This is a genomic window from Flavobacterium sp. RNTU_13 (assembly GCF_046614455.1).
Lineage (GTDB): Bacteria > Bacteroidota > Bacteroidia > Flavobacteriales > Flavobacteriaceae > Flavobacterium.
On the sequence record NZ_JBKJHB010000004.1, the window covers coordinates 287,527 to 381,840 of the forward strand.

The following is a 94,314-nucleotide window of genomic DNA, read 5'->3' on the forward strand; positions in this document are numbered from 1 at the left end:
ACAACTATAGGTTTGATGCACTGTTCCCATCGGTATTTACAAACAATTATGAACAGCCTCATACGGTAAACAACGGCATTACCTACGAATGGAAACGGGTTAAAATAGCACTCGGTTCTAAAATTATGAGTGGGCGCCCCTACACACGCCCATTAGTAAATGTGCCGGTACCGGCTACCACAAACAATCCCGCAAGCATAGAGTACAATTACCCAAACGGTGTACGTTTAGGCACCTATACGCAAATTAACTTCTCGGCAGGCTACACAACACCTATTTATAAAAAGGTATCGCTACACGCTGGTATATCTGTGTTGAATATCCTGAACTCTAAAGATATTATCAATCGCTATTACCGGCTTAATGCCTCGCAAGACGAAATACAAATGGTAGATACCTACTCCCTTAGCCGTACGCCAAATGCGGTGATACGGATAATGTTTTAAAAAAAACTGCCGGTAAATACCGGCAGCTTTTATGAACGAGAAAAACTTAAAACAAAACTATTTATTATTTCTTCACTACCTTAATTGTAGATGCAGTACCCGAAGCTACGGTAGCTTTAACTACATAAATACCACTTTGCAGGGCACTCATATCTAATGTATTACCCGCACCGCTAAGTACCTGCTGGCCTAATGCATTTACTACAGTAAACGCCGTTACAGCTTCGCCATTAGTATTAAGTGTAGCAATGTTATTTACTGGGTTTGGTGTAAGGGTAACAGCGGCTTTATTAAAGCTGTCGGTTCCTACTGTTGCATAGGTTCCCATTACGTAAACAGACATTGGGAAATACCCGTCGTTATTATAAAACACCGCTTGTGGTACAGTGATTTTATACGTATGGTCTCCGGCAGCTAAATCACCAAGATCTATAACGCGTGTAGGTATTGCACTACCTGGGCACCAGTTGTTCCAAGACCATGCCGAAGCAGTATCTGCCCTGTATGCACCTGTAGAACAGTTAGTATAAATACAGTTTGGCTGCGTATTATATTGCCTGTAAGGTACACAAGATACGCCTCCTGGTTTATAAGTAAGTTTTAATACATCATCTAAATAAATGTTATGCGTTCTCCTTACATACTCTTCGCCATTAGTACCGCTACCGTGGTTAGAGTTAATAAAGTAATATTTGGCACCAATAACATTACGGTCTGTGTTAAATCCTATTGATTTTATGGTTTGGCCCAGTACATCGGTTCCTGCAAGGGTATAATCTTTAAGTTCGTACTTATAAGAAAGTTTCCTGAAGTACAAGTCTTTTGGAGTATATGTGCCTTCTGAAACCAGCTCCAGCGAGCCACGGTACACATCATTACGAGTTGAACAAATACTAGGATAGTCATATGCAGCACCACCCTGTGTAGGCGAACCCTGGTAACCTGCAATTTCAAGCTCTACCCAAAAATCATAGGCAGAAGACAGCACAGGGTCGTGGAAAAGATCTACAAGATTAGAAACATCATACGTGTATGGTACTTCTACAGTACCGTCAGGTACCATAAACGGAGTAATAAAACGGCCTATTTCTATACGCTCCACATCGGCATATACATAAGACGTAGCACCTTTTGGCACAAAGGCAAGGTTAACATTACCTATCCTGTCGTAGTCATCACATAAAGATGCCGCACGCACATTCATGGTAAGGCTTCCGCCAAAAGACGCAATTTGCTCATCTGTAAGCTTTATACCGTAAGACGTATTATTATTACGCTGTGCTCCAGGAGGCAGCGGCTGGTTTACGGTACCCTCGTACATGCTGTAAAATACAGCGTCTTCGTATAGAGAAACCGTAGTTTGTGCAGCGGCATTAAAACCTATGAGCGTAAGGGCAAAAACAGATAATTTAAGTAGTGTTTTTTTCATAAAGGGTACATTTTGAGGCACCAAGGTACTACTAATTCGAATAAAAAAAAGAGAGCCCCTGAAGATTTCAGGGGCTTTTTCTTAAAAACAACGAATTTTATTCAGAATGTTATATTTAAAACTGAAAATATATGAATGGCTGTGGTCCGGCTGATGCCGCGGCATAAACCAGCCAAAAAACCAGCCCCAGTAAAATACCTTTGAGTGCAAATGGCATCTCGTAATACGTACGCCTAAGTGCATCTGAAACAGTATTTGGCATAAGGTGCCATATATAGCCGATAGCCATAAGTATAAATACATTTTTGTAGCCCAGGATAACTGCTTTCCAATGCTCTGGTTCAAAGGTAAGTTTACCTATATTATTAATAAGCCCGAGTGCTATAGAGAAATCTCGTGCGCGGAAGAAAATCCAGCAGAAAGCCACAAAGTGAAAGGTAAGCAGCACAGCTATAACTTTCCATACCATACCGGCGGCTGTTTTTTCGTTTTCTTTTTTAGGAGGGAAAAACTCTATCCATATTTTGTGTACCGCCAGTGCTATGCCATGCAGCGCGCCCCATACTATATAACGCAAACTGGCACCGTGCCATAAACCGCCCAGTAACATGGTGGTAAGCAGGTTTACATTAGTAACCATGGTTTTTTCTTTTTCCTTTGCTAACATAAAGCTAAGGGTAAACACTACAAGCGCACCCACGCTTACAATTAACGGAATATTACTAACACCGGCGTAATTTATACTCCACACTATAGTACCGAAGAAGAACAGCGCCGGGAATAAAAATCCGGCAAACGACCCGTGGCGGTTACCCCCTACAGATATATAAAGGAAATCTTTTAACCAGGTAGATAACGATATATGCCACCTGCGCCAAAACTCGGTAATACTGGCCGACTTGTATGGTGTGCGGAAGTTGGTAGGCAGTTTAAAGCCCAGCAACAGCGCTATACCTATTGCCATGTCGCTATAGCCCGAAAAGTCGCAATAAATTTGAATGGTATACCCGTAGGCCGCCATAAGGTTTTCAAACGGCGTATAGAGGTCCGGGGCATCAAAAATACGGTCTACAAAGTTTATGGAAATGTAATCAGAGATAACCGTCTTCTTTATAAGCCCGCCGATTATAAGGAACAACGCATTGTTTACATCGGCTTTGCTTAGCTCTAATTTAGAGTAAATTTGTGGCAAAAAGTCTTTTGCACGTACTATGGGTCCTGCTACCAGCTGCGGAAAAAACGACACAAAGAACAGGTAGTCCAAGTAGTTTTTTGCCGGCACTATTTCCTTACGGTACACCTCTATAATATAACTGATGGACTGAAATGTAAAGAATGAAATACCTACAGGCAGCAATACCTTATGCACGGTATACTGCCAGCCGAAAAGCTGGTTAGCACCCTCCATCATAAAAGTGGCGTATTTAAAGTACCCCAAAAACACCAAGTTAACGGCTACACTAAACCACAGGTATATTTTCCGTGGGATATCGCGCTGCTCCCGGTACAAAAAGTAGCTCAGGGTATAATCTACCACCGTGCTAAAAATGAGCAGTACAAAATAACGCTCGCTGCATAGGTAGTAAAAATATATGGAAAACGCTGCGGTAAAAGCAAGCCTTATCCTAAAGGTATTGCGCAGCAATCCGTATATAAAGTAAAATATAAGAAACAGCCTCAGGAATTTGGCCGTGCTAAACAGCATCGGTTCATCCTTATCGTACAAAAACCAATGTTGCAGGTCTTGTGCGGTAATGTGCGGCAAAAAATCGTTCAGCATCTAATCTGTCTGTTACTTGTCCCTGTTTGTTTTATATGCTTCGTACACCTTAATAAAGGCATCGCTAAATAAACGCCCCTGTTTTTCGTAGCCCGGCTTGGTATAGTGGACCCTATCGGTATTAATAAGGCCTTTCTTGGCGTTTTTCGGTACCCCAAACAAACCGCCGAACTCTGTAAATAAGTCCCATGAGGCGTAGTTTTTTTCGGCTTCCTGCTGTATGATGGCCTTGGCATAAGACGCTACAATGGTATTAGGGTAGCGGCGGCGGAACATACTGGGCGGCGGCGTTATAACAAGTACGCTTACACCCGGGCAGGATTTCCTGGCATTTTTTATAAACGTGGCCAACTGGGCCATGTAGTTATCGGCGTTCATTTTGTCAAACGACTCGTTAGTGCCTAACGATACCACAATAAGATCGGGCTGTAGTGCGGGTAGCTGCTTAAAAAACAGCGGATACTTGTTGTAGTCGCTAAACTTGGCACCGTTTACCCCTATGCTGTGGTACAGCACGCCCGGAGTATCATTCTCCAGCACCAACCCGCTTAAATTATATTCCGTTTGTTTGCCATGAGGCAAAAGGTATATTTTATCTAAAGCCTTATCAGAATGGTAATAATGCGTAAGCGAATCCGATTGTAATTGCAGTGGCGTAAACTCACTGCGCCTTACATCGCGCTTTACCTTTTCATCGGTAGGGATTTTTAGTTTTTTACCGGCACGTATACGGTCATTCTTCATGCCGTTTGCCCGCTTTATTTCGGTTATGCTAACGCCATATTTTTCGGCTATGCTACCCAGTACTTCCCCGTTTTTAATACGGTGTACTATTTTTTTCGGCACCGTGCTTTCCAGCACTACGGTATGGCTGCTGGTAGCCACGTCAAAATCATCCTCATTATTTGGGGTAATGATTTTTATGGTATTAAAATCGTATACCGAATCGCGTACGTTTAGCTCTACCACAAAACTCTCCCGGGTTTCCAGTGCTATGCCGCTAAGCCCCACCTCAAAACCTTCTTCTACAGGCGAAATGTTGCGCCAGCGTTTCCATGACGCATTACTCTTAAACCGGGTGTTGTAACTACCGTTAGTACGCGCCAGCTGATGCGGAAATGTAAACCCGCCGCCGCCGTTACCAAAACGCTTTTGCAAACGCTTGCGTATGTAATTGGTCATCAGGTCGGCCTGGATATGGCTGTCGCCAATGTGCACAATATTAAGCTTACCCGCATTTTGCATTTCTATGCGGTACAGTTTTTCCAAAACCGGGCGCAGCGCCTCGGCATTAGTAATCACATTAAGCCCGGGTATGTCTACCGTATCTATATCGGCAAGCGAATCCAGCGCTTCGGCAGCGATTTCCACTTTTGTAGAATCTGCCACCTGCGCCATTGCCCCGTTACAGGCAAGCAATAACAATAATAGGGTTACCAGCTTACTGTACATGCGTAGTATCTGCTTTAGGGGTTACAACAGGTTTTACTACCGGCTTATTAACCGGTGCGGCAGGCTGTACTGTAGGCTTAGTTGCCGGGGCAGCCGTTGCCGCAGGCTTACCCGCATTAGTGCCTGGCTTTACAGTAGTACCCGCAGCCGGTTTTACAACGCCCGGCACAGTAGCTTTAGGCGATGCCGCACCACCGGCAGGCAGCGGTGCCTTTTGGGGTGCCAACTTAAAGCTGTCGGGTTTGGCATTAGTATCCGGCTTTTGCGGTTTGGGTACCGAAAGGTCTATAACCGCATCCTTAGGCAGTGGCTTGCCACCGCGCAGTGCCTTGTATTTTTCGTAACCGTTATTTAGCTGATTGTAAATAAGGTCGCCTATTTGCTTGCTTCCGCGGAAGTTAAAGTGCGTATAATCTTTGTTGGCGCGGGCAGGTTCTTCCTCTACCCATTTTACCATACTGCCGTTTCCGCCCATAAGCGTGTACAAGTTTACGTAACCCGCACCTGATTTTTCGGCAAAGCGTTTCTGCGCCCTGGTAAGCGGTACAACAGCCGAATCGGTTTTCATTTCTGTACCGTATTTTGTAGACTTATCTGCGGTAGAAATAATAAGTATGGCCGTACCGGGGAAACATTCGCGCAGGTGCGCCACCACGCGCGCCATGCGTTTTTCGTACCAGGTATAATCACGGGTGCCGTAGTTTAGCACATTAGTACCGTAGTGCAGCACTATAAGGTCGTACCCCAGTTTTTCCTGGAATGCCTTCATAAGCGGGGTATTAAAGTTGCCTATGGCAAGCCCCGAGTTGCCGCGGTTGCTAAAGTTATCTACGTGTACGCCTTTTCCGTTATCAAAATTAAACCCGTAAAACGGTATGGTATCGGCCTTTATAAAGCTGGCCTTAAAGCCCCTGTAGGCATCGCCCAGTTTCACCGTATTTAAAAGCCCTGTGGCGGTAAGCTTTTTTACAATAGTGTCTTTACCCACTACCACACGTACCTGTGCATTGCCGTTACCACTGCGCCCGTAAAACAGCGTAGGGCTGTTTAGGGAAGTAAGGTGGCTTACGTTTTTAGCCGCATACTGCACCCATGCCGGGCTTACAGTATCGTGTTTTGCAAAGAAAACGTGACCGTTTACCCCAAACGGGCGGGCAGGATGCTTCACCTTAAGGTAGCTCTGGGTTTTCCAGTTGTCTGAAAACATATGGGTAAGCGTGCTGCGCGATGGCGCCGACTCTGAGGTGATGTTTACAAAACCTACACCCTCACCACCAAAACGCGCCTGTAGTTTGGCACGCAGGTCTTTCACAATCATGTCGCCATCGGTCATTGAATCACCAAAATAGGCAATACGCACGTTACCTTCACCTGTTTTTTCGAGCTGCATCAGCTTTTCATAAAACGGGATAAGGTACTGGTAGCCCTTATAATCCTCTGTAGTTTCGGCAGGAAACTTTACGCCATAGGTTTCCTCGTAAGAAAGCTGCGCCTTACCCAGTGTATCTTTACCCGAAGCTTTTTCCTTTTTGGCATCTTCCAGGGCTTCCAGCATAAGGCTGTCTACCACTACATTCTTGGTATTGCCGGGTGTTTCGGTAAAAATTTTAGAAGGTAAAAACTTTTTAAAGCCCAGCATACCCACAGCAGCAATAGCTACAATAAGATATGCCCTAAAAAAATAGGACTTATTACCGGTTTTTATGTTGTTGTTTTCTGTTGGCTCCACTATACGGTGCTTGTTTTAATATAAAAATGTAGTGGCTTACATACGCTCAGGCACATCTATGCCCAGCAAGCTGAATGCCGATTTTATGGTTTCGCCTACTTTTTTGCTCAGCTGCACACGGAATATCTTTTCGTTTTCCACCTCAGCACCCAGTACCGGTATGCTTTGGTAAAAAGAGTTATACTCCTTAACCAGGTCATACGTGTAGTTAGCCACTAATGCCGGGCTGTGCCCGTTTGCAGCACTCTGCACCACCTCAGGGAAATGCGCGATCTGCTTCAGCAACTCCTTTTCCTTTTCGTGCAGGTTTACCTGCTCAGGGGCAAGCGTAATGTTTACATCAAATTCGGCACGGCGTAACAGGCTTTGTATACGCGCGTACGTATATTGTATAAACGGCCCTGTGTTTCCGGCAAAGTCTACCGACTCTTTCGGATCGAACAATATGCGTTTTTTAGGGTCTACTTTTAGTATGTAATATTTAAGTGCACCAAGGCCAATGATTTTGTACAGGCGTGCCTTTTCCTCATCAGAATACCCATCGAGCTTACCCAGCTCCTCGGCTATTTTCTGCGCGGTTTCGGTCATTTCGCTAATCAGGTCGTCGGCATCTACCACGGTACCCTCACGGCTTTTCATTTTACCCGAAGGCAAATCAACCATGCCGTAAGACAGGTGGTACAGGTGCTCTGCCCAACTGTAACCCAGTTTTTTCAGGATAAGGAACAATACCTTAAAGTGATAATCCTGCTCGTTACCCACGGTGTACACCATACCGCCCACGTCAGGGAAGTCTTTAACACGCTGTACGGCAGTACCCAGGTCTTGCGTTATGTATACCGAAGTACCGTCTTTACGCAGTACCAGTTTTTCATCAAGCCCGTCCGGGGTAAGGTCTATCCATACCGAACCATCCTCTTTTTTGTAAAACACGCCTTTTTCAAGGCCGGCATCTACTATGTCTTTACCTAAAAGATAGGTGTTGCTTTCGTAATAGTTTTTATCGAAGTCTACGCCAATGGCTTCAAACGTAGCATCAAAACCGGTGTATACCCAGCCGTTCATTTTTTCCCAAAGGGCAATAACTTCCGGTTTACCTGCTTCCCAATCCAGAAGCATTTGTTGGGCTTCAAGGATTATAGGCGCATTCTTTTTGGCTTCATCCTCGGTAGCACCTTCGGCTACAAGGGCATTGATTTCGTTTTTGTAGGCTTTGTCAAACTCCACATAGTATTTACCTACCAGCTTATCGCCTTTAAGGCCGCTGGTTTCAGGAGTTTCGCCATTGCCAAACTTTTCCCACGCCAGCATACTCTTACAAATGTGTATACCGCGGTCGTTTACTACCTGTGTCTTATACACCTTAGTTCCCGATGCCTGTAGTATCTGCGCTACTGAGTACCCCAGCAACACGTTTCGCACGTGGCCCAGGTGCAGGGGCTTATTGGTATTTGGCGAAGCGTATTCTACCATTACCGCCTTGCCATCCTGGGCAGGGGTAACGTAGCCAAATTTTTCGTTGCCTTTAATGTCGTTAAAGAAGTTAATGTAGTAGCTGTCTGCTATTACAATATTAAGGAAACCCGCTACTACGTTGTACCTGGTTACAATACCGGCGTTATCTACCAGGTACTGCCCTATTTTATTGCCCAGCTCTACAGGATTGCCCTTTATAAGCTTAAGCAGCGGGAAGATAACCATGGTGATATCGCCTTCAAAATCTTTCCTGGTGGCCTGCAACTCTACTTTTTCGAGGTTGATGCCAAACAGTTCCTGTACCGCACTTTGTATGTGGCCGGTAATGATGTGAGATAATGCCATGGGTTATTATTTTTTTTAAGCGTGCAAAGATACGATTTTTCGTTTATAGTTCGTGGTTCATAGTTTATAGTTGCTCACTCAAATATTTGTTTCACAGAGATACACAGGAACGTCTATTCATTTAAGACAACCGAAGCCTTTAAAAGTAGAACATAACAGCATTGGGCGACCCCACATCCGAACAATCTGCAATTACTCGCATAAACATAATCACCAACCACCGAAACAAAAACGCCGCTCATCTAAAAAGCACATCAAACCCCATTTTACCGATGTACATTTGTATCAGAATCAGGAAACAATCCTGACACAGACAAGAAGTAAAGTTTTTTTTCATAATTGGTTTTGATTGGTTTTAAAAACGCTCTGCAAACTCAAACGCAGGGCGTTTTTTCGTTTTGTGCCACAACAGGCAGAAAATTATTACCTCCTTGCATTTTTCGCAAAAACATTACACATAAATAAATTTTGGGCAAAATATTTTGCTGAAACAAAAATAGCTTCGTATACTTGTGGTCATTTTAACCATTATATATAACGTTGTAGTAATTGCGGAAACATTAACCTCCTCCTGAAACTTAGTAACCAAACTCTAATTCGCATAAAAATGACAACAAAAAACTTTATTTCAGCGCTTGTGCTGTTGCTTACCCTTGGCGGATTGCTATCGTGCTCTAACGATGACAATACCGCTGCCGCAGCACCAAAGCCCTTTACCATTACCCCCACCGCCATGAGCTTTACTGCGGCAGGTGGAAACAACATTATTAATATTTCGCTGGACAGCAGCTGGAACTGGACAATAACCAATACCGCCAGCTGGCTTACCGTAGCACAAACTACAGGTACAGGCAATGCCCACATAGGGCTGGTTTGTGCCGCTAACACAGCTACAGAACCACGCAGCACCACCATTACCATAACGGCTAACGGCACCACCATACAGCTGCCGGTAGACCAGGCGGCATATACAGACCCTAATGCCATAACCTATGAAGTAGCACCGGACAACAGCTCCATGAGCAGCCTCACTGCCGTAGAACTGGCAGCACAAATGGGCACCGGATGGAACCTGGGCAACAGCCTGGAGGCCATAGGCGGAGAAACGGCCTGGGGCAACCCTGCTACCACACGGGCTTTTGTAGACAAGGTAAAGGCGGCAGGTTTTAACACCATACGCATACCGGTAGCATGGAGTGTGTTTAGCGATGCGGCTAACTTTACCATTACCGAAACCTGGATGAACCGCGTAGAAGAAGTGGTAAACTATGCCCTGGCAAATAACATGTACGTTATTATGAACGAACACTGGGACGGCGGATGGCTACAGCCTACAAATGCCCAGAAAGATTATGCTAACAACAGGCTGAAAGTAATGTGGACGCAAATTGCAAGGCGTTTCCGCAACTATGATTACCACCTTATTTTTGCGGGTACTAATGAGGTTATGGTTACAAACAACTACAATGCGCCTACAGCCGAATATTCGAGTGTGCAAAACGGTTTTAACCAGGTGTTTGTAAACGCTGTGCGCAGTACCGGTGGCCGTAATGCCTACCGCTACCTTGCCGTTCAATCGTTTAACACTAATATAGACCACGCGGCGAACTTCTTTACCCTGCCTACAGATGTTACCGAAAAACGCCTGCTGCTGGAGGTACACTACTACGACCCTTATAACTTTGCCCTGAACGAAAACAGCACCATTACACAGTGGGGCAGCATTGCTACAGACCCTGCCGCTACCGAAACCTGGGCAAATGAATCGTATGTAGATGCGCAGTTCCAAAAAATGAAAACCAAATTTATAGACCACGGCGTGGGTGTTATTTTGGGTGAATTTGGTGCCATACTGAGGTCTGATGTGGAAGGCAGCGAAAACTTCAGGAAATATTATATAGACTACGTAGCTAACTCTGCGCGTACACACGGCCTTGTACCGGTGTACTGGGACAACGGCGTAAACGGCAATCACGGTCTGGGCATATTTGACCGCACTACCGGTAATGTAACCTATCCGGATATCCTTACGGCAATACTTCCATAAACATCCTTACCATATTCTGTTTATAAACGCCATCCCATGAGGGGTGGCGTTTATTTTTTGGGTAAAAAACACCATACAAAACCCGCTGATTTTAAAGATTATACTAACAAACGTTACTTTTTCGGTAAAAAATTTTGTAACAAATCGGCAAAGGGTTAGTCTTATGGGCATCAATCATCATGTTGCGCTAACGGCGGGAGCCTGCGGCAAAAACGAATTAAAAAAACGGACAATGAAATTACATGTACTGTTGGTGCTGCTTTTTGGCAGCATCCTGAATCTTACTGCCCAAACCAAAGGAAGCATTTCGGGTAAAATTACCGATAAAACAACCGCACAGCCCCTACCCTACGTAAGCGTGGTGGTAAAAGATAACGGCACTACCGTAGCCAGCGATGTGGCTACCGAAGAAGGTACTTTTACCATAAAAAACCTCCCGGTTAAAACCTACACCCTGGAAATGGTATTTATGGGCTACAAAACCCAAACCATAAGCGCCCCTCTTACCGAAGATAAGCCCAGCCTAAACCTGGGTACAGTAGCACTTGCCGAAGAAGCTACCACTTTACAGGAAGTATCTGTAATAAAGGAAACCAGCACCATAGAGCAAAAAATAGACCGCAAGGTAATCACCGTAGGGCGAGACCTTACCACTGCAGGCCCTACTGCAAGCGATATTATGGGCAACATACCATCGGTTAACGTAGACCAGGACGGTAATATATCGCTCCGCGGAAATACTAATGTGCGCATACTGGTAGATGGCAGGCCTACTACGGTAGATGCGGCTACGCTGCTTAAGCAAATACCTTCTTCGTCTATTAAGAAAATTGAGCTTATTACCAACCCGAGTGCTAAGTACAACCCTGAGGGCATGAGTGGTATTATAAACATAGTGCTGCACAAAAACGCTAACGATGGGTTTAACGGAAGCGCTAACTCGGGCGTTACTTTTGGGCGTACGCCAAAGTACAACGGTTCTGTAGACATGAACTACCGCAAGGGCAAGCTGAACTTTTTTGGCAACATAGGCGGCAATGGCGGTAAGTATTTTAACGACGGGCAAATAGACCGTACCGACAACTACGCCAGCAACAATATTTTTAAAGTAATGAACAACAACAAAAGCGTACTGGGCAAAGTAGGCTTTGACTATTACATTAACGACTTTAATACGCTGTCTGTTTACACCAACCAAAACTACGGCAACGGCACGGCGCGTATAAACAATACGCTGTTGTACCCGGCTGCATCTGCCTCTAACGACATTAACCTGGTGAGTAACCTGGATGGCGATAATAAAAACAACGCCTACAATCTTGCTTTTAAGCACAAGTTTAAAAAAGAAGGCCACACGCTGGATTTTGAAGGTAACTTTAACGACGTTAAGGAAACCCAGTACGTAGACTATGTAAGTACCGTTACCGGTGCCAGCCCAGTTTATTACAACGATGCCGTTATAGACAACCGCAAAAACGTAACGGCTAACCTGGACTATGTAAATCCGCTAAACGACAAAACCACACTTGAGGCCGGTGCCGAAGCACGCGTAATACGTACCGATAACGACTACAACACATCGCGTACGCTGACAAACCCGGCGCTTAACAATTCGGTTTACGCCTACGATATGGATATATATTCGGCGTATGCCACCTTTGGTCAAAAGTTTAGCAAAATCAGCTACCAGCTGGGCTTAAGGGCTGAGAGCTATAACGTGGATGCTAACTTTAACCGTGGCGCAGATACCTTTAAAGACCGCTTGTTTAACCTATATCCATCGGCATTTATATCGTATGCTATAAATGAAAAAAACAGCCTGCAACTAAGCTACAGCCGCCGCGTAGACCGCCCGAGCCTGGAGCAGACAAAACCCATACGTGAGTTTAGCACCCCAAGGGTAACGTCACTGGGTAATATGACCCTGGAGCCACAGTTTACGAACTCTATTGAAGCAAACTACACTAAGATGTTCGGAAAAGGATCTAGCATTACGGCAGGGGTATTTTACCGTATGATAGACCACGAAATTAACCGCGTACTGTACCCGGACGAAAGCACACCAGACCCGCAGGACCAGATTATGAGCTTTGCCAACTTTAGCCACAACAATGCCTATGGTTTTGAACTTTCATCTAACTACAAAATAAACACCTGGTGGGATGTCCAACCTGCCATAGATTTTAGCAGCATAAGCCAGCAGGGGCTTGTAGCGGTACTACGCGACGGGTCTGACACGGAGTTTGACTACGTAAACCGCAAAATAACCGCTAACGCGTTTAACGCCCGTATAAACAGCAACTTTAAGGCTACTAAAAACCTTAGCTTCCTGCTGTTTGGTTTTTACCGTGGCGCGGTAAACGGCGTGCAAAACAACAGCCACGAAATGTATAAAATAGACAGTGGCGCACGCTACAGCATGCTAAACAACAGGCTTACAGCCAGTGTAAGGTTTAACGATATGTTTAAGACCATGCGCTATGCCTTTGATTCGCGTAACCCGTTCCCGCAATCGGGTAAGTTTACGTGGGAGAGCCGCACCGTGTACATAGGGCTTAACTATATGTTTGGCCAGGGCAAAAACAGGGCCATGCAGCGCAAACAGCGCGAAGACAACACCAAGCAGGGCGGCGGCGGATTGTTTTAACCTGCTACTCCCTGCCTTTCAATCAAGGCATTTCAAGAAATGCATATTCATATCAGATTTTAGGTTGGTACGGCCCCGTGGAAGCTTCAGTTTCCCGGGGCCTATCTTTTTTAGGGGTTTATGGTTGTTAGTTTATCGTTTGTGGTTGCTCACTCGCCCGAATGGCTTTGTGCACTTAGCCTATTCCGCAGGAATGCTTCGAGGTGTTACAAATCAATCTCCCCACATACTTTGTGTAAAACTTTGTGCCTTGGTGGTAAAAATAAAGATGGCCACGCTCCGTATCTCCGCTCGCCATGACGGGTGAGTATTAGCTTGATTGTTTTGGCAACAAAACTACGCTTTGATAAATCTAAAAACTATTCCGTTCAGCAAAGTCTATGAGCTTTAATGCCAGGTCGATTTCGTTTACAAAGTCGTCACCCTTATCGGCTTCCTTTACAGCATTCATAAAATAATTTACCCCAAACAAGTTGTAAAAGTCGGCACCGTTGTAATTATAGAGTGCCTTACCTGAGGTTTCCTCCATTTTAAAAAACTCTACCTTGCCGTTTATACCAAAAGGCTTTTGCATGTATATCTCAACTTCGGCAAAGCGGTTAATACCCTGTGCTCTGCAAAAATCTTCGTACGTATTGCCTTCGGTAAAGTAGTGTATTAGTTCGGGGAGGGTCATATTAAAGTTTGTGGTTTAGGAAGTCTGTAATAAAACAGCTACTTCAAAATTTCTATTTCGGCACCGTCTTTTACCGCTCCGTATAGTTCGTCTATCTCTGCGTTGGTTACCGCTATGCAGCCGTGCGTCCAGTCGTGCCAGCGTTGGAATTTACCTATATATCCCCTGCCGTTCTTTAATCCGTGGATTTTGATATCGCCACCCGGGCTCTTGCCGTTTTTGGCAGCATGGGTGCGGTCAGCTTCGTTAGGGTAGCTTACGCCAAGGTTTTTATGGTAGCCGCTTTTGGCATTGCGTGCATTAATGGTGTAGATGCCTTCGGGTGTGCAGCCATCGCCTTCAAACTGTTTGTGCCCGCCGGGGTTAAACCCCAACGATACGGTATAGGTTTTAACCAGCGCGCCGTTGCTGTAGGCCTCCATTTGGCGCTTGCTTTTGTGCACCACAAGGCGGTCTACAACCGTACCAGGCGGAAGCATTTTTTCGGGGTAGAAATAATACACCGCCAGCCCAATGATGGTAAGCAATAAAAATGGTAACATACGCTTGGCTTTCAATTTTTAATTCCGGTTTTAAAAACGGAAAGTACAAAATTAAAACATTCCGCAATGCATTGTACTGAAGGGAATCGTTCAGCAAACTGTAAACCGTATACATATCTAAAAAAGTACACGAATGCTGAAAATAAACCTGCAAACAGCTGATAATCATAAAATATTGTTTTTCAAACTGAAGCTAAAAACACCTAAAAAACGAAAAAAATGCGCATTTTTTAATCAGAATGCGGAAGAATAAACATGTGCAAAATAGCTATATAAGAAAAATCCTTCTTTAGTTTGAACCAAAGAAGGATGTTATTTTAGTCTGAAATCTGAAGTCAAAAATCTGAAATGGGATTTACCATTTCATAATAACACTGCCCCAGGTAAAGCCGCTACCAAATGCTGCGAGTACCACTGTATCGCCTTCCTTGATTTTGCCTTGTTCCCACGCTTCGGTAAGTGCAATAGGCACCGAAGCCGCAGTGGTATTACCGTATTTCATAATGTTATTAAACACCTGATCATCAGTCAGTTTAAACTTCTGCTGGATAAACTGGCTGATACGAAGGTTAGCCTGGTGAGGTATCAGCATATCAATGTCTGACACCTGTAAGTTATTGGCATTGAGGCCTTCCATGATTACTTCGGCAAAGCGCTGCACCGCATTTTTAAACACAAACTGCCCATTCATATACGGGAAGTACGATACATCTTCCGGATCGTTCTCTGCCAGGATGTCTGTAACCCAGCGTTTGCCCATACCCGGCGCTATAAGACTCAGTTCCTCAGCATATTGACCCTCACTGTGCAGGTGGGTAGACAGTATACCTTTAGTTAAATCTTCCTCACGTGTAAGCACCGCAGCACCTGCCCCATCACCAAAGATTACTGATACGTTCCTACCCCTTGTCGTCATGTCTAAACCTGTACTATGTAGCTCAGAGCCAATCACTAATATGTTTTTATACATACCGGTTTTAATAAACTGGTCGGCTACAGAAACGGCGTATACAAACCCGGAACACTGGTTACGTACATCCAGCGCGCCTACGGTTCGGCTAAGGCCTAAATCCCTCTGTACCAGAACACCCGGCCCAGGGAAATAGTAATCAGGGCTTAGCGTGGCGAAAATGATAAAATCAATATCATCTTTCTGTATACCAGCACGTTCTATGGCTACCTGCGCAGCTTTTACCCCCATTGTTGTGGTGGTATCGCCATCGCCTTTAACCACGTGGCGGCGTTCCTGTATACCGGTACGTTCCTGTATCCAGGCATCGTTGGTATCCATAAGTTGAGACAGGTCGTCATTTGTAACCACGTTTGAAGGCACGTAGTAACCAAGCCCGGATATTTTAGAATGGTACATATATAGTTACTTTCTTAAAAAACAGACTACAAAATTAAATAATCTTTAATTAACTCAACAAAATTTATCGTTTTTTTGATTGCCTGCTGTTAGAGCCCTTTACCAAGCCGTGGTTGGCCACGTTTTAAAATATTCTATAACAAAAAAAACCTGCAGCCATGGCCGCAGGTTCTTATGGTTTTATGTACGCTTTTGCGCTACAATATTACTTTATAAGCTCAAAGCTACGCTTTACAAACGCTGTAAGTTCTTCGCCTTTAAGCAGGTTTTGGCTTAACCTGGCAAGATCAAGCGCTTGTTTTACAAGGCTTTCGCGCTGTGCAGCATCTTCGGTAGCAAGGATGCTGCCGGCAAGGTTACTGTTAGTATTTACCACAAGGTTATACATATCAGGGAAGTTACCCATGCCAAACATACCTCCGCCGCCGGTTTTGCTCATATCTTTCATACGGCGCATAAACTCAGGCTGGGTAATAATAAACGGAGCCGCGCTGCTATCCATAGCCTCAAGCTGAACGGTATACGTAGCCTTAGGCACTACGGTTTCTACCGCTTCTTTCAGCTTGTCTTTTTCCTCGTCTGTAAGTTTAGAAATCTGTTCTTCATCCTTTTGAATCAACCTGTCTATATGGTCTGCATCTACCCGGGCAAAGCTTATCTTGTCGTTATCGGCTTCCAGTTTTTGTATCAGGTGGCTTACAATAGGGCTATCCAGTAACAGCACCTCATAACCTTTGTCTTTAGCAGCCGCTATATAGCTGTGCTGTGCATCTTTATCTGAAGCGTATAGCAATACCAGCTTGTCGTGCTTATCGGTTTGCGTAGCCGCCAGTTTTTCCTTCAGCTCGTCAAGGGTAAAGTATTTTTCGTCTACGGTAGGATACAGTACAAACGCGCCCGCCTTTTCGTAGAACTTAGGCTCGCTAAGCATACCGTACTCCAGTACAATTTTAATATCGTTCCACTTTTTCTCAAAGTCTTCACGGTTTTCGCTGAATAGTGATTTTAGCTTATCGGCTACCTTACGGGTAATGTAGTTGCTTATCTTCTTAACGTTACCATCGGCCTGAAGATAAGAACGCGATACGTTTAGCGGAATATCCGGGCTGTCTATAACACCACGCAGCATGGTAAGGAATTCAGGCACTATACCTTCTACGTTGTCTGTAACAAACACCTGGTTTTGGTACAGTTGTATTCTATCCTTCTGCACCTGCAGGTCGGCAGACAGCTTAGGGAAATACAATATACCGGTAAGGTTAAACGGATAGTCTACATTAAGGTGGATGTTAAACAACGGCTCGTCAAACTGCATAGGGTACAGCTCACGGTAGAAGTTTTTATAATCCTCATCAGTTAAATCAGTAGGCTGTTTTGTCCATGCCGGATTAGGGTTGTTTATAATATTGTCTACCTCAACGGTTTCGGCTACATAGTCGTCACCGGCATCTTCCGGCTTAGGAAGCGTTTCGGTTGTGGTGCCAAATTTAATAGGCACCGGCATAAACTTATTGTACTTGGTAAGCAGTTCGCGTATGCGGTACTCTTCAAGGAATTCTGTGCTGTCTTCGGCTACGTGAAGTATAATCTCTGTGCCGCGGTCTGTTTTTTCGGCAGGGCTCAGGGTAAACTCAGGGCTACCATCGCACACCCAGTGTACTGCCGGCTCGTCTTTATACGATTTGGTAATGATTTCCACTTTTTCGGCAACCATAAAAGCCGAGTAAAACCCAAGGCCGAAGTGCCCTATGATACCCGAATCTTTAGCAGAATCCTTATACTTTTCAAGGAATTCTTCAGCACCCGAAAATGCTACCTGGTTAATGTACTTTTCTACCTCATCGGCAGTCATACCTATACCCTGGTCTATAATGCGTATCTGCTTGTTTTCCTTATCTACCTGTACCTCAATTTTAGGGTTGCCGTACTCTACTTTGGCCTCGCCTATGCTGGTAAGGTGTTTTAGTTTCAGCGTAGCATCGGTAGCGTTACTTACCAGCTCGCGAAGGAAAATTTCGTGATCGCTATAAAGGAACTTTTTGATTAACGGGAAGATGTTTTCTACCGAAACATTAATTTTTCCTGTTGCCATAATCGTTTGTTGTTTTTATAATTTATAATTGAAATGTTTGCTTTTTGTGCTTCGTATTATTCAAATCCAATACCAAAACCCACAAAGTGACAAATTGACATTAGCCCAAATGTTAAAGCAAATCGGCTTTAAGAAAACTTTAATCGGCTGCCAAACATCTTCCATGACCATACGTCCGATTTATAAAATGGGCAGTTTTACAGGGACAATTGAATTTCGGACTACAATTAACCATCTCCTTTCTTGTTAAAATTACGGCACGATACTTGTATATTTTGCCGCATACCAAGTATCTTTGAGTAACCAAAACAAAAAGGACAACGTATAAAACCTAACGTATACATTATTATGAAAAAAGTAATTTCATTTTGTTTGCTGCTTGCTGTAATGGTATCATGCGGCTCGCTTAACCAAAAGGCTCAAACCGGACTAAAAGGCAACTGGACCATAGCCAGCGTTACCTATCCGGGCAGCGAATATATTAAAGTAACATCTTTTGATGTGGCCGATGCACAGTGCTTTGTGGGCAGTAGCTGGAACTTTGTGTCGAGCAGCAACAAAGGCACCATGTCTCTTGCCAAAGCAGGATGCCCGTCGTTCAGCAGCCCTATTGTATGGACTGTTACAAAAACAGGCGACTTTACCCTTAAAATTACCGAAGGCCAAAAAGCGAAACGCGTTACTGAGGGCTACTTCCTAAAAATGCAGGCCCAAACAGAAACCTCTTTCCAATTGATAGATAACGTTACAGTAGGCGGAAAATCAGTGCCGGTTACCTACACCTTTATGAAAAACTAATAATTACAAATACACATATATATGAAAACGAGTTTAAAAATATACGCACTAACTGCTGTAATGGCAGGCGGCATAGGATTTACCTCTTGCGAGGCTGTAAAAAACACGAACAATGCTCAGCGTGGCGTAGCCATAGGCGCTGCATCAGGAGCCGTTTTAGGCGGTGTGCTGGGTAACAACATAGGTAAAGGCGGAAACACGGCACTTGGCGCTATTATAGGCGGTGTAGTAGGTGGTGCTGCCGGTGGTATTATAGGTAACAGGATGGACAAGCAGGCGCAGAAAATAGAAACTGCCCTTCCTGGTGCCCAGGTAGAACGTGTGGGCGAAGGTATTAAACTTACACTTGGCGAAAACTCTGTAAACTTCGACTTTAATAAAAGTTCGCTTACGGCTACTGCCAAAAACAACCTGGACAAACTAATCCCTGTGTTTAACGAATATCCGGATACTAACATCCAGATCTTTGGCCACACAGACAGCGCAGGATCTGACGAATACAACCAAAAACTAAGCGAGCAGCGTGCTGCTGCCGTACAGGCGTACCTTTCTTCAAAAGGGCTTAAGAGCTCTCGTTTTACCGTGCTAGGTAAAGGTGAAAGCGAGCCGATTGAAACAAACGATACAGCTGCCGGACGCGCTAAAAACCGCAGGGTAGAATTTGCCATTACAGCTAACGAAAAAATGGTACAAGACGCACAGAAAGAAGCAAAACAATAATAGCTTACATACATCTTACTACAATAATGGCTGCCCGTATAAGGCAGCCATTATTTATTTAATGCCAGTCGGCCGTGGCGCCGTTTCGGCCAAAATAATACGTAATACCTACGCTAAGGGCAGCCGTAGTACCGGTAAAGTAACCGTAGCGCCCCGTGCTGTCGTACCTGTAGTTTTGCTTAAAGTTTAGCATGCCGGTTAAATCTCCCGTAAGGGCAAATTGTGGCGAAAGGTAAAACTGGGCTGTACCGCCTATCAGTACATTGGTACCCTTATCATAATTACCCTCATTGTTTCGCAGCAGTGTAAAACCTGCACCGCCATGCAGCAAAAAATTAAACACATTAGGTGCCACATCGCTTATACGGAGCTTCCTACCCAGGTTATAAACCGCCTGAGCCGAAATACGGTTTACCTGTGTAACTTTCCCTGCACCGTACGGGGTTTTATAGCCATCAAAACCGTAATCGGCCTTAATTCCCCAGTATTCGGTATGCATATACCTAAAACCTCCCTCAAAGTGCCGGAGGCCGGTAAGCTGCGGCTGTGCCGAATGGTTTAACCCAGCGGCTACTTCTATAGAATATTGGTTAAAGTGGTTTTGGTTTTGGGCACTGGCACATCCGGCAAGCATACCCAAAGATACTAACAGTATATTTTTCATACACAGGATTTATAAGGCATCCGTTACAAACGGATACTTTTTAATTAATACTAAACCTATGTAATGTTTCTCCCACTTTAACCAAATATAAACTTAAGTACTAAACGCAGATAATGTGTTAATAGCCTGTAAAGAGGTGTTAATTATTTCTTACAAAAAACATAAAAGCCACGCAATGCGTGGCTTTGTATATATAGTATATATAAATCTTATCTCCAGTCCCTGTCAGAACCATTACGTCCCAGATACACGGTAAGACCTACAGTAAAAGTAGACATACCACCTGTAAAACGCTTAAGCCTATCCTGGTAACGCACCTCTCCGTTATAATCTTTGTGCTGAGAAAGGTTCACTATGTAAGACCAGTCGGCATTTAATGATAAACGATCTGAGATGTATACCTGAGGAGTAAAACCAAATATTATGTTACCCATACTGTCTGTCATATCTGTAGCAGGCACATTAACGGGTTTCATCCAGGAGTAACCTGCACCGGCATGCGCAAGTACGTTAATATTATCTACGTAGCTGGCAAGATCCAGCGTGCGGCCCAGGTTATGTACAATTTGTAATGAAAGACGGTTATAATCAGTACCGGTTTCTTTAACAGGCGCCGGCGCGTTGTAACGAAACGTACTACGTGCAGCATCACCTTTTAAACCCCAGTCATCGTTCCACATCCACCTTAATCCTCCGCCAAAAGTTGTAAATTGGGTAGATATCGGTTTTCCCGAAATACCTAAGCCATAACTTGCCTCAAGGGAAAACTGGTCATCTCTGCGACCCTGACCTAAAGCTACGGCAGATAATAGTAAAGTGGTAACAAGTAGTGTAACTTTCTTCATGTTTTAATTTTTTAGGAACGCTGCAAAGATATTAACTTTTTCGGTAATATTTTGCATAATTTGCTATATCACAAAAATTTACAAAAAATTTAAGATTATTTACCGCAATTTTAAAAAATTTATTATTTAAAATATGACTTTCGTTACAATTGATAACATTTAAAAACTTATTTTGCGTAATTCTTTATTAAATACCATTAACCATTGCACCATATTCAATACTTTTGCATTGTAATTTTATTGTAAAGTTAATGCTCTCCGTAAATAATATTTCGTTCGGGTATACCGATAAAACCATTATACACAATATAAGCTTTAAGGCTAAAACCGCCCAAAATATTGCCGTTATTGGCGAAAGCGGCTGCGGAAAAAGCACGCTGTTAAAACTTATATACGGGCTGTATGACCTTAATAATGGCGACATACAGTATAAAGGAGAACCCGTTACCGGGCCAAAGCATAACCTTATACCCGGCATGCCATACATGAAATACCTGGCGCAGGATTTTGACCTGATGCCTTTTACCACGGCTGCCGAAAACGTGGGGAGTTTCCTGAGCAATGTATACAAAGATGAAAAAGACCGCCGTATACTGGAACTGCTGCAAATTGTAGAAATGGAAAACTTTGCAAATACTAAAGTGCAATACCTTAGCGGCGGGCAACAACAACGTGTGGCACTGGCAAAAGTGCTGGCCCTGGAACCTGAGATACTATTGCTGGATGAGCCTTTTAGCCATATAGACAACTTCCGGAAAAATGCGCTGAGGCGAAATCTTTTTGCTTACCTTAAAAACAAAGGGATTACCGTAATTGTAGCCACGCATGACAGCACCGATGCACTTTCGTTTGCCGATGAAACCATAGTACTTAAAGACGGTAAACTGCTGGACAAAGCCCCAAGTAAAGACATTTACTATAATCCGGGCAACAAGTATACCGCATCATTGTTTGGCGAGGTAAACGAAATAAAACTGGAACTGCTTACCCTTACACAAAACCCGGAGCAAACCGTACTTATTTATCCGCACCAGCTTATAGTAGCCGATAACGGCCCGCTAAAGGTAGTGGTTAAGCAATGTTACTTTAAAGGTACACGCTACCTGGTAAAAGCGGCGCTAAACAAGCAGGTTATATTTTTTGAACACTATAAAGAAATACCTAAAGAAACCGAAGTAACCCTGGCAGTAGACAGGAACGCTTTCGGGTAGGCATAAAAAAACGCAGTAATTACTGCGTTTTTTAATATTCGTTAATTACTTGTGGATCAGAAAAGCTAATTGTAAATGTATAAAACGTTGTTACCGGCCTTCCGTCTTTGTATCCGGGTATCCATTTCGGCGAATCTTTAACTACCCTGATTATAGATTCGTTTAGCACCTTCTCTATGCCTTGCTTTATTTTTACATCGGTTACTGTACCATCTCTATGCACTGTAAATGTAACTATTGCTACGCCATCATTGTTGTTAATGTAAGCTGCTGGGCCTAAAGCTTCTTTTATGTAATTTACAAATCCCTGCCTGCCACCTTTTTTAAACCTTGGCTCACGGTTAACCACACGCTGAACCCCTGCAGTAGTAACAACTTTGGTGCTGTCTTGTGCCATTGCAGCGACAGACATAAATGCCACCGCGGCAGCAAAAAGATATTTTTTCATATTGATTGGTTTTTAAAGCAGCAAAGATATTTGTTTGATAGCACCTGCCCAAAAAAATCCGGTAAAGCATATATTAATAAACCTGGGGTTTACTACAATTAAGTATCTTTACCCCACACACAAAAATTATGGAGCTAAGCATACAAACACCGGCATTACTGTTCTCGGCAACTTCGCTAATATTATTGGCGTATACTAACCGTTTCCTTACCATAGCGGGTATAGTACGCGGGCTGAAAATAAGCTACGAACAAAATCAAACCAAGAGCATACTACTGGAAATTAAAAACCTTAACCTGCGCCTTACTCTAATAAGACACATGCAGATGTATGGCGTATTAAGCCTGTTCTTTTCAGTATTTGCTATGATGCTGTTATTCTTCGGAATAGAAAGTTGGGGTGCGTATACGTTTGGGTTAAGCCTACTGTTGCTGCTTGCATCGCTTGGCGTATCGTTTTGGGAAATAAGCATATCGGTAAAGGCGCTGCGCATCCACCTGAGCGATTTAATAGAAGAAGCCGAAAACAATACCCGAAAATAAACACCTTACTTAATTTACTATCCACAGCAACACCGGCTTTTTAGTGGCCTGCAACCGCTCATCGAGCGCAATCATAAAGGCGTTGCTTACCGCAGGGCAGCCCCAGCTAAGGGGTGTATAGTCCGGGTAAATTTCTTTATCAGGCACGGCATCCCAGGAGTGTAATACAATTACACGTTCGCGGGCGTTGGCATTGCTTTCTTCCAGCCCTTCGAGCCAATATTTTACGTGTATGCCCCATGAACTGTAATCGCGCGGCCCTATTTTATATTTACCCAACTCACTACAGTGGCTGTCTACTCTATTGCCAAATTTTGCCTTTTCATAGCGGGTCTCATTGGGCTCAAAGCCCTCGCAGGCGCCGTGGGTTACCACGTTTTGCTTTACTACTTTCTGCTGCTTAAAGTCATACACAAAAAAACGATTGCGGCCCGAGTGAATACTTAGGTCTACCAGAAAATAATAATCGGTACAAAATCCCTGCTGTTTACAAAAAGACAATGCCTCACGGTGTTTGGCAGTATAATCTTTAGCAGGTTTTTCGGCAGGCTGCTCTTTAGCAACCTTGGCGCACGCCACTAAACTCAACATAAATAGTAAGGTTAAACGAAACATGGTGGTAGTTTTTTTTATTAACTACACCTATAGTTGTTTTATTGCGCTAATGCAAAACAAGCCTTCGGATTGTTGTATATATAACACTAAAAATAAAATTTACGCTTATTTTAAACAATTATTAAAGCCTAAGCCTTACCTTTGCCCGCTTTTTTAAATTTTTAGCAATATGCAAAACAACAACGATACTATAAAAGGCGTACTGCTGGTAGGCTTAGGCGCATCGAGCTACGGTATGCTGGCCACCTTTGTAAAACTGGCATACGGACAAGGATATACCACTGCCGAAGTTACCGGATCTCAAATGCTGCTGGGCATACTGGGCGTATGGTTGCTGCACACCTTTACAAAAAACAGAACCGCGCAAGCTGCGGTGGCTACTGCCGCAAACAAAAAACACCTTATACTATCGGGCACCTCTATGGGTTTTACCAGTGTGTTTTACTACTTGGCAGTAAAATATGTACCGGTATCTGTAGGTATAGTACTGCTTATGCAAAGCGTATGGATGGGCGCACTGGTAGAATGGGCTACATCTGGCAAACGCCCCGATGTTAAAAAGTTACTTGCTGTAGCCATAGTGCTTGGCGGTACATTACTGGCCACTAACCTTATAAAAAGCAGCGAATTCCCAGATTGGAGGGGCATAGCGTGGGGGCTACTTGCGGCAGCAAGCTACACCACCACCATGTATGCAGGTAACAAGGTGGCTACACACCTGCCCAGCGCACAGCGTAGCTTGTTTATGCTATTGGGCGGCGGACTTGTAGTGTTAACCTTTACAGCCATTACCTGGCCGGGCAGTTTTAATTTCACCATTATTTATACGTGGGGTATACCACTGGCTATATTTGGTACCCTGCTGCCGCCGCTGTTGCTAAATGCAGGTTTCCCAAAGGTGAGCATAGGATTAGGCAGTATTGTTTCGGCTATGGAGCTGCCGGTATCTGTAACAATGGCCTATATTTTCCTGCACGAAATTGTATCGCCTACACAGTGGGCCGGGATTGTACTTATACTTGCCGCTATTGTACTTATGAATGTTTCGTTTAAAAAACAGGGGTAACCCCAACGTTTACCCGAAAAAATATCCGAACTTTGGCTAATAGCCAAAGTTTTTTTTATGCAGTTACCCTGGCATTTATACGTTATGGCGGCAGTGTACGCCCTTGCAGGACTCAACCATTTCCGGGTACCCAAGCTGTACCTGCGCATAATGCCTCGCTACCTGCCTGCCCACAAAACCTTAAACTACTTAAGTGGCGCCGCCGAAGTATTGCTGGCTGTAGCACTATACATTCCGGCCATAAGCAAACTGGGCGCGTGGGGCATTATAGGGCTGTTAGTAGCTGTTTTTCCGGCTAATGTATATATGCTTACAGAGCCAAAAGCTGCTATGGGTTTGCCACGGTGGGCGCTGTGGCTCAGGCTGCCGCTGCAGGCGGTACTTATAGCATGGGCGTGGCTGTACACCTGATTTCTGACAAAAACTTCCTGCTAAAAAATATAATTGGCTAATACTGCAAATGCTAAAATCCTGTATGTTTTTTCAGCAGACAAAACATTTGCCAAAAAGAAATTAAAAAAACGCAGCCGTATGAAATGCGTTTTTAATAAATCCTGAAAAATGAAACCTCAATAGCAAACTATTTGTTTTTTTATTAATATTGAAATACACAATCTTTTAAAAAACATACCAATTTATTATTGATTATTAATTTTCAGGAGATGAAAAGGAGTAGCCTATCCGCCATGGAAAGGGAAGCCATACACAGAATAGTAACGCTTGCCCAGGAAGAAAGAAAACCTTTTGAAGAAATAAAATCCCAGTACGGGTTATCTGAAAAGGAAGTGACAGACCTTATGAAGAAGGAATTATCAGCAGATAATTTTGAGTTGTGGAAAAAGAAAACCGCAGCCAAAAAGCCAAGGCCAAAACCCATTAGCACACTGCACGACGACGAATTAGACACCAGGTATTATTTTAATAAACGATTTTAAAAGACAGGCCTCCCCTAAAAGGGAGGTTTTTTTTATGGTTTATACTTCTATAAAACATCGCTTAAAAATATTTTTATTCAATTTTGTAAAACATACTATTAATTTTATTTAACTTTGATTAAACAAAATTAAAAATGGTAACACCTAAACTACCCACGCATTGCCCAGGCTGTAGCGGTACACTACACGTATCTCAGCTCTCTTGCCCGGCATGCAGCACCCAGGTGTCCGGAACATTTAACCTGCCCTCTCTTACCCGCCTTACCGAAGACGAGCAGGAATTTATACTACAGTTTGTAATAAACGGCGGCAGCCTTAAAGAAATGGCCTCTATAACCGGGGTAAGCTACCCTACGGTGCGCAACCGGCTTGATGATCTTATCGAGAAAATAAAAGCCAACCGATAACCCTGCTTTACAATACCATGAAGAAGCTATTGTTTAATCCTTTCGCTACCCAACCCGATAAAAAACTGTTACTTGCCGGATTGTTCTCGGTAGTAACAGGCAGCCTTTTAGGCTGGCTGTTTAACGCCCGGTACGACGGCGTGCTGGACCTTCACTTTGTTCCTGAAACCCTATGGTGGCACCCCTTTGCAGATAATGCGGTTAACGTATTTAGCGTGGTAACGCTGCTTTTTATTGGCGGTAAAATTATAAACCGTAAAACGCGTATTACTGATGTCCTAAGCGTGGTGCTACTAGCCCGCACACCATTGTACCTGTACACGTTTGCCAATATAAACAGCTATACTTACAACGCTACCGAAGTTTTACTGCAGGCAAAAGACAACCTGTATACGCTGTCGCCTACGTTGCTGATTATTCAGCTTGTATCCGCACTTGTGGTACTGGCACTTGTATTTTGGTACATGGCACTGCTGTACAACGGGTTTAGGGTAGCCACCAACTTAAAAAAAGGGAGCCAAATTGCCGGATATATCGCCACAGTCCTTATTGCCGAAATCCTATCTAAAATTTTAATATCTGTATTACCGTACTAAAAAATAACCTCATGAAAAAACTACTGCTTACTGCATTGCTTTGCCTTACGGCTGCCGTTAACGCCCAGGATGCAACGGGCGACTGGTTCGGCCTACTGTCTATCCCCGGCACAAAGCTGCACATAAACCTGCACATAAAAAAAGCCGATAAAGGCTACACTGCCACCATGGACAGCCCGGATCAGGGCGCTAATGGACTGCCGGTAACCACCATTACCATTGAAAACAACACCCTTAATTTCAGTATCCCTTCAGGGGGCATTTCGTATAAGGGAACTGTAGAAGGCAAAAGCATAAAAGGTACCTTTACACAAAACGGTTATAACATTCCGCTTGATTTTGGCAGGGAAGCTCCAAAGGCCGAAGCAGTAAAGCGTCCGCAGGAACCCGTAAAGCCCTACCCGTATTATGAGGAGGAAGTAACTATAAAAAACGACAAGGCAGGCCTTACCCTTGCCGGCACACTTACGTTACCTAAACAGGGCGGAAGCAACTACCCGGCAGTAATTTTAATTACAGGAAGCGGCGCACAAAACCGCGACGAAGAACTACTGGACCACAAGCCTTTCCTTGTGCTGGCCGATTACCTTACCCGCCAGGGCATAGCCGTACTGCGCTATGACGACAGGGGCACCGGAAAAAGCACAGGTAAATTTGCCAATGCCACCACACAGGATTTTGCCACCGATGCCGAAGCAGCCTTTAAGTACCTGAAAACCCGAAAAGAAATCAACCCGAAAAAAATAGGGCTTGCCGGCCACAGTGAGGGCGGAATCGTAGCCCCTATAGTAGCGGTAAACAACCCCGATGTTGATTTTATAGTACTGCTTGCGGGTACAGCTATACCGGGCGATGAGCTTATGGTACTGCAAAATTATATGATAGGCAAAGCTAATGGCATGCCGGAAACGGAACTGACCAAGCTAAGTGCCATTAACCGCAACATATATAACCTGATTAAGGAAGAAGAAAACATAACGGTGCTAAAAACACGCCTTCAGGCGGCGTTTAACAAGGACCTTAAGCCTATACTTGTAGCTAACGGCATACCGGAGCATCAGGTAACCAGCTATATAGAAATGCAGGTGAGTGATATTACATCGCCTTGGTATGTAAATTTTATACGCTACAACCCGGCCCCTACTTTAGAAAAAGTAAAATGCCCCGTGCTGGCTATTAATGGCAGTAAAGATGTGCAGGTTTCGGCTAAAGCCAACCTTGATGCTATAAAGCGCATTGCAGAAAAAAGCGGCAATAAAAAAATTACAACGGTAGAGCTGGAAGGCCTTAACCACCTGTTCCAGACCAGCACTACAGGGGCACCTACCGAATATGGCGAAATTGAGGAAACCTTTGCCCCGGCAGCGCTTAAAACGGTAGGCGACTGGATACAGCAGCAGGTTAAATAAATCGCGTTATGGCAACCGTATATAAAACCGCATACAGCACAGTATTGATTATTCTTTTAGCCGTTGTAATTGCAGGCTCAATTGCTATGAGCATTATGAATAGTGCACTATTAGGCACAATCATTTTAGTGCTTTGCGGTATCTATGCCGGGTACGTTTATGCTAACTTCAGATACATTATAGACAACAATGTACTACAGATAAAATGTAGACCATTGTACGCTACAAAAATCAACATTGGCGAAATCCGTAAGGTAAACGAAACCTTTAGTATATTAAACCAGCCTGCCGGGTCGTTCCACCGACTGGAAATCATATACAAGAAGTTTGAAAGCATACAGATTTCACCAAAGGAGAAAGATAAATTTATGGCACAACTTAAAGCAATAAACCCCAGTATTGAATTTCATCTCAAAAAATAAGAAATGGCCACCGTATACCGTTCTAAAATAGGCATTGAACTTGTAGTACTACTGGCAGCAGGTATGACGCCGGGATTTATTACCGCACTTGCCGATGATAAAAACAACGATCCTGAACTTCCGTGGATACTGGGTGGCGTGTTTGTCTTAATCATTGCACTCATGACAAGCACCCGCTATAAAATAGACGGCAACCTGTTGCGCATTTATGTTTTAGTATTTCAGTACAGACCCATAGACATTAGCGCCATAACCCAGATAAAAGAAACCAATAACCCGCTGAGCGCACCCGCGGCATCGCTGGACAGGCTGGAGCTAAAACACGGCACTAAAAGTATTTTGGTTTCCCCAAAAGATAAGCAGGGTTTTATAGCGTCGCTGCAACGCATAAACCCGAACATAAACTATACGGGCTGAACAAAATTAAAAAATGCCGGCAGATTATATCTGTCGGCATTTTTTTGCGTTATTAGCAGTAACAAAAACACCAAACGTTCTACTTATAAGGAACTGAAAACATAATCTGATGAATAAATTAGTATGCACACTGGCCCTGGCACTTTCTTTAGGAAGCCTGGCACATGCACAGAAAAGCAAAGACATTAAGGTAAACATAGACCTTGAAAACATTAAGGACGACAAAGTTATGGTTACCGTAACCCCGGAAGCTATAAAGGGTAAAACCACTACTTATTTTATCCCTAAAACCGTTCCCGGCACCTACAGCACAGACAACTACGGCCAGTTTGTAGAAAACCTTAAAGCCTACGATAAAAAAGGCAAGGAACTACCCGTTACCAAAGGCGACGAAAACTCATGGAAAATAGATAACGCTGATAAACTGGTAAAAATAACCTACCTGGTAAACGACAGCTTTGATAACGAAAAAGAGAAAGAAGACCCTATTTTTTCGCCAAGCGGAACAAACATTCTTGCAGGTAAAAACATATTACTAAACACACACGGCTTTGTAGGGTATTTTGATGGCCTTACCGAAACCCCATATACGGTTACCGTAACGCACCCGGCAGAACTGTGGGGCGCTACCAGTATGACCGACCTTAACCAAAGTAACACGGTAGACGAGTTTAAGACATCGCGCTACCTGGAGCTTACTGAGCACCCGGTTATGTATGCCAAGCCTGATTACACTACGTTTACTGCCGAAGGCATGGATATTATCATAGCGGTATATTCGCCAAACGGTAAAGTTAAGGCGGCAGACGTAACCCCTATGCTGGAAAAAACAATGCGTGCGCAAAAGAAGTTTTTGGGCAACATAAACAACAATAAAAAATACGCCGTACTAATTTACCTGTCGGGTATGGATAAGGAGGACGCTACAGGATTCGGCGCGCTGGAACACCCTACGTGTACTACTGTGGTAATGCCGGAAGTAATGGAAAAAGATCAACTTGCAGAACAGCTGAAAGACATTGTTTCGCATGAGTTTTTCCATATTGTAACACCGCTTAGCGTACACAGCAAGGAAATTCAGTACTTTGATTTTAACAACCCTAAAATGAGTGAGCACCTTTGGATGTACGAAGGTATTACCGAATATTTTGCTAACCTGTTCCAGGTAAACCAGGGGCTTGTTACAGAGGAAGAATTTTATACCCGTATGGCAGAGAAAATAGAGCACGCCAAGGAGTTTGACGATACCATGCCATTTACCGTAATGAGTAAAAACGTGCTTGAAGCGCCTTACAAAGACCAGTACCGCAACGTATACGAAAAAGGTGCACTTATAGCCATGTGCCTTGATATTACGCTGCGCGAGCAAAGTAACGGCCAGCGCGGCATACTTAGCCTAATGGGCGAACTGAGCCGTACCTATGGTAACGATAAACCGTTTGACGATGCCGAGCTGTTTAACAAAATTACCTCTATTACCTACCCTGCAGTAGGTGAGTTCTTTAAAACCTACGTATCGGGTAATACGCCTATTAAATACCAGGATTTCTTTGCTAAAATGGGTGTAACCCCTGCCATGAGTACTAAAACGGGTAACCCGTTCCTTAAAAATATGCAGGAGCCACTTATTGGCGTAGACCAAACCAAAGTAATATTTGTAAGGCCAGACCTGGAGCCAAATGCATTCTTTACCACACTTGGCATTAAAAAAGGCGACAAACTACTGGCTATAAACGATAAGGCTTACAACCTGGACAACATTTACGACCTGATTACCGAAAGCCTTTCCTGGAAAGAAGGCGATGCTATTTCGGTTAAAATAAGCCGCGATGGCAAAGAGCAGGTGGTTAAAGGAAAAGTTAAACTACCTACCGAAGAAGTAAACGGATGGAAAGCTACCGATGCTTCTAAGGCTAATGTGCGTAATGCATGGCTTAAGGGGTAATCCAGGAATATAATAACACTATTAAAAACGCATCCCTCACGGGGTGCGTTTTTTTATTACTATTTTTCTTAAAAAAACCGATCTTTAAATATTTCAAATCACTAAATATATTATTTTCACAGCGTGTAATTCGCTTAAAATTCAACTTAAAGAGATTTATAAACTTCAACCAATACTTTATGAAAAAAATATTACTTCTTTTCTTTTTTTTGATGTGCATAAGTGCACAATCTCAGTCTACTAATACATGCCCGGAACCAAGTATGATTTTTGCAATAGAGCAAGGTCAAACCATGATTTTACCAAACACCGTAACCAACATTGACCAGGGACGTATGGGCTGTTTGTATGACACTTTTAACATTAGGTGGTTTAAATTTTTAATTGCTCAATCTGGTGATTTGAGACTGATAATTACACAAAAAAACTATCAGGGACAACTTATTGATGTTGATTTTGCTGTATGGAAAGATAACGGATCGGCTAATTATTGCCAAACCCTGGCCACTGTTGCACCTACAGATTGCAGTTACTCCGCCTCAGCAATAGAAAACCTAGATATAACTAACGCAGTTGCCGGAGAAGCTTACCTACTGGCGGTAACAAACTATAGCGCTCAGCCCGGGACTATAGAATTCGAGTATAATTCAGGAAACACAGCATATATAGGTAATCGCAACGCCTATGTTACAGCATTTTTAGACGGCAACCAAAATGGAATTCAAGAAACAAATGAGCCTATTGCGCCATACGGTCATTTTTTGGTGCAACAGGAGGGCAGCCAATCCGTTGAGGATTTATTTTACAGTAGCGGAAGAATACAGTTAAATACTGAAAACAGTAGCACTTCGTATAATGTTTCTTACGTTATACCAGAACCTTATGCGCCATATTTTCATGTAAATCCTTCCGGATCTCAAAATATTGTACCACAAGGCAGTCCGGATGCACAAAATTATTATTTTGCTGTAAGTAAAATTTCTGATTTTTCAGATTTGGGTGTAAAAATAGTGCCTTTAACCACACCCCGGCCAGGATTTACAAATAGACTGAGACTGGAATGTCAAAACCTGGGCACGATAACTTCTAATGGAACCGTTACTTTTACCATACCTGCAGGACAAACTTTTACGGTAGTTCCAGACCAGGCTATAAACGTATCACCTACAAGTTTTACCATTGCTTACACGGATTTGGCGGCTTTAAGTACTTTATCATTTGAAACAACTGTATACACACCACCTACAACTGCGCTCGGAACACTTTTTGCGTATTCAGCTGCCATAGTAAGTAACGTTGAAGAGATAGACAATACTAATAATGCGTATAGTTCTGCACTGAGGGTTATCGGCTCTTACGACCCTAATGATGTTACAGAGTCACGAGGAAAACTTGTACCTGTAAACACCTTTAATACAGATACAGACTACCTGTACTATACCATCCGTTTTCAAAATACAGGGACTGCAAATGCAAGTTTTATAAAAGTGGAGCAAACACTTAGCGATAATATAATCCCTGAAACTTTCGAAATGATAAGTAGTTCGCACAATTACGTGGTAAAAAGAAGCGGAACCAGTGCTATATGGAATTTCGATAACATAAACCTTCCTTACAGGTCAGCAAATGATTTAGGAAGCCAGGGATATATTTATTACAGAGTTAAAGCGCGCCCCGGTATTGTGGTAGGCAGTACTATTGATGCTAGTGCAGCTATATATTTTGACTACAATCCACCTGTAATCACACAAACTTACCAAACATTGTTTACCGAAGATACTTCAGGCACAACGGATGTAAAAACAAACCGTTTTGTACTATACCCTAATCCCACAAAAGATAGCGTAAACATACAGGCAACTGATAATATTACAGCAGTTACTGTATACGACATTAGCGGCAAAACGCTAATCAGCAAACCTGTAATCAACGGGCAAAATGTATCACTGTCGCTTGCAGGCTTACAATCAGGCACGTATTTTATTAAGGTAGCTACAGAAAAAGGCAGCAGCACTAAAACGCTTATAAAACATTAATAAATAACCAACATAAAAGAGGGGCTTACAGTTTACACACTGTAAGCCCCTTACTTTATATATCTGTACAAAAAAACGTTGTAGGCATAGTATGCTGCATATTTTTTATTACTTTGCGGTCACTTTTTTAACACACAAAATTCAGATGAAAAAAATACTTGTAGCGGTAGCCACGCTGGCTGTTTTGGTAGCTTGTAAAAATGAGGAGCATACCGATGCCAATGTACATATAACCGGCAACGTAAAAGGATTTAAAAAAGGGCGTATTTTTATAAAAGAGCTTAAAGATACCAGCCTTGTAAATATAGATACTATAGAGGTAGATGGTGACTCTAACTTTGCCAGCCATCTTAAAATGTCCGAACCGGATATGCTATACATGGTTATAGACCGCGGTACTACCGAAAGTATAGATGATAACCTTCGCTTTTTTGCCGACCCGGGCGACGTTACCATAGAAACTACACTAGATTACTTTTACTCAAGGGCTAAAATAAAAGCGGGCCGCAACCAGGAAAAGCTTACCGAGTACGAGAAATTAAAAAAACGCTTTACAGATACCCGCCTTGAGCTTATAGAGCGCAACATTATGGCGTCTAAATCAGGTAATAAAACAAGGCTGGACAGTATTGCTAAAGCAAGCGATGATAACACCAGGAGGAGCTACCTGTTTACGGCAAATTTTGCTCTTAATAACGGCGATTATGAGGTATCGCCATATATTGTACTAAGCGAAATCCCGGATATAAACTCAAAATATCTTGATACAATAGTAAAGAGAATGACACCAAGGGTGGCAAAATCAAAGTATGGAAAAATGCTTGTGCAGCACCTAAAAGAGAATAAACAAGCTGAAAACACAGCTAATATTCAGTAAATTAAGATTTTTATTGGGAGTATTGACTTGTGTAGGTAAAATACATTAATTTAGTACTCCCAACTAAAATCAATTGTTTTGAAACCAACAAACCTATTACGAATTGCCCTGTACTTTTTTTCGGCGTCATTCCTTACACTGATGTATGGCATATTTGCGGTGCTCCCATCCGCAGAAAAAAACGTCCATTTAAGTATTGCAGATACTGATATCCTGCTTGATAAATTTGAGCTTACCATTGTATTTAAAGTAGGTTTGCTGGTTATATCTATAGGATACCTCATAGCTGCAAAACTGCACCTACCACTGATTTCGGCTTTAACCATGCTGCATGCACTGCTTACCTTTGGCAGCATGATTTGCTGCGGTATATGTTCGCTGTTACTTTCCCGACCGGTAATGGAAAACGTGGCGTTTTGGCTCGTGGCTACATCTCTTGGCGCACAGCTGTTGTTTGTAATCAATATTGGCTACGGTATGTTAAACAGGAAGATTTGCCCTAAAAGGTTAAGCGAAATGGCGCGTTCTTAATAAGAAAATTCAATAGGCAGAAAACAGCGTTTTATTTTCCTTTTTCAGACACTTTTAATCACGCAACATACAAGCGAATTACCTAAGTGGTGTTTATTGATTTAAACACCAAGAAATACTTTGCGCACACTCAAAAGAAAAGCTAATAGTAGATTTTATTGCTAAACATTGGTTCTGTTTTTTTTTGCGTGAAAAAAAATAAGACTTAGCACAAACCATATAAAAACAAAAAAACCACCTCTAACGAGGTGGTTTTTAAATGGAGCCGATGGAGGGACTCGAACCCACGACCTGCTGATTACAAATCAGCTGCTCTAGCCAGCTGAGCTACACCGGCGCGACTCATTTACGAGTGCAAATATAAGAGCGTTTTTTAATTTTCCAAAACAAAATTTGCACTTTTTAATGATTTTTTTTGCTTACAGCGCATTTAATTTCTCAATAAGCTGAGTAGCAGTTTCTTCCAGTTTCTGGTTGATTTGCTTAAAATGAGCCTTCTTATTTTCTACATTTTTAGCGTTTACGTCTTTCATAAGATCATCAAAAGCTGCAATAGCTTCTGTTACAATAGCTTCACCCTGTTCTGTAGGTTTTCCGCCTGTTGCAAGCTCATTAATGTATACTGCTTCAATAATATCACCCAGTACAAAGTTGATGTCTTTTTTAAGGTTTCTTACGTTTGCCATTGTTCGTTTTGTTTAAAATTTATTAAGTGCAAAAGTACAACTTCCTCCCGATATACGGGTTAGGAAATGTATATTTCCAGCAAAGTAGCGTTACCGCTAAGCGTATAGCCCTTTAAAGCGGCAGGAACCAGTATGGTATCGCCCTTTTTAAAGCTGTGTGCTGCATTATCTGCCGTAAGAGTATACTCGCCCTCAGTGCATATATAAACCGTAAAGCTGTCGCCGGTTTTATTCACTTCTACAGTATCGGTTAGTGGCAGGTAGTTAGTAGTAAAGTAAGGGCAATCTACCATGGTGTTACTCTTGTTCTCTACCTTTTCATACTGCTTTTCGGTATCCGTAAGATCGTAGTTCATAGCATCAAGAGCGAGTTCTACGTGCAGTTCACGGCCATTACCGTTAGCATCTACCCTGTCCCAGTCGTAAATACGGTACGTAATATCGCTTGTTTGCTGTATTTCGGCAATTACAATACCGCCACCTATGGCGTGTATGGTACCGGTTTCTAAAAAGTACACATCGCCTTTTTTAGCAGGCACCTGGTTAAGTATATCTATAAGCTGTTTGCTTTCCAGTTTTTCCAGATACTCATCGGCACTTGATTTGTGGTTAAAGCCTACAATAATACGCGAGCCCTCATCGGCCTGCATTACGTACCACATTTCGGTTTTACCAAATGAGTTATGGCGCTCCTTAGCCAGGGCATCGTTAGGGTGTACCTGTATACTCAGGTCTTCGCGCGCATCTAAAAATTTAAACAACAGCGGAAACTGCTTTCCAAAACGCGCGTGTACCGCAGTACCCAGCACCTCATCCGGAAACTGATCCAGTAAATGCGTTAGGGGCTTGCCGGCAAAAGCACCGTTTTTAACCACACTTACATTACCCGGCACTGCCGATAGTTCCCAGCTTTCGCCGGTTGTAGGTGTAGGTATGTCTTTACCTAAATCATCTCTCAGTTTTGTTCCGCCCCAAATCCTGTCTTGCAATATAGGGGTAAAAATAAGCGGGTAATTTAATTCCATAATTGTGTAATGGTTAATGTCCTTTATAGGTTACAAAGTTTCTTGGTGTTTCATACAAGGTAATTTCCAGGGCGTTTTCGGCGGCTATGTTCGGGCGTATCCTGTTCCATATTACTACCGCTATATTTTCGGCAGTAGGATTAAGGTTAGCAAAATCAGCTACCTCCAGGTTAAGGTTTTTATGATCAAAAGGCTCTTCTACTTCCTGCTTAATAATATCCTTCAGCACCTTTACATCGATTACAAAACCCGTTTCCGGATCTATTTCACCGGTTACGCTTACTATAAGCTCATAGTTATGCCCATGAAAATTAGGGTTACTGCATTTACCGAATACATTAAAATTTTGCTCGTCGTTCCAGTCCTTGCGGTACAGGCGGTGTGCGGCGTTAAAATGCGCAGTGCGGCTTACGGTTACTTTCATCTTTGGTTATCAGTTTTAAGTCGCAGTCGCATTCACAGTTTTCAGGTAGCTACCTGAAAACTGCGACTGAAAACTATATTGTATGTTCTTCTAAAAAGTGATAAAATTCTTCAAATATTATACGGAACCAAATGGTATATTGTTCCGGGTGTAGTACCATATCTGCCTTTATATCTTCTATGGCCATCCATTTCCAGTTTTCGGCTTCATCAGGGTTTAGTACCGGGTCATTTTCATAACGCCCTATAAGCACGTGGTCAAACTCATGCTCGGTGAGCCCGTTGTCGAATGGCGCTTTGTAAATAAAGGAAAAAAGTTCCTTTAAATCCGTGGTAAACCCCATTTCTTCCATAAGCCTGCGCGTACCGGCCTGTATGTTTGTTTCGCCTTCGCGCTGGTGGCTGCAGGTAGTATTAGTCCACAACAGTGGCGAATGGTATTTATGAGCAGCGCGCTGCTGCAGCATAATTTCATTTTTGGTGTTTAGCACAAAAACCGAAAATGCACGGTGCAGCAAAGCTTTTTCATGCGCTTCTATTTTTTCCATAAGCCCTATAGGCTCGTCTTTTTCGTTTACCAGTATTACCTTTTCTTCAGCCATAGTGTTTCTTAGCTTTCAAAAATAAGAAAAGTTTTGCGGAAAATAACCGATTAACGTTTTGTTATCTTTTGTTTTGCTTTGCCTTATAAAAACGGCGCAGATAAAACTGCGCCGCAACCTTGTTTATTAAAGCTTCCTGCATTTATCGCTGCAGTACTTTACGTTTTCCCAGTTTTTTTCCCACTTTTTGCGCCACGAAAATTCCCTTCCGCAGGCTACGCAGGTCTTTACCGGTAAATAGGATTTGTTCCCTTTATGCGATGTATTTCCTGAAGGCATAAATATCTATCTGTGCACCTATGTCAAACAACAGGCTATACAACCCGAAGAAGGTGCGGTTTACGTAAATAAAATGCTTACTACCACGGTTACCGTTCATTTTTCGCAGCACTTTGTCATTGGCAAACTTTTCGCTCAGTGCGGCAATCGCATTACTAAAAGAAGGATTGCCAAAATCAAAATGCTCGTACCTGTAAGGTTCTACAAACACGCCAAGCAAATCATGGAACAGGTTAAAGAAATACGCTTCTTCTTCAGGAGAGTCGTCGTTCCGCAATACTTGTAGCTGATACAGCAACTCTTTAAACCGTACATGGTTTTCCATAGTTTCGGGCTTAATCATGTTATAGTAGGGCACATAAAAATCTGCCGGAAGCGCCTTCATGCAGCCAAAGTCTATAGCAATGAGGTTAGCGTTTTCATCTACGAGGAAATTACCCGGGTGCGGATCGGCATGAAACTTATGCAGCCCATAAATCTGGTACATATAAAAATCATACAACGCCTGGCCTACCTTGTTCCGTTCTTCCTGGGTATGGTCTTCTTTACACCATTCCGAAAGGTGCTTGCCCTTCATCCAGTCCATGGTTATGATTTTTTCGCAACTCAGTTCCGGATAATATTTCGGGAAACGGATATTTTCCAGTTTAGCACATTCCTGGCGTACCGTTTCACTTTGCGAAAGTTCCAGTGAATAATCGGTCTCCTCAATCAGCTTGCCCTCTACCTCATCAAAATACTCATCACTGGTACCCTGCAGGTTAAACATACGTACTGCTATAGGCTTTACCATGGCTATGTCTGTACCTATGCTTTCGCGCACACCCGGATATTGTATTTTTACCGCAAGCTCCTTGCCGTTCTTTGTAGCCTTATGCACCTGCCCTATGCTTGCCGCGTTAATACTTTCGGGGTTAAAGTCGTCATACAATTCGTGCGGTTCTTTACCAAAATACTTGCGGAAGGTTTTCGTAACCAGTGGCCCTGATAAAGGCGGCACAGAAAACTGGCTTAGCGAAAACTTTTCTACGTAGCTCTGCGGCAGCAGGTTTTTTTCCATACTCAGCATTTGGGCTACTTTTAGCGCGCTGCCTTTCAGCTCCTTAAGGCTGTCGTATATATCGGCGGCGTTATTTTCATGCAGGGTATCTTTGCTGGTTTCGGGGTTTACTATCTTTTGCCCGTAGTACTTAAGATAATTACCTCCTATTTTTACACCTGTAGACACAAGTTTACTAACCCGCTCAATTTTATTGGTGGGTATACTGTCTAATCTTTTCATGTTTCTTTGATTTAGCTGTTGGCTAATCGTTGATGGTTATTAGCAAAGGGAGTATACCCCGATAACTAAAAACCATCAAACAATAACCGGGTTTTACACCGTAAACTTTTCCTTCCAAAGGAATTTACCCAGATCTACCAGGCTGTTAATCGGCGAATTATATACAAGATCATTACTTGCCTTAACCGACTTTTCTATAAACACATCGGTTTTTTCAAAGCTGGCAGAAGTATCGCCCATCCAGAATTTAAAAATACTAAGGAACTGCACCCATGCACCTTCTTTAAGGGCGTCTTTTTGTATTTTCTCGGCGCGCGGATGTTTAAGGTCTACAGGGTTTTCTAACACTGCGGCAGCATATTCTGTAAACACCTTACGAAGTTCGCGTAGCTTCATAAGATTTTTAAGTGCATTACTGCCCTCGCCCAGGCTGTATACCACAAAGCTGCGGTTTGCCGTAGCGATTTCAAAAAAGGTAAAATATATAGCCGAAAGTTTTTCAACTCCGGTGTAAGCGGCATACGCAGGCGATTGTTCCTGAAGCTCTACCGCATGGTTAAACATTTCTACAAAATACGATTGTTCCAGCACCTCAAACGAAGGGAAATGCTTGTAAAACGCTCCCTCGTTATAGCCGTTATCTTTGGCAAATTTATACACGGTTGCCGGCTTGCTGCCATGAGTAAGGCAGTAGTCTGCATATTGCTCTATAATCTCTGCACGGGTAGGCACTGTTGGTTCTTTTACTTTTTTGGTTGCCATAACTTTACTGATTTAATCAACACATACAAATTTAACAACTGTAGTGCCAAACACTGTACATACATTTGTTAATAATCGTTCAAAAAAAATGAAAGAGCACTTCGCTGTTTATGTCTTATCGTTCATTACGCATACCATCTTTTTCAATTTGGACTTTTGACTTTTGACTTTCGCCTTTTGACTATTTTAAGACGTTTTAATCTGCAACAGCTTCTCTAACCCCAGCTCTTTAATCGAAATCTCACGCATTTCTACTTTGCGCACTTTCCCGGTTATAGTAATCGGGAAACTATCTATAAATTTCCAGTAGTGCGGTACTTTATAGTGGGCTATGCGGTCTTTACAATACAGCTTTAAATTATCTTCGGTAAGGCTGTGGTTAGGGCGCGGCTTTACCCAGGCCATAATAACCTCGCCGTATTTTTCGTGGGGCACGCCGATTACCTGCACATCTTCAATCTCGGGATGCGAATATAAAAACTCCTCAATTTCCCTTGGCGAAATATTTTCTCCACCTCGTATAATCACGTCTTTAATACGGCCCGATATGTTTATATAGCCCTCATTATCCATTACGGCAAGGTCGCCGCTGTGCATCCATCTGGCACTGTCTATAACAGCCGATGTAGCCTGCGGGTTGTTCCAGTACTTAAGCATTACACTATAGCCGCGCGTGCACAGCTCGCCCGGTGTGTTTCTAGGTACTATTTCGCCGGTATTAGGGTCTATAATCTTTATTTCGAGATGATCCTGCACAGTACCCACCGTGCCCACCTGTTTTTCTAACGGGGCACCTATAAGGGTTTGCGTACTAACGGGTGATGTCTCCGTCATGCCATAGCAAATGGAAACCTCTTTCATATACATTTTGCTTTGCACCTGTTTCATTACCTCAACCGGGCAGGGCGAACCTGCCATAACACCCGTACGAAGGCTGGTAAGGTTATAACTATCAAAATCAGGCAGGGCCAGCTCGGCTATAAACATAGTAGGCACCCCGTAAAGCGATGTGCATTTTTCTTTTTCTACTGCCTGTAGCGTAAGCGAAGGATCAAAGCTTTCTGCCGGGATAACCATGGCGGCGCCATGGCTGGTACAGCACAAATTCCCTATTACCATACCAAAACAATGGTAAAAAGGCACGGGTATACATACCCTGTCGGCATTAGTATATTTAAGGCGTACACCTATAAAATAACCATTGTTTAGCAGGTTGTGGTGGGTAAGCGTAACCCCTTTAGGGAAACCTGTAGTACCCGAAGTATACTGAATGTTTACCGGTTCATCAAACTGAACAGCCATCTCTAACGCCTCTAAATCTTCATCAGAGATACCGCCCGTCTTTGTAAGTAGCGTGTCCCAATCCCTGTCCAGGAAAATGGTTTCTTTAAGCTCAGGGCATTTTGATTTTACCTCACCTACCATTTTAGCATAGTCGCTGGTTTTAAAGGTAAGTGCCGATACCAGCAGGCTAACCCCACTTTGATTGAGTACAAACTCCAGCTCGCTGCTGCGGTACGCCGGGTTAATATTTACCAGAATAATACCCACGCGCGCCGTAGCATATTGCAGCAGCACCCATTCGGCACGGTTTGGCGACCACACTCCTACCCTGTCACCCTTTTTAAGGCCTTTGGCCAGTAATGCTTTGGCCACGGCAGTAGTTTGATGGAAAAATTCTTTATATGTGGCACGGTAGCCCTGTTGCACACACACCAAAGCATCGTTATCAGGAAAGCGCTGTGCTGTTATAGCAAGGTTTTGGCCTATGGTTTGACCTAAAAGCGGTTGTTCTGAAGTACCGCTGGCGTATGAATATGATGTAAGGTTATCCAACTTTATAGTATTTGAAATAAGCTAATTTAATTAAAAACGTTTGTTACGCATGTTAAATTGATATACATAATACATGAACGCTAGACTACACAAATAAACACTGTGCCGGAGCCATGTAAACTAAAACAAAAAGTCCTGAACCATAAACCGTTCAGGACTTTTTAATTTCTATTGAAAGTGCAGCGTTTTAATTAGCCACCTCGCTTATAAATTTAATACGCATAAGCCTAAGCTCTTCGGTATCATAATCACCATCAAACTCCTTAAGGGCATCTTTAATGCTATCGCTTTCGCTTTCCATGTAGTAATCGTGTATTTCTTCCTGCTGGTCTTCATCCAGTATTTCGTCTACCCAATACTTAATGTTCAGCTTAGTACCACTGTATACAATTTGTTCCATTTCCTTAAGCAGCGCATCCATATCGAGCCCTTTGGCACGGGCTATGTCGTTTAAGGAAAGCTTACGGTCTATGTTCTGGATAATGTATAGCTTAAGGCTGCTGTTAGCTCCGGTAGTTTTCACCACAAGGTCATCCGGCCTGGTAATGTCGTTATCCTGCACATATCGTGCAATTAAATCTACAAACTCCTTACCGTACTTTTTAGCCTTGCCTTCGCCCACACCATGCACGCTACCCAGCTCCTCAAGATTAACAGGGTATTTTAGCGCCATATCTTCCAGCGACGGATCCTGGAACACCACAAACGGAGGTACACCCAGTTTTTTGGCTACTTTTTTACGCAGGTCCTTCAACATGCTTATAAGCACCTCGTCGGCTACGCCACTACTTTTAGAGGCTGTTGCACTGGTATCATCTTCCGTTTCGGTAAAGTCATGATCCTCGGTCATCATAAACGAAACCGGGTTATCTATAAATGCTTCCCCTTTTGGAGTAAGTTTTAAAATACCGTAAGTTTCTATATCCTTGTCCAGCAAATCGGCTACAAGCGCCTGGCGTACAAGCGCCATCCAGTGCTTTTCGTCAAATTCCTTACCCGACGCAAAAAACGGCTGGGCATCGGTTTTGTGTGCCTTTATAACGGCATTTATTTTACCGGTAAGGGTAAAAATAATTTCTTTGGCTTTATAAAGCTGCTTGGTATCGCGCACTACTTTTAGCAGGGTAACCACCTGGTCTTTAGCTTCGGTTTTCTTTTTAGGATTACGCACATTGTCATCCATATCAGCACCTTCGCCGTTAACCTCGTCAAATTCTTCCCCAAAATAGTGCAGCAAAAATTTACGGCGGCTCACAGAAGTTTCGGCGTATGCTACCACTTCCTGAAGCAGCGCATAGCCTATTTCCTGCTCTGCCACCGGCTTACCGCTCATAAACTTTTCAAGCTTTTCTATGTCTTTGTAGCTGTAGTACGCCAAGCAGTGCCCTTCGCCGCCATCACGGCCGGCACGTCCCGTTTCCTGGTAATAGCTTTCCAGCGACTTAGGAATGTCATGATGAATTACAAAACGTACATCGGGCTTGTCTATACCCATACCAAAGGCTATGGTAGCCACCACCACATCTACATCTTCCATAAGGAACATATCCTGGTGGCGGGCACGGGTTTTAGCGTCGAGCCCCGCGTGGTACGGCACAGCACTAATACCGTTTACCTGAAGCACCTGCGCTATTTCCTCTACCTTTTTACGGCTAAGGCAATAAATCACACCGCTTTTACCCTTATGCTGGCGGATAAATCGGATAATATCTCCCTCTACCGTTTTTTGCTTAGGGCGTACTTCATAGTACAGGTTTGGCCTGTTAAACGACGCCTTAAAGGTATTGGCATCGGGCATATCCAGGTTTTTAAGAATATCCTCCTGCACCTTAGGCGTGGCTGTGGCGGTAAGGCCTATTACAGGCACATCGCCCAAATTGCGTATAATATTGCGGAGGTTACGATATTCCGGACGGAAATCATGCCCCCATTCTGATATACAGTGGGCTTCGTCTATGGCTACAAAAGACAACGGTACGCTTTGTAAAAACGTAGTATATTCTTCCTTGGTAAGCGATTCCGGCGCTACATAGAGCAGCTTGGTAATGCCGCTTGTAATGTCTTGCTTTACCTGGTTTATTTCTGTTTTCGTAAGGGATGAGTTCAGCACGTGTGCTATGCCCTGCTCAGCCGAAAGGCCTCGTATGGCATCTACCTGGTTCTTCATAAGGGCTATAAGTGGAGAAACCACTATGGCAGTACCGGGTAGCACAAGGGCGGGAAGCTGGTAGCAAAGCGACTTACCTCCGCCGGTAGGCATAATCACAAAAGTGTTCTGGCCTGATATTATACTGCGCACCACATCTTCCTGCAGGCCTTTGAACGTGTTAAAACCAAAATATTTTTTTAACTCTTTATGTAAGTCAATTTCGGTCGATTTCATTATTTCAATAATAGTAATTTACATAAATTTGCAGAGAATAAAGATACAAAAATCTTTTATAACAGCAACTTACTTTAAATATTTCGATCGATTGACTGATACAGAAGCAATACTGGCTACTGCCAGGAAAACCATACTTTCTGAAAGTGAGAGCATTGCTGCACTTGCCAGCTACCTGGACGACGACTTTACACAAACCGTAAACCGCATATACAAATCAGAAGGCCGTACCGTAATTACCGGCATTGGTAAAAGCGCACTCATAGCTGCCAAGATAGTGGCTACGCTAAACAGCACCGGTACCCCATCGTTATTTTTGCATGCTGCAGAAGCCATTCATGGCGACCTGGGCATGGTACAGCCCGGCGATGTGGTTATTTGTATAAGCAACAGCGGCAACAGTCCCGAGATAAAAGCCCTTGCCCCGCTTATTAAGCGTTTTGGCAATACACTGGTGGGCATGACAGGGAATAAAAACTCTTTCCTTGCAAAAGAATCCGACCTTGTACTTCATTCGTATGTAGAACGTGAGGCGTGCCCGCTAAACCTGGCACCCATGAACAGCACCACGGCACAGCTGGTTATAGGCGATGCACTGGCAGCCTGTCTTATGGAGCTAAGAGGATTTACGCCCGATGATTTTGCAAAATACCACCCAGGGGGTGCACTGGGTAAAAAACTGTTGCTCCGCGTACAAGACCTGCTCGATGTAACACGCAAACCTATGGTACAACCTACCGACAGCGTAAAGGTGGCCATACACGAGATATCAGACAAAAGGCTTGGGGTTACTGCGGTTATAGAAAACGGAACAGTAGTGGGCGTGATTACCGATGGCGACGTGCGCCGCATGCTTAACGACCGCGATAACATTGCGGGGGTTACAGCAGCAGACATAATGACTAAAAATCCAAAATCAGTAAGTGCTGCCGCCATGGTTATAGATGCCTTTAACACTATGGAAAACCACGCCATTACACAGCTGGTTGTTGTAGATAACGGCGAATATAAAGGCATACTGCACCTGCACGATATTTTAAAAGAAGGAGTTGTATAAAACCATTTTATGGCAAAAAGAAAGGTTGTAACTATTTTGATTACCCTGCTTTGGCTTTTTGCCATTCCTTTTGCCTTTGCCCAAAATATTACCGATTTTAAGAGGGTAACCCCATCAGCACAGTATAAGCAGTTGGGAGGTTATATTTATTGCAGGCTTACCCACGGTGTTATAAACATTAACGTAGCCATGCAGCGTGAAGATGCATCGGAATATTTTATGCCTGCCATGATGCAGTTTATTATAAACGGCAAGCCTGTGGGCGATATAAAGTTTGCCGGGTCTGAAGAGCCTTTTGATGAGTTCTTGCTGTATTATAACGATAAGTCAGGTGAGTATTACGTTTTCCAGCAACAATATGAAGACCTCTTACTGTATTATGTTGTATATCATATTTCGGAGGGTGGATTAGTATTTGAAGGGGAATATGATCATCCTTATGAGCAGTTTATCGACCAAAGGTTTACCGATGTATCCATTGCCAAAAAGCAGCAGGGAGCTGAGACAATCATTACTTTGACCACGACGAAAGGCGAGAGCCTGGGGTTGAATAAAGATACATATGTTTCCAGTGGTACTTACACTTATGTAAACCAGCCTTTACTGGATAAACACAAGGCATTTAACTGGCAAAAGGGTTTTGTACCCATGCTGAAAAATACCATAAACTTTGACCTTAACGGCGATGGTGAGTCTGAAATGTTTCATATTGATTGGGCAAAAAAGGAAATAAAGTACGGTAACACCGATGCACAGTTTATGTTGCAGGAAAAGAATGCAAGCCGTTATATACGTTTTGAAGGTGATACACTGGCATTTTCTATGTCGGAAAAAGGCAAAGACGGAAAAGATACCTATACCTACTATTTTTCAATTTCACCAAAATACAATACGGCTACATTGCATAAGTACAACCTACTTCGTTATCGGGCCTACAAGGATGCAAAAGGGAAGCTGATAGTGCCATGCAATTTTGAACAGGAATATTTTCCCATTTTTTGGGGGCATGTACCCACGCTGGAACGTTTTATTCTTGATGAAAAAAAAGATGAATCCTTCGGGCACGGGTGGTATGTAAGGAAATTTACGATAAACGGGCTTTTGAAGTTGTTTTCGGGTAGTAAATATGCTAATGATTTTCCAAACAGATGCGCACCCGTGCCCGACGAAAGAGAAATAGAGCTACTGAGTAAAACCTATCCTCTTACCACTAAAAACGTGCAGCAATATAACGATTTGGCATATTATCTGTTGGAATTTGATCCGCAAGATGATTACAGAAGGGACAGGTTAATATATTGTTCACTACTTTTGCTGGAAAATATTACAGAAAAGTTTCCCGACAGGGTTGTAGCCTGGCTAAACTTAGGTGATGTAAACTGGGCGCGTAGTAATAAAGATCATGATAAGGGCGAGGCAACAAAAGCCTACAAAAAATACCTGGAGCTGATGAAAGCCCAGGGCAAGGATATGAACAAGGTGCCGGCACGTGTATACGAGCGTATGGCAAAATATAAAAAAGGATAGTTGCATTTTATGGCAAAAGAAAAGAACAATACAGGCGAAATGTCGTTCCTGGATCATTTAGAGGAGCTACGATGGCTGCTGGTACGCAGCAGTGCAGGTATACTTATAGGCGCAGTAATAGCCTTTACGTTTAGCCGCGAAATTTTTGACGATGTAATTTTCGCGCCGCTTAAGGGCGACTTTGTTACGTATCGTATTTTTTGCGACGCCGCTAACAAATACGACCTGGATAAAAGCTTTTGCGTTACCGAAATTCCGGTTACCATCATTAGCCGTAATATGGACGGGCAGTTTACTACCGACATCTGGACGGCTATTGTGGCAGGTATTATCATAGCATTTCCGTACATCCTGTATCAAATATGGAAGTTTATAAGCCCGGCGTTGTACGAAAAAGAACGTAAAGGCGCAGTGTCGTTTATTACCGGCACTTCGCTGTTGTTTTTCCTTGGTGTGGTTTTTGGATATTACCTGATTATGCCGCTTTCCATAAACTTTTTGGCTAACTATAAGATCAGTGACATTGTTGTAAACAACGTAGACCTAGACTCGTACCTTAGCCTGGTTAAAACCACGGTACTATCGTGCGGCCTAGCGTTTGAGCTGCCGGTGATTATTTATTTCCTTGCAAAAATGGGACTGGTTACCGCTGCATTTTTAAGAAAATACAGGCGTTATGCACTGGTAATTATTCTTATAGTGGCAGCAGTTGTTACTCCGCCCGATGTAGTGAGCCAAATGACCGTAACCATACCGCTTATAATTTTATATGAGGCCAGTATACTTATTGCGGCCCGAACTAATAAAACCCCTAAAACTGCTGAATAATGGCAAACTTAGTAAACGAATTTAACGACTACCGCCAGAAAATGAACGAAAAGCTTCTGGCAGATGATAATAAAGTAATTAAGCGTATTTTTAACCTGGACACCAATGCTTACATGGAAGGCGCGCTCGACGTGAAAACCAAGGAGCTCCTGGGGTTGGTAGCCAGTGCAGTGCTACGCTGCGACGATTGTGTAAAATACCACTTGGAAACCAGTTATAAAGAGGGGCTTACAAAAGCTGAGGTTATGGAAGCGCTAAGCATAGCTACCCTTGTAGGTGGCACCATAGTAATACCGCACCTGCGCCGCGCTTACGAGTTTTGGGAAGCGCTGGAGGAAAATGCATCAAAATAATGTAACAGTGTATCAATTATTTAATGTAGCAACGCGTTAGCGTATTAATTGATACATTTAAAAATTGCTACATTAAACAATTACAACCATGAAGTTAAGGGCAGACAATTTAATCAAAACATATAAGGGCCGTAGTGTGGTAAAAGGCATTTCGGTTGAGGTAAACCAAGGCGAAATCGTGGGTTTGCTAGGGCCAAACGGTGCCGGTAAAACCACTTCGTTTTACATGATTGTAGGGCTGGTAAAGCCTAACAGCGGTAAAATATACCTGGACCAGACCGAGATTACTAATTTCCCTATGTATAAGCGCGCACAATACGGTATAGGATACCTTGCCCAGGAAGCATCGGTATTCCGTAAGCTGAGTATTGAAGATAACATTATGAGCGTGCTGCAACTTACTAACCTTTCTAAAAAAGAACAGGAAGCCAAGATGGAGGCGCTTATAGACGAATTTTCGTTAGGACACATACGTACTAACCGTGGCGACCTGCTAAGCGGTGGCGAGCGCCGCCGTACAGAGATTGCCCGTGCGCTGGCTACAGACCCTAAGTTTATTCTGCTCGATGAACCGTTTGCAGGTGTAGACCCTGTAGCGGTAGAAGACATTCAGCGTATTGTAGCCCAGCTAAAAGACCGCAACATAGGTATTTTGATTACAGACCACAACGTGCAGGAAACCTTAGCCATAACAGATAAAACCTACCTTATGTTTGAAGGAGGTATACTTAAGGCTGGTATACCGGAAGACCTGGCCAGCGACGAAATGGTACGTAAGGTATACCTGGGGCAAAACTTTGAGCTCCGTAAAAAGAAAATCGATTTTTATGCGCCAAGGCCTGGTAAAGAAACAAATACTACAGAAACTGTAGATGCAACTACCGCTACCACAACAGATAGTACTACAACAACCCAAGAATAAAAAACACAAAAGCCGCTACTTAAGCGGCTTTTGCTTTAAAGGCAATACAGTATCTGCCGAAAGGAGTGCTTTGTTAAACAACGCTACCCCCTGCTGATTAAGGTGGTTATTATCAAAAAAGTGCAATGAGTCATTAAGCGGCACCTTACCGTTAAAGTTGTAATAAGGCCCGTATGCAGCCATTCTTTCGCTAAACGCATTGTTATTTTTGCGACGGCTGTAACTTACACGCGGTATGGGAGCATATACCAGTACATAAGGTATGCGCTGCGATTTTATAAAAGCCAGGTTTTGTGCAAAGGCAGTAAACTGATTGTTTTTTAACTTCCATTTTACGGGTTTACCCTTAATATCGGGAGTATAAAATTCCATCTTTCGTTCCACATAGCCACCCGGCACATAGGTATCGTTCTTATCTAATATCGGTTGCAGTTCTGTATGATCCCGGTGTGTAACCTGACGGTACCATGCAAAGGCGAGGGTATTGTACACAACAATATCGTTTATCCCAAATGCCATGTTAAGCATATCGGCCTTAACAGTATCATTAGAAATCAGGTCGGCAGCGCCCTCAGCACCGTCTGCAGAAAATGTACCGGGATAAACTTCATATATAATACAACGTGGTTTTAATTTCTTTAAATAACGCTGCAACAGCACACCGGTTTGCAACGGCGTTTGCGAACTGGAGCCTAGATTAAACATGGTGTAACCGTATTGACGAAAAATACGTGGATCAAATTCCCTATAAGCATGAGATGATCCTAAAACCAAAATATCGGGCGGTGGCGTATTATTTATATCGGCAATACGTAAACCCGTGTCGCTATATCCCCTTGTATATCTCAGGTTACTGTACAGCCAGTGTGGCGCAAACTCTCCCGTTATAATTAATAACAGAAAATAAATAACCACACACAGCGGAGTAAACAAGGCTATATTTTTCAGAAACTTTTTCATACTTAAAACCTGAAATAAATAAATGAGGTTTTATCTGTATTCATAAAAAACAGTACCGCAAAAACCAAAAAACAATACAGTACCCAGCGTAGAAGCTTTGGTTTATCTTTTGCCATTCCTTCAATTGCAAACTCGCGGTTGCTTCCGCGCCATTCTATAATTATGAAACCTACCAGGAGTAACAGCGTAGTAGCAGCATACGGAAAATTATAAAGTAACGGTACCGAAAACAAAGAACGGCTCGCCAAGCCTTTACAGTATTCTGCTGCCTGAACCAAACTCTCCGCCCGGAAAAATATCCATGCCAGGGTGACCAAACCAAACGTGGTACTCATTTTTATTAGGTCTCTCCACGAAGGCCATACTTTAGCTTCGGCAACAGGCTGGCTGGCATATTCGCGATTTCGGGACAAAAGTAATCCGGGCAAAAAATAGAGGGCGTGCAGTAAACCCCATATTATAAAGGTAAATCCCGCCCCGTGCCAAAGGCCGCTTACTAAAAATACTATAAATACATTTCGTACTGTACGTGCCCTGCCCTCCTTGCTACCGCCCAGCGGTATGTATAAATAATCCCTGAACCAGGAGGTTAACGAAATATGCCACTTACGCCAAAACTCGGCTATACTCCTTGAAAAGTACGGGAAATCAAAATTACGCAGCAAACGGAAACCCAGTAATTTGGCTACTCCTGAGGCTATATCAGTGTATCCGGAAAAATCTCCATATATCTGAAACGAAAAAAACAACGCCCCAAGTAAAAGGCTACTACCAGGAAGTGTGGTGTAGTGCCCAAAGATGTAATTAGCAAAATAAGCGCAGTTATCGGCTATTACAAGTTTTTTTACCAAGCCCCACAGCAGCTGCTGTAAGCCATTAACTGCTAAACCGTAATCAAAGCTACGTTTGGCTTGTATCTGAGGGAGCAGGTGGGTAGCCCTTTCTATAGGGCCAGCAACCAGTAGCGGAAAAAAACTTACAAAAAGGCTGTAGTCTACTATATTCCTGCACGGATTAAGGCGTTTATTGTACACATCTATTATATAGGAAAGACCATGAAATGTATAAAATGAAATACCTACCGGCAAAATTAGTTTTAGCAACGGTAGGTGTACAGATAAGCCCATGCCAGTAATTAGCCCCGCCAGAGAAGACGCAAAGAAATCATAGTACTTAAATACCCCCAGCAACAAAAGGTTTGCCGTAATACTTATAGCAAGCCAGGCTTTCCTGTTTTTTGAATACACTACTATAGCATGCGCACAGGCAAAATCCAGTACGGTAGAAAACGCAAGTAAAAAACCAAAACGCCAATCCCACCAGCAATAAAAAACATAGCTGGCGGCAAGCAGTAGCACATTTTGCCAACGCCTTCTTTTTTCACCGGCCAGGTAATAAGCCGCGAAAACAATAAGGAAAAATACTGCAAAAGTTGTGGTTGTAAACAGCATACAATGCAAATATAGCCGCTATATTTAAATGGCAGCGAGGAACCGGTAAAGATTCGGGAATTTAAGGCATACGGCGCATACGGCCTCCACCCGGCATGCCTCCCCTGCCCGGCATACCTCCCTGAGAGCCGCGTTTTTTATTGCCAAAGTTGTTTATCTTCCACGTAAGGGAGAACATGGCGTAACGCTTAAGCACTGTGTTTTGTAAATCAGTAATACCCGAAGCGCTTATGGTACGGCTGTTGCCAAGGTTTTGGTTGAGTATATCGTATACTTTTACCTTAAACAAAAACTGTTCTTTGTAAAAGTTGTAACCAATGCTGGTATTCCACAAAAAGAAATCTCGCCTGTACCCTGCCGAAAGCTGCGAGTTGTAGGTATAGGTAAAATCATTACCCATTACAAAGTTCTTAGGCCAGTAATTGGTTATAATAAGCGATGCTTTATGCACAAAATTACTCACCTGCCCCACGGAATAATTGGTGTACTGGGCATCGTTAATATTGTAGGTATAACTTGGGTTAATAGTCAGCACTTCGCCTAAATCATAGTTAACATTTACCGTTGGGCTTAACGAAAACCGGTTAGCACTATAAAGGCGGGTGTTTAGGTACCCGAGGCTGCGGCTGTAGTTAGCGGTTAAACCAATGGTATACCGTAGATTGTTACCCGATTCTGACTTTACATTTTTATTGTAATTACCGCCAAAGTAGCTGGAGTAGCCGCCGTTTATATTTTCATAGGTAGTAGTACGCTTACCGTTATCGGCCAGGCTGGTGTAGTTTACAATCTGGGTTTCGTTAATGGTACCTCCGCCATATAACGAATAACCCGAACGCGTGGCAAAGTTGTAGTTATTAAAGTACAACGATATGTTATGGCTTTTTTCGGGAGAAAGGTCGGGGTTACCTACTGTGGTACTTAGCGCATTACCAAGATCTGAAATTGGCAAAAGCTGCGATGCTGAAGCAAATGAGGTATTAAAATTATAACTTAACGTAAGGCGCTTACTTTTAGCAAAATTGTACCTGAACCGTGCATTAGCGGTGGGCAGCACGTAGTTTTTATTCACTTTGTAATCACTACCCATGTAGGTGCCGTAGTTATCAAAACTGTAGATACCTGTACCTGCCTTTACAGTAATGTTATATTTTTTCTTATCCAGGCGCAGGCTGGCATACGGATTTGTGGTAACCGTGGTAGAATTTAAATAAGTGGTAATAACATCAGCTTCGTTATCATACGCGCCTGTAGCCGGATTAAAGTTATACCCCTTTTGGTCGTCTGTGCTTGAAGACCATTTGTAGACCGAACCTATTTCCAGGTTTAAAGAATCGGTGACTGGCTCAGTATACGAAACGTCTATGTTATAATTATCCCGGAGGCTCCTGCTGCGCTGAAGCTGGTTCCTGTTATCTGTGGTACCTGTGTTGTAAAACGAGGTATTAGTAATGTTATAGTAGTCACTATCTGTATTATTGTTGTTATTGCTAAACTCTGCACTAAATGCACGCCCGCGCTTACCCAGCACTTTGTTATACGTAAGGGTACTGCTAAAGGCCGTACTAAGCGCATCGTTACTGGTAGTACCATTACTCTCATTCAGCAGGTTGCCCAGCTGGTCTGTGGTATTTTGTGTATTCTTTGTGGCACGGCTTGTATCGGTACGTACAAATTTTGGCCTGAAATTAATTGTAGAAGTACTATCAGGCTTAATGTCAAACTCAGTATTAGCAGTATGCGAAGTGTTTATGCTACGGCTGTCAGACGCGCTGCTTGTTATCTGGCTTTCGCCTGTGGCCGCTCCGTTTGCATCAGTAAGAAAGGTTTCGTTACGGCTGCGGGTGTTATTTTTAGTATCGGTATCATTGTAAAAATAACTTGCCGAATGGTCAAACCCTTTCTTATACTCATCGCTGTAATTTACACCGGCAATATTGGTTACCGTAATACCATTACCGCCACCACCTACCGGAACGCCGTTAACGTACGTAGTTCCACTGCCGTTAGTCCACATCATCATATTACGGCCGCCACCCATACTGTCAAAAATATCGTCGTTACTAAAGCCCGAGGCGTTAATGTTATTACTTGATGCTAACAGGCTAATCTTACGGTTGTTTTTAAAGTAGTTAATGAGTCCGTTTGCTTCATAGCGGTCGTTAGTACCATACCCACCCGTAATCCTGCCGAATACACCCTTATTTTTGTCTTTGTCTATAGTAAGGTTAATACTGGCGTTATCGCTATCGGCCTGTTTTTTTTGCAGTTCCTCTTTTTTGGTCTTAAAATCCGAAACCTGGATTTTTTTAATCAGTTCTGCCGGCAGGCTCTGTAGTGCTATTTTTCCATCACGGTCAAAAAACGGCTTACCGTTTACCAGTATTTGGGTTACCTGTTTTCCGTTTACGGTAATTTTACCGGAAGCATCTATGTCTACGCCGGGCAGCTGTTTTAACAAGGTTTGCACATTACTGTCAGGCCGTACTTTAAACGATGCAGCATCAAACTCGAGTGTATCTTTTTTTACCCTAACCGGTGGTATATCTGCCTGTATTACCAGCTCTTTAAGCTCGGTACTCTTATCCGTAAGTTTAACTACACCAAAATCAGTATCCTTCGCTAAAGGCTCGTAGCGTTTTTCGTAATTGCCAAACCCCACAAACGAAACTTTAAGCAAAAACGGTTGGGACACCCCTCGGGACTTCATTTGCCAGTTTCCTTTGTTGTCTGTAATGGTATAGTCTATAAGGGTAGAATCTTTAGCAGAGCGTATGTATACCGTAGCAGCCTCAAGGGGTAAGCCGCCAGGATCCTGTACGCTGCCTTTAAAGGTAACCGACTGGCTGTAGCCAAAGACACAGCCTGCCAGGAGCAGGATAAAAAGGAATAGTTTTTTCATTCAATAGGTTTTGTTATAGGTCTTGTTTAATAAAGACCTATTTTAGGCCCGGTGGTTTAACGGGCATTTCAATTTTTTTATCCTGAATTTAAATCATCCGGATTAAAAACTTATAACACTACCCTCTGCGGCCTGCTTTTTACCCGCAAACTTATCTAGTTTAATGCTCAGTGAGAACATAACGTAGCGTTTTAGTACGGTATTTTCCTGTTCCGATATAGACCGCGCCGAAACCGTACGGGTTATCCCCTGGTTTTGGTTCAGCAAGTCATATACTTTAGTTTTAAAGGTAAGTTGGTCTTTCCAGAAACTGTACCCTATACTGGCATTCCACAAATAGTATTGTTTACGGAACGATGCCTGTTGGGGGTTGTAAGAATATGCTAAATCGTGCCCCATTACTATATGCTTCGGCCAGTAGCTTGTGGTATTTATACCCAGTTTATGTATGCTCGATGATGCCGAACTAACTGCGTAGTTGGTGTAGTTAGTTTTATTCATATCAAACTCATAAAACGGGTTTACGGTAAGCAGTTCGCCATACTTGTAGGTGACATTAACATTAGGGCTTAACGACAGTGATTTGCCCTCATACGGCTTGGTGTTTAAGTAACCTTTATCGGCACTATAACCACCGTATAAACCCATATTAAGTTTAAACGAATGCGCCTCTTTTTTAAACGATTTAGACCAGTAGCCGCCAAACCAGCTGTTGTAGGTATCGGTTACGTTGCGGTAGCTGTTTTGTGAGATTGCGTTGTTATTAATTTCAGAATAGCCCACTATTGCCCTGGTGTTGTAGTTAAACCCTCCATAAAAGGAATAACCGCTACGGCTGGCATAGTCAAAATCATTAAAATTCAAATAAACGTTATGCGTTTCGGTTGGTTTTAAGTCAAGGTATCCGGTGGTAGACGATAACTGGTTAAATATGTCCTGAACCGGTAACAGTTGTGACGCCTGTGGCAGGAGAACATCATAGTTATAGCTGGCCCATATCGACTTGGTTTTGGTAAGATGATAGCTTAACTGGGCAACGGCATAAGGCCTAAGATAATCCTTATTTATTGCCGTTACGGTACCGGTATACACGCCATCGGCTTTAAAATCTATAAAACGCATACCACCTTCTACATTTGCCCACATTTTAGAAGTTTCCCTGCCAATGCCTATCCTTGGCGAAAAACGCTGTTCTGAGCCACGTAAAAATCCGCTCATGGCGTCATTAAACGAAGTATAATCAGCATCGGTACCATTGTAGTTAAAGCCGCGCCTGTTTTCTGTATTGCGCACATTGTTATATACCATAGACACGCTTAGCGCAATACTATCTTTTAGTTTTGTGTACGCCTTAGCCTCAGCAATATATTCATCTTTCTTCTGGCGGTTACGGCGCAAAATATTTCTGCCAATCTGAGATACTGTAGCAGTACCGCCTGTGTAATCATAGCTGTCTGTAGCGGTGTTATTAAGCACATAACCATCGGCCAGGGTGTTTTCGTTCCGCACATCAAGGCTAATACCACTGCTTTTATCTTTACGGAATGACTTGTTAATCACCAGCATATTAGAAAACGATTTGTTATCGGTTTCATTAGCATATTCACCACGTGTATCGGTAAGCAATAAGCCCGATGTAAGTCGGTTTACCGTTTGCTGTGCCTGTGTATTGTTACGGGTATATCCCCTTACAAATTTCGGTTCAAAATATACCGACAACGTAGAATCAGCAGCAATACTAAAGTTTGTATTATAATTGTGGGAATATCGGTAAGCCCTGGATACGTTTTCATTTTTGTTAACGTAGCTCAGATCCTCGTCGCTTTCATTTTCTTTAGTTACAAAGTTGGTTTCGGTAGACCTGTTTGTGTTATCTGTTTTACCATCAGAATAAAAATAACTGCCACCCCCATCAAAACCTTTTGTCCATTTATCGGCATAATTAAGACCGAAAATATTAGAGCGGGTTATACCGGTATCGCCGCCAAACTGCATGCCGTTAATGTTAAAGCTACTGCCGTTACTCCACATACTTTGGTTGCGGCCACCACTCATGTTGTCAAAAATTTCGTCCATAGAAAAACCTATGGCGTTTATGTTATTAGAACTGGCAAGTACACTTACCTTACGGTCGCCTTTAAAGTAGTTGGCCAAAAGGCTGTTTTCGTACCGTCCGCTGGTACCAAACCCTACCGTTCCCCGGCCAAACATACCCTTGTTCTTATCCTCATCTATAGTTACATTAATACTGGCATTATTTCCGGTAGCCTTTTGCCCCGAAAGCTCCTCCTCCTTTGATTTGGTAGAGGTTACCTGTATTTTATTGATTATTTCTGCGGGGAGGTTTTGTAAGGCTACTTTGCCGTCTTTGTCAAAAAACGGCTTACCGTTTACTAATATCTGGTTTACCTCTTTACCGTTAATGGTCATTTTGCCATCGGCAGCAATTTCAAGCCCCGGCAGCTGTTTAAGCAGCTCCTGAAGATTAGCATCCGCCTTTACGTTAAAAGAGGCGGCGTTAAATTCAAGCGTATCTTTTTTTACCCGTATCGGCGGGATTTCGCCTTCTACAACTACTTCGCCCAGCACCTTGGCATTATCCTCCAGGGTAACGGTGCCAAAATCAACATCGGCAGTAATGGCATCGAGCTTTTTAGCGTAGGTTTTAAGACCTACAAACGAAACTTTTAGGGTAGCCGCTGTTTTTAGCGCTTTGGTTTTAAGATGCCATTGCCCGTTTTTATCGGTAATGGTGTAATCAATCAGGGTAGAATCTTTAGCCGAATTAAGGTACACAGTAGCTGCTTCAACTGGTAGCTTTTGCGAATCGATAATTTTTCCGCTAAGGGTAACATTCTGGCTAAATAAAAGGCATGGTACTGCCAGTAACACAATAAGTAAGATGTGGCGCATTGATGGTTTTTGTAAGATTGGTATTATTTTAACTGCGAAATAATACTTTTAGTACACGCCATGCAAAAAAATACACGTTAATATACAGCCGAATAGCTAAATTTAACATTCGCAGGCATTTTCAATCGGATTTACCATCAATATTACGCATTTAGGAACTACTCGGCAGAATATACTTCTCCTCTGTGCGGCCTTAGGGCATCGCGCACGGCAATCATGTATTCGTCGGTTACCACCATCCATGCGGTAGCATACATATCGTTAACTTCGGTGTAGCCGGTTATGTTTAGTGGCAGTTTTTCTATGGCAATGTATTCTTTAAGATGAATTTCATGATGCTCTGCTGTACGCGCTGCACCGGGCCCGCGAAAATCCCAAATTAACTTGATTTGTCTGCTCATGGTAAAATGTTTGTGCAAAGGTAGCGAGTTTATTCACTATTTTTGAAAACAAACACAGCATAATGAAATACCTTGTACCGGCCTTTTTATTTAGCATAAGCGCTGCATTTGCGCAGCAGCTAACCCCTGAACGCGCTAACGGGCTGGCGCGACTGCCGCTAAAATGCCTGCAACAGGAATACCCCAATAAACTGAGCCAGCTCCTTGCCGATGCTACCGAGCTGGGCAGCCCTAAAACACTGCACCCGGCTTTTTACGGGTGTTTCGACTGGCACTCGTCGGTACACGGACACTGGAGCCTGGTGTACTTGCTAAAGCATTTCCCTAACCTTGACAACAGGCAGGAAATTATCAACAAACTTACCGTAAACCTTAGTAAGGAAAACATAGCACGGGAAATTGCCTACCTCAGCAAAAAACACGAAAAATCATACGAGCGCACCTACGGCTGGGCATGGTTGCTAAAGCTGCAACAGGAGCTGGACACCTATAACGAACCCTTTGCACAACAGCTGGCGCAAAACCTGCAACCGCTTACTGATTTATTAGCAGAACGATATATAGAGTTTTTGCCAAAACTTAACTACGCACTGCGGGTAGGTACGCATACCAATACCGCTTTCGGGTTGTCGCTGGCGTGGGATTATGCCGTACATGCAAACAATGTCGCCCTGCAAAACAGCATTCGCGAAAACGCGCTGCGCCTGTTTAAAAACGATGCCAATTGTCCGTTTGACTGGGAACCCAGCGGCACCGATTTCTTGTCGCCCTGCCTTGAGGAAATTGGTATTATGCAACGCATACTCCCTGAAAAAGATTTTATAAAATGGCTGAAGGATTTTGCCCCAAGGCTGTTCGACAAAAAATACACATGGGAACCCGGCGTAGTCTCAGACCGCACCGACGGCCACCTGGTACACCTGGACGGACTTAACTTTAGTCGTGCCTGGAATTTTTACCGCCTTGCCCACCAATACCCTAAGCAACTGGGACATCTTAAAGACCTTGCCGATAGGCACCTTACCTATTCATTACCCGCCATTGTAGATGGTAATTACGAAGGCGAACACTGGTTAGCGAGTTTTGCGCTACATGCTTTTGAGGATAAAGGAGAGTAGTTTTCAGTCGCAGTTGCAGTTTTCAGGCTATCCTAACCTTAAACCTTAAACTTGAAACCTTAAACAAAATAATTTACCTTTGCGCCATGCCGAAAGAACTTCTATTTCAGGTGGCGCCCGAAGTGGCTGCACAAATGCCTTTGCTTACCGCGCACGTAGCAAAACTTATGCACGTGAGCCCTTCCGACATTAAACATGTAGCCATACTAAAGCGCAGTATAGACGCGCGCCAGCGTACCATTAAAGTAAACCTAAAAGTAGCGGTATACCATAATGAGGAATACCACGAAACCACCATGCCCCTACCCGATTACAAGGACGTGAGCAATGCCCGCGAGGTTATTGTAGTAGGCGCGGGTCCGGCCGGTTTGTTTGCCGCACTGCAACTGATAGAGCTTGGCTTAAAACCCATAGTACTGGAACGTGGTAAAGACGTACAGGAACGCCGCCGTGACCTGAAAGCCATAAACCGCGACCACATTGTAAACGGCGAAAGCAACTACTGCTATGGCGAAGGAGGTGCTGGTACCTATAGCGATGGCAAACTCTACACCCGCAGTAAAAAACGCGGCGATGTAGACCGTATACTAAGACTGTTTGTAGGCTTTGGGGCATCGCCTGAAATACTGGTGGAAGCGCACCCTCACATAGGTACAAACAAGCTGCCGAAAATAATCAAGGCAATGCGCGAAAAGATTATTGAGTTTGGCGGACAAGTATTGTTTGACACCAAAGTAGTAGACATACTGATTAAAAACAACGAGGTAGACGGCGTGGTTACCCAAAAAGGCGACACCATTCATGCTAGGCAACTCATCCTTGCCACAGGCCACTCGGCACGTGACATCTTTGAACTGCTGCACCGCAAAGAAATATTTATAGAAGCCAAACCGTTTGCCTTGGGCGTTCGTGCCGAGCATCCGCAGAAGCTTATAGACAGCGTACAATACAGCTGTGATTACAACCAGGGTCGTGGCGAGTTTCTGCCACCAGCCGCTTACGCTATTGTTAAGCAGGTAAACGGACGCGGGATGTACTCGTTCTGTATGTGCCCTGGTGGTGTTATCGCACCATGTGCCACCAGCCCCGGCGAGGTGGTTACTAACGGCTGGAGCCCCAGCAAACGCGACCAGGATACCGCAAACAGTGGTATAGTAGTAGAGCTTAAGCTGGAGGACTTTGCACCGTATGCTAAATTTGGCCCCCTTGCCGGTATGGAATTCCAAAAAGCAATAGAGCAGAAAGCATTCCACGCAGCAGGCGGCACCCAGCGTGTACCGGCTCAGCGTATGGTTGATTTTTCGCAAAGTAAACTTTCAGCAGACATCCCTAAAACGTCGTATGTACCGGGTACCACATCGGTAGAATTAGGGCAGGTATTCCCGGGCTTTTTAACCCAAACTATGCGCGAAGGTTTCCGTGAATTTGGCAAATCAATGAAAGGGTATTTTACTAACGAAGCCATACTGCACGCCCCAGAATCACGCACCTCATCTCCGGTACGTATACCACGCGATGCCGAAACACTGCAACACCTCCAGATAAAAGGCTTATACCCTTGTGGCGAAGGAGCGGGCTATGCCGGTGGAATTATCTCAGCCGCCATTGATGGAGAAAAGTGTGCATTAAAATGTGCTGAGTAAACTATAGAGATTAACACCAATATTATACAGACCGCCTTGATTTCTCAAGGCGGTTTTTATTTTACCAAAGTACTAAAAAGTAGTAACCCCTGTTAATTATTTGCCGCGCCATTATCCACAACCTATATTTGCGCATCAATCAAGAAAATCAACTAAATGAACAAATCCCTGTTGGTGGTAACTTTGCTTGCCTCCTCTTTCTTTGCCCATGCGCAAGATTATTTCGCTCCGGTAGATTCTATTGTAAAAACGTATGAAGGTAAAGAGGTGCCCGGGTTTTCAGTACGCATCCTTAAAGATGGCAAAACCGTGTACAACAACCATGCGGGGTATGCGAACCTTGAAAAGCACATCAAAATTACAGATGAAACTGTTTTTAACCTGGGCTCTACATCAAAACAGTTTACGGCTGCCTGTGTAGTACTGCTGCAACAACAAGGCAAGCTAAACCTAAACGACAACCTGCGGAAATACATACCAGAATTCCCTGCCTATGCCGAAAAAATAACCCTATTACACCTGCTTACCCATACCAGCGGCCTTAAAGATTATCCTATCCTTGCAACCATTAAAGGAGAGGAATCAGACGATTATACTAACAATCAGATTAAGGAAATGATGGTACTACAGGAACCTGATTTTGCCCCCGGCGAAAAATGGAGTTACTGCAATACGGGATACTGGTGCCTTGCGCAGATTGTAGAAAAGGTTTCAGGGAAAAGCATTGGCGAATTTGCCCGTAAAAATATTTTCAAGCCGTTAGGCATGAAGAGTACAGCGTACGTTACCAAACCAAAAAACAACGTCGACCATAAAGCCATAGGCTATGAAATGGAAAACGGGGCTTACAAGACAACAGATCCCGATCAAAAGGCTGTAGGCGGTGGCGGCATATACAGCACATTGGGCGATTTGCAAAAATGGCTGACAGAAATGCAAACGCACCGTGTTTTTGGTGATGCATTTTGGAAATCAATGACGCAGGATGACGCTTATAAAAATGAAAACCTTACCTATACCAAGGGGTTGTTTATTTCGCCATACGGGTCTAAAACCATGATACAGCATGGCGGAGACGTAAAAGGATATCATCCGTTTTTAGCCTATTTCCCTGACGATAAAGTGGGAGCGGTTATACTTACTAATGATGACAGCTTTAAACGTTACGATATTTTAAAAGCTGCTGTAAACCGGCTGTTGGGCTTCCCGTACCGCTACCCAACTGCTAAAAATGGCTCTGTAAAACAAGCCAACCTTAGCATGTATACCGGTAAATATAAACTGGACGAGGGGCAGTATATAGTGATACAGGAAGGTAATGGAGTGCTTTCGTTTATGCAGCTTTGGGATGGTACTAATGTTAAACTGAAACCAAACGGACAGGACAATACTTTTGCCCTTGAAGAAGATCAGGGCGTTTTTGTTTTTGAAAACATCCAGAATGGAAAAGCGGAAAGTATACAATTACAACAGGGTGCAGGAAAGGCAAGCTTTATCCGCGTGGAAACAATGCCCGAAAAACCAGAGTACAAGATGTATGAAGGTACTTATTATAGCGCTGCTCTAAAACAAAACGTTCAAATTTTTACTAAGGAGGGACTTGTATACATGAAGTTGGCAAACGGAGACCAGGACTGGGGCATTGAAGCTGAAGAGGCAACCTTTGCTACGCGTTATGGCGATTTAAGTTTCAGGAAAGATGCCCAAGGAAATATTACCGGTTTTACCTACAACCACGAACGCGCAAAAAACATTGAGTTCAGTAAACAAAAAAGCGAATAGATAATCTATTCGCTTTTTTGTTTTTTATTTCTGGCGGAAGTAAATATCTATAGGTACCCCGCTAAAGTTATAATGCTCACGCAGCTTGTTTTCTATAAAACGCTTGTATGGCTCTTTAACGTACTGCGGCAGGTTACAGAAAAACACAAACTGTGGCACAGGCGTAGGCAGCTGCATACAGTACTTTATTTTTATGTATTTACCCTTAAGCGCCGGCGGCGGATAGTTTTCTATAATTGGCAGCATCAGCTCGTTAAACTTGCTGGTAGATACGCGTTGCTTGCGGTTTTCGTATACCTCTACGGCAGTTTCAAGTGCTTTAAGCAAACGCTGTTTTGTAAGTGCAGAGATAAACAGAATTGGCACATCGGTAAACGGCTGCAGCTGTTCGCGTATTTTAAGTTCGTAATCGCGTGTGGTCATGGTATCTTTTTCTACAAGGTCCCACTTGTTAACCAGGATTACTATACCCTTACGGTTTTTCTCGGCAAGCCAAAAAATACTTTGGTCCTGGCCTTCAAAACCACGGGTAGCATCTATAACCAGTAATATAATGTCGCTATGCTCTATGGCTCGCACCGAGCGCATAACGCTGTAAAATTCAAGATCTTCCTTAACCTTTGCCTTACGACGGATACCGGCGGTATCTACAAGGTTAAACTTAAACCCGAAACGGTTGTAGGTAGTGTCTATAGCATCACGGGTAGTACCGGCTATGTCTGTAACTACAAAACGATCCTCTCCAATAAGCGCGTTTATAAACGACGACTTACCGGCATTAGGTCGGCCTACTACTGCAAATCGAGGCAGCACCTCGGCATTTTCATCTACCGGCTGCGGGTCTGGTAATGCCTCTATAATAGCATCCAGCAATTCACCTGTACCGCTACCACTGGCACTTGATATAGTATAGTAGTCGCCAAGGCCCAGGTTATAGAACTCAAACGCGTCTTTTTCGCGCATGGCGTTATCCACCTTATTTATGGCAAGGATAACCGGCTTGGTAACCTTACGCAGTAACTTAGCAACCTCCTCGTCCATAGGGGTAATACCCTCCTCAACATCGGTAACAAATACAATTACGTCGGCTTCATCTAACGCCAGTTCTACCTGGCGGCGGATTTCACCTTCAAAAACATCATCGCTCCCTTTCACATATCCACCTGTATCTATAACAGAAAACTCCTTTCCGTTCCATTCGCTTTTACCGTAGTTACGGTCGCGCGTAACACCGCTTACAGAGTCTACAATAGCTTCTCTGCGCTGTATCAAACGGTTAAAAAAGGTAGACTTCCCTACATTAGGCCTCCCCACTATGGCTACGATATTATTCATCAGCTTATTTTAATTTTTTGCAAAAGTAGTCATTTTGTTTCAAGTTTCAGGTTTCAGGTTTAAAGTTCTGAGTGGCAACCTGAAACTTTAAACCTGAAACCTGAAACAAATATTTAAAATCTGAAATTACTTCTGGTTATACCCAAATCTTCTTAACTGGTAGTTATTAGTCCTCCAGTCTTTATTTACCTTAACAAACATTTCTATAAAGATTTGTTTGCCAAAAAACTTTTCCAGGTCTTCTCGTGCCTGGGTGCCTACTTTTTTAATGGCAGCACCTTTATGACCTATGATAATACCCTTTTGCGTATCGCGCTCTACCATAATTACGGCACGGATACGTATAATGTTATCATCTTCTATAAACTCCTCGGTTTCTATCTCTACGGCATAAGGGATTTCCTTATCGTAGTTAAGCAATATTTTTTCGCGTATGGTTTCGTTTACAAAGAAGCGTTCCGGCTTATCGGTCAGTGCATCTTTAGGGTAGTATGGCGGCGACTCCGGAAGCAACTCTAAAATACGGCTGAATACGTTTTGCACGTTAAAATTTTCCAGCGCACTTATCGGGAAAATTTCCGCGTTCGGAACCTTTTCTGTCCACAATGCTACCTGCTCCTCTAATTGCTCCTGATTAGACTTGTCAATTTTATTTAAAAGCAACAATACCGGCACCTTGGCATTGATAATCTTCCTGAAAAACGCTTCATCTTTCAGTTCCTTTTCGCCGGTTTCTACCATATATATAAGTACATCGGCATCTTCAAAGGCCGTCTTTACAAAGTCCATCATACTGTTTTGCAACTCGTATGCAGGCTTTATAATACCCGGGGTATCGCTTAGTACCACTTGAAAATCTTCGCCATTTACAATGCCCAGTATACGGTGGCGGGTAGTTTGTGCCTTACTGGTTATAATAGAGAGTCGCTCGCCCACAAACGCGTTCATAAGCGTACTTTTACCTACGTTTGGGTTACCTATAATATTTACAAATCCTGCTTTATGTGCCATAGTTAAAACTGCATTTAATAAAAAAAGCCATTGTTACAATGGCTTGTATTGCAGGTGCAAAGGTATTGTTATTTATTGTGAAAGGCAAAAAAGGCGTTAATTAGGCTTACGCCCCGCCAAACATGGCATTATTCTCCATTGCCTTAACAAGCGGGGCAGTATCTTTAAGTATCACGGGATTAAGAAAAGCAGCTGTGTGGCGCTCATGATGGGTATCGCTGCCCACAAAGTCTATCATCCCCTCATCAAGGAGTTTTTGTGCAATATCGCAAACGTGCTTACCATAATAACCTGTAACCGAAAGCAGGTTTACCTGAAACTTGCACCCCACACGTTTCAGCTTTTGGTATTCCTCCTGCTTATGATGGTAAAACAAATAACGCTCGGGGTGTGCCAGTATGGGCTGGTAGCCCTCCAGTTGCATTTCGTACAAGGCTTCATACAACTGCATGGGCGCATTAAGGTAACTCATTTCCACCAGTACATAGTTATCCTTTAAGGTAAGCAGGGGCTCTTGTTTAATCCGCTTTAAAAAAACATCGTCGATTAAATACTCGGCCGCAGCCTTAAACGGTTCGTTTACGCCTTGTTGTTGTAAAAAAGCCTTATGCTTTTCTTCTGTAGCCAATATACCATCGCGCGTGTTGTTCCACACGCCTGTAAGCACGTGTGGCGTAGTAATAAATTGCGAAAAACCGTATCCTTTCAGCGTATTAATCAGCGTAAGGGAGTCATCAGGGTCTTTAGCACCGTCGTCTATACCCGGCAGCAGGTGCGAGTGTATGTCTACAAACCCCGAGGGTATGAGGCTTGCTAAAGTAGCTTTTTGTTTTTTACTAAAAAATGAAAACAAGGCGATATAGTTTTGGCGTTACGCTACAAATTTAACAAAAAAACAAAGGCAGGATTACGCGTTTCTCCTTGACGGAAATTTTTGTTTTACAAACGGCAGCATTTCGCGTGCTAACATAGACAGCACCAGTACCACTATCGGAAGCACCATAAGTAAATGTGGTTTATTTAGCATATAGACAAGATACACCAAAATACAAACAGCAATAACAATGGTTGTCTTTTTAATGGCATCCTGATTTTTGGCAAAGCTAAAATACAATAGCAATAATAGCAACGGATTAACAAGCAAAGCATTGTAATTCCACGTTATTTCGGTGTGGAAAGAGTAAAGCCCCACGCAACAAAAAAACAGGCCCAAAAGCCCCAATAGTGCGTAAAGCGAACGCCTTACCACTATGTTCTTTGAAATAAATATCAGCAAGGCACACACAGCTAAAAACGTGTATATATTGTTCCACCCCGACATTTTTTGTACGGTTGTACTTTTATACACCGTATCGGTAACGGGAGTTAAGGCCTGGCCTGTTGCCGTTTTAGAATGGGTTACCCCCTGCATAAGCTGTTCCGGCAAAAACGGCACGCCAAGCACATTATCTGTCTTGGCACCAAAAATAAGATTGATACCCAGGCTCTCATAAAAGCTGTTATGCAATCTTTCGCACACTATTTTACGATACGTTTTCCCGGTATCGGCGTTTTGCCGGGAAATCTTTGGGTTCAGACTGTTGTTAAGCACATCGGCCACCATAGTGGTACAGTTGCGCCCAAAATAGCGGTAGGTGTAGTACTTTTTATCTGAATTTAAAGTAGCTACAAGCTCATCTATAACCTGTTGTTTTTGCGCCAGGGTAAGGTTAAGGCGCTGTTCAAAAACATCGCGGTTATAATATTGGTACGTGTATACAAAATCCTGGTAAGAGCCGGCGGATGCAAAATACTTAAGGTCGCCCTTTATAAACTTGAGGTAAAATAAAGGGGTATTAAAATCAAACATACCGTAATTAAACACCACATCCATACCGGTTTCGGGATCGGCAACGCGTAATGCGGTATGCCCAAATACCGAGTACAACTCCTCGCCCGGCCCGCAGGTAAGCAACGATACAAATGCGCGGTCAGACAACTGCCCCTGTGCTTTTAAAGAAACAGGAAACATATACAATAACACAAGAAGTAAAAATGAAAAACGGGGTATAAAACGCATGGTTTTGCGGTATTGATTTTTAACGCCTAAAGATACCCAAATCTACTTTAAGAGAAAAAATATTTGAATATAACGCTGCACTTTGGTCGCCAATATCAGTTAAGGCATAGTCTATCTGCACGCCGCGGTACTTAAACCCTACTCCTATGTTAGGCTGAAAGGTAAGCCGCTGGCTGCTGTCCAGCTGTTGCTCGTACTGAAAGTTACCGGTGCCGGCACGTAAAAATGCAAGGTCAAGGTAACTAAACTCAAACCCGACAGCCGGGTCTATGCTTACAAAATCAAGGTTTACAAGGTCGTTTGTTTTGGCAAACTGCATATTTAGGTTAGCCGATGCCAACAGCGCGTAATCGCCATGGAATTCAAACTTTTTAGATACGCCAAGTTGTGCTTTTGGCAATGTAATTTCGGTAGTTTCCGGCAGTTCCTGGTTTTGCCCCGGAACGGCGTCCATTACCTTTTGGTACTCGGCCTTATTTATGGCCCACACATTATAGGTTGTGGTTATATCGCGTAGCATAAAACCCATTTTCCAGTCGCCCCTAGTACGGTATTGCAACCCAAAATCAAACCCAAAACCCCATGAATCGGCAAATTTCCCTATTACGCGGCGTATTACCTTAGCATTTACACCATACGTTAGCTCCTTCATAGGTGCCTTGCGCGCATAGCTTAAAAGAAACCCGTAGTCTGCCGCCGAAAACAGGCTTATCCGGTTATAATCTATATTCCCCTGGCTGTCTATAAGCTGGGTGGTATTCATTATATTATCCACCCCAAAACGTATGGCCGATACTGCAAATGCGCTGCTGTTATCTATAGGCTGGGCATAAGCGGCATAATCATACTGGGCTATGTTTGCAAAGTAGCTGGCGTGCATAAGCGCTGCCTGGCTATCGGTAAGATTCATAAGCCCGGCAGGGTTCCAATACCCGGATGTAACATCGCCGGTACTGGCGGTAACGGCATTACTCATACCCATAGCAGCCGCATCTACACCTATACTCATAAATTCGTTAGAATATTTACGGGTAGTTTGTGCAGTTACAGAAAATACGGCAAAAACAGCTATAGCAGTTAGTAATCGTCCCAATGTGGTAAATTTGTGCAAATATGACATAAAAATCTCAATTACTAAACTCCGTTTCTATTAACTTTATTGTATTACATTTGCATTGAAAAATTAAACCAAAATGGCATTGAAAAAGCACATTCCTAATTTTATTACCCTTTTAAACCTTGCATCGGGCCTGGTAGCCCTTGTTTACGCTTTTAATAACAACTGGCAAATGGCATTCTTTTGGGTATGCATGGGTATTTTCTTTGACTTTTGGGATGGTTTTTTTGCCCGTACACTAAAGGTATCCAGCCCTATAGGCCTGCAGTTAGATTCGCTTGCAGACATGGTTACCAGCGGTGTGGTACCGGGTATGGCAATTTTCCAGATGCTGGCCGGCATTGCCGAAATGCAGGCCGAACTAAACCTGGAAAGCGATAACTTTTACCTTGGACTGCTGCCTTATGCAGGTTTTATCATCACCCTGGGTTCAGCATACAGGCTCGCTAAATTTAATGTAGACACAAGACAGACCAATTCTTTTATTGGCCTGCCCACGCCTGCTAATGCTCTTTTTATAATGAGCCTGCCGGTTATACAAGCCTACAGCGATGGAGACGGCGTACTATTTGAACTACTGAGCAACCCATACGTACTGGTAGCTATAAGCTTTATAAGCGCCTTTATGCTAAATAGTAACATACCTTTATTTTCGCTAAAGCTGAAGTACTTTAACTGGGAAACCAATAAGGTACAGTTTAGCTTCCTTATCCTTTCTATACTGCTGTTGTTTTTCCTTAACTATCTTGCCATTCCGCTTATCATTATCTTATATGTACTGGTATCGCTGGTTACAAATAAACTTTGGCACAAAGCATAAATTTCTTTTTTAAACATGCCCGCCCCAAAACGTACACCTGCAAAAACGGTGCAAGGCAATGCTACCCCTAAAAGGACTGCCGCCCCTAGAAAAAAAACCGCTAAAAAAAAGCAGGGACTTACTCCGTTCAGCATCCTGAAATATTCGGTATATATGCTGCTTATTACATTTATTATTGCCGGAACGTACCGTTTTAGGCACGGGGTTTTAGTGTACCTGGGGTTCAATAAAATAAACAACAAACAAATTACCGTACTTACAAAGGAAGAGCGAAAGATAGCCGACCTGCGTATTTATGAAATTGTAAGCCGCCATAAAGACCGTATTTTTGGATTTGATGTATCGCACTACCAAGGGAAAATAAACTGGGACAGTATAGAACGGTCTAAAGGCGATTTCCCGCTGGACTTTGTATTTATACGTGCTTCTGCCGGAAAACGCCGCGGCGACAATGAATTTGCACGTAACTGGAAACACGCTAAGCGCACAGGGTTTATCCGTGGGGCATACCACTATTACCGCCCTGACGAAAACTCTGTAAAACAAGCCGAAAATTTTATAAAAAGAGTAACGCTAAGCAAGGGCGATCTTCCGCCGGTACTAGACATAGAAAAAATGCCTAACGGACAAAGCATGGACAGCCTGAAAAGCGGGCTGAAACGCTGGCTAAAACTGGTAGAAAACCATTATGGTGTAAAACCCATATTATACAGCGGGCAAAGTTTCCATGGGGACTTCCTTAAAAAAGAATTTAAAGGCTACACGCTATGGATAGCCAATTATAGCTTTTTTGAAGATGAAATACGTAAAGAGTGGGATTTTTGGCAATTTACAGACAAGGCCTCAATTATAGGCATAGAGGGCAAAGTAGATGCTAATATTTATAACGGTAAACTTGCCGAATTAAAAAAGCTGTGCATTAAATAAACATGATTGCAAAAGGTGGGCAACCCTGCAACAATATGTTATTGTTATGGTTTAATTTGAGTTACTTAATTCTTCCGCCTTTACCTCATTCCACTTCGGGTCAATTTTCTTAAGATTGTCGTACATACCTTTACGGTGCAGTGCTCCATACAATACTACGATTTTCTTATCCTGCATCGCGGTTATTTTATTGGCAAGGGCTTCGTTTCTGACGGTCATTAACAAGTATTCTTTTTCCGACGACGGCAGGCGTTTACCTTTGTACTTTTTATTTAGCGGCGTTTCGCGGTCGTACTCATACAAAACAATTTCGCCTTTTTCTTTTTCGTAACGGCGCACTAATGAGTCCATACTCACATCGCCCTTAATATCCGTGTCTAAGCTAAGTCCGGTATTGCTCATGGTCTGACTTACAGCACCCTTTACCCTATAGCGCTTCATGGCATCATTATTTTTATCGGTATAGCTGGTAAGATTAAAGCCCACAACCCGCCTGAATTTTCGCTTGTAGGTATCCAGCGTAACGCTGTCTAACGATTTAGAGGCCGCCACGCTTTCGTATACAAACACATAGCCTTGCGTACGGAGCGAATCATTTAACTGCTTTACCTCATCATAAAACTCTTTTTTATTAAGGTGTATCATAGGGATAAACACTATCGTTTTATCCCCATTTGTATAATAATGCGGTGTAGGGTGCTTAAACGTAAGCAAAGCCGCCTTAACCATCATTCGCCCGCAGGAAGCTAAGAGCAAACACAACAAACTTATAGACAATAGCTTCCTCATATTCCCCTAATTTATTTCAAGTTCATTTTTCTGATCCTCGGTTAAGCCCCATTTCTCTTGTAAGTCACCATTTACAAGATAGTACTGAATCTTTAAACCACTTGCCTTCGCCTTATCTAATGAAGAAAGCCACTCAAACGATTTGTCTTTATTTAGTTTGCCCAAATACGTAGCCCATGTTATAACCACGTAGCCATCATAGCCAGATGTTTCCGGCAATTTTCCGTGATAAGCGTTAAAACGGTTAAACATTTGCGTAATGGTAAAGTCTTTTTGAGAAGGTTCGTTATTAAGATTTTTAAGATCTCCTATAAAGCCATCTACCTTAGCATTACAGTCTGATGCTGATTTTTTGTAATTTACGTATTCGCCTTTCGCATTAAAAAAATAAGCCTGGGGCATACCTAACTTTACTATTTGACCCCATGCATCGAAGTTTTTAGGATATAGCAAAGCAGTAGTATCTATATCTTTTTTAACCAAATAACGCTTTATTTGTTTTTCTGTTTTAAACGAAGGATCTTTAATACCATAGTACTTTAGCATAAGTGGTTTACATCCTGCAACGCTTATTACTAACAATAACAATAAAAGTTTTTTCATAATATTTAGTTTGTTGGTTTTAAAAAAAAGGCCGGAAACAAAGTTCCGGCCGAAATATAATAAAAAAATATAATCATTACTAAAATTACCAGCTTCCTCCGGCACCGCCGCCACTAAAGCCGCCGCCACCGAAACCGCCTCCAAAGCCACCGCCTCCGCCTCCGGAACTTCCGCCCCATCCGCCAGAACTGCGACCGCCGCTGCCTAAGCTGCTTAAAATTAAAATATCAGCAAGATCCAGGCCACCCCTGCGACCGCCGCTACCCCCGCCTCCTTTACGGGAAATAACAATTATAATGATAATAAAAATTATTATAATTAACGGCAGGAAACCCAGGAATCCGCCATCTTTATCCGGCTTAGGTTCGGCTTTATATTTGCCCTGAAGCATTTTTATAAGGACATCGGTACCGGCATTGAGCCCTCCATAGTAATCTCCCTCTTTAAAATACGGAATAATTACCTCCCGCGTCATTTCACCTACCTGTCCGGCAGTAAGACGGTCTTCAACACCATACCCCGGAGAAATCCAGATTTTTCGCTCGTCTCTGGCTAACACTATCATAACGCCGTTGTCGTTTTGCTCGCTGCCGCCTACACCCCACTGCTGCCCCCATTTGGGCGTTAGCAGCCCTATATCCTCGCCTTTAAGCGACGTGATAATGGCTATTACAATTTGGGTAGACGTAGTATCGGCATAATTCACCAGCTTTTCCTCCAGCATCTTCCTGTCTGATGGAGACAGTAGCTCTGCATAGTCATACACGCTGGTTTGCTTTTCTGGTTTTGGTGGTATTTCAAACTGTGCAAAACCAACAACCGGCTGTAACAGCACACCTGCATACAACAGGCATAATAAAAATATCTTTTTCATCATCCTCTTGATATGGTGTCTGGGAGTTCGTTTTCATCATCGTCAGCATACGGAAAATAGGTTTTAAGGCGCTCGCCGGCACGCAGTATACCATCGGCAAGGCCCTGCACAAAACGCCCTTCCTTAAAGTGTTCTATAACCATGTCTTTGGTACAATCCCAAAAATCAGGCTCCACCGCTTTATCTATCCCTTCGTCGCCCACAATGGCAAACGAACGGTCTTTTACGGCTACATAAAACAAAACCCCGTTACGCGCAGCGGTTTTGTGCATATCTAAAAAATGAAAAACCTCCTTAGCCCTTTCAAGCGGAGGTTTTTCTGATGTATTTTCTATATGCACCCTGATTTCGCCGCTGGTATTTTTTTCAGCCTGCTGTATGGCGGCTACAATAGCCTGCTCATCGGCAGCAGTTATAAAATCATTGGTTACAGGCATATCTATGTAGTTTTTAGAATTTAACCTGTACCGGTTTCTCAGCACCTTCTACAGCCTTAAAGTAAGGCTTCTCTTTGTATTCGCCTAAGAACATAGAGTTAGGAAACCTTAGCACATAGTTGTTATAATCCTGTACCACTTCGTTATAGCGTGTACGCTGTGTTTGTATGGTATTTTCGGTAGAAGCAAGTTCATCCTGCAGCTTCAGGAAATTTTCATTTGCCTTTAGTTCCGGATATTTTTCTATGGTTACATTACCTATAAGCTTATTAACAGACCCCATAAGGTTAGCCTGTGCTTTCGCGAAAGCCTCAAGTTGCTCTGGCGTAGCATTAGATGGGTCTACCTGAACCGAATTAGCCTTACTCCTTGCTTCGGTTACCTCTACAAGGGTGCTTTTTTCAAAATTAGCAGCCCCTTTTACGGTTTCCACAAGATTCCCTATAAGATCGTTACGACGCTGGTAGGCTGTTTCTACATTACCCCATTCTTTTCCTACTGCCTGGCTTTTACCAAGGGCACCGTTTTTAATGCCCATAGCCCAAAAGAATGCTATAGCAATTATAGCTACTATTACAATAACAGGTATTAACCACTTTTTCATGTTTTCGATTGTTTTTTGATTAAAGTTCGTTTTTAATGTTTATCAATTGTGTTTTTATCAACTCTAATTTACGGATAATTTCAAACTTATCCATAGTCTTTTTCTGGCTTTCTTTTAAATGTACCTTAGCCCCTTCTAAGGTAAAGCCGCGCTCTTTTACCAAATGGTATATCAACTGAAGGTTTTTTACATCATCAGGTGTAAACATACGGTTGCCCTTAGCATTCTTTTTTGGCTTAAGGACATCAAACTCCTTATCCCAAAAGCGGATAAGCGACGCATTTACGTCGAAAGCCCTGGCAAGTTCGCCAATGGTGTAATATCGTTTTTCCGGCAGGTCTATATGCATCAGTCAAGCGATTGGTTTTCCTGGTTAGCTAATTTAGCAATTAATACGTATTCTTTAGCAGAAATATTTCCGTAATAGAAATTCAGCGGGTTTACTACAGATCCGTTTTTATGCACCTCATAATGTAGGTGTGGCGCCTCGCTACGGCCGGTGCTACCCACGTAGCCTATAACATCGCCACGTTTTACACGCTGCCCCGCCCTTACGGCAAATTTGCTCATGTGTCCGTAAAGCGTTTGGTAACCGTAGCCGTGGTTAATAAGCACTCTGTTGCCGTAGCCCGACATCTTATTATCTGCAGCCGAAACCACACCATCTCCGGTAGCGAAAATTGGTGTTCCGGTACGTGCGCTAAAATCCATCCCTGCATGAAATTTACGTATTTTAGTAAACGGGTCGCTACGGTACCCAAAACCCGATGCCATTTGGCGCAGATCTTCATTTTTCACGGGCTGTATTGCCGGTATGGCACTCAGTAATTTTTCCTTATCCTTTGCCAGTTTGGCTATTTCGTCCAGGCTTTTGCTCTGTATTACAATTTCCTTGCTTAATACATCTATGCGGCGGGTGGTGTTTTTTACCAGTTCGCTGTTGTTGTACCCTTCCAACTCTTTATAGCGGTTAACCCCACCAAAACCGGCTTTACGCTGTTCTTCGGGTACCGGAGTGGCGTTAAAGTAGGTGCGGTATATGTTGTTATCGCGCTCCTCTACACTGGCTATGGCGTCTTCCATAAGGGCTGCTTTACGGTTAAGTATTTCATACTGCAGCTTCATGTTCTCTATTTCCCGGGTAAGCAGCCTGTCTTTAGGGGTTTCAAAAAAAGGCGTATTTAGCAGCACCACAAAACACACAAACCCGAACAACGCCGAAGCTACTATAAACAGCAGCGCCACGCCTATTTTTTGCCCTTTTTTGGTCTTTATCTTATGAAAGGCCAGCTTTTCGGGGTCGTAATAATATTTTACCTTCGCCATGTGGTTAAATTATTCTATTTTTGCACCTTAACGGAAAAAACCGTGCCATAAGGTATATTGCATAACGAGCAAATGTAAGAAATGTTACGGTTTTGGCAGCATTAATTAGCAGTGCGTACCGTTTAAAACCTATTTTTAAAGCAAAAAACAAACTTTCATACGAGCATGAAATCTCAGGATATCAGGAAAAAGTTCCTGCAATTTTTTGAAGAAAGGGGCCATTTAATTGTTCCTTCTGCCCCCATAGTAACCAAAGACGACCCTACGCTAATGTTTAACAACAGTGGTATGGCGCAGTTTAAGGAATTTTTCCTTGGCAACGGCACACCAAAAAGCAAGCGTATAGCCGATACCCAAAAATGCCTTCGCGTAAGCGGTAAGCACAACGACCTGGAAGATGTAGGCTTTGACACCTACCACCATACCATGTTTGAGATGCTGGGTAACTGGAGCTTTGGCGATTACTTTAAAAAAGAAGCTATTAACTGGGCATGGGAACTGCTTACTAAAGTATACGGGATTCCTGAAGACATATTATACGTTACCGTATTTGAAGGCAGCAAGGAAGAAAACGTACCATTTGACCAGGAAGCCTGGGATATATGGAAAGCCCTTGTACCAGAAGAACGCATACTGCTGGGTAACAAAAAAGATAACTTCTGGGAAATGGGCGATCAGGGACCGTGCGGGCCGTGTAGCGAAATCCACGTAGACATACGTTCTGCCGAGGAAAAAGCTAAAGTAAGCGGACGCGACCTTGTAAACGCAGACCACCCACAGGTTGTAGAGATTTGGAACAACGTATTTATGGAGTTTAACCGTAAGGCCGATAAAAGCCTGGAGAAACTACCGGCACAGCACGTAGATACCGGTATGGGCTTTGAGCGGCTTTGTATGGTACTGCAAGGTGTACAGAGTAACTACGACACCGATGTATTTACACCACTTATTGAAAAAATTGAAGCCGTAACCGGTACAAAATATACGTCTAAAAATGCTACCGCGGATCAGGAGAAAGTAAACATAGCCATACGTGTAGTGGCCGACCACGTGCGTGCGGTGGCATTTGCCATTGCCGACGGACAGCTGCCAAGCAATGGTGGTGCAGGTTACGTTATCCGCAGGATATTGCGCCGCGCTATACGTTATGCGTTTACGTTCCTTAACAAGAAGGAGCCGTTTATTTATGAGCTTGTGGCGGTGCTTGCTGCTCAGATGGGCGAATTCTTCCCTGAGATAAAAGCACAGCAATCACTTGTTACAAATGTTATCCGTGAGGAGGAAGCATCATTCCTGCGTACCCTGGACCAGGGACTTCAATTACTAGACAATGTAGTTGTTGAAACTAAAGGTACTGAGGTTAGCGGTGCTAAGGCATTTGAACTGTACGATACTTTCGGTTTCCCGGAAGACCTTACTGCGCTTATCCTTAAAGAAAAAGGATATACCTACGACAAGCCAGGCTTTGATGCCGAACTTCAAAAACAAAAGGAACGCAGCCGTGGCGCTAATGAAATAGCCAAAGACGACTGGGTTACGCTTGTGGAAGGCAACACCGAAAGCTTTGTGGGTTACGACCAACTGGAGAACGAAGTTAAAATAACACGCTACCGCAAAATCGATTCTAAAAAAGACGGTGTGCTGTATCAAATAGTACTTGATGCTACTCCGTTCTATCCTGAAGGTGGTGGCCAGATAGGCGACAAAGGCATACTGCAATCGGCTAATGAAAGCATTGAAGTTCTTGACACTAAGAAAGAGAATAACCTTATACTGCACATAACCAAGTCGCTTCCGGAAAATGTAAACGGCAGCTTTATAGCTAAGGTAAACGCCACCCTGCGTGCCGAAAGCCAAAGCAACCACACGGCTACGCACTTACTGCACCAAGCATTGCGCAGCATCCTGGGTACGCACGTGGAGCAAAAAGGTTCGCTTGTAAGTCCGGGTTACCTTCGTTTCGACTTTTCGCATTTTGCAAAAGTAAGCGATACCGAACTTGCCGAAGTAGAGCAGTTTGTAAACGCCCGCATACAGGAACACCTGCCGCTTGTAGAACGCAGGAGCATTCCGTTTAAGCAGGCGGTTGAGGAAGGTGCTATGGCACTGTTCGGAGAAAAGTATGGCGATAATGTACGTGCCATAAAATTTGGCGACAGCATGGAACTTTGTGGGGGTACACACGTAAAGAATACTGCCGATATATGGTACTTTAAAATAATCAGCGAAAGCGCTGTGGCAGCAGGTATCCGCCGTATAGAAGCGATTACCGGTACTGCGGTTAAGGATTTCTTTGCATCGCAGGAAAAAGCCCTTGACGATATTAAGGCTACCCTTAAAAATCCGCAGGATACCCTTAAGGCAGTAGTATCGTTACAAGACGAAAATACTAAGCTGAAAAAACAGGTAGAAGCACTTCTTAAAGAGAAAGCTAAAAACCTAAAAGGCGAACTTGCTAATGAACTACAGGAAATAAACGGAGTAAAATTCCTTGCCAAGCAGGTGGACCTTGATGCAAACGGAGCTAAAGACCTGGCTTATGAGTTGGGTAACCTGGGCACTAACCTGTTCTTGGTTTTAGCTACCGTTACCGAAGACAAACCGATGCTTACCTGCTATGTAAGCAAAGAGCTTGTTGCCGAAAAAGGGCTTAACGCAGGCACTGTAGTACGCGAACTGGGCAAGTATATACAGGGCGGCGGCGGCGGACAGCCGTTCTTTGCAACCGCAGGCGGTAAAAACCCTGCCGGCGTTGCCGAAGCGCTTGCCGCAGCAGTTAACTTTGTAAAGTAATCTTTTAAACACATACTGAAGCCTCTTTGCGTGCTATTTGCAAAGGGGCTTTTTTATTTTTTTAATTGTCTCGTCATGCCGCAATCGCTTTGCGTCATTGCGAGACATTTATTTTCATTAAAAATAACCAGTTTTCCAAATCTATATCCTGCTACTTATAAGACTTTGAGTCAATAATCAAGACTCTATTTTACACCAATGTATACAAGGGCGTGATAACTAGAGTCGTGACAAACCTTCAGGGAACTAAAAAATTATACACTTTTCATTTTCATCGAAATCGTTATAAAATTACACCTAATACGTATATTTGCGAAAATTGTTTAATAAATACCTTTCCAAAAAACATGAAAAAGATTCTATTATTTATGGCGGCCATAGCTATGGCTTCTTGTAGTGACGACACCCCACCTACCCCAACAGATGATGTTACTGTGGTGCTTCCCAGCCGTATTGTAACAACCAAACCAGATGGCACTCAGCTAACAGCAACGTACACATACAGTGGCAACCGCATTACAACAACTACTTACAGCGACGGAACATCTGAATCGTACAGTTATATAGATCAGTATTTAACCGAAAAACGCATTTATCAAAACGGCGGTCTGATAGAAAAAGATGTATTCCTGTATGATGCTGCCGGCTTTGCAGGCAGGGTTAAAAATTACTACAACTTGGCTAACCCCTCTGCAAACTATTCTGTAAGATCATTGTATACCTATAGCGGCACCACCGTTAGCGTAACAGAACTGAAAGGCGATGAAAACAGCCAAACCACTCCTTACCGCACGCTAACCCTGACTATGGCTACTAATGGAAATATTGTAAAATATGACGATGGTACAACGGTAATAAACTACTCGTATGACTACTTTAATAATCCGTTTAAAAACCTGTACGCTTACGGTATTCTCATACTTTCTGACTACAAAGGCGGGGCAAATAATGTTACCGGAACGCAAACCACCACGGGCGGAACAAATGTAACTACATTTACCAGCTACACCTATAATATGGACTATCCGGTAACGGCAACAACCTCCACAGCGGATGGTAGCCAAACCGTAATGCAATATACATACTAAAGTAACCAAGGGGGTTGAATTCTAAAATGATTCAACCCCTGATTTTTTTAGATACCTTTGTATAAAGGTTTTTTTATGCAGTTTAGTACCGTAGTGCCTGTACATGAAGGGCATCCTAAAATAAATTACAATTCCCACGTGCTTTCTTTAGGCTCCTGCTTTGCAGTAAATATGGGCGAAAAATTCAACTACTTTAAATTTAGCGCTAGCATCAACCCTTTTGGTATACTTTTTCATCCTGTTGCTTTGGAAAAAGTAATCCGTTTTGCACTAAACGATGTACCGTTTACCGAAGAAGATATTTTTTTTCATGCAGACCGCTGGAATCATTTTGATGCGCACTCTGACCTCAGCGCAACTACCTCTTCTGTACTACTAGCAAACCTTAGCCAGGCAAGTGGCGATTTAAAATCTGCCTTAAAAAACGCCACACATATTACAATAACCCTTGGCACCTCATGGGTCTACAGGCTTGTGGCAACCGGGGCACTGGTAGCCAACTGCCATAAGGTACCTCAAAAACAATTCAGCAAAGAACTTCTTAGCGTTGATGAGATAAAACAGAGTTTGCAAAACATCACGGCAATGATAAACTCGGTTAATAAAGATGCTGTGGTTATTTTCACTGTTTCTCCCGTAAGGCACATAAAAGACGGTTTTACTGAAAACCAATGGAGCAAAGCCAACCTAATCTCGGCACTGCACCAAACCATAAACCATAAACCACAAACTATAAACAGCTGCTATTTCCCCTCTTACGAAATTATGATGGACGAACTTCGTGATTATCGTTTCTATGCGCCAGACATGATTCACCCTAACCAGGTGGCCATTGATTACATTTGGGAAAGGTTTTCCGAAAGCTGGATCAGTGAAGAAACACTCCAAACCATGAAGCAGGTAGATAACATACAAAAAAGCCTGCTCCACCGCCCTTTTAACCCAGATACTGAAAACCATAAAAAATTTACAGAGAACTTGGATTCAAAGGTTAAAGCACTGCAAAAGCTACACCCCCATATTAAATTTTAAGGAGGATATAACAGGTTGTTATTGTAATAATATGTACATTCAAAATAAAAATGCGTAAAAAAATACTTATAGGCATTGGTGCCCTGATTATACTACTATTGGCTTTTAGGTACTGCGAATTTAAAAAAGGAGATACCGCTACGTTTGATGAATCGGCTATGATACAGGAGCAGATTAAAAACGTTTCTAAGCTTGTGGTAACCGAAGGGCATTATAGCGAAGTAATTACCTACAAAGATAAAAACAGCTATTTAGGTGATTATATTTCGTTTGAAAAAAAAGCGATTGTAGTGGTTAATACGGATGCTACAGTAAGCTACGACCTGAAACAACTGCAATATGAAATCAACGAGGCAGATAAAACCATAACCATTACCCACCTGCCAAAGGAGGAAATTAAGATTTCGCCCGACATTAAGTTTTATGATGTACAGGAAAGTACTTTTAATGAATTTACAACCGATGATTACAATAAAATAAATCAGCAGGTAAAAGCCGCTATGCGCAAAAAAATAGAGAACAGTAACCTAAAGAAAAATGCACAAAACCGCTTTTTAAGTGAGTTGAGTAAAATATTAATCCTTACAAACAGTAAGGGCTGGACACTACAATACAATGGTGAAATAGTAAACGATGAAAATATGGGTACGCTACTGTAATCCATTATACCCTATAAAAAAGGCTCCTTTTCGGGAGCCTTTTAAATTTGGATTAGTTAACACTTTCTTTTTCAAATATCAGTGAAAGCCCATCGGTAATAAGGTGTGATACCTTAGGGCGTTTTAGTTTCAGTTCTTCTAAATGTGCCACTACCTCATCCAGCAGCGCATTGTTGTTTTGTGCATGAAGCTGCTCTGCAATTTCTACCGAAAGCAGCCAGTCATCGCTGTGCTTTTGTTGCAATGCAGAAAATACGTCGCTCAGGCTTAAGGCAGCGGCACGGCCTTCGCGCAGGTCGCGCACGTTTTGGTATAACGACTCCAGTTCTATACGCTCAGGCGTTTTCTTTGCCTTTATGGTTTTAGAGGAAGGCACATGCCCCACAAGGTTAAAGCTGTGCACATCTGCCGGCCCTGAGAACGCCGAGATTACTTTCTTCCCTACTGCCATATCGTATATACCCCACTCCGGCATAAATAACACCGTATCGCCGTTGGTTACCGTACAGTTTTTAAAACTTATAAGAATAATTTTCCCCTGTAGGTTCCGCTTTCCGGTAATAATTTCGCCGGTAACCACAATATCCCCTTCAAACTCAAGTGTAACCGTTTCACCTTCGTAAATATCATACGCGCGTAAATCACGCGGGCTCATGTCTTCTATAGAAAGGTTTATACCTTTAAGTTTACCTACCGGGCTTCCAAATCCTTCGGCATGATAATCAATTCCGTGGCCCACAAGTTCTTTTTCGCGGTATGCCAGCGCAGTGCCCCCTGTGGTTTGCAGGTATACCGGCTTACCTTCGTTTTCAATCACGTTGCTAAACACACCCGAAATTTGCAACCCTGTACTCAACTCCACAGTACCCAGTGCTTTACTGTCTATCAGCTTCTTAACACTGCTAAGGCCACCGGTACGCAATGCCATTTTATTGGCAAATTCTTCCAGGACAAGGCTCAGGTGGGCAAAATCAGGGGTAACAAAAAGTTGAGGCTGTGGCTTGGTAATATCAAAACCCTGATACGCCGCATTAATATCGTAAGGTAACTTCTTTACATTATCTGTCATGCACCAGGCACTTTCTCCTATAGAGGAAAGCAAACCGGCACCGTATATTTTAGGGTTATCTACCGCACCAATAAGACCATATTCTACCGTCCACCAGTGCAGGTTACGCACCAATGCCATTTCGCTGGGTTCGGCAGGCTCATTTTGCAGCTCATCTACCCTGCGGCGTGCAGCCTCAAGTTCTTCGGCAGGAGTACCTTCTGCTTCTTCCAATATAGACAGTAATCGAATGGCATCATAAATCTCATAATCGCGCGCCGAAGATATGGCCTTACAGCCTATTTCGCCAAAACGCCTTAGGTACTCTGCATATTCCGGATTGGCAATAATCGGCGCATGTCCGGCACCTTCGTGTATAATATCTGGCGCTGGGGTGTATTCTATATTTTCAAGCTGGCGGATGTCTGACGCTATTACCAGTACGTTATACGCCTGAAACTCCATAAAAGCATTTGGAGGGATAAAACCATCTACCGCAACCGCGGCCCAGCCTATTTCCTTAAGTATGCGGTTCATGCCGTACATACTGGGTATGTGGTCTACATCTATACCGGTTTTTTTAAGTCCGTCTAAATACGACTCATGGGCTACCCTACTAAGGTAGTCTACATTTTTACGCATTACATAGCGCCATACTGCCTGGTTAATGGGTGTATACTCCTCATAGTCCTGAGGTTTTATAAACTGTTTTAAATGAGCAGGCAGGCGGTCTATTAACGGATTACTTTGAAATGCGGCGTCCATGCGTAGTGTTTGTGTAATGTTATCTTTGTAAAATTACGAATTTATTATAAATAACAATCTATACTGATTATTTATAACTTATTTTATACGTGTAAATGATTTTTATTACAAATGCCATAAATTAAAAGCCACAGCTTGGCTGTGGCTTTTAGGACAAAGTAATAAATGAAATTTAAGATAACATAAAACTACTCACCCGTACAGTCTACTCACTTACCGTACGTGTAATTAAATCCGTAACAGATTTAACCCAAATGTAAGCACCCCAACCATTGGTTTTTACTTTATGAGGTAAACCCCATATTTTTTGAGGTAAAAACAAATAGCCCGACTGAAATTCAGCCGGGCTATCTATATTGGATTACAAATAAATTATTTCTATTTGTTCGGAGGGAACTGCGCCATGATTTCTTTTGCAAACTCATTAATGCGTTCCTGCTTTTTATCTCTGTCTTGTGTAAGCACTCCACTACCTACGCCTTGCCAAACAAGTTCTTTTTTGCCGGCATCTATAATATCTATATACAGCGTGCCTTCGGTTTGCGTACTTACAGAGGTGTAATTACCACCCCAGCCCCAAGGGCCACCCCAGTACGGGCCCCAGCCGTAACCCCAACCCCAGCCGCCGTAACCGCCGTAATTGTTTACGTTAACCTCTTTAGTAGCTTTGGTAAAAAAGTTTACATACACATCTGGCTTATCGCTTTTTGTAAAGCCTTTAGCTACAAGCTCTGCCTCCAGGGCTTTCATAATGCGTTTTTTATCCAGGTCACTGATTTCAGCCTTATCTATCCCGTCTTTTAAAAACCCGTAGGTTTTATAAGCGGTAAAGTTTGCAGCATCGTCATAATCAGACCGCACATTAATGGTGGCACAACTTACCGCAAGCAGCGATAACAGCACCAACTGTAGCATTTTTATCATTTTCATAAGATGACAGTAATAAAGTTAATATGAGTTCATAGCAATCACACCCCGAAAACTTATCAATACTTACTTTTTTAATGCCTATCCCAGCAGCGCGTCGTCTACCTTATTAGGCAGGGTAACCTTTAGCAGCGGTTGCTGTTCCATAGCGCGCTTTATGGCAAAAATAGCCTCGTCGTTACGCGCCCAGCTACGCCTTGCAATACCGTTATTAACATCCCAGAAAAGCATTGATTCTAAGCGTCTTGATGCATCTGAAGAACCATCAAGAACCATGCCGAATCCACCGTTAATAACCTCTCCCCAGCCTACTCCGCCGCCGTTGTGTATACTTACCCACGTAGCCCCACGGAAACTGTCGCCTATTACATTATGTATGGCCATATCTGCCGTAAAACGAGATCCGTCGTAGATGTTGCTGGTTTCCCTGTAAGGCGAATCAGTACCGCTTACATCGTGGTGGTCCCTGCCTAGTATAACCGGGCCTATTTTGCCTTCGGCAATAGCTTTATTAAATGCACGCGCTATATTGATACGACCGTCTGAATCGGCATACAGAATGCGTGCCTGAGAGCCCACTACCAGTTTATTTTCCTGCGCACCTTTTATCCATCGGATGTTGTCTTCCATTTGCTGGCGGATTTCTGCCGGTGCCGTTAAAGCCATTTCTTCGAGCACCTCGCAGGCTATAGCGTCAGTAGCCGCTAGGTCTTCTGGGTTACCCGAAGCACAAACCCAACGGAAAGGCCCGAAACCATAATCAAAACACATAGGCCCCATGATATCCTGTACATAGCTCGGATATTTAAAATGGATGTGGTCTGTAGCCATAATATCGGCACCTGCTCTTGAGGCCTCTAATAAAAACGCATTTCCGTAATCAAAAAAGTACGTCCCCTTAGCCGTGTGCTTGTTAATGGCATCGGCCTGCCTACGCAGCGAGTCCTGCACTTTTTCTTTAAATGCTGCGGGATCTGCTGCCATAAGTGCATTAGACTCCTCAAAGCTCAGCCCGGCAGGGTAATAACCACCTGCCCAAGGGTTGTGCAGGGAAGTTTGGTCGCTTCCCAGGTCTACAAAAATATTTTCACTGTCAAAGCGCTCCCACACCTCTACGGCATTGCCCTGATAGGCAATAGAAACCACTTCTTTGTTTTCTTTTGCTTTTAAAACACGAGCTACGAGTGCATCAAGATCGGTTATCACCTCGTCTACCCACCCCTGGCTATGGCGTGTGTGTACGGCCTTAGGGTTAACTTCGGCACATACCGTAATACAGCCTGCTATGTTCCCTGCTTTAGGCTGAGCACCACTCATACCTCCTAAGCCCGATGTTAAAAAGAGTTTGCCGGCAAGGCCTTCTCCGTTTTTGGCAATTTTACGGCCCCCATTTAGTACGGTAATGGTAGTACCGTGTACAATTCCCTGCGGACCTATGTACATGTAGCTACCGGCTGTCATTTGCCCATATTGCGATACACCCAGTGCATTAAATTTTTCCCAGTCGTCTGGCTTGCTGTAATTAGGAATTACCATCCCGTTTGTTACCACTACCCTTGGTGCATCTTTATGCGACGGGAACAGCCCCATAGGGTGCCCGCTGTACATAACCAGCGTTTGCTCGTCGGTCATTTCGGCAAGATACTTCATGGTAAGGCGGTACTGTGCCCAGTTTTGAAACACCGCACCATTACCACCATAGGTAATCAGCTCATGCGGGTGCTGCGCTACGGCATAATCCAGGTTGTTCTGAATCATAAGCATAATGGCTTTCGCCTGCAGTGATTTTCCCGGATACTCCTCTACCGGGCGGGCGTACATTTTATAATCCGGACGCAGGCGATACATATAAATACGGCCATACGTTTCCAGTTCATGGCTAAACTCTTTTATTAGTTCAGCGTGGTGCTGTGGTTCAAAGTAACGCAGCGCGTTGCGCAGGGCCAGCTTTTTTTCCTCGGCACTTAGTATATCTTTACGTTTCGGGGCATGGTTTACTGCCGGGTCATACGGCTTAGGTTGCGGCAATATGGCCGGAATCCCCTCAAGTATTTGTTCTTTAAACGTCATGTTTTATGTTTCTGTGTTTGTAGTTTTTGTTTATTGTTAATGGTTTGGGTGGAGCCAACAACTGACAACCAACAACCAACAACCAACAACTATTTCTTAAATTCCCCGGTACGCTTGTCAAATCCGTAAGGGCAGTGCCTGCAACCGCTTTTGCAGCAGTAGCCACGCTTTAGGTGATAGGCCGCTGTAAATACTTTATATCCTTCGGGCGAAAGGTAATAATCTTCGCCTTCTGTTAGTTTATTTCCAAAAAATCCGTTGCTCATATACGCAAATTTATGAACTTTACACAAAATGATATTAATTACCTCAAAATATTTAGTACCTAAAGGTTACAGTGGCATTACCCTGTTTCCTTTTGTGTTCATGCGCGATAAAAGCCTTGCCAAAAATCCCGTATTTGTAAATCATGAGCGTATACACCTGCGCCAACAGGCAGAGCTTTTGGTACTCCCCTTTTACCTTTGGTACATTACCGAATACTTTATCCGCAGGCTTACGTACCCCACTCAAAAAGAAGCGTACCGCAACATTAGTTTTGAACGTGAGGCTTATGCCAATGAAACGGACGTAGATTATTTGAGCCAAAGAAAACCGTGGAGTTTTTTAAAACATTTGTAATATAGAGTACTGTGCTTTACAATAATGGGAGGCATCATCTGCGCGTGGGAATAAAATTTTTATAACTTTGTATAACCTCCTGAATGTGGAGGTTATACACGTATGCCTACTCACACACTGCATTACAAAATATATAATTCGGTAGCTGTACTGCCGCAACAATGGGATAAGCTTGCGCAACCCAACATTTTTTTATCTACCGCGTATCTGTCGGTTTTAGAACAATCGGCTCCGGAAAACCTTACACCGCATTTTATAGGCCTGTTTAAAGGTGATGCCCTATGCGGCATTGCACTGGCACAGTACATAAACCTTAACGGTGTAAATACGCTGGGCCAACGCGAAAAAGGCTTTTGCCTACGCGAATACTTCTTTAAAAAGTTCAGTTCGCAGGTATTGGTATTAGGTAACAATATGCTTACCGGGCAAAATGCTTATCTTCTGTCCGACAGAAATGATGAAGTTGCGGCGCTTAGGGCTTTTGAGAACGCCCTGCTGGAGCTTAAAAAACAGTACCGACAAAAAGGAACTCATATAAACCTGATTACCATTAAAGATTTTAATGAGGCTGAGTTGCCCAATTTTGAAGCAGCGGGTTACAGCGGATATTATAAATTTTGCACGCAGCCCAACATGATTTTCTCTAAAAGGCAGCATTGGGATAACATGGAGGATTACCTGGCAGACCTTAGTACAAAATACCGCACACAATACAACCGTGCGCGCAAAAAGGCTTCTGGCATAGAAAAACGCCAGCTGTGCTGCGATGAAATCTTACAACAAAGCAACACAATACAACAGCTATATCTTACTGTGGCGGGTAATGCTTCTTTTAATACCTTTCATTTGCCCCAGCATCATTTTTATACGTTTAAAACGCTATTGGGAGACAACTTCAGGTTTTACGGTTACTTTTTAGACGGTAAACTGGTGGGTTTTAATACGCTTATTAAAAACGGTGCCGATATGGACACTTACTTTTTAGGATACGACGCCACGATACAGAAAGACAAAATGCTGTACCTTAACATGCTGTACGACATGGCAGCCTACAGCATAAACAAACAATTCAGCCACGTGATTTACGGCAGGTCGGCCATGGAAATTAAGAGTTCTGTAGGTGCGCAGGCAGAGCCGGTATATGGGCTAATAAAACACACGTCTCCCATAATTAACCGCTCTATGGAATGCCTGTTCCAGTACTTTGAACCTAAAGTAAGCTGGAATGAACGCAGCCCGTTTAAAGCAGAAGTACCGGTTACTGTTTAAGGCACAGCCACCTTCATTTGGCGGTGTAAAATCTTTATATCAAGGTTTTGCTCATAGCCGCAATATTCACCATCTATCTGGAAACTTACGGGTACGTTAGTGGTAATCGTGGCCGCGTCTGTTGAAATAATGTGTACGTTTTCGTCATTTTCTACAGGCATATTACCGGTAAGTATCTTTGCAATAAACGAAAAGTCTATACTTTTAAGTATCACAATTTCAAACTTACCATCATCCATTACCCCCACCGGGTTTATGGTTACACCTGTGCCGTATTTTTGGGTATTGGCTATAACAACCATTCGGGCTTCGGTTTCTAACACCTCTTCCCCGGTGTTTATGCTTACACTAAATGGATCGCCAAGCTCTTTAAGAGTAGTATACGCCTGTAATGCATAGCCCAGTTTGCCGCGAACCGTACCATTTTCATAATTTTTTACCAACTCAGCATTAATGCCCAAATCGCTAAGATGTATGCTTTTTTTGCCGTTAATACATACCATATCCATATGCATTACCCTGCCGTTAAACGCTACCTGCATTACCTCCTCTAAATCGGGCGGCAATTCCAGGTCTACCGAAAGCCCGTTAGCACTCCCGGCGGGTAACACGCCTATTATTACATCAAATTCTTCTACGGCCTCGCCCACCATTTTAACCGTGCCGTCGCCACCGGCTACTAATATACGCTCAGGCGTATGTTCACGGCACAGGTCTTGTATGGCAGATTCATCGTCCTTACCTGTGGTTTCATAAACAAAAACTTCTACCCCCTCGGCAGACGCATACGCTAAAACTGACTCCTTAAGTTCTGTTTTATCGTTTCCGCCGGCAATAGGGTTAATTATTAGCAAAAATTTCTTTTGTAAGGGCATATGTACTTTTTTTAGCCTAAATTTAGGTAAAAGCTAGTTTAGCAATTCTTATAAAACTGATAAAATTTTGATGAAACCAATACTCAGGCTATACCGTGGCTACGCTAACGAAGAAGAACTCATTGTTTTTGGGCATGTGTTTCGCCCGAACAATACCGGCGACTATGAGTTTGAAAAGAAGCGCTTTAAAAATGCACGAAGCATACTAAATATGTTTCGTGTAAAAACCATACCTAATGCAGAAGTATTCCTGGAACTTAACGGCGAAAAAATACGCACAAAAACGCTGAAAGATGGATATTTTAAATTCTGCATCCCGCTAAAGAGTCAGCTTTCTTACGGCTGGACCGACTATTATGTAAGTACCTATTATAATAACGAGGAAATAAGGGAAAAAGGCACGTATGTACGTCCGCATGAAGGTAATCTGGGTTTTATATCAGATATAGACGACACCTTTCTTGTTTCGCATACGCGTAACTTTTTTAAAAAAATATACATACTGCTGTTTAAAAACATTAACAGCAGGCATATTTTTGAAGATGTAGTGCCGCACTACCAGGGCTTAAGTACTTCAGGCAGGTACAACAAAGAAGAACAAAATGCCTTTTTCTATGTATCCAGCAGCGAGTGGAACCTGTACAACTTTATCGTTAAGTTTACAGCCAAGCATCAGCTACCACGCGCAGTGTTGCTTTTAAAGGACATTAAAACAAGCCTTACCGACTTTTTAGTAACCGGCAGGGGAAATCACGGCCATAAGTTTGACAAGATAAAGCATATCCTAGAGTTTTACCCGCATTTACAATATACGCTTTTGGGAGATGATTCGCAGCACGACCCCTATTTATACGAAGATGTGTGCAAAATATTTCCGCTAACGGTAAAAGCTGTATACATACGGCAAACCGGCGCGCATAAAAAAGAAAAAGCAGAACAGGCCGTAAAAAATATAGAAAGTATGGGCGTAGCCACCTGCTATTTTAAAGACAGTAGCGAAGCCATAGCACACAGTAAAAAAATAGGATTGATAAAATAAAAAAAACCGATACGTTTGTATCGGTTTTTTTTGTGGAGCGGAAGACGAGGCTCGAACTCGCGACAACCAGCTTGGAAGGCTGGAGCTCTACCAACTGAGCTACTTCCGCATTTGTGAGTGCAAATATATGTAATAATTCAGGCTAAATCCAAGTGTTTGCACGAAAAAATTTAAACTTTTTACACCCACCTACGTTAACCATTTTATTATTAAAAAGTTACATCATTAAAAAAACCAGGATTTTTTTAATTAAACCCGGCATTTAAAACAACCTTAAAAAAATTCATCCGGACGGGAGATAAAAATCGCCTCCAATCCGGATGAAAGTGCGGAGCCTTTATATTTAAAGCCCCTGAAAAACGCTATATAAAAAAATTAAGACAAAATTTTAGAAACCGTATCGTAAGATGGGTGGTAAATAAACAGGCACGATTTTCCTTTTAGAAGGCTTATTGTTTCTGCTGTTATTTCCTGAGGCAATGCCGGGCATCCCTGGCTGCGGCCTAACCTGCGATGCGCTTTAATAAACGCTTCGCTTACGTACTCAGCAGCGTGCATTACCACGCCCCTGTTACGCGCATTTGTATTAAGGCCACTTTCAAGCCCGTCCAGCTTAAGTGATTCGCCGTGCTTACCGTTGTAAATTTCGCCAGTAACATAAAACCCAAGGCTGCTTTTGTAAGAACTGTCTGCATTGCTAAAACTTGTAGCAAACTCATCGCCGCTATTACGGCCGTGGGCCACCAGCGTATTAAGCAATATGGTTTGGGTAGCCATATCTATTACCCACAAACGCTTGGTGTTAGATGATTGCGAAAAATCAATAACCGTAAGCAGGTCTTTTTTTATTTTTCCACGCTCTTTAAGGATATTGAATCCGCTTACTGCTTTTTCAAAACAGGCGTATCCCGGCATGGTAACCGAATGCGCGCTGATAGCGTTATACAGCTGCTGTGTAGCTGACATTGTTTTTACCTCGGCAGGCGCTGTTACGGGAGTCTCATTTTTGGGCAATGTGCCATTAAAAGAATAAAACAAAAACAATACAGACGTAAAAAAATTATAAACCATCAGAACTTTTTAGTTGTGTTTCTTAATAACGAGCCGCAATTAAGCTAAGAAAAAGTTAATATGCAAACGCGACCATGTTAAAAATCAACAATTTAACACTTTCATCATGGCAGGGCGCTTTCGCCGTTGCCACTCATACCTCATACTGTAACAAACGCAAGAACCTTGCCTTTAGTGTAAAATGGCAGTATTTTTTTTAAGTTTATTTTAACTAAATCTCAAAAGTTAATAGGGTTATAACACAAGTTTATAGCAAATTGTACTAACTTTAGGGCGCTAATTTAGCTCTTGTAGCTAAATATATTCCACTGACACATAATTGACTGAAGATGAATAAAAAAGTTATCTTAATGATACTGGACGGCTGGGGATTGTCGCCAGATCCTAAAGTATCTGCACCGGACAATGCAAACATTCCGTTTATAAACAGCCTTCCTGCAAAATATCCGCACGCTACACTGCGCACAGATGGCCTTAATGTAGGCCTGCCTGAAGGGCAAATGGGCAACAGCGAAGTAGGCCACATGAACCTGGGCGCCGGGCGTATTGTATATCAGGATCTGGTAAAAATTAACCTGGCTGTAGAAAACAAAACTATAGAAAAAGAGCCTGCCCTTGCCGATGCATTTGCATACGCAAAGCAGCACAATAAAAAAGTACACCTGCTAGGCCTTGTGTCAGACGGTGGGGTTCACTCACACATTAACCACCTTAAAGGACTTGTTACAGCTGCTCAGGATGCCGGTGTAGATAACGTATTTATACACGCATTTACAGACGGCCGTGATGTAGACCCTAAATCAGGAGCTGCCTTTATTGCAGACCTTGAGGCCTTTATACAAAATACACCTGCCAAACTGGCAAGCCTTATAGGGCGCTATTACGCAATGGACAGGGATAAGCGATGGGAGCGTGTTAAGCTTGCGTACGACCTTTTAGTTCATGGCACAGGCACACTTAGCACTAATGCAGTAGAAAGCATAAAGCAAAGTTATGCCGAAGGTGTAACCGATGAGTTTATACAGCCAATAGCAATGACCGAAGACGGACAAACCCCGCTTGCGGTTATAGCGCCTGACGATGTGGTTATTTTCTTCAACTTCCGCACAGACCGTGGCCGCCAGCTTACCGAAGCGCTTAGCCAGTTTGATATACACGAACAGAACATGCACAAGCTGCCTCTGTATTTTGTTACGATGACAAATTATGACGACAGCTTTAAAGGTATACACGTGGTTTATGATAAAGGTAATCTTACCGAAACGCTTGGTGAAGTAGTGAGTAAAGCAGGTAAAAAACAAATCCGTATAGCGGAAACTGAAAAATACCCGCATGTAACGTTCTTCTTTTCAGGAGGGCGTGAAGAGCCTTTTGAAGGAGAAACACGCATACTGCGTAATTCGCCAAAGGTAGCCACTTATGACCTTCAGCCTGAAATGAGCGCGTTTGAACTTAAAGACGCTTTAGTGGCAGAATTGCAAAAAGGAGAGGTAGATTTTGTATGCCTTAACTTTGCCAATGGCGACATGGTAGGCCATACCGGCGTTTTTGAGGCTGCTATTAAAGCCTGTGAAGCGGTAGACCAATGCGCACAGGCGGTAATAGAAACAGCCCTTGCAAACGGCTATACTACGCTTGTAATTGCAGACCACGGTAACTGCGAAACCATGATAAACCCAGACGGAAGCCCTAACACGGCCCACACTACTAATCCGGTTCCGTTTATTGTAGTAGATAACGATATTAAAGAAGTACACGATGGTGTACTGGGCGATATAGCTCCTACTATACTTAAAATGATGGGTATAGCCCAGCCTGCTGCTATGACAAGGCATGCACTGGTATAACACTAACCGGTATGAAACAGAAAACCCCGCTTTTTAAAGGCGGGGTTTTCTGTTTTAACGCAGTACTATGCATTTTCTATTTCTTCCTGAACTACTTCCCATTCCTGCATCAGGCTGTCCAATTCTTTTTTCTTTTGCTCATAGGCTGTAAAAAAAGAGGGATCTGCCATGAGCTTTTCAGGGTGTTCGGCAAGTGCGCGGTCGTCCTTTTTTATCTCATTTTCAACCTGCTGAATCTGGCTTTCTATTTTACTAAGTTTATTTTGCAGTGCCTTGGCTTTTTTTTGTTCCTCTGCGTTTTGAGGCTTCGGTTTTTCCTGTTTGGCGGCAGGAGCTACAACGTCCCTTTTCTCCACTTCTCGCATGTTCTGCATATTGCGCTGCTCCAGGTAGAAATTAATATCGCCTAAATACTCCCGTATCTTATGATCTTTAAACTCATACACTATATTACTCATCCCCTGTAGGAAATCCCTGTCGTGACTTACAATAAGCAACGTACCCTCATATTTCTGCAAGGCAGCCTTCAATACATTTTTAGACTTAATGTCGAGGTGGTTGGTAGGTTCGTCCATTACCAGCACGTTTATAGGCTGCAACAACAGCTTACAAAGCGCAAGACGGTTACGCTCGCCACCCGAAAGCACCTTCACTTTTTTCTCCACGTCATCACCACGAAAAAGAAATGCACCAAGCATATCGCGTACCTTCATCCTGTTGGTGTCGGTAGCCGCATTTTCCATGGTTTCCAGCAGCGTTATTTCTCCATCCAGATATTCTGCCTGACTCTGTGCGAAATAGCCTAATTGTACATTATGCCCCAGTTTAATGGTTCCTTTGTAGTCAATTTCGTTTACAATAGCCTTTATAAAAGTTGACTTGCCCTGACCGTTTTGCCCTACAAAAGCAATTTTACTTCCGCGCTCTACTAGCAGGTTCAGGTCTTTAAATATCAGTTTATCGCCGTAACTTTTAGTAACATGTTCGGCTTCTACCACTACCCTGCCTGGTGTTTGAGATACCGGGAACGAAATACTCATTACAGAGTTGTCATCTTCGTCCACCTCTATACGCTCTACTTTGTCCAGCTTCTTGATAAGAGACTGCGCCATAGAGGCCTTACTGGCTTTGGCACGAAACTTTTCAATAAGCTTTTCGGTATGCTCTATACTCTTTTGCTGGTTCTTTTGTGTGGCAAGCTGCTTCTCTCGAATTTCCTGGCGAAGAATAAGATATTCCGAATAAGGTTTGGCAAAATCGTATGCCTTACCTAATGATATTTCGATGGTACGATTTGTTACGTTATCCAGGAACATTTTATCGTGCGATACAATAACCACAACGCCCGGATAGGTTTTAAGGAACGATTCCAGCCAAATAATACTTTCAATATCAAGGTGGTTCGTAGGCTCATCCAGGAGTAGCACATCGTTAGCTTGTAAAAGCAACTTGGCCAATTCTATACGCATACGCCACCCTCCAGAAAAAGTATCGGTAAGCTTATCGAAATCCTCACGTTTAAAACCAAGACCCAGTAATATTTTCTCTGTATCGCCCACATAGTTGTAGCCGCCAAGAATCTCATAACGGTGGGTGTAGTCGCCTAAATCTTCTATAAGTTTTGAATACGATTCGCTTTCATAATCAGTTCGGGTAACCAGCTGATGATTGATTTCCTCTAGTTTGGCTTCTACTATTTTTATATCTACAAATGCCTGATAGGCTTCATCGAGCACAGTACGACCTGGGATAAAATCAATATCTTGTCGAAGAAAACCTATACGAACTTCTTTTTCCGTGGCAATAACACCCGAATCCGATTTAATATCTCCCGAAAGTATCTTAAGCATTGTAGACTTACCTGCACCGTTTTTTCCAACAAGACCTACACGGTCTCCGGCTCCTAAACGAAATGTAACTTCTTCAAAAAGATATGTTCCTCCAAAAGAAACCGATAAATTATGTATATTAAGCATTATAAGTAGTTATTAACCCGTAACCTCGCTACACACTGCAGTAATAACCTTATATAAAAAAGCATTACAAACAATAGCATTTCCAATGTTTTCTACCCTGAAAATCAGCAGGAATGCATGTGCGCAGACAAAATCCGCGGAACGGGGCAAATGTAGTTAAAATGTCCGAGACCTGCAGGCAATATGACCTTGGATATAATGCAGCTTTATTTTTTTATAAAGTGTGATGAAAATGAGTGACAGAATAGGAACAAAATTTCGCTGTGAATCGCTTGTAATGCCTTACTTGATTAAAAATTCTATTATGAAAAACAGCTTTTACTGTAACCATATCACTTTAGCCTTACACCTTAATACATATATGCGAAAACAATAGGATGTATATAGAAAACCTTGAAAGAAAACTCAACTAAAATTAAGGAACAGCAGGGAAACGCCTAAAATCATTTTCTTTGTTAACAGGTATGCCGTACTCTATTGACTCATAAAGCTCTTTAGCCATATAGGGCGCAAGCATTACCCCACGGGTACCTAAACCATTTAATAAATGTACATTTTTGAATGATGGGTGCGTACCAATAAGAGGCTTACGATCCTTAACTGTGGGCCTTACACCCGCATAGTGATCTATAATTTCATACGGGCAGGTAATAATTTCCGCCAGTTTCTCCACCAATTCTCGTTTTGCAGCCTCACTAGGGACCGATGTTTTATCTTCCCACTCGTATGTAGCACCTACTTTATACAGGTCACCTCCTACGGGTAATACAAATAATCCGGCTTTAATCCCTACCGAAAGTTTAAGTTGGGGCGCTTTGATTAATAACAGCTCACCCTTAGTACCATTTAAGGGTAAATAGCTAAAAAAAGGATTCTGTTTTATGCCAAATCCTTCTGCAAATACAATATGTTTAGCAGAAATACCCTTATAAGAAATGAAACCTTCATTTACTTCGAGTGACTCATAGTTGAATGTTTCATTAAGCATAATCTTGTTCTCCTTAGCATAATTCCAGTAACCATCTATTAGGGCCACCGTATCTACATATCCGGTATGAAGTACCTCTCCGAAACCAAAGGGCGAGGGCACTCCTTCAAACCTTTCATGTATAATTTCAGGATGTAAAAATGGTGTCAGTTTAGGATTATCGAACGCCTCAAACCACATATTTTGCTCTTCTACTGACGCAAACTTTCTGTAAAGAGGAATTGAATAGTCTATTTTAATTCGCAACCTATGTTCTAAAGCCTCATAAAAAGGCTTCATATACATTATGTGTTCCCATGCATTTTGCGTAGGTTTCATGCGTTTTAACACCACAGGATTGTATACACCTGCTGCTGCCAAACTGGAATTTTGCGATTTGTCTGATACAATGATTACAGATTTTTCGTTATTAATAGCTGTTTCAGCAAACGCAATACCCGCTAAGTTCCCCCCTACGATTAAATAGTCTATCATTTTGCAAAGGTATCGATCAGTACTCAAACTAAAAAATGATATTTGTCAATAATAATATTGTGGGAATTTAGATTTTAGTTTGCTATTAGTTTTTTAAGGAAGTCCAGTTTAAAAATAAAAAACACCATAATAGACCCTGCTCTAATTAATATAAAACGAAAAAAGCCCTATATCTATTGATATAGGGCTTTTAAAAGAAAGGCGATGACATACTCTCCCAC

84 protein-coding genes and 2 tRNA genes (1 of these 86 only partly in view) are annotated in these 94,314 nt (G+C 42.9%); 37 read left to right on the top strand and 49 right to left on the bottom strand.

From position 1 onward, the window contains the following. A protein-coding gene (locus ACLI08_RS11630; RefSeq protein ID WP_411428661.1) for a TonB-dependent receptor plug domain-containing protein crosses the window boundary here: on the top strand, positions 1 to 446 show its final stretch. It extends 2,098 nt beyond the left edge of the window; only the last 446 of its 2,544 coding nucleotides appear in the window; the start codon falls outside the window, past its left edge; it ends in the stop codon at positions 444 to 446. Between the two features lie 64 nt (positions 447 to 510). Here the strand turns inward: ACLI08_RS11630 and ACLI08_RS11635 are convergent, their stop codons facing one another. The 5 genes from ACLI08_RS11635 to argS form a co-directional block, all read right to left on the bottom strand. Further along, positions 511 to 1,875, bottom strand: coding sequence for a peptide-N-glycosidase F-related protein (locus ACLI08_RS11635; protein ID WP_411428662.1), 1,365 nt, complete (start codon positions 1,873 to 1,875; stop codon positions 511 to 513). A 115-nt stretch (positions 1,876 to 1,990) separates the two neighbouring features. Then, on the bottom strand, positions 1,991 to 3,655 hold the full coding sequence (locus ACLI08_RS11640) for an MBOAT family O-acyltransferase (protein ID WP_411428663.1): 1,665 nt from the start codon (positions 3,653 to 3,655) through the stop codon (positions 1,991 to 1,993). Positions 3,656 to 3,667: 12 nt separating this feature from the next. After that, a complete protein-coding gene (locus ACLI08_RS11645) occupies positions 3,668 to 5,107 on the bottom strand; it encodes a GDSL-type esterase/lipase family protein (RefSeq protein ID WP_411428664.1) in 1,440 nt (479 codons plus the stop codon). Next, positions 5,097 to 6,836, bottom strand: a complete 1,740-nt coding sequence (locus ACLI08_RS11650) for a GDSL-type esterase/lipase family protein (protein ID WP_411428665.1) — start codon at positions 6,834 to 6,836, stop codon at positions 5,097 to 5,099. Before ACLI08_RS11650 ends, ACLI08_RS11645 begins: the two co-directional genes overlap by 11 nt. Before the next feature lie 36 nt (positions 6,837 to 6,872). Next, positions 6,873 to 8,657, bottom strand: a complete 1,785-nt coding sequence (argS, locus tag ACLI08_RS11655; protein ID WP_411428666.1) for an arginine--tRNA ligase — start codon at positions 8,655 to 8,657, stop codon at positions 6,873 to 6,875. 607 nt (positions 8,658 to 9,264) lie between these two features. On the opposite strand from argS, the gene ACLI08_RS11660 reads away from it, so the two are divergent. Next, positions 9,265 to 10,704 (top strand): cellulase family glycosylhydrolase, encoded by a 1,440-nt coding sequence (locus ACLI08_RS11660; RefSeq protein WP_411428667.1) that lies wholly within the window; start codon positions 9,265 to 9,267, stop codon positions 10,702 to 10,704. 232 nt (positions 10,705 to 10,936) lie between these two features. Then, positions 10,937 to 13,351, top strand: a complete 2,415-nt coding sequence (locus ACLI08_RS11665; RefSeq protein ID WP_411428668.1) for a TonB-dependent receptor domain-containing protein — start codon at positions 10,937 to 10,939, stop codon at positions 13,349 to 13,351. A 352-nt stretch (positions 13,352 to 13,703) separates the two neighbouring features. Here ACLI08_RS11665 and ACLI08_RS11670 read toward each other — a convergent pair whose 3' ends face one another. The 4 genes from ACLI08_RS11670 to htpG all read right to left on the bottom strand — a co-directional run bounded on the left by ACLI08_RS11670 (position 13,704) and on the right by htpG (position 18,030). Then, a complete protein-coding gene (locus ACLI08_RS11670; protein ID WP_411428669.1) occupies positions 13,704 to 14,027 on the bottom strand; it encodes a hypothetical protein in 324 nt (107 codons plus the stop codon). A 38-nt stretch (positions 14,028 to 14,065) separates the two neighbouring features. Next, positions 14,066 to 14,569 (bottom strand): L,D-transpeptidase family protein, encoded by a 504-nt coding sequence (locus ACLI08_RS11675; protein ID WP_411428670.1) that lies wholly within the window; start codon positions 14,567 to 14,569, stop codon positions 14,066 to 14,068. A 355-nt stretch (positions 14,570 to 14,924) separates the two neighbouring features. Further along, complete coding sequence (locus tag ACLI08_RS11680; protein WP_411428671.1) at positions 14,925 to 15,938, bottom strand: 3-oxoacyl-ACP synthase III family protein; 1,014 nt, start codon at positions 15,936 to 15,938, stop codon at positions 14,925 to 14,927. 205 nt (positions 15,939 to 16,143) lie between these two features. Continuing rightward, positions 16,144 to 18,030, bottom strand: coding sequence for a molecular chaperone HtpG (htpG, locus tag ACLI08_RS11685; protein WP_411428672.1), 1,887 nt, complete (start codon positions 18,028 to 18,030; stop codon positions 16,144 to 16,146). Between the two features lie 348 nt (positions 18,031 to 18,378). On the opposite strand from htpG, the gene ACLI08_RS11690 reads away from it, so the two are divergent. Together ACLI08_RS11690 and ACLI08_RS11695 are read left to right on the top strand one after the other, a co-directional pair. Next, on the top strand, positions 18,379 to 18,828 hold the full coding sequence (locus tag ACLI08_RS11690; RefSeq protein ID WP_411428673.1) for a hypothetical protein: 450 nt from the start codon (positions 18,379 to 18,381) through the stop codon (positions 18,826 to 18,828). A gap of 21 nt (positions 18,829 to 18,849) precedes the next feature. After that, a complete protein-coding gene (locus ACLI08_RS11695) occupies positions 18,850 to 19,548 on the top strand; it encodes an OmpA family protein (RefSeq protein ID WP_411428674.1) in 699 nt (232 codons plus the stop codon). A gap of 58 nt (positions 19,549 to 19,606) precedes the next feature. Here the strand turns inward: ACLI08_RS11695 and ACLI08_RS11700 are convergent, their stop codons facing one another. Continuing rightward, complete coding sequence (locus ACLI08_RS11700) at positions 19,607 to 20,212, bottom strand: hypothetical protein (protein ID WP_411428675.1); 606 nt, start codon at positions 20,210 to 20,212, stop codon at positions 19,607 to 19,609. A 209-nt stretch (positions 20,213 to 20,421) separates the two neighbouring features. Further along, positions 20,422 to 21,057 (bottom strand): outer membrane beta-barrel protein, encoded by a 636-nt coding sequence (locus ACLI08_RS11705; protein WP_411428676.1) that lies wholly within the window; start codon positions 21,055 to 21,057, stop codon positions 20,422 to 20,424. 251 nt (positions 21,058 to 21,308) lie between these two features. On the opposite strand from ACLI08_RS11705, the gene ACLI08_RS11710 reads away from it, so the two are divergent. Continuing rightward, a complete protein-coding gene (locus tag ACLI08_RS11710; protein ID WP_411428677.1) occupies positions 21,309 to 22,268 on the top strand; it encodes an ABC transporter ATP-binding protein in 960 nt (319 codons plus the stop codon). 31 nt (positions 22,269 to 22,299) lie between these two features. On the opposite strand, the gene ACLI08_RS11715 is transcribed toward ACLI08_RS11710, so the two are convergent. Beyond that, positions 22,300 to 22,716, bottom strand: coding sequence for an energy transducer TonB (locus ACLI08_RS11715; RefSeq protein WP_411428678.1), 417 nt, complete (start codon positions 22,714 to 22,716; stop codon positions 22,300 to 22,302). A gap of 128 nt (positions 22,717 to 22,844) precedes the next feature. Here ACLI08_RS11715 and ACLI08_RS11720 point away from each other — a divergent pair, with 128 nt between their 5' ends. After that, positions 22,845 to 23,258, top strand: coding sequence for a DUF2721 domain-containing protein (locus tag ACLI08_RS11720; RefSeq protein ID WP_411428679.1), 414 nt, complete (start codon positions 22,845 to 22,847; stop codon positions 23,256 to 23,258). Between the two features lie 9 nt (positions 23,259 to 23,267). On the opposite strand, the gene ACLI08_RS11725 is transcribed toward ACLI08_RS11720, so the two are convergent. Then, on the bottom strand, positions 23,268 to 23,873 hold the full coding sequence (locus ACLI08_RS11725; protein WP_411428680.1) for a murein L,D-transpeptidase catalytic domain-containing protein: 606 nt from the start codon (positions 23,871 to 23,873) through the stop codon (positions 23,268 to 23,270). A gap of 169 nt (positions 23,874 to 24,042) precedes the next feature. On the opposite strand from ACLI08_RS11725, the gene ACLI08_RS11730 reads away from it, so the two are divergent. The 12 genes from ACLI08_RS11730 (at position 24,043) to ACLI08_RS11785 (ending at position 34,514) form a co-directional block, all read left to right on the top strand. Next, entirely contained in the window at positions 24,043 to 24,939 is an 897-nt protein-coding gene (locus tag ACLI08_RS11730) for an EamA family transporter (RefSeq protein ID WP_411428681.1), read from the top strand. Positions 24,940 to 24,996: 57 nt separating this feature from the next. Continuing rightward, positions 24,997 to 25,350: a DoxX family protein gene (locus ACLI08_RS11735; protein ID WP_411428682.1), complete on the top strand. Its 354-nt coding sequence runs from the start codon at positions 24,997 to 24,999 to the stop codon at positions 25,348 to 25,350. 251 nt (positions 25,351 to 25,601) lie between these two features. After that, positions 25,602 to 25,874, top strand: coding sequence for a DUF2805 domain-containing protein (locus ACLI08_RS11740; RefSeq protein ID WP_411428683.1), 273 nt, complete (start codon positions 25,602 to 25,604; stop codon positions 25,872 to 25,874). Positions 25,875 to 26,008: 134 nt separating this feature from the next. After that, positions 26,009 to 26,281: a DUF2089 family protein gene (locus ACLI08_RS11745; protein WP_411428684.1), complete on the top strand. Its 273-nt coding sequence runs from the start codon at positions 26,009 to 26,011 to the stop codon at positions 26,279 to 26,281. A gap of 17 nt (positions 26,282 to 26,298) precedes the next feature. Beyond that, the gene (locus tag ACLI08_RS11750) at positions 26,299 to 26,877 is read left to right on the top strand and encodes a hypothetical protein (protein ID WP_411428685.1); all 579 of its coding nucleotides are present in this window, start codon (positions 26,299 to 26,301) and stop codon (positions 26,875 to 26,877) included. 11 nt (positions 26,878 to 26,888) lie between these two features. After that, positions 26,889 to 28,286: an alpha/beta hydrolase family protein gene (locus ACLI08_RS11755; protein ID WP_411428686.1), complete on the top strand. Its 1,398-nt coding sequence runs from the start codon at positions 26,889 to 26,891 to the stop codon at positions 28,284 to 28,286. A gap of 8 nt (positions 28,287 to 28,294) precedes the next feature. Then, a complete protein-coding gene (locus ACLI08_RS11760; RefSeq protein ID WP_411428687.1) occupies positions 28,295 to 28,708 on the top strand; it encodes a PH domain-containing protein in 414 nt (137 codons plus the stop codon). Between the two features lie 3 nt (positions 28,709 to 28,711). Continuing rightward, positions 28,712 to 29,125 (top strand): PH domain-containing protein, encoded by a 414-nt coding sequence (locus ACLI08_RS11765; RefSeq protein ID WP_411428688.1) that lies wholly within the window; start codon positions 28,712 to 28,714, stop codon positions 29,123 to 29,125. A 109-nt stretch (positions 29,126 to 29,234) separates the two neighbouring features. Continuing rightward, positions 29,235 to 31,070, top strand: coding sequence for a peptidase M61 (locus ACLI08_RS11770; RefSeq protein WP_411428689.1), 1,836 nt, complete (start codon positions 29,235 to 29,237; stop codon positions 31,068 to 31,070). A gap of 179 nt (positions 31,071 to 31,249) precedes the next feature. After that, positions 31,250 to 33,106 carry a T9SS type A sorting domain-containing protein gene (locus tag ACLI08_RS11775; RefSeq protein ID WP_411428690.1) on the top strand — a complete coding sequence of 619 codons (1,857 nt, stop codon included), beginning with the start codon at positions 31,250 to 31,252 and terminating at the stop codon, positions 33,104 to 33,106. 145 nt (positions 33,107 to 33,251) lie between these two features. Next, positions 33,252 to 33,983, top strand: coding sequence for a DUF4369 domain-containing protein (locus ACLI08_RS11780; RefSeq protein WP_411428691.1), 732 nt, complete (start codon positions 33,252 to 33,254; stop codon positions 33,981 to 33,983). A 78-nt stretch (positions 33,984 to 34,061) separates the two neighbouring features. Continuing rightward, on the top strand, positions 34,062 to 34,514 hold the full coding sequence (locus ACLI08_RS11785; protein WP_411428692.1) for a hypothetical protein: 453 nt from the start codon (positions 34,062 to 34,064) through the stop codon (positions 34,512 to 34,514). 260 nt (positions 34,515 to 34,774) lie between these two features. On the opposite strand, the gene ACLI08_RS11790 is transcribed toward ACLI08_RS11785, so the two are convergent. From ACLI08_RS11790 to ACLI08_RS11835, 10 genes are all read right to left on the bottom strand, one after another. Next, positions 34,775 to 34,851: transfer RNA gene (locus ACLI08_RS11790), tRNA-Thr, on the bottom strand. Positions 34,852 to 34,933: 82 nt separating this feature from the next. After that, on the bottom strand, positions 34,934 to 35,200 hold the full coding sequence (locus tag ACLI08_RS11795) for a hypothetical protein (RefSeq protein WP_411428693.1): 267 nt from the start codon (positions 35,198 to 35,200) through the stop codon (positions 34,934 to 34,936). Between the two features lie 59 nt (positions 35,201 to 35,259). Next, positions 35,260 to 36,225, bottom strand: coding sequence for a type I phosphomannose isomerase catalytic subunit (locus ACLI08_RS11800; RefSeq protein ID WP_411428694.1), 966 nt, complete (start codon positions 36,223 to 36,225; stop codon positions 35,260 to 35,262). A gap of 13 nt (positions 36,226 to 36,238) precedes the next feature. Further along, complete coding sequence (locus ACLI08_RS11805) at positions 36,239 to 36,649, bottom strand: 6-pyruvoyl trahydropterin synthase family protein (RefSeq protein WP_411428695.1); 411 nt, start codon at positions 36,647 to 36,649, stop codon at positions 36,239 to 36,241. Positions 36,650 to 36,722: 73 nt separating this feature from the next. Then, positions 36,723 to 37,250, bottom strand: coding sequence for an isopentenyl-diphosphate Delta-isomerase (gene idi, locus ACLI08_RS11810; RefSeq protein WP_411428696.1), 528 nt, complete (start codon positions 37,248 to 37,250; stop codon positions 36,723 to 36,725). Between the two features lie 126 nt (positions 37,251 to 37,376). Continuing rightward, entirely contained in the window at positions 37,377 to 37,529 is a 153-nt protein-coding gene (locus ACLI08_RS11815; protein WP_411428697.1) for a DUF2256 domain-containing protein, read from the bottom strand. Beyond that, positions 37,504 to 38,811, bottom strand: coding sequence for an ABC1 kinase family protein (locus ACLI08_RS11820; RefSeq protein WP_411428698.1), 1,308 nt, complete (start codon positions 38,809 to 38,811; stop codon positions 37,504 to 37,506). Before ACLI08_RS11820 ends, ACLI08_RS11815 begins: the two co-directional genes overlap by 26 nt. Before the next feature lie 93 nt (positions 38,812 to 38,904). Then, entirely contained in the window at positions 38,905 to 39,573 is a 669-nt protein-coding gene (locus ACLI08_RS11825) for a TetR family transcriptional regulator C-terminal domain-containing protein (protein ID WP_411428699.1), read from the bottom strand. Between the two features lie 186 nt (positions 39,574 to 39,759). Next, on the bottom strand, positions 39,760 to 41,409 hold the full coding sequence (locus ACLI08_RS11830) for an AMP-binding protein (protein WP_411428700.1): 1,650 nt from the start codon (positions 41,407 to 41,409) through the stop codon (positions 39,760 to 39,762). 187 nt (positions 41,410 to 41,596) lie between these two features. After that, positions 41,597 to 43,792 carry a RecQ family ATP-dependent DNA helicase gene (locus ACLI08_RS11835; protein ID WP_411428701.1) on the bottom strand — a complete coding sequence of 732 codons (2,196 nt, stop codon included), beginning with the start codon at positions 43,790 to 43,792 and terminating at the stop codon, positions 41,597 to 41,599. A gap of 91 nt (positions 43,793 to 43,883) precedes the next feature. Between ACLI08_RS11835 and ACLI08_RS11840 the strand changes: the two genes are divergently transcribed. From ACLI08_RS11840 to lptB, 5 genes are all read left to right on the top strand, one after another. Next, positions 43,884 to 44,849, top strand: a complete 966-nt coding sequence (locus ACLI08_RS11840) for an SIS domain-containing protein (protein WP_411428702.1) — start codon at positions 43,884 to 43,886, stop codon at positions 44,847 to 44,849. A gap of 9 nt (positions 44,850 to 44,858) precedes the next feature. Beyond that, entirely contained in the window at positions 44,859 to 46,376 is a 1,518-nt protein-coding gene (locus ACLI08_RS11845; protein ID WP_411428703.1) for a hypothetical protein, read from the top strand. A 9-nt stretch (positions 46,377 to 46,385) separates the two neighbouring features. Further along, positions 46,386 to 47,204 (top strand): twin-arginine translocase subunit TatC, encoded by an 819-nt coding sequence (tatC, locus tag ACLI08_RS11850; protein ID WP_411428704.1) that lies wholly within the window; start codon positions 46,386 to 46,388, stop codon positions 47,202 to 47,204. Then, positions 47,204 to 47,557, top strand: a complete 354-nt coding sequence (locus ACLI08_RS11855) for a carboxymuconolactone decarboxylase family protein (protein WP_411428705.1) — start codon at positions 47,204 to 47,206, stop codon at positions 47,555 to 47,557. Before tatC ends, ACLI08_RS11855 begins: the two co-directional genes overlap by 1 nt. Positions 47,558 to 47,645: 88 nt before the next feature. Continuing rightward, positions 47,646 to 48,479 carry an LPS export ABC transporter ATP-binding protein gene (gene lptB, locus ACLI08_RS11860; RefSeq protein ID WP_411428706.1) on the top strand — a complete coding sequence of 278 codons (834 nt, stop codon included), beginning with the start codon at positions 47,646 to 47,648 and terminating at the stop codon, positions 48,477 to 48,479. 15 nt (positions 48,480 to 48,494) lie between these two features. On the opposite strand, the gene ACLI08_RS11865 is transcribed toward lptB, so the two are convergent. From ACLI08_RS11865 to ACLI08_RS11885, 5 genes are all read right to left on the bottom strand, one after another. Then, entirely contained in the window at positions 48,495 to 49,439 is a 945-nt protein-coding gene (locus tag ACLI08_RS11865; protein ID WP_411428707.1) for a hypothetical protein, read from the bottom strand. Between the two features lie 2 nt (positions 49,440 to 49,441). Continuing rightward, a complete protein-coding gene (locus tag ACLI08_RS11870; RefSeq protein WP_411428708.1) occupies positions 49,442 to 50,890 on the bottom strand; it encodes an MBOAT family O-acyltransferase in 1,449 nt (482 codons plus the stop codon). Between the two features lie 61 nt (positions 50,891 to 50,951). Next, the gene (locus tag ACLI08_RS11875) at positions 50,952 to 53,792 is read right to left on the bottom strand and encodes an outer membrane beta-barrel protein (RefSeq protein WP_411428709.1); all 2,841 of its coding nucleotides are present in this window, start codon (positions 53,790 to 53,792) and stop codon (positions 50,952 to 50,954) included. 102 nt (positions 53,793 to 53,894) lie between these two features. After that, positions 53,895 to 56,705, bottom strand: coding sequence for an outer membrane beta-barrel protein (locus ACLI08_RS11880; RefSeq protein WP_411428710.1), 2,811 nt, complete (start codon positions 56,703 to 56,705; stop codon positions 53,895 to 53,897). A gap of 158 nt (positions 56,706 to 56,863) precedes the next feature. Next, positions 56,864 to 57,106 (bottom strand): hypothetical protein, encoded by a 243-nt coding sequence (locus ACLI08_RS11885; RefSeq protein ID WP_411428711.1) that lies wholly within the window; start codon positions 57,104 to 57,106, stop codon positions 56,864 to 56,866. A gap of 62 nt (positions 57,107 to 57,168) precedes the next feature. Between ACLI08_RS11885 and ACLI08_RS11890 the strand changes: the two genes are divergently transcribed. The 3 genes from ACLI08_RS11890 to ACLI08_RS11900 all read left to right on the top strand — a co-directional run bounded on the left by ACLI08_RS11890 (position 57,169) and on the right by ACLI08_RS11900 (position 61,649). Beyond that, positions 57,169 to 58,224: a DUF2891 domain-containing protein gene (locus ACLI08_RS11890; RefSeq protein WP_411428712.1), complete on the top strand. Its 1,056-nt coding sequence runs from the start codon at positions 57,169 to 57,171 to the stop codon at positions 58,222 to 58,224. 86 nt (positions 58,225 to 58,310) lie between these two features. Next, complete coding sequence (locus ACLI08_RS11895) at positions 58,311 to 59,867, top strand: NAD(P)/FAD-dependent oxidoreductase (RefSeq protein WP_411428713.1); 1,557 nt, start codon at positions 58,311 to 58,313, stop codon at positions 59,865 to 59,867. Positions 59,868 to 60,023: 156 nt separating this feature from the next. After that, entirely contained in the window at positions 60,024 to 61,649 is a 1,626-nt protein-coding gene (locus ACLI08_RS11900; protein ID WP_411428714.1) for a serine hydrolase domain-containing protein, read from the top strand. A 24-nt stretch (positions 61,650 to 61,673) separates the two neighbouring features. Here the strand turns inward: ACLI08_RS11900 and der are convergent, their stop codons facing one another. The 5 genes from der to ACLI08_RS11925 all read right to left on the bottom strand — a co-directional run bounded on the left by der (position 61,674) and on the right by ACLI08_RS11925 (position 67,063). After that, positions 61,674 to 62,984: a ribosome biogenesis GTPase Der gene (gene der, locus ACLI08_RS11905; protein ID WP_411428715.1), complete on the bottom strand. Its 1,311-nt coding sequence runs from the start codon at positions 62,982 to 62,984 to the stop codon at positions 61,674 to 61,676. A 126-nt stretch (positions 62,985 to 63,110) separates the two neighbouring features. Next, a complete protein-coding gene (era, locus tag ACLI08_RS11910) occupies positions 63,111 to 63,995 on the bottom strand; it encodes a GTPase Era (RefSeq protein ID WP_411428716.1) in 885 nt (294 codons plus the stop codon). Between the two features lie 106 nt (positions 63,996 to 64,101). After that, the gene (locus tag ACLI08_RS11915; protein WP_411428717.1) at positions 64,102 to 64,848 is read right to left on the bottom strand and encodes a tyrosine-protein phosphatase; all 747 of its coding nucleotides are present in this window, start codon (positions 64,846 to 64,848) and stop codon (positions 64,102 to 64,104) included. Positions 64,849 to 64,902: 54 nt separating this feature from the next. After that, positions 64,903 to 66,054, bottom strand: coding sequence for a DUF4105 domain-containing protein (locus tag ACLI08_RS11920; protein WP_411428718.1), 1,152 nt, complete (start codon positions 66,052 to 66,054; stop codon positions 64,903 to 64,905). Between the two features lie 19 nt (positions 66,055 to 66,073). Then, positions 66,074 to 67,063, bottom strand: a complete 990-nt coding sequence (locus tag ACLI08_RS11925; RefSeq protein ID WP_411428745.1) for a PorV/PorQ family protein — start codon at positions 67,061 to 67,063, stop codon at positions 66,074 to 66,076. Between the two features lie 184 nt (positions 67,064 to 67,247). Here ACLI08_RS11925 and ACLI08_RS11930 point away from each other — a divergent pair, with 184 nt between their 5' ends. Then, positions 67,248 to 67,991 (top strand): CDP-alcohol phosphatidyltransferase family protein, encoded by a 744-nt coding sequence (locus ACLI08_RS11930; RefSeq protein WP_411428719.1) that lies wholly within the window; start codon positions 67,248 to 67,250, stop codon positions 67,989 to 67,991. A 15-nt stretch (positions 67,992 to 68,006) separates the two neighbouring features. Then, positions 68,007 to 68,918, top strand: coding sequence for a glycoside hydrolase family 25 protein (locus ACLI08_RS11935; RefSeq protein WP_411428720.1), 912 nt, complete (start codon positions 68,007 to 68,009; stop codon positions 68,916 to 68,918). 51 nt (positions 68,919 to 68,969) lie between these two features. Here ACLI08_RS11935 and ACLI08_RS11940 read toward each other — a convergent pair whose 3' ends face one another. The 7 genes from ACLI08_RS11940 to ACLI08_RS11970 all read right to left on the bottom strand — a co-directional run bounded on the left by ACLI08_RS11940 (position 68,970) and on the right by ACLI08_RS11970 (position 73,551). Further along, positions 68,970 to 69,707 carry a hypothetical protein gene (locus ACLI08_RS11940; RefSeq protein WP_411428721.1) on the bottom strand — a complete coding sequence of 246 codons (738 nt, stop codon included), beginning with the start codon at positions 69,705 to 69,707 and terminating at the stop codon, positions 68,970 to 68,972. A gap of 6 nt (positions 69,708 to 69,713) precedes the next feature. Further along, positions 69,714 to 70,310, bottom strand: coding sequence for a hypothetical protein (locus tag ACLI08_RS11945; protein ID WP_411428722.1), 597 nt, complete (start codon positions 70,308 to 70,310; stop codon positions 69,714 to 69,716). A gap of 85 nt (positions 70,311 to 70,395) precedes the next feature. Continuing rightward, entirely contained in the window at positions 70,396 to 71,187 is a 792-nt protein-coding gene (locus ACLI08_RS11950; RefSeq protein ID WP_411428723.1) for a TPM domain-containing protein, read from the bottom strand. Next, entirely contained in the window at positions 71,184 to 71,621 is a 438-nt protein-coding gene (locus ACLI08_RS11955; RefSeq protein WP_411428724.1) for a TPM domain-containing protein, read from the bottom strand. The genes ACLI08_RS11950 and ACLI08_RS11955 overlap by 4 nt, the downstream gene beginning before the upstream one ends. A gap of 13 nt (positions 71,622 to 71,634) precedes the next feature. Further along, positions 71,635 to 72,225 carry a LemA family protein gene (locus ACLI08_RS11960; protein WP_411428725.1) on the bottom strand — a complete coding sequence of 197 codons (591 nt, stop codon included), beginning with the start codon at positions 72,223 to 72,225 and terminating at the stop codon, positions 71,635 to 71,637. Between the two features lie 19 nt (positions 72,226 to 72,244). Then, positions 72,245 to 72,574: a MerR family transcriptional regulator gene (locus tag ACLI08_RS11965; protein ID WP_411428726.1), complete on the bottom strand. Its 330-nt coding sequence runs from the start codon at positions 72,572 to 72,574 to the stop codon at positions 72,245 to 72,247. After that, a complete protein-coding gene (locus ACLI08_RS11970; RefSeq protein ID WP_411428727.1) occupies positions 72,574 to 73,551 on the bottom strand; it encodes a M23 family metallopeptidase in 978 nt (325 codons plus the stop codon). Before ACLI08_RS11970 ends, ACLI08_RS11965 begins: the two co-directional genes overlap by 1 nt. 165 nt (positions 73,552 to 73,716) lie before the next feature. Between ACLI08_RS11970 and alaS the strand changes: the two genes are divergently transcribed. The 4 genes from alaS to ACLI08_RS11990 all read left to right on the top strand — a co-directional run bounded on the left by alaS (position 73,717) and on the right by ACLI08_RS11990 (position 79,123). Continuing rightward, positions 73,717 to 76,344, top strand: a complete 2,628-nt coding sequence (alaS, locus tag ACLI08_RS11975) for an alanine--tRNA ligase (protein WP_411428728.1) — start codon at positions 73,717 to 73,719, stop codon at positions 76,342 to 76,344. Between the two features lie 347 nt (positions 76,345 to 76,691). Then, positions 76,692 to 77,432: a hypothetical protein gene (locus ACLI08_RS11980; protein ID WP_411428729.1), complete on the top strand. Its 741-nt coding sequence runs from the start codon at positions 76,692 to 76,694 to the stop codon at positions 77,430 to 77,432. Positions 77,433 to 77,507: 75 nt separating this feature from the next. Continuing rightward, the gene (locus ACLI08_RS11985) at positions 77,508 to 78,464 is read left to right on the top strand and encodes a GSCFA domain-containing protein (protein ID WP_411428730.1); all 957 of its coding nucleotides are present in this window, start codon (positions 77,508 to 77,510) and stop codon (positions 78,462 to 78,464) included. 50 nt (positions 78,465 to 78,514) lie between these two features. After that, on the top strand, positions 78,515 to 79,123 hold the full coding sequence (locus ACLI08_RS11990) for a DUF4230 domain-containing protein (protein WP_411428731.1): 609 nt from the start codon (positions 78,515 to 78,517) through the stop codon (positions 79,121 to 79,123). A 52-nt stretch (positions 79,124 to 79,175) separates the two neighbouring features. On the opposite strand, the gene ACLI08_RS11995 is transcribed toward ACLI08_RS11990, so the two are convergent. The 4 genes from ACLI08_RS11995 to ACLI08_RS12010 form a co-directional block, all read right to left on the bottom strand. Further along, complete coding sequence (locus ACLI08_RS11995) at positions 79,176 to 80,936, bottom strand: aromatic amino acid hydroxylase (RefSeq protein ID WP_411428732.1); 1,761 nt, start codon at positions 80,934 to 80,936, stop codon at positions 79,176 to 79,178. A gap of 378 nt (positions 80,937 to 81,314) precedes the next feature. Further along, complete coding sequence (locus tag ACLI08_RS12000) at positions 81,315 to 81,866, bottom strand: DUF4136 domain-containing protein (RefSeq protein ID WP_411428733.1); 552 nt, start codon at positions 81,864 to 81,866, stop codon at positions 81,315 to 81,317. Positions 81,867 to 81,944: 78 nt separating this feature from the next. Further along, a complete protein-coding gene (locus tag ACLI08_RS12005; protein ID WP_411428734.1) occupies positions 81,945 to 83,933 on the bottom strand; it encodes a urocanate hydratase in 1,989 nt (662 codons plus the stop codon). Positions 83,934 to 84,022: 89 nt separating this feature from the next. Beyond that, the gene (locus tag ACLI08_RS12010) at positions 84,023 to 84,199 is read right to left on the bottom strand and encodes a DUF5522 domain-containing protein (RefSeq protein ID WP_411428735.1); all 177 of its coding nucleotides are present in this window, start codon (positions 84,197 to 84,199) and stop codon (positions 84,023 to 84,025) included. A 28-nt stretch (positions 84,200 to 84,227) separates the two neighbouring features. Here ACLI08_RS12010 and ACLI08_RS12015 point away from each other — a divergent pair, with 28 nt between their 5' ends. Both ACLI08_RS12015 and ACLI08_RS12020 read left to right on the top strand, forming a co-directional pair. Then, on the top strand, positions 84,228 to 84,554 hold the full coding sequence (locus tag ACLI08_RS12015) for a hypothetical protein (RefSeq protein WP_411428736.1): 327 nt from the start codon (positions 84,228 to 84,230) through the stop codon (positions 84,552 to 84,554). A gap of 102 nt (positions 84,555 to 84,656) precedes the next feature. Beyond that, the gene (locus ACLI08_RS12020; RefSeq protein WP_411428737.1) at positions 84,657 to 85,823 is read left to right on the top strand and encodes an 8-amino-7-oxononanoate synthase; all 1,167 of its coding nucleotides are present in this window, start codon (positions 84,657 to 84,659) and stop codon (positions 85,821 to 85,823) included. On the opposite strand, the gene ACLI08_RS12025 is transcribed toward ACLI08_RS12020, so the two are convergent. Further along, positions 85,820 to 86,698: a diacylglycerol/lipid kinase family protein gene (locus tag ACLI08_RS12025; protein WP_411428738.1), complete on the bottom strand. Its 879-nt coding sequence runs from the start codon at positions 86,696 to 86,698 to the stop codon at positions 85,820 to 85,822. The two genes, ACLI08_RS12020 and ACLI08_RS12025, sit on opposite strands and share 4 nt — an antisense overlap. A 70-nt stretch (positions 86,699 to 86,768) precedes the next feature. On the opposite strand from ACLI08_RS12025, the gene ACLI08_RS12030 reads away from it, so the two are divergent. Beyond that, the gene (locus ACLI08_RS12030) at positions 86,769 to 87,737 is read left to right on the top strand and encodes an App1 family protein (protein WP_411428739.1); all 969 of its coding nucleotides are present in this window, start codon (positions 86,769 to 86,771) and stop codon (positions 87,735 to 87,737) included. 33 nt (positions 87,738 to 87,770) lie between these two features. Here ACLI08_RS12030 and ACLI08_RS12035 read toward each other — a convergent pair. Together ACLI08_RS12035 and ACLI08_RS12040 are read right to left on the bottom strand one after the other, a co-directional pair. Beyond that, a tRNA-Gly gene (locus ACLI08_RS12035) sits at positions 87,771 to 87,846 on the bottom strand. A gap of 266 nt (positions 87,847 to 88,112) precedes the next feature. After that, the gene (locus ACLI08_RS12040) at positions 88,113 to 88,703 is read right to left on the bottom strand and encodes a murein L,D-transpeptidase catalytic domain family protein (protein ID WP_411428740.1); all 591 of its coding nucleotides are present in this window, start codon (positions 88,701 to 88,703) and stop codon (positions 88,113 to 88,115) included. A 434-nt stretch (positions 88,704 to 89,137) separates the two neighbouring features. Between ACLI08_RS12040 and gpmI the strand changes: the two genes are divergently transcribed. Next, on the top strand, positions 89,138 to 90,655 hold the full coding sequence (gpmI, locus tag ACLI08_RS12045) for a 2,3-bisphosphoglycerate-independent phosphoglycerate mutase (protein WP_411428741.1): 1,518 nt from the start codon (positions 89,138 to 89,140) through the stop codon (positions 90,653 to 90,655). A gap of 65 nt (positions 90,656 to 90,720) precedes the next feature. Here gpmI and ACLI08_RS12050 read toward each other — a convergent pair whose 3' ends face one another. Together ACLI08_RS12050 and ACLI08_RS12055 are read right to left on the bottom strand one after the other, a co-directional pair. Beyond that, entirely contained in the window at positions 90,721 to 92,631 is a 1,911-nt protein-coding gene (locus tag ACLI08_RS12050) for an ABC-F family ATP-binding cassette domain-containing protein (protein WP_411428742.1), read from the bottom strand. Between the two features lie 415 nt (positions 92,632 to 93,046). Further along, positions 93,047 to 94,093, bottom strand: a complete 1,047-nt coding sequence (locus ACLI08_RS12055) for an NAD(P)/FAD-dependent oxidoreductase (protein ID WP_411428743.1) — start codon at positions 94,091 to 94,093, stop codon at positions 93,047 to 93,049. Between the last annotated feature and the right edge of the window lie 221 nt (positions 94,094 to 94,314).

Excerpts from the sequence above, each read along its gene's own strand:
- ACLI08_RS11635 (WP_411428662.1), bottom strand. The coding sequence starts at position 1,875 with ATGAAAAAAACACTACTTAAATTATCTGTTTTTGCCCTTACGCTCATA.
- ACLI08_RS11640 (WP_411428663.1), bottom strand. The coding sequence starts at position 3,655 with ATGCTGAACGATTTTTTGCCGCACATTACCGCACAAGACCTGCAACAT.
- ACLI08_RS11645 (WP_411428664.1), bottom strand. The coding sequence starts at position 5,107 with ATGTACAGTAAGCTGGTAACCCTATTATTGTTATTGCTTGCCTGTAAC.
- argS (WP_411428666.1), bottom strand. The coding sequence starts at position 8,657 with ATGGCATTATCTCACATCATTACCGGCCACATACAAAGTGCGGTACAG.
- ACLI08_RS11660 (WP_411428667.1), top strand. The coding sequence starts at position 9,265 with ATGACAACAAAAAACTTTATTTCAGCGCTTGTGCTGTTGCTTACCCTT.
- ACLI08_RS11665 (WP_411428668.1), top strand. The coding sequence starts at position 10,937 with ATGAAATTACATGTACTGTTGGTGCTGCTTTTTGGCAGCATCCTGAAT.
- ACLI08_RS11670 (WP_411428669.1), bottom strand. The coding sequence starts at position 14,027 with ATGACCCTCCCCGAACTAATACACTACTTTACCGAAGGCAATACGTAC.
- ACLI08_RS11675 (WP_411428670.1), bottom strand. The coding sequence starts at position 14,569 with ATGTTACCATTTTTATTGCTTACCATCATTGGGCTGGCGGTGTATTAT.
- ACLI08_RS11680 (WP_411428671.1), bottom strand. The coding sequence starts at position 15,938 with ATGTACCATTCTAAAATATCCGGGCTTGGTTACTACGTGCCTTCAAAC.
- htpG (WP_411428672.1), bottom strand. The coding sequence starts at position 18,030 with ATGGCAACAGGAAAAATTAATGTTTCGGTAGAAAACATCTTCCCGTTA.
- ACLI08_RS11690 (WP_411428673.1), top strand. The coding sequence starts at position 18,379 with ATGAAAAAAGTAATTTCATTTTGTTTGCTGCTTGCTGTAATGGTATCA.
- ACLI08_RS11695 (WP_411428674.1), top strand. The coding sequence starts at position 18,850 with ATGAAAACGAGTTTAAAAATATACGCACTAACTGCTGTAATGGCAGGC.
- ACLI08_RS11700 (WP_411428675.1), bottom strand. The coding sequence starts at position 20,212 with ATGAAAAATATACTGTTAGTATCTTTGGGTATGCTTGCCGGATGTGCC.
- ACLI08_RS11705 (WP_411428676.1), bottom strand. The coding sequence starts at position 21,057 with ATGAAGAAAGTTACACTACTTGTTACCACTTTACTATTATCTGCCGTA.
- ACLI08_RS11710 (WP_411428677.1), top strand. The coding sequence starts at position 21,309 with ATGCTCTCCGTAAATAATATTTCGTTCGGGTATACCGATAAAACCATT.
- ACLI08_RS11715 (WP_411428678.1), bottom strand. The coding sequence starts at position 22,716 with ATGAAAAAATATCTTTTTGCTGCCGCGGTGGCATTTATGTCTGTCGCT.
- ACLI08_RS11720 (WP_411428679.1), top strand. The coding sequence starts at position 22,845 with ATGGAGCTAAGCATACAAACACCGGCATTACTGTTCTCGGCAACTTCG.
- ACLI08_RS11725 (WP_411428680.1), bottom strand. The coding sequence starts at position 23,873 with ATGTTTCGTTTAACCTTACTATTTATGTTGAGTTTAGTGGCGTGCGCC.
- ACLI08_RS11730 (WP_411428681.1), top strand. The coding sequence starts at position 24,043 with ATGCAAAACAACAACGATACTATAAAAGGCGTACTGCTGGTAGGCTTA.
- ACLI08_RS11735 (WP_411428682.1), top strand. The coding sequence starts at position 24,997 with ATGCAGTTACCCTGGCATTTATACGTTATGGCGGCAGTGTACGCCCTT.
- ACLI08_RS11740 (WP_411428683.1), top strand. The coding sequence starts at position 25,602 with ATGAAAAGGAGTAGCCTATCCGCCATGGAAAGGGAAGCCATACACAGA.
- ACLI08_RS11745 (WP_411428684.1), top strand. The coding sequence starts at position 26,009 with ATGGTAACACCTAAACTACCCACGCATTGCCCAGGCTGTAGCGGTACA.
- ACLI08_RS11750 (WP_411428685.1), top strand. The coding sequence starts at position 26,299 with ATGAAGAAGCTATTGTTTAATCCTTTCGCTACCCAACCCGATAAAAAA.
- ACLI08_RS11755 (WP_411428686.1), top strand. The coding sequence starts at position 26,889 with ATGAAAAAACTACTGCTTACTGCATTGCTTTGCCTTACGGCTGCCGTT.
- ACLI08_RS11760 (WP_411428687.1), top strand. The coding sequence starts at position 28,295 with ATGGCAACCGTATATAAAACCGCATACAGCACAGTATTGATTATTCTT.
- ACLI08_RS11765 (WP_411428688.1), top strand. The coding sequence starts at position 28,712 with ATGGCCACCGTATACCGTTCTAAAATAGGCATTGAACTTGTAGTACTA.
- ACLI08_RS11770 (WP_411428689.1), top strand. The coding sequence starts at position 29,235 with ATGAATAAATTAGTATGCACACTGGCCCTGGCACTTTCTTTAGGAAGC.
- ACLI08_RS11775 (WP_411428690.1), top strand. The coding sequence starts at position 31,250 with ATGAAAAAAATATTACTTCTTTTCTTTTTTTTGATGTGCATAAGTGCA.
- ACLI08_RS11780 (WP_411428691.1), top strand. The coding sequence starts at position 33,252 with ATGAAAAAAATACTTGTAGCGGTAGCCACGCTGGCTGTTTTGGTAGCT.
- ACLI08_RS11795 (WP_411428693.1), bottom strand. The coding sequence starts at position 35,200 with ATGGCAAACGTAAGAAACCTTAAAAAAGACATCAACTTTGTACTGGGT.
- ACLI08_RS11800 (WP_411428694.1), bottom strand. The coding sequence starts at position 36,225 with ATGGAATTAAATTACCCGCTTATTTTTACCCCTATATTGCAAGACAGG.
- ACLI08_RS11805 (WP_411428695.1), bottom strand. The coding sequence starts at position 36,649 with ATGAAAGTAACCGTAAGCCGCACTGCGCATTTTAACGCCGCACACCGC.
- idi (WP_411428696.1), bottom strand. The coding sequence starts at position 37,250 with ATGGCTGAAGAAAAGGTAATACTGGTAAACGAAAAAGACGAGCCTATA.
- ACLI08_RS11815 (WP_411428697.1), bottom strand. The coding sequence starts at position 37,529 with ATGCCTTCAGGAAATACATCGCATAAAGGGAACAAATCCTATTTACCG.
- ACLI08_RS11820 (WP_411428698.1), bottom strand. The coding sequence starts at position 38,811 with ATGAAAAGATTAGACAGTATACCCACCAATAAAATTGAGCGGGTTAGT.
- ACLI08_RS11825 (WP_411428699.1), bottom strand. The coding sequence starts at position 39,573 with ATGGCAACCAAAAAAGTAAAAGAACCAACAGTGCCTACCCGTGCAGAG.
- ACLI08_RS11835 (WP_411428701.1), bottom strand. The coding sequence starts at position 43,792 with ATGAAATCGACCGAAATTGACTTACATAAAGAGTTAAAAAAATATTTT.
- ACLI08_RS11845 (WP_411428703.1), top strand. The coding sequence starts at position 44,859 with ATGGCAAAAAGAAAGGTTGTAACTATTTTGATTACCCTGCTTTGGCTT.
- tatC (WP_411428704.1), top strand. The coding sequence starts at position 46,386 with ATGGCAAAAGAAAAGAACAATACAGGCGAAATGTCGTTCCTGGATCAT.
- ACLI08_RS11855 (WP_411428705.1), top strand. The coding sequence starts at position 47,204 with ATGGCAAACTTAGTAAACGAATTTAACGACTACCGCCAGAAAATGAAC.
- lptB (WP_411428706.1), top strand. The coding sequence starts at position 47,646 with ATGAAGTTAAGGGCAGACAATTTAATCAAAACATATAAGGGCCGTAGT.
- ACLI08_RS11865 (WP_411428707.1), bottom strand. The coding sequence starts at position 49,439 with ATGAAAAAGTTTCTGAAAAATATAGCCTTGTTTACTCCGCTGTGTGTG.
- ACLI08_RS11870 (WP_411428708.1), bottom strand. The coding sequence starts at position 50,890 with ATGCTGTTTACAACCACAACTTTTGCAGTATTTTTCCTTATTGTTTTC.
- ACLI08_RS11875 (WP_411428709.1), bottom strand. The coding sequence starts at position 53,792 with ATGAAAAAACTATTCCTTTTTATCCTGCTCCTGGCAGGCTGTGTCTTT.
- ACLI08_RS11880 (WP_411428710.1), bottom strand. The coding sequence starts at position 56,705 with ATGCGCCACATCTTACTTATTGTGTTACTGGCAGTACCATGCCTTTTA.
- ACLI08_RS11885 (WP_411428711.1), bottom strand. The coding sequence starts at position 57,106 with ATGAGCAGACAAATCAAGTTAATTTGGGATTTTCGCGGGCCCGGTGCA.
- ACLI08_RS11890 (WP_411428712.1), top strand. The coding sequence starts at position 57,169 with ATGAAATACCTTGTACCGGCCTTTTTATTTAGCATAAGCGCTGCATTT.
- ACLI08_RS11895 (WP_411428713.1), top strand. The coding sequence starts at position 58,311 with ATGCCGAAAGAACTTCTATTTCAGGTGGCGCCCGAAGTGGCTGCACAA.
- ACLI08_RS11900 (WP_411428714.1), top strand. The coding sequence starts at position 60,024 with ATGAACAAATCCCTGTTGGTGGTAACTTTGCTTGCCTCCTCTTTCTTT.
- der (WP_411428715.1), bottom strand. The coding sequence starts at position 62,984 with ATGAATAATATCGTAGCCATAGTGGGGAGGCCTAATGTAGGGAAGTCT.
- era (WP_411428716.1), bottom strand. The coding sequence starts at position 63,995 with ATGGCACATAAAGCAGGATTTGTAAATATTATAGGTAACCCAAACGTA.
- ACLI08_RS11920 (WP_411428718.1), bottom strand. The coding sequence starts at position 66,054 with ATGCGTTTTATACCCCGTTTTTCATTTTTACTTCTTGTGTTATTGTAT.
- ACLI08_RS11925 (WP_411428745.1), bottom strand. The coding sequence starts at position 67,063 with ATGAGTATAGGTGTAGATGCGGCTGCTATGGGTATGAGTAATGCCGTT.
- ACLI08_RS11930 (WP_411428719.1), top strand. The coding sequence starts at position 67,248 with ATGGCATTGAAAAAGCACATTCCTAATTTTATTACCCTTTTAAACCTT.
- ACLI08_RS11935 (WP_411428720.1), top strand. The coding sequence starts at position 68,007 with ATGCCCGCCCCAAAACGTACACCTGCAAAAACGGTGCAAGGCAATGCT.
- ACLI08_RS11940 (WP_411428721.1), bottom strand. The coding sequence starts at position 69,707 with ATGAGGAAGCTATTGTCTATAAGTTTGTTGTGTTTGCTCTTAGCTTCC.
- ACLI08_RS11945 (WP_411428722.1), bottom strand. The coding sequence starts at position 70,310 with ATGAAAAAACTTTTATTGTTATTGTTAGTAATAAGCGTTGCAGGATGT.
- ACLI08_RS11950 (WP_411428723.1), bottom strand. The coding sequence starts at position 71,187 with ATGATGAAAAAGATATTTTTATTATGCCTGTTGTATGCAGGTGTGCTG.
- ACLI08_RS11955 (WP_411428724.1), bottom strand. The coding sequence starts at position 71,621 with ATGCCTGTAACCAATGATTTTATAACTGCTGCCGATGAGCAGGCTATT.
- ACLI08_RS11960 (WP_411428725.1), bottom strand. The coding sequence starts at position 72,225 with ATGAAAAAGTGGTTAATACCTGTTATTGTAATAGTAGCTATAATTGCT.
- ACLI08_RS11965 (WP_411428726.1), bottom strand. The coding sequence starts at position 72,574 with ATGCATATAGACCTGCCGGAAAAACGATATTACACCATTGGCGAACTT.
- ACLI08_RS11970 (WP_411428727.1), bottom strand. The coding sequence starts at position 73,551 with ATGGCGAAGGTAAAATATTATTACGACCCCGAAAAGCTGGCCTTTCAT.
- alaS (WP_411428728.1), top strand. The coding sequence starts at position 73,717 with ATGAAATCTCAGGATATCAGGAAAAAGTTCCTGCAATTTTTTGAAGAA.
- ACLI08_RS11980 (WP_411428729.1), top strand. The coding sequence starts at position 76,692 with ATGAAAAAGATTCTATTATTTATGGCGGCCATAGCTATGGCTTCTTGT.
- ACLI08_RS11985 (WP_411428730.1), top strand. The coding sequence starts at position 77,508 with ATGCAGTTTAGTACCGTAGTGCCTGTACATGAAGGGCATCCTAAAATA.
- ACLI08_RS11990 (WP_411428731.1), top strand. The coding sequence starts at position 78,515 with ATGCGTAAAAAAATACTTATAGGCATTGGTGCCCTGATTATACTACTA.
- ACLI08_RS11995 (WP_411428732.1), bottom strand. The coding sequence starts at position 80,936 with ATGGACGCCGCATTTCAAAGTAATCCGTTAATAGACCGCCTGCCTGCT.
- ACLI08_RS12000 (WP_411428733.1), bottom strand. The coding sequence starts at position 81,866 with ATGAAAATGATAAAAATGCTACAGTTGGTGCTGTTATCGCTGCTTGCG.
- ACLI08_RS12005 (WP_411428734.1), bottom strand. The coding sequence starts at position 83,933 with ATGACGTTTAAAGAACAAATACTTGAGGGGATTCCGGCCATATTGCCG.
- ACLI08_RS12010 (WP_411428735.1), bottom strand. The coding sequence starts at position 84,199 with ATGAGCAACGGATTTTTTGGAAATAAACTAACAGAAGGCGAAGATTAT.
- ACLI08_RS12015 (WP_411428736.1), top strand. The coding sequence starts at position 84,228 with ATGATATTAATTACCTCAAAATATTTAGTACCTAAAGGTTACAGTGGC.
- ACLI08_RS12020 (WP_411428737.1), top strand. The coding sequence starts at position 84,657 with ATGCCTACTCACACACTGCATTACAAAATATATAATTCGGTAGCTGTA.
- ACLI08_RS12025 (WP_411428738.1), bottom strand. The coding sequence starts at position 86,698 with ATGCCCTTACAAAAGAAATTTTTGCTAATAATTAACCCTATTGCCGGC.
- ACLI08_RS12030 (WP_411428739.1), top strand. The coding sequence starts at position 86,769 with ATGAAACCAATACTCAGGCTATACCGTGGCTACGCTAACGAAGAAGAA.
- ACLI08_RS12040 (WP_411428740.1), bottom strand. The coding sequence starts at position 88,703 with ATGTCAGCTACACAGCAGCTGTATAACGCTATCAGCGCGCATTCGGTT.
- gpmI (WP_411428741.1), top strand. The coding sequence starts at position 89,138 with ATGAATAAAAAAGTTATCTTAATGATACTGGACGGCTGGGGATTGTCG.
- ACLI08_RS12050 (WP_411428742.1), bottom strand. The coding sequence starts at position 92,631 with ATGCTTAATATACATAATTTATCGGTTTCTTTTGGAGGAACATATCTT.
- ACLI08_RS12055 (WP_411428743.1), bottom strand. The coding sequence starts at position 94,093 with ATGATAGACTATTTAATCGTAGGGGGGAACTTAGCGGGTATTGCGTTT.